Origin of the sequence: Lactiplantibacillus herbarum (genome assembly GCF_001039045.1) — a bacterium.
GTDB classification, from domain to species: domain Bacteria; phylum Bacillota; class Bacilli; order Lactobacillales; family Lactobacillaceae; genus Lactiplantibacillus; species Lactiplantibacillus herbarum.
Genome location: NZ_LFEE01000018.1, coordinates 67,342 through 182,684, shown reverse-complemented (window position 1 = coordinate 182,684; position 115,343 = coordinate 67,342). Strand labels below are relative to the sequence as shown.

Sequence of the window (115,343 nt, the reverse complement as noted above, 5' to 3'; positions counted from 1 at the left end):
ACAATTGGCATTTGAGTCCACGCTCCATTCTTTTATTGATGCTTTTAATCTTACTTTAATCTTGGTGATTTTGCAAGCCGTAGTGCCGGAATCACGGGACTTACAACCATTTTAGCGTTTATCTTCGATGACTAACGACAATAATATCAATTTATTACTAATCATCATAATTATCAGACGGCAACCACCTATTTATTTCCAAAAAATGCTAGAATTAAAACATTAATATCGATAGTTAACTAACCTAATAAGCTATTTTCAAGAAAGAAGGCACTTTATGCAAACACATCCATTCAATCCTTATTCTGCTTGTACCAGTATTCTCGTTGGTAAAAATGCCAGCGCGGATGGCTCTACCATGATTGGTCGTAACGAAGATTCACAAGCGGCCTGGGCCAAAAAATTCGTTGTTCATCCCCACGTCGAACACGCTGAACCACAAACTTTTACTTCTAAGGATGTTGAGCACCCGTTCACGATGACATTGCCTAAGATTCAAGCCAAATATACGGCTACTCCAGAATGGACGACCCAATTCGGTTTATTTGAAGAAGACGGGATCAATGAATACGGTGTTGCCATGAGTGCCACCGAAAGCGCCTACTGCAATACCCGGGTACTGGCTGCTGATCCATACGTGCAAGATGGGATTGGCGAAGAAGCAATGGTAACAGTCACCCTACCTTATATCCGTTCCGCACGTGAAGGCGTCGAACATCTTGGCCACATTATTGAAGAACATGGGACCTACGAAACTAACGGGATTCTATTCAGCGATGTTAACGAAGTTTGGTACATGGAAACTGGGGCTGGCCACTACTGGGTCGCACAACGGATTCCAGACGATGCTTACGCCGTTGTCGCTAATCAGTTAGCCATTCAAGAGATCGACTTTGCTGATCACGATAATTACCTTTACGCCAAAAACATTCGGAACTTCGTATTAGATAATCAGCTCGCCTCAATGGACAACGGCCTCAATTTCCGCGAAGTGTTTGGTACCGCTGACTTATCTGATCGTTACTACAACACCCCACGTGTCTGGTATGGACAACAATTATTTACCCCAAGTGTAGCTCAAACGCCTGAATCTTTTGACTTACCCTTTATCCAAAGAGCTGACAAGTTGATTCACTTGGATCAGGTTCAAAATTACTTAGGGTCTCACTATCAAGGAACGTCATTTGATCCCGTTGGTAGTGGCACTCAGGAGCAGAGACATCGCTACCGTCCCATCAGCTTAGCTAAAACTCAGGAATCACACGTCTTACAATTACGGCCGGATATGCCGGTTGCAACTAGTGGGATTCATTGGTTATCGATGGGAGTTACCGCCGAAAGCGTCTACGTGCCATTCTATGCCGGCGCCGACGACACCCCTGCGGCTTATCAGGTTGCAACCAAAAAGTTTGATCCAACCTCTGCTTACTGGATCTTCAAGCACGCTGGTATTCTGGTTGATGCCCACTATCATGACCTGCACAGTGACTTACAGACCGTTCAAAAAGAGCTCGCCATTCAACTTGGTCACTTATTAATTACTAGCGACCGAGCAGTAGCCGACCTCACTGGTGATGAGTTAGTAGCAGCTTTAACCGCAGCTAACGACCAGGCAGCTCAGTTGGCATTAACCACCATGCAGCAATTGATTGCCACCTTAATTACGAAGAGTACGGATATGTCACCTTTAAACTATAATACCGATCTCAATCTATAGTTTTGGCGGTAGTATGCGTATCGGTTGCTTCTTAATATTAATTATTGCAAAATGATGGTAATTCTTATATTAGGAGGCGATGTTATGAGTGATATTAACAAGCAACTTGACAGTACTAAGGATAAGGTTAGTGGTAAGGCCAAAGAGATCGAAGGTAACCTAACCGGCGACAAGACCCGTGAAACTGAAGGCAAGACGCAGTCGCTGATTGGAAAAGCCAAGGATAAACTCGCTGATACAGAAGATACTATTAAAGGCGCAATTGACGAAGCCAAGACTAAGTTAAAGAAAAATGATAATTAATTAGCGCTTGGTTTACCTATTTTGTCATTAGTGAACCATAGATAACTAGCATAAAAGCGATGATAATATTTGATTAATGAAATCAAATATTATCATCGCTTTTTCGATTTAAATTTCCAATTACTGATTGCATACACTCGCTGCATCAATGTTGTCACCCCTAAGATCAGGATAATTGCGCCAACCACAGCGGGGATTGACGCAATCTCAGCTAGCTTCGGTCCCCACGTGCCTAGTAGCCATTCACCCAACATGGCACCAACCATCCCAACAACAATATTACTGATCCACCCTAATGACTTGTCGCTGCTAATAATTGCTCCCGCGAAAGCTCCGATTGCTGCACCAATGACAAGCACCCATAACCACTGCATGGCAATTCCTCCTTTCCATAGGTCCTACCGACTAACAAATAAGATGGACTTTTAATTTAAATTATCATAACTATAAATTTATTATTATTCAAACAGAACGCATATTACTTCCAGATGATGAAAACAACCGCGTATACTGAAGCCAACTTAAAACAATGACAAGTCAACAATTCGCATAATGAGGTGATTAAAATGTCAACTTTCTACGGTATCTTCTACAACGGTCAGGCCGGCAGCGGTGAGGCAGCTACTATCGCCCACCAAGTTACCAAGGCCCTCTCTACCCGCGGAATAAAAAGTCAATTACTAACCGCGATGGGAATTCCCCGAGCAATCGCTGCAATCAAACAGGTGGCGCCACAACTGACCCATTTAATCGTTATTGGCGGTGACGGAACCCTCAACGTGGCACTAACAGCTTTGATCCAAGCTGACGCCCACCACATTACACTAGCAGTCATCCCGACTGGAACAGTTAACAATTTTGCAACCCGTTACCACTTACCGACCGATTCAGAAGCTGCCATTGATCTCATTTGCCAGAATACCACGACGCGTAAAGTTGGTATTATTATCTGTAATCAGCAGCGAGCCGTTGTGAGTTCACTGACATTTGGTAACTTAGCGACTATCGCCAATGATGTTCGCCAATCTGAAAAGAGACGTTTTGGTAAAGCGGCTTATGCCTACCAAGCACTACGACACGTTGGCCGTAATCGATCGTTACCCATTCGTTACCAGCTTGACGAGCAACCCGAACAGATTCTGAAAACATGGTTCGCCTTAATTACAACAACCAAGTCGATTGGCGGGCACGTCTACCGTGACTCGGCCACTGGGAAAATGACACTCAGCCTTCTAAATAATATTGGTTGGCGTCAAGTGATTCCTTATATCTGGTTCGCGTTCACAGGGAATTTACAGAACTCCAAGTCTATTAAACACTTTGACGTCAAAAGATTACGGTTGACAAGTCCCAATGGCCAAGTCATCACGACTCGGATCGATGGCGATCAGGCCGATAAATTACCACTAGATTTAGAATACGTCGCTGAGCGTTTCAACTTAATCGTTCCCTTAAACTCCGAGGATTAGCATAGCGCCCCGAAAGCAACAACCATTGACAATCATATTAATAGACACAGTTAACAGATAAATGTTATCGTAATCATAATAAATAAACACTAGGAGGCCCACTCATGTATAAAAACATTTTAGTCCCCCTTGACGGCTCTGATAACGCTTACCTTGCTTTGAAGCACGCGATTAAGTTAGCCCAAAAGTTTGATTCTAAACTATTTCTACTCAATGTGATCGATGTGACCCGCCTCAATGTTTATAGCCCCGCCGCTTATGGTGGTGCGCTGTACACCAATCTACTAAACGTTGCTAAATCAAGCGGTCAAGAAATTTTAATTAAAGCTCAAGGGATGGCTCATGAAGCCGACGTACCAACTAAAGCGATCCAAGTTAACGGTGCGCCCAAGGCCATTATCGCTGATGACATTCCCACCCAGTATGATATTGAACTGATTGTTATCGGCAAGACTGGAACCAACGCCATGTCACGCTTGTTATTAGGCTCAACGACGACCTACGTTGTGCGCAAAGCAACGGCTAACGTAACTGTTATTAATATGAACGATAATTAGCTAAAAAAATGAAGCCCCAAGGTTAACCACTTAACCTTGGGGCTTCATTCAAAAGACAATATTCATCAAAAAGTAACTTACAACTACTTTTCAAAATATTGGGGAATGAAATTAGGGACTTAATCTAATTTCTAATATATTATAATACATTAACATAAAATATCAAATAGATATTTTATCAAGCTTATTTCCTGAACAAAAAAGAGTATTCTCATATTGAGAACACCCATAAATTTTATCTTAATGTGCTAGATTAACCTCAACTAGCTGAAGTAACTTATCGTTCTGGCGCACTCTAGCCATCACACTCGCAATTTCAGTCGTTTCTTGATTATCTTCCGCAACTTCTCGTTGGGCCAGTGCTAAATCATAATATAACTCATCCAAAAATAGCATGCTAGCTTCTTGCTCCGCAAAATCAATTGCCCGTTTAGTTAGTGGCACTACCGCTGCCCATTTGGCTTCCTTCACGTAGAAGTTACTAATCGTTTTTAGAACAAATAACAACTGCATGCTATCCGCATTTGGAATCGAAAAGTTCGCCTGCATCGCGGCTTCAATAATGCCGTAATACTTTTCCGCATATTCATTATCAGCTTGCTGTTCCGCAACTAATCCTTTTAGTAAGTAGGCTAGTTCCGTATAGACATTATAAGTATCCAACTTAGTTAATCTGAGTAAACTATCAGCATCAAATTGCGCACTGAGTGGATTATTCGTAATATCTAAGTATCCTTTGATGAACAGATACCTCATCTCGTCTTCATTACTCAGTTTTTGCTTACTTAGATAAGTAAGTTCCGCTTGATCGCCAGTATACGTTGCTAACAAGATTTGATGTTCAACTTCTACTAGTGCGGTATGTTCTTCACTATTAACAACCTCAGTACTAAAATCGCTGAAAACATCATTGAGCGTGAGATCTAATTTCTTACAGAGCTTAATAAGTACGTTTAACGATGGTGATGCATTATGTTTTTCAAGTTTACTGATAATATACTGGCCACAAATGTCCTCAGCCAACTCACCCTGCGTTAACTTTTGTGCTTTACGTTTCTCACGAATAACATTACCCAAAAACATTTATTCACCTTCGTATTCTTTGATATATTTATTATACATAATTTTACCAGTTAAGGCTCATATCTGTCATCTTATGACGATTATATCAACAAATTTTAGTTACTATGCTACTATATGAACCAATGTCACAACTAACAAACGTAGTAATTGCTACCAAATTTTTATATCAAATAACTAGTTTTTATAAAACTAAATCTCAGTCCATTAAATAGTTAATTATTTGTGACAATATTAGTCCAACTAAGGAGGTCCTAACTTATGTTTAACATCGTTATCTGTGAAGATGATTTAAAGACGCTTAACCTTTATACGCTAATCATCAAAAATTATATTGCAGATCATCCCACAACCGACATCAAATTAGTGACCGCTTCTCAAAATCCGAATATTATTACTCAAAACTATAGAAGCTCACCAAACGAACACTTTATTTATTTTTTGGACGTTGAGTTCGCTAATTCCACCATCCGTGGGATCGACCTCGCAGCCAACATTCGCAGTACCGATATCGATGCCAAGATTATCTTTATTACGGTGCATGACGAATTCCAGCCTTCAATTATTAACGAAAAAATCGAAGCGTTTGATTTCATCTATAAAGAATCCGGATTTGATAATATCGCCTCCTCGATCATCTTAGATCTCAATCGAATTACTGCTGCATCATCGCAACCAGCCCAAGGTGACTACTTCACCTACCGTGCTGGCTTTCGCGACTACCGCATCAACCTGAATAAAATCGATTACTTTGAAGCATTAACAAACACGCACCACATTCAAGTCGTTACAGCTTCTGAAATTGCAGAATTCCGTGGCACATTGACGCAGATTGCTACCGATTACCCCAAATTTTTTCTCGCTCATAAAGGCATTCTGGTCAACTTAGATAATATCGAATCAATCAATTCACTAACTGGGACAATTACCTTTAAGGATCAGCTCTCCTGCATTGTCTCAAGACGGCGAATTCACAGTCTTAGAAAAACCTTTACCCAATCGAATTAACAACACTAGAGCCCCCTGTAAGATTAATTGCAGGGGGCTCTAATATATTAACTTTTACCTTCTAATTGCTTGGCGTGTCTTGCAAGCTCCAATCGATTGACCCCGTGTAGCTGCCGACATAATCTCCCGGTTGCACTGATAAAAAGATGCCCTTTGTGCTAGACCAATCAGATGTGGCATCCTGGTCAGCATCAGTGGTACTGGTGCCAGTCGCAACTAACACACTCTGGTTCGTCAGTGATGTCTGTTTACCGCTATCTCGATAGACTAGACCACCCATCAAGGTATGTGCGTCTGACTTCAATTCAGTTGCCGTCGCATAGACGTACCAATTAGAACCAGCAGCTCGGGTATCTTTAACACTTAATTGCCAATCATTCTTCGGTGCAATCAATTGTGCAGTGCTAGGAATCGTAACGTTTCCAAAATCCATTCCTGTCGGTACCTCAGCAAAATTTAACTGACCTGCGTCCTTTGTAACTATGACATTAACCGCTGCTGATTTTACCGTCTTTTTAACGGCATAGATAGGAACCGTCAAGCTCTCGCCATCCTTGAGTGCCGCTAATGTGGCGCCTAAATCCGTTTTGTCGGTTGCAAAAGTAATTGCATCATTACCATCGTTGGCTTTATCAGTCGCCGTAATGCCTGCTTGCGTCACTAACCAATCGGTAACAGCTTGATCGGTCCAATCCTTGGCTTTAGTGCTTTCAGCTGGGCTTAAATCAACATTCGGATTGGTGCTACCTATCTGCAAATCAATTCCGGATGCTACTGAGGCTGTAGCCGTTCCAGAATCATCATAACATTTCCCCGTCTCAGTAACCGTTACACTATCTTTGCCTTGCAAATCGCTCCCAACGTTTAAACTGTAGGTCAAATCACTGCCAACAGTGGCCGTCGCATCACTGACATTACTTTTAATGATGTCGCCTTGAAAGTTTCCCTTACCTGTAATCACCGTATCTGTATCTTTTAAATTGGTATTGGTGATTGTTGGAGTTAACAAATAATTTTGTACAGTGGTGACCTTCATAAGGCTAAAGAAATCTGCCGACGTTGGTCGAACGGTAGTAGTTATATAGACTCCTAGATACAACGGTAGTGGTCGTCCCGCTAAACTCTGCCCCCAATATAAGTCATCGTCAAACCAGCCGTAAACGAATTACTACCAGACGTCTTCATGTTAATCGTATTAGTCTTTCCCGCCACGTTACCCGTAGCAACAACCCAATCATCTGAACCTGCTGTCCCAGTGAAATTACCATTGCTGATTCCACTAGTCGCAGCTTTTTCCGTCATTGATATAAAATTCAATGTATTAATATAATAAGGCGTTGGCAAGACAATACCACTTGAACCAGTTGAAAAGCTACCGGTTAGAGTCATTTTAACGTTCGTTGTCCGATTCGTGATACTACCATCACGTGTATTATTAGCAACGACTTTTGACACCGTTGGGTAGGTGATGGTCCCGAGTGGTGCCGTAGTACTAGTTTGGCCACTTTTATAAATCCGCTCATTATTTTTACTAATCCCGGTCGTCACTTCATTCAGCGTATCATCAGCCCGCCCCACTGACACAGTCATCAGACTACCCGCGATAACTAGTACTGCTACGATCGTTTTAGTAAGTATCTTTCTACGCATATAATCCCTCCCAAACCAATTATTTCGGCCTATTTTGTTTTGTGCACTCGCAACCACCACCAACCAAGCAGTAACACAATAATTAACGTTCCGAATGCGCCAATGCCGACTAGTCCCCAACTAGTCGATTGTTTGTTGGTCTTGGTAACTAATTGATCTGTTTGCCTCGTAACTGACCGTCCCAATTTAAGATTCTGGTTCAAGCGCCATCGATGACTGCCACTAGTGGCGACCATCTGAACATGATAACGTCCCGCTGGCAACTTAGCTTTATCCATTGGCAACATGTAATTGAATGCCGAATTGGGTGCCAACTGTAGCTCATTTGACCTAACTTCTTTGACCTTTTTACCTGAATCACGATTCGTAACGATAGTATGGAGCTTAAGGTTGGGAATCATAACTGCTGATGGATTACGCAAATTTGCAAGTATCCCCCACTGATAATTGCGCGTTCCAGTTGTAACTTTGCTCATTTTAATAATTGGCGCCGGCATGCTTCCCAATGAAAACTTCAGTCCGACAACGTAAGAATACTCATTGTGAACATTCACTGTATCTTTGACATTGGCTCCAGCCTTTTGATTCACTTGCTTAAAGTACCAACCACCCATCATCACCCCATTGAATGGTGAGCTGGGCATGGTGACGTGAGCAGTCACTGTCTTTGAACTATTGGCAGGTACCACAACCGTTGACTTCCCTTTGATTTTGACAATATCACTCATCTTAACTTTTAATGATGAATCGTACGTCTTGGCTGGCACAACGTACTCAATACTGCCGTTATTGTTGGTATAAGCCGTGTGAATAGCAGTCGCAACGGTTAAATCTCGATTGGCCTGATTGTAAATCGTTACCTGCAAATCCTGTTGCTTACGCGTAGACATTTTCAAATCAAAAAATGTATTTTGCTTATTGATTTGATTATCAGGAATCGTAGCTGAAACGCTAAATCTTGCTTGAGTAGTCTGACTATTCGTACTACCCGCATGAACAATCATCGGTTCAGCTCCCAAGCCCACCATAAGTCCTAACATAAGCCACCAACTACGTCTTAAAGTATGCATACCATCTTAACTCCCCATAATTAAACTATTTTTATCCACCACCACTATCCTTTGACACACTTTTGAATCAAAACTCACCAGTGATAGGGACTATGTACTTTGGTTCAATATCATCTACTGATATTATTGTATCTTTCCGCCATTCTAAATATTGGTTATCAGCATTAATAGTTTATCACAATTAATATAAAATAAATAACAAATACTATCGATTAGATAAAAACATTACGTCTAATTCCTGTTAAAATTAGATGTAAATGATACTAATTAAGTAGTACCTTGCTTTTAAGATTTCCTGAGAAAGCCATCCACATAGCTCCAGCAACTAGTTTATGCAACCTCTCATCCTAATAACACGAGTGCTTTGAATCGTACTTTTACATAAAAATTCTGCAAAAAACATTTTATATTAAAATGAATATAAAAAAACAAATCGATAATACGATTTGTTTACTATCGCTAATTGACCGTTTATCACGATTAATGTGTTATGGTGTCATTGGAGTATGGCAATACTCCGTCCTTTACTCTTTTTATGAGTCATCGGTATTTCTTCCCAAATACCACACCACAAAAGGACCAGGCCTTGGGACCTGATCCTTTTGTCTTCCTATATTGCTAACCACACATAAAAACGGTCTAGTTTCATTCACTAGACCGTTAATTCATTAGTTATGAGCGCGTTGCCGTCGTTCAAAACACAAACTGACTAAAATCATCAGCAATGTAAATGGTAGGGCAACTTGGTACGGCTTAATGAAGGCTGCCGTCAATTCTGTCTTCGTTTTGGCCTTAATGCCCGTTATAGCAGTGATAAGTTGCTGATTCATTGTTGCCACTTGTTTAGTTACTTGTTGCGCTACTTTTTGATGCACCTGCGTCTTAACGTCAGCAGGTGCCTGTTGTAAGTGTTGTTGCTTGAGCACCTTCTCATAATTAGTCGTAATCAAACGTTTTGTTTTCGCAGGCGTAATCGGTGCCGTTGTCTTAGTGGAGCTTTGTTCTGCAGCCAACTGCCGATGAACGGTCGTTAAGGCATCCGTCTTGACCTGCTTTGAGACTGATAGCGCCGAGATCGTCTGTGTGGCATAGGTTTGTACCCGTGACTTCGCTGTCGTGAGGTTCGTCGCTAAAGCTGATACGAAGATTGCCACCGCTAACGAAGTCCCAATCTGACGAAAGACACCAATGACACTCTGCGAAGCTGTCAGCAGTTCGCCGGTAAAGCCGCCAGCCGCTAACACGGTAATCGGGCCAATAATGATCCCATACCCCGCACCAATCAAAACGGCCGCTACCGCGAACTGCCAGTAATGACTAGCATTCATTACACTAATCACAGCGTAACCGGCAACCATTGCGATACTTCCAACCAAGATAACTAACCGTGGCCCTAACTTAGCTAACAATAGTCCACTGATTGGTGACAGCATAAAAATCATGACTGACGCTGGCGTAATCATAATGGCCGCCATCAGTTCCGAATAATTTTGAACTTTAGTGAAAAAGCTAGGCATTAAAACCATCAAACCGACTAAGAAAATTCCGGATAGCACGGTTGCAAGTGCCGCGCCATTGAACTGCCGGTCTTTGAATAACGCCAGCGAAACCATTGGCTGAGCGACGTGCGCCTCCGTCCAAATAAACATACCCAACGAAATGACGCTAACGACTGCTAGTATAATAATTGACTGGCTCATCCAGCCCCAGTCGCTACCCTTGACGAGTAGTAGGGTTAAACTCAATAGTGTGAGCATAATTAGCCCACTACCCGCAATATCTAGCTTGACTGATTCCCGAACATGACTACGCCAATCTAATAACCAGATGGATAATCCTAATGCCAACAAAGTTAGTGGCACATTGATCAAAAAAATGCCGCGCCAACCCCAGAACTGAGTAACTGCGCCACCAATCGTGGGTCCTAAAGCGGCGGCCAAGCCTTGGGTGACACCCAGTAATGCAATGGCGCCCGTTCGTTTAGCCAATGAAACGCTCTGAATCCCAATCGTCATGCTGGCGGGAAAAACAATCGCCGCCCCAATACTTTGAATGCCACGACCCACAATTAATAGCGTGACCGTGGTACTTAAACCTGACGCTAAGGACCCCAGTAAGAACAGCGTTAGTCCTAATAAGTATAAACGCCCGCGTCCCCACACATCTGCCAGTCGTCCCAACGGAATCGTTAGGCTAGCGAACAAAATTGTATAGATGTTAAGTGCCCATGACAGGTGTGATAAATCAGTGTTTAATCCAGTCTGAATTGCCGGTAAAGCGATGTTCATTACGGTTGTATCCAACATACATAGAAAGATACCAATCGTCATAGTTAAGATAATTCTAGTTGCCTTCTTCAAAATAATCGCCCCTCTCAGTGATTACCCGTAGTATATCTGGTAAGATGAACAAAGATAAATACTTAGGTTACATAAAGGGAGATTTTGTAAACATTGAACCCACAAGACCGCAAACAACAAAACTTAACGGCTACCTATGAAGCTTTACTACAACTGATGTCACAAAAACCATTAACTGACATTTCGATTACCGAACTATGCCAGCACGCACACGTCTCACGAACCTACTTCTACCGCAACTTCACTAGTTTTGATCAAATCATTTTGGCCTATCAGGAACAAGCTATGCTTGAATACTTGCACAAATTGCCCCACCAATCTCAACTGAACCTTTCCACCTTTATGACCCATTACTTCACCCTGATGCAACAAATGGCCTCAACCAATCAATTACTGATTAATAACGGTAAACTTAATATCATTATTGAAAGTTTTCAAACTGTGAATACGTTACTGCTGAAACAAGAACGTATTCCTAAACATTCAAAAACAATCCAGCGTCCCTATTACTTAGCCTATTTCTCAGGTGCGGTCGTGAATGTATTGACTACTTGGCTCCAAAATGGGATGGTTGAAACACCTCAGTACTTGGGCCAACTAGTTGCCAGTTTTGCCACCCGTCAAAATCATTCAGATAAGTGATCGTCTGAATAATCTAAAAAATAAATTAATTATATCGATTCAATAACATCAAAACTAAAATAGTCAGCACGCACATTCCAGACGTTGTCATGGTTCAATGTTTAATTTAATCAACGGATAGCCCCTGCAACTCAAGCAAATGAGTTAACTACTATGCCTGGCAAACAATCTAGCTGTTTACTCATCAAACCAGCTTATTGATTATATTGTGAACACATAAATTGAGCATTAAAAATACATTTCTAATATGTACCCCCTTACAACATTGCTATATAATGAGCATAAAAGGGGGAGATTTTTTGTTTAAAAAGAGACTGTTGCAATTATTGACCTTGCTGTCAGCATTCACTTTATTCTTTGGCGTTCTCAATCTGCGAGCTACGATTCACGCTGCTTCCACGATCGATACGACTCAGAGTTCAAAGTACGTTGATAAGGCGTACGTCAGTAACGGACCTGACTTTTCACATGCTAGTACCATCAAGGTGCACTATGATCTAAGTTTTCCTGACGTGACTTTAGCTGAAGGTGACACCATTCAGATTCAACTACCTAGTGAACTGAAAACTGCTAGTGAAGGCGAAACCTTCGACGTTACCGATGACACTGGTACCGTAATTGGAACCGGGGTTGTTAACGGTGGCGTGGTTACGGTGACTGTCAACGCCGCTGGTGCTGGTAAGACGGATGCAAGCATGCATTTGGATATTGCCACTAAGTATGCTGGCTCAACGGATGGCGAACAAACGATTAAGTTCCCATCAAATGATGAATCCGGTTATGATTCCTCAACCATCAACATCGTCCCTAATCCTGATCCCATTTCTAAAAAAGGAACGATTCAGGATGACGGTACGATTAAATGGACAATTTTAGTTAACCGTAGCGAAGTTGAAATGAGCAACGTCAAGATTTCAGACACGGTTGGCGACAATCAGTCAATGATCGAAGGCGTAACCGTATCTTACGGAACTTGGACTTCAGCCAACTCATATAAACGTGGCCAACAAATGTCCAGCAGCGACTACAACGTTGCTTATCGTGACGACGGTTTCGACTTCAAGTTCAACGACAACATTGATCAGTTGATGATTATCGACTACTACACCACCATTGATGACATGGAATTAGTACCAAGCGGCTACAAATTCAAGAACGCTGCAACCATGTCATGGGGTACTGACGGTAATGGTGGCGGACCAATTACCATTACTGGTAGCACCTCTTCATCTGGTAGCTCGGGCTCAGGTTCAGGAAATGAGTCTAGCTCAAGTAGCTCGTCCGAATCCAGTTCTTCTAGTTCTAGTTCAAGTAGTTCATCCGAATCTAGCTCTTCAAGTTCTAGTTCAAGTAGCTCATCTGAATCTAGTTCCTCAAGTTCCAGTTCTAGCAATTCGTCAGAATCTAGTTCTTCAAGCTCTAGCTCAAATAGCTCAACCGAACCTAGTTCTTCTAGTTCTAGTTCAAAGGATTCTTCCAAACCAGAATCATCGAGTTTAAACTCTAACAGCTCGTCAAATACGAATACTAACACTTCATCAATTAAGCCTTCGACAACCACGAGTTCAGATAACACAGGTTTGAGTTCATCAAGTACCAGTGCCAAAAATACCAATTCAGCTAACGATAATAGCGATACTGCGACAACTCAAACTAACAAGGCATCGGAACGTAAAGTTATCAATCAGCCGACGCCAAGTCAGTACGTTAGCAAAAATGCCAAACAATTACCACAAACTGATGAGAATAAGTCAGCAGCACTACAAGTAATCGGTGCTACCCTATTCATCATCTTGATGACCATGTCCTTAATCTTTAAGAAGTTTGCTGTAACCACTAAGCATTAATATTTAGAAGCCATTACTTGTTTCATTCAAAAGTAAGCCCCGTAAATTAGGTCAAAAGACTTAATTTACGGGGCTCATTTTAATTCCTATTAACGTCAACTACTTAGTGGCGACTTCGCTGCTTAACCTGCTTCATCACGTTTTTACCACCAAACATGCGGTTCAACTTTTCCTGCTCTAATTGGCGTGAGTTAAGTCCCTGATAACTGACTTCTCGTTGCAACTTGTGATAACTTTGCAACCGCCCTGATGTCAATTCACCCGCTGCAAGTGCAGCCAGAACTGCACATCCAGGCTCACTCGTATGCGTACAATCATTGAACTTACAGCCCATTGATAATGCCGTAATTTCAGCAAAAGTCTGATCAACATTACCGATGTAAATCTGTAACTCTCGCATTCCCGGAGTATCAATCACACAAGCACCAGTTGGCAATGGTAATAATTGTCGACTGGTCGTTGTATGACGCCCCTTGCTATCATCTTCGCGAATCGTATTCGTTAAAATCACGTCAGTACCCAGCAAGTAGTTAATCAAGGTTGACTTGCCGACACCAGATGAACCGACTAGCGCAACTGTTTGGCCTGAACCAAGATAACGTAGTAAGTCAGTGAACCCCTGACCCGTGGTTGCGGAGCAAATTACCGTATCTACACCCATACTAGCATCAGCTAACAGTCGTAACTTTTCCGGTAGATCATCACACAAATCAACCTTAGTCAAAACAATGACGGGCACCGCACCACTGTCCCAGGCAATCGTCAGATAACGTTCCATCCGTCGCACGTTAAAATCGGCATTCAACGACATACAGATAAAAATCGTGTTGATATTAGTCGCAATGAGTTGGCCATCCCGACCGTTAACTACGCCACGTGCCAAGGCACTCTGTCGTGGTAGTACCTGTTCAATTACCGCTGATTCATGATCCGTGACCATCATCAAGACCCAATCACCGACTACTGGAAACGCCGTGGTGGCTGTTAGTTGATGCGCGAGCTTTCCTGTAACTTGCGCGCGGTACTCACCGGTCGCACTGATTACTCGGTACAATTCACGGTGTTGTTCGATCACCCGCCCTAATTGTAAAGGTTGTGCCTGCTTAGCAGTGAGTTGTAAAGCTTCAGTTAAACCATATTTATTTAAATTAATTGTCAATGTTATAAATCCTTTCACAAAGTGACTAACCCTTGTGAAACAAAAAAGCGACCACAATAGTATCCTACTATGGTCGCAAAAAATCCGTCATCGGAATATCTTATTCCGTCGGCTTTTCGTTCACATTAGGGTACACGAAACTAAGCGAGTCTAACTCACTTTTTTCGTTCAACAACGCCCTAATAAACGACCGACATAAGACACCCCTCCTGTATTTAATAAGCTAAATTTAACAGGCGGCACTAACTTTGTCAATCAATCTGCAACTAGTCTTCTGATTGCCACGGCAACTCAACACTGATATGGGAATTGAAGGCTTGCTGCTGTTTTAACTTAGCTAAGCGTTCACTCTGCCGCTGCGCATAGCCTTGGGACACAAATTCATATTCAGACTTATCCGCTACTAGCGCTGGTAGCGTCACCTGACGATCCGTCACAACAAATGTTGAAAAGCAGGTTAAACCTAAGAATCGTTCACCCGTCTTTAAATGTTCGCCAATAATTTTAGTAAAGACCTCAATCGAACTGTGGCCAACGCCCGTCACATAAGATTCTACGCACATGGAATCCTGTAACCGAAACGGCAATAAAAAATTGACTTGATCGACTGAGACCGTGACTGTTTCAATGCGGGCAACCCGCGACGCAGCAATCGACGAATTGTCATCGATCGTCGCTAAGATTTTGCCACCGAACACCGTATCGTGTTCATTTAGATCCGCTGAAAATACCCGGTGATTGCTGATCGATAACGTCTGTGAAATTTTAATCGGTTCCATGGGTCCACCTCATCATTAGTATTATTAAGCTTAATTATACTAGAATTTTTCAGAAATACGCTGATAATCCAGTTAATAATAACTAACCTGAGTACTCACATTAACCTGACACAGACACTACCTACTAATACGAGCCTTGCTTAGGACTTTCGCACTCCATACAACGCCAATCAGCATGATCATTGCCATCACCAGAAAACCAATATTGGCACCCCAAGTATCATTGACCACACCCAATAACGTAGAAGCACCCCCTTCGATCAACTGCGCCGTACCATTCCAGACTGCCGTTGTACGACCCATGTATTCGGAAGCCACCCGTTTCATCAAAACGGTATTGATGACCACTCGTAAGACAGAGTTACTCAACCCCAAACTAAACGTACAGATCAGCGTTAGGGGAATCAACCGTGTTAACGTTAAAACTAGTAATCCCAACGTTGCTAAACCAAATAGATAACTAATCAGGCGACGCTCCGCTACTTTAGCAATCAAGAATCCCGTGATCAATCCGGCTACCAGTCCACCGATACCATAACTCATATCGGTCAACCCGTAGACTACACTGTTGGCTTTTAAAATGGTTACCACGTAATCCGGAGCCGACACGTTAAATAGCTGAGTCACGATTAACGGTAAGATCGACAGCATGCCGAGACTAAAAACTAAGCGTTGACTGCCAATATAGCGAATCCCGGCCATAAACCCAGTTTGCTGACTGTCAGCCGTTTTTGATGGCACTACCGATTCATGTTTAGGAATCGTTGCAATCAGCCCTGCCGCGATTAGCAATAACGCACTACTAATCAGTAGCACAGTGGCAAAACCCGTATAACTTAGAATCAGCCCTGCCACGGCCCCCGCCGCAAACATGCCGACTTGCAATGAAATCTCAATAAATGCGTTGGCTGTTCCCAACAAGGCAACGGGTAAAATTGCCTGCACATAACTGCGGGAAGCTGCCATATAAGTAATCCAGCCCGCTCCCGTAATACTGGCTAAGATCGCCATTGACCAGAGACTAAACCCTGATTTACCGATGACTAACATAATTACCAGCATGGGTAACGCCCTACCTAAAAATGTCCATAAAATCACTGACTTACGTGACAGACGGTCCGTTAAGATTCCCGCTAACGGCGCCATTAAAAATCCGGCTAACACGTTTACCGTCAAATATAGACCAACTAGTCGGTTAGAATGTGTCACTTGTAACACATACCAATTAGCTCCGACCGTGGTTAACCCGACTCCGAAACCGGAAATAATATCCGCTAAAAAGAAGTGCCGAAATTCTCGTTTGCCTAATAATGCTGTCATTTGCACTGCTAAAACTTCCCTTCATCAATTATTGATGCCTTTACTCGCGCTGCCTAGTATCCAAATATTTGAACCCAGTTAAAATCACTCAGCGTATTGCAGTCTCCATTATTTAATAGGTCATTCAACTGACGAAATTCACTAACCACCTTTCGCACTAGTCCATTAGGTACCGATTAACTGGTAATCATCACTCCGACCTACTTTAATCATTAACTAACCTAATACCAATATTTTACAATCAAAATCTAATTCGGTATGATGATGTAAAGCAAATCGTCATAAGGAAGTGGCTAGATGACTCACGGTGAACTCATTAGAAAATTACGACAAGAACGTGGTCTCACTCAGGCTCAGCTGGTGGCTGGTATTTCCAGTCGCACAACGCTCTCATCCTTAGAGAATAATCGGACTGATATTACAACTAGTATCCTGTTTGCCTACCTGGAACGGATGAATGTTTCGATTCAAGAATATTTATTCTATTTCAATGACAGCACTAATACGGAAAAAGAATTGGCAACCAAGTACTTTTATGATAATGTCATTCAACAACGCGACCTAGAAATTAAACGGCGTATCTTAGACTAGCAATCCAAATACAAAGATTCGCAGGACTTCTATTACTGCTGCCTATCAATTGAATTAAAACTCTTTTTGAATCAAAAAAACGCCAAAGCAATCTTTGACGTTAATGAAGATATTCAAATTATTAAAACTTATTTGGAACACGTAACGCAGTGGGGCCATTTTGAGATGGCCATTTTTGCAAACTGCTTGTATATTTTCAGCAGTGAATACATCCGAGCCACCTTCACCATTCTACTCAAGCGGACTAAAATCTTGAGTAAGATCGATACGTATCAAAATGACGTCGCGATCTTTCTTAATAATTGCATCGTACTAGCCCTCGAACGGCAGCACTACCAAGACGCGCGTTTTTACATCCACGAACTGAACCGTCTGACGAGTCGAACACCACGCAAAGCCTACGATCGCATGATGTGCAATTACTACTTAGAGTTAATCAAACAAGTAACCGGCCAACCTGCCAATGTCCAAGCAGCCATCGAGCGTTTCAACGAACTGGGCTTCACGGAGCACGCCGACATGTTGCGTACTCTACAGGGGCGTATTACAGCCTTGTCAGCATCCTCAATTGCTTAATTTGATTCATCCGGGACTAAATGCCGTTCCTGCAAGATCTTTTTAATGACCGTTAACGCATTCAAGACTTTTGGAAAACCGACGTATGGGATACACTGAATAACCGTTTCTACAATTGTTGCTGGCTTCAAGCCAACATTTAACGCCCCGTTAACGTGCACGTCTAATTGATCGGCGGTATCGCCCTGCGTTAGCAGTGTGGTAAGGGTAATCATCTCTCGTTGCTGCAAAGACAAGCCTGGACGGGCATAAATATCACCAAACGCAAATTCTAGAATATACCGACTGACATCGGGCGCAACAACTTTCAGTGAATCCATCACATTGTCGGCTGCTTCCGCATCTACTTGTGCCAATAACTTCTGTCCATCTACAAACCGCTGATTCTTTTCCATTTCAATCACACTCCATTTCTTAAGATGGCTCAAGCATAGAACCTGGAGTGCACACCACATCAAGAACTTTCAGCAGTTTTCTTAGTCAACTAATTAATGGAGGCAATCATCATGACTTATTTTATCGGTGAATTTGCACGTGTCAGTGGCTTTTCAATTGATACTTTACGTTACTATGAAAAAGTCGGCTTTTTAAAACCTCAACGCAACGCTAGTAACCGTCGCGTCTATACGGATAATGATGTTAAATGGCTCAAATTCATCAAGCGACTCAAACAAACTGGTATGCCCATTCACGAGATCAATAAATACGCGGCCTTGCGTTATCAGGGTGACCAAACGATGTCAGAACGATTTCAACTATTGTTAATACAAGAAGAGCGGCTTAATGAGCAAGCTTTGGGCATTCAACAAGATTTAGCCTTTTTACATAAAAAAATGGCGTTTTATCAAGATAAGATGGCTAATCACAACAACAACTAAGGCACCATGTCATCTGTTCATGATTACCATATTTTCAGGGTATTGATATTAACAATTATTATTTTCACCAACAAGTGCCATGGTTATGTTGACGTTTAGTCGTCATAACCATGGCACTTTTGCTTTAGTTGTACTAATGTTCCAATATACCTGTCTGGCAACTGCAGCGAAGTCAATTGGTACACAAAACTTTTATAATTAGCTCGTTCAAACTGAGGAACTTGCACTGCAACTTTGCGCGGTGACCGCGTTAACCCGCAGCCCATTAGTTTAAGTACCGCTTCTTTAATCGTCCATAACCGCCACACACAATTTAACTGCTCATTGCCTGTCAACGTTTGTAGATAGGCCCACTCATCATCAGTAAAAGCTCGCCTGATTTTGGCCAAGACTAGCGGTCGCACAAACTCGATATCAATCCCAACTGCATGCGGTGCAACCACCGCTACGACTAATTGTTCCGTGTGACTGATACTCACCCCTAACTCCGGTTGCTCTGCAAAATAGGGCTGGCCTAGCCGGTGATACGCCAACGATCCTGGTTGTAACTGCTGGACGAGTTGCTGACCAAGCGTACGCTGCATCCTTTTAACAGTCGCTTTCGAGATATTAGTTGGTAATTGCAATAAGTGCCATTTCAACTGTATCGTCATTAACTTAAATGAACACCCTTATCAACGTAGATGACATCACCGGTCATCCCAGTCGCCAAATCACTGAGTAAAAAGGCTGCAACATTACCGATTTCACGAGTCTTAACAGCAACGCCATCGACCGTCATACTACGCGATAACTTCAATAACTGCTGATGCTCATGAACCCCAGTTACTGCCAAGGTCTTTACTGCACCGGCTGAAATCGCATTGACGCGAATCTGATCAGGTCCTAAGTCACGTGCTAAGTAACGCACATTGGCTTCCAAGGCAGCTTTGGCAACACCCATCATATTGTAATTTGGCACCGCACGTTCTGAACCAAAATAAGTTAATGTGACTAAACTAGCACCGGGTTTCATCATCGGTCGAGCAGCCCGGGCAATCGCAATCAGCGAATAGGCACTGATATTTTGCGCTAGATCATAACCAATCTTAGTCGTATCAATAAAATCGCCAGCTAGCGTCTCCTTGTCAGCGTAAGCGATGGCGTGAATCACCCCGTCAATTTGACCGTAATCGCGCTTAATCGTTGCAAATGCTCGATCAACATTGTCATCATCCACCACGTCACATTCAATCAGCGGTACAGGCTCTGGAACAAAACGCTGCAAGCTCTGCTTGAGGCGCTCACTTTGATAAGTCAGTATCACTTGTGCACCCTGAGCCAACAGTGCCTCCGTACACCCCCACGCAATACTACGCGGATTAGCCACGCCCATTACGACAACCGTTTTTCCTGTCAGTATTCCATCCATCTTCATCTTCCTCACTTCTCTAAAATTTCCGGTAACGCGCTTGCCGAGCTTTTATTAACGTAGCCACTGGTTGAGCAGCTAACATCTTTAAAGTCGCGGCCACTGCACCTTTTAACTCACCACAGTCTGCAGCCGTTGTCACCTCTGGTACAATTCTCTCAATCATGCCATCTGCAAGTAATTCTTTCGGCGTTAAACGCATTTGCTCAGCCGCTTCAGCTGCACGTTGCGAGTCCTTCCATAGAATCGTGGCGTAACCTTCCGGTGATAGGACTGAATACGTGCTGTTAGCAAACATCCAGACCTGATCACCACACGCGAGCGCTAATGCACCGCCACTGCCACCTTCGCCAACAATGATGCTTAAGAATGGAACTTTGAGTTTTTGGCCCGCTAGCAAACAATCCGCAATGGCCCTGCCTTGACCCTGATATTCTGCCTCAACACCCGGATAAGCGCCCGGTGTGTTAATCAAAGCTAAAACCGGTTGGTGCAGTTGCTCTGCTTGACGCATCACTCGTAACGCCTTGCGATAACCACTAGGCGTTGCACATCCAAAATGACGAGCTTGATTCGCCGCAATATCCTGTCCCTTTTGAATCCCAACAATCGTAATCGGTCGGGACTCAATCGTGGCTAAGCCCGCAATTACTGCTGGATCATCATCCCGTTGACGGTCACCATGCAACTCAAAGAAGTCTTCAGTCAAACCGTCGATCAGTTCTTGAATACTAATCTTGTTGGCAGATCGTGCCGCTTGAACTTGTTGGTACGCCGTTGCTTTATTCATGTGATGGCCCTCCCGATGTTAATTTCAGCAAGCGCGCTAACGTTAGTCGCAATTGTGGCCGCGTAACAATTTGGTCTAGCCAACCATTTTCCAATAGCGTTTCCGCACGTTGGAAATCAGCCGGTGGCGTTTGCTGGATGGTCTGTTCAATCACTCGGCGACCGGCAAAACCAATCAAGGCGTGGGGTTCACTCAATACCACGTCACCTTGCATCGCAAAACTTGCTGTAACCCCACCAGTTGTTGGATCAGTTAAAATTGTCACATACAATAATCCCGCATCACGGTGTTGCACTACTGCGGAAGAAATCTTTGCCATCTGCATCAAAGCAGCGGCACCTTCCTGCATACGCGCTCCACCAGATGCGGTGACCATTACGACGGGCAATCGTTTAGCCGTACAAGTTTCAAATAAGCGGGTAATTTTTTCTCCCGTAGCACTACCCAAACTGCCCATCATAAAATGAGCATCCATCACACCAAGACCAAACGACTGGCCAGTCAACGTTGCTAAGCCAGTCACGACACTCTCATTCAATCCGGTGGTAGCTTTTGCCCGCTTAATCTTCTCTCGATAAGCAGTATCCGCGAATCGCTCAGGGACAGTTACGACAGCATCAAGTTCCTCAAAAGTCGTTGTCAGTTGCCGAATTCGCTGCCAAGCTGGCAAGCGAAAACCATAATCACAGTTAGGACAGATCATTAATTCTGTTAGATCTTGGGTATAGCAATCTTGTTGACAAACTGGACAGCGTGTCAATAATTCATCGGGAATCTGATCCTTACGAGCCGCTAACTGATACTCAGTTGGCGCTTGAAATTTGCGTTGAGGCATCTGTTAACCACTCCTTCAAAAAGTCTTGCTGAATATATTCCGTCGTATAGGTTGCTTGTTTTACTACCTCGCTGGTTAATAATCCTGATAAAAATTCCCGATTCGTTTGAACACCGGTGAGGACCAGCTCATCCAAACAGCGCCGCATTTTAGCGATGGCCGTTTTGCGGTCCTTGCCATGAACAATGACCTTGGCAATCATGGAATCATAGAACGGCGCAATCGTGCTTCCCGCAACGACGCCCGCATCAATCCGTACACCTAGTGTTCCCATCGGATAGATCAACGACTTAATCTGACCAGGCTGTGGTCGAAAATCATGGTATGGATCTTCCGCATTCAAGCGACACTCAATTGCAACGCCATTAACTTGAACCTCATCTTGGCTGAACGGCAAGGGCATTTTTGCAGCCACTAATACCTGGGCCTTAATTAACTCAAGACCTGTTACCATTTCCGTGACGGTATGCTCAACTTGTAGCCGCGTATTCATTTCTAAAAAGTAAAATTGATGTTGTTGATCCATTAAGAATTCAAACGTTCCGGTATTTGTATAATGCAATTTTTTAGTTTCAGCTGCTACCAATTCACCCAATTGTTGGCGTTCAGTAGGTGTTAATAGCGCACACGGACTCTCTTCAATCACTTTTTGATGGTTGCGTTGTAGCGAACAGTCCCGTTCTGGTAAATACACCACGTGACCCTGAGTATCCGCTATTACTTGGACCTCAATGTGCTTAGCCGGTGCAATCACTTTTTCCAAGTATAAACGACCATCATCGTAGGAGGCTTTGGCTTCCTGTTTAGCTGTTTGAAAAGCCTGTGCCAATGCCTGCTCATCATTTACCACCCGAATACCCTTACCGCCACCACCAGCCGTAGCCTTAATCATAACCGGGTAACCTAACTGTTGTGCGCTCGCTAATGCATCGGTCACCGTACTCAAAATAGTGATACTACCCGGAATAACTGGGACACCTAGTTGCTTCATCGTCTGTCGTGCCGTTGCCTTATCACCCATTTGTGCAATAACGTCGGCATCAGGACCAATAAATGTTAACTGGCAAGCCTGACATAGCGTAGCGAACGTTGCGTTCTCTGACAAAAAGCCATAACCGGGGTGAATCGCTTGGCACCCGGTTAAATTAGCCGCACTGATTATTGCTTGCATATTGAGGTATGACTCGTTTACTGGACCAGCCCCGATGCAGACCGCTTCATCAGCTAGTTGAACAAATAAACTATCTTGATCCGCCACCGAGTAGATTGCGACTGCCTGAATCGACATCTCGTGTAAGGCTCGAATGATTTGAACCGCAATTTCACCCCGGTTAGCCACTAATACTTTCTTAAACACTGCACTAACCCTCCTTTAAGGCTGAATGACAAAGGTCAAATCGGCGCTGGCAATCATTTTGCCATCACATTCAATCACCCCATGACCGCGACCGATTTGATGCTTTAATTTCGTTAAGGTGACCGTTGCTGTTAACTGATCACCGGGACGCACATCCGTATAAAAGTCGGCTTGTTTAATGCCACCGAAGAAGACATTTTGATCGTGATGTTCTGGCAATGACAAGAGCGCGACAACACCCGTCTGAGCTAAAATTTCCAATAATACAGGTCGTAACAACACTTGCCCCGTCATCGTGGCACTTTTGAAAAACCACTCATTGATCGTCGTTAACTTTTCTGCGACTGCCTGAACACCTGGCTCCACCTCAATAATTCGATCCAGTAATTGTAATGGATAGCGTTGGGGAATTATCGCACTAGCTTTCATTCATCCGCCACCATTTCAATCGTCATTAAAGGTTCATCAAATTCAATCATGCTGCCATTCGTCACTGTAATCTTTTTAACAATTCCACTGACTGGGCTAGGTACTTCGTTGATCATCTTCATCGCTTCAATCACACAGAGCGTGTCACCGGCTTTCACCTGATCACCAACTTGAACATAAGGAGCCTGTTTTGGATCAGCTGCCAAGTAGGCGACACCGACTAAGGGTGCCTTCACGATTTGCTGCGTATCTGACTTCACCGAAGATTCAGTTGTTGCTAATTGCGCAGTCGGCATCTTAGTTATACCTGGTTGCACTTCGGTAGTGCTTGTCGACTGTTTATTTAAATGTAAGTCAAATGCTGCCGTTTTGACGTCTAATACTTGTGCTGTAGAGGCGTCAAAACGATCAATCAGCGCTGCCATCATTTCAGAATCCGTCATACTCATTCGTTCACCCACTTTTTAAATGCGATAACCGCATTGTGACCACCAAAACCAAAGGAATTACTCAATGCGTACGTCGCTGCCGTTTTAGCCGTTGCCTTATTTACTAAATTGACTGGGCATGCTTGATCTTGCTGTATACAACCAACATTGACTGGCAACTGATTGCGCTGTAGTGCACCGATTGTGGCAATCGCCTCAATGGCACCCGCTGCACCCAAGAGGTGTCCCGTCATTCCTTTAGTACTGCTAACTTGCGTATGGCAATCAAACAAATCATCGATTGCTTGTGCTTCCGCCGAATCATTGGCAGCCGTTGCCGTCCCATGGGCATTGATGTAATCAACATCACTCGGTGTGATACCAGCTTCGTCAATGGCTTGTTGCATCGCCCGTTTGGCACCAGCACCATCTGGTCGTGGCGCCGTCATATGATAGGCATCACTAGTCGTGCCATAGCCCACGATTTCGCCTAGAATATTAGCATCACGTGCTTGGGCATGTTCCAAGGTCTCTAAGACTAACGTACCGGCACCTTCACCCATCACAAAACCTTGGCGATCCTGATCAAATGGTAACGAAGCTTTCGTTGGATCACTTGCTTTTGATAAGGCGGTCAATGCCGCAAAACCCGCAATCCCAATCTGATTAACTGAGGCTTCAGCACCACCCGTAATGACTGCATCAGCCTTGCCTTGTTTCAGATATTCATAAGCATCACCAATCGCATTGGTTGCCGAAGCACAGGCCGTCACAATCGCTTGGCTGGTATTCTGCGCATTGAACTGCATCGCAATATTACCAACCACCATGTTGACGATTGAATTCGGTACGAACAGTGGGGATACTCGTTTAGGCCCCTTCGTGTGCATCTTGATGACTTGCGCTTCAATCGTCGTTAAACCACCGATTCCTGAACCATAAATCACGGCCAAACGTTCTGGGTCTATTGCACCTGCCGCTGTTAAACCGGCTTGTTCCATCGCTTCAGCGGCACTATACATCCCATAGACCGAAAATAAATCTAGCCGCTTAGCTAACTTCTTTGATAGCCGTAATTCGGGTTGTAAGTCTTTAACTTCACCCGCAACACTAATACCAGTCTGGCTAGCATCAAACTTAGTAATTGGTCCCAGTCCAACCCGACTATCAAAAATCCCATCTAAAAATTCATTTACAGTATTACCTAATGGGGTTACAGCTCCCATTCCAGTAATGACTACTCGCTGCTGTGTCATCATTCAAAATCCTCCTCATCCAGATCTAAATCGTCATACCACCGTCCACCGTGAGGACTTGGCCCGTTAAATAGGGCTGGTACAGTAAGAATTCAATCGCTTGGGCAACTTCTGCCGGGGTTCCGAAACGTTGTAATGGAATTGAAGCCAACGCTGCATCCGTTACGCGTTCATTTAATTGAGCCGTCATGTCCGTGGTAATCATTCCGGGTGCGATCGCATTACAACGAATCTGCCGACGCGCACCTTCCAGGGCCGTTGTCTTAGTCAAACCGATAATGCCAGCCTTACTAGCTGCATAATTGGCCTGACCAAGATTGCCATGCAACCCAACCACACTCGCAACGTTTACGATTGCACCTCGACGTTGTTTCTGCATGATTTTCAAAGCGAACTTCGTCATATTGAAAGTTCCCACGAGATTAGTTTGTAAAACTGTTGTAAAGTCCGTTGTCGACATACGCGTCAATAACTGATCTTTAGTTATTCCGGCATTATTCACTAATCCGTCCAAGCGACCAAATTGATCAATCACCGTTGCAACTAGTTCTGCCGCAATACTTTCATCACTGACGTCACCAACCAACTGAGTAACATTTGAAAATTCAGCTGTTAAGGCTGTCCATTCATCCGCTTCAATTGCGTGGTGCACATTTAAGACAACTTGTGAGACATGCGGCGCCAATTGTTTAACCGTCGCTAGACCAATCCCTTTAGCCGCTCCCGTTACTAGAATCACATCATCATCCATATAAATGTACCTCCGCAATACTTTGACCTAGTGCTTGCCAATCATCACTATGCTCAATCGACCAAACCGTCGTTCCTGGTAACGTCTGTTTAGCAAATTTAGCCAGGTTATTGCCCGGACCAATCTGAATCACCGTATCCACTTCGTATTTTTCAATACGTTTCAAACACGCTGAAAAATGAGTGGGTTCAACTAGCTGTTCGACTAGTGTCGGCTTTAACGTTGCCTTAGTAAACGGCGCCACTGTCGTATTACTGATCACAGGGACTTGGGGAACATGCACGTCAACAAATTGTAATCGTTTGGCTAACGCTTCACTAGCGCTAGTCATTAATGGTGTATGTGACGCAACGGCTACTGCTAATGGCACCACCCGTTTAATTCCGTGAGCCTTCAAATAGGCTGTAGCCGCCTGAATACCAGCCAAATCTCCACCAATCACAATTTGATCGGTTAAATTATAATTAGCCGGATAGGCCTCGCCAACACGCTTAGCAGCCTGACAAGCAGCCGCTACTAATTCAGGTGTTACTTTCAATGCCGCCACCAATTGCCCCGGTCGTTGCAGGCTAGCCCGCTGCATATAACGAGCACGATCCGCCACTAGTTTGAGACCAGCATTCAACGATAAAGCACCGGATGCAATCAGCGCCCCGTATTCGCCTAAACTCAATCCGCTTAGCACACCGGGATGCGGTAATACCGTCGTCAACAAACGATATAAGCCAACGTTCATGGCCGTAATCGCTACGGGAACACGTTCGGCATTTTCAAACCAGTCCGCCGGTTCACACAAATCCCAGTCCAATTGCAAGTTTGCTTCATCGATGGTTTGGCGATAGATTGGTTCAGTCTGATAGAAGTCCGCACCCATTTCAGCAAACTGTTGACCTTGCCCACTGAATAAAACTGCCGCTTTCATTCGCTAATCCTCAGTGGCTTTGTGACTAGCCACGTAATTGACCAGATCACCAACCGTTGCCAAGGCATCGTCCGTTTCGATCTCTAGGTCATACTCGTCTTCAATCTGGTCGATTACTTCAAAGACATCCAAGCTATCTAAGGCTAAGTCATCCGCAAAATTAGTCGTCATCGTAATCTTACTAGCTTCCACATCGAGTTGTTCCACGATCATCTTTTTAACTTGTTCAAAAATTTCAGTTGTTTGCATTTTAAATTCCTCCAGATAAAGTTAGTTATTTAGTATTCAATGACGGCACTACCCACTGAGAGACCACCACCAAAGCCAGTAAAGACTAGTTTGGCACCTCGTTGTAGTTGCTTATTCGCAACTAATTCCGAAAATAGAATCGGTTCACTAGCGGCCGCTGTATTGCCGTAGCGTGCCATATTCATCGGCAACTGCGCGGTACTTAGATCGAGTTGCTTTCCCACACTTGTGATAATCCGCGCATTAGCTTGGTGCAGAATAAAGGTACTGATTGCTGCTGGTGTTAACTGCGCTTGACCCAGTGCTTGCTCGATTGAACGCGGCACCTGTTTAGTCGCAAAGTCATAAACGCGCCGCCCGTTCATTTGAAAAAACCAGTTGGCTGACTCAGCTGTTGTCGTCCACGGATTAACGGTTGGCATCTGCCCCGCCGTCAAGTAGTGACCATCCGCCCCAAACGTCGCGTACTGGCTTCCAAGCCACTTACCGGTCGTTGCCGCAGGATCATTGGTAATCAACATACCGCCCGCGCCATCGCCAAACAGAACAGCCGTATTGCGATCATGCCAGTCGACTAACCGGCTGAGCGTTTCACTACCAATCAGCATCGCCGTCTGCCCTGGTTGTAAATAGTGATGGACTACTTGCATTCCGTAGACAAAGCCAGCACACGCCGCATTGATATCGAACGCCACTGCATTAGTCGCACCAATTGCCGCTTGCACTTGGGTCGCCGTGGCTGGGGTCAAGTAATCGGGTGACATGGTTGCGACCACGATTAGATCAATCTCGGTTGCCAACAACTCACTCTGAGCTAGTAACTGGGCTGCCACTGAAACGGCAAGGCTGGTTGTCGTCTCATCAGTGGCAACGTACCGTGTCTTAATACCAGTTCGCTGCGTGATCCACTCATCGGAGGTTGGCATCAGGGTGGTTAAGTCCTGATTAGTAACTCTAGTTTTAGGCAGTGCCTTGGCACTCGTTAAGATAGAAAAATTAGCTGTCATGGTTATCATCAACGCTGATTGCGTCCATTGAACAAAAATCAGCAGTCGACCTAGGCCACCTTTCTAAGGTTGATCTGCTTTCCCAACGATAAACGTCAGGTCAGCCGTACAGGCGGCTTGATCACCGACCATTGCTTGGCAACTGACCGTGCCCATGTTAGCGCGCTGTTTAGTCATCTGAACGTGTAGTTTCAGCACATCACCTGGACGGACCACCTTACGAAACTTGGCATCCTTAATGGCACCTAAATAGGCCGTCTTACCTTTAAATTTTTCAGATTTTAGAATTAAGATTGAAGCGGCCTGCGCGAGGGCTTCAATGATCAGTACACCTGGCATGACTGGATTACCCGGGAAGTGGCCTTGGAAGAATTCTTCGTTGATCGTGACATTTTTAGTGACAACGATGGACTCACCAGGTTCGAGTTCATCCACCCGGTCCATAAATAAAATTGGATAACGGTTGGGAATCAATTGCATAATTTCGCTTGCTTCTAACACACTCATTTTTAGTTGCTCCTTTCACCCGTTTCGGGAATGGCATTAAGTTACTCATCTGGCAAAACATTGTCAATTGACGTTAGCAGTTTAATTCATAGTGTGATGTTTCACGTAACTCACAAATACTGATAACATTGCGTTTATGGACACTATTATTTTTTGAAATAATTTCCAATTTACATGTCAATCTGCCCTCGTTTTTTACGATTGTTTTAAATCGGCTAACTGGTGGACTATAAAGTTTATAACGTCTAAATGATGCTACGGATTCATCAAAAAAACACTCATTAACGCAAAAAAGCCCGTCATGGATCAGATGATTTGTCTAATCCATGACGAGCTTCTTCAACATAAGTGATTCATTCAATTATGTAACAAAAAATCGGCTGACCACCGAAGCAGTCAACCGATTCTTTGTTGTCACAACCTTAGCTTACGCTACTGATTGTAACTTTTTTAGTTGTAATTTAGCCCCGACGACGTTCTGGGATCCGGGCAGCCTTACCGTGTAATTCACGTAAGTAGTACAACTTAGCACGACGTACACGACCTTGACGAACAACGTCAATGGCAGCAACACGTGGTGTGTGTAATGGGAAGGTACGTTCAACACCGACACCGTTACTGATCTTACGAACAGTATAAGTTTCGCTGATACCTGAACCGTGGCGTTTGATAACCACACCTTCAAATAATTGGATACGTTCGCGAGTGCCTTCAACGACACGGGCGTGGATACGAACAGTATCACCGGCACGGAAATCAGGGATATCCGTACGGAGTTGTTCGTTGGTGAGCTTTTCGATCAATTGGTTTTGACGCATAAGTATATATCTTCCTTTCGCCGACATTCGTGACAGCTTTGGTCAGCGGAATATCGTTTGTGGGCATAATAGCCAATGAATAGAATACCATATTCACCAACTAGCATGCAAGTTTTATTTAACCCTCAGTTGATTCATCCTGTAAGTCAGCTAACATCTGGCGGGCCTTACCTGATAATGGCAAATTCTCCAGCATGTCAGGACGGCGCTCATAAGTGCGTTTTAATGCTTGGGCAAGCCGCCAATCATCAACCTTACCGTGATCACCGCTTAACAGAACATCTGGGACTTTCATGCCACGAAAATCAGCAGGACGCGTATATTGCGGATACTCTAGCAAGCCACTTGAAAATGAGTCGCCAGGTGCTGACTCTGCATTACCAAGTACACCAGGTAATAGGCGGACGGTCGCATCGATCATGACCATCGCCCCTAGTTCACCACCAGTTAGAACGTAATCGCCTAAAGAGACCTCATCGGTAACTAGTGAGCGAATCCGTTCGTCATAGCCTTCGTAGTGACCACAGATGAACGTCAAGTGTTCTTCCTTAGCAAAGTCCTCAGCGACCCGCTGATTGAACTGAACCCCGGCTGGATCAAGTAAAATAACTCGACCAGGTGCTGGGTGTTTTTCCTGAACTGCAGCCAACGCATCAAAGACTGGCTGTGGTTGCAGCAGCATTCCCGCGCCACCACCGTAAGGATAGTCATCGACATGATTATGCTTGTCGGTCGTGTAATCGCGGAAATTGGTGACATCCACGTTGATCCGCTCATTTTCAATTGCATTACCGATCATCGACGCGTGTAGTGGCCCTTCAAACATATCTGGAAAGAGGCTTAAAATATCAATTTGCATTAATCGATCAGCCCTTCCATCAATTCAACAGTTACAACGCCGGCTTCTAAATCAACCGTCTTAATAACTTGCGGAATCTTTGGTAATAAGACATCAGATGCACCGTGTTCGCGTTGAACGACCCAGACATCGTTTGCACCAGGTGCTAAGATCTCCTTGATCTTTCCTAAGGTCTCACCAGCTGTTGTAACGACTTTTAGGCCAATGATCTGATGGTAGTAGTATTCGCCCTCTGGTAACGCATGAAGGGCCTCTGCAGGCACCTTAATCGTCCAGCCTTTGTATTTCTCAATATCATTAATGTTAGTAATACCTTCAAGCGTCAAAAAGTATAAGCCTTTTTGTTCCCGGGCTTTACTAATTGTCATGGTAACGCCGCCAGTTGTCGCTTCTGGCTTTTCAAAAAGGATGATTTGTTTCCCCTTCTTGAATCGTTCTTCAGGGAAATCCGTAATAACCATCACTTTGACGTCACCACGAATACCATGCGTATTAACAAGTGTTCCTATACGATAATAGTCCATTGAATTCTCCTTTATTTGCACAATATTTATTTATATTTTATCAGATTCGGGAAGTTAACGCTAAAGTGTTCGCCCAACCGACTAGTGTTTTTGTAATCTAAAAGTTAAAAATTCTAAAATAGCCCAATCGAACTCTCTACCAGCTAGATGACCGGCTAAAAATCGCCCAAATTGAAACTAATTATTGACGCCTAGTTTCTCTCCTAATCTGAACTAAGGTTAACCATCCTCACTCAATTTAGCCGGAGGTGGGCAGTACTAGCGGTATTGTGAAAGTGGCGTTAGTTCGGTGTGGTTTGTCACCGGACTTACACCACGGACGCCCTTGGTCATTGGTCATTGGTCATTGGTCATTGGTCATTGGCGAATTGTGCCGAGGACCAAGGCGAGGGTCAAGACCGTTTCTCAGGCTTGACCCGGTCCCACAGCTGAGCTAGTACTGACCACCGGAGGCGAGAGTCTATAACTAGGTTTTAGTCTTTAAACTTTAGATTTTAGATAATAAAAAACTCTTAAACAAAACATTGCTGCTTCGCTCAAGAGTTTTTTGATTGTCCGTCTTCGATCGTAAGTCGGACGCGTTTAGGTCCTGAAACTCGGACACTATACACGATCGTGCGAATTGCCGTAGCAACCCGGCCCTGCCGACCAATAATTCGTCCGATATCTTCGGGATTAACCGTTAAGTTATATTCAAGATAACGCGTCGTTTCCTTGAAGCTAACTTTGATATCATCTGGATACTGAACCAACGGAGTTACGACCGTAATGATTAAAGCTTTAATATCTGCCATGATCTATTACCGCTTTATTATTTAGTGAACTTAGCTTCGTGGTACTTCTTCATGATACCGGCTTTAGATAAAATGTTCTTAACCGTATCTGAAGGTTGCGCACCGTTGTTCAACCAACCGAGGATATCTTCCTCTTCAAGCTTAACTTGGGCTGGTTCTGTAAGTGGGTTGTATGTGCCGACTTGGGCGATAAAACGACCATCACGTGGTGAACGTGAGTCTGCGACAACAATCCGGTAAAATGGGTTTTTCTTAGAACCCATTCGCTTTAAACGAATCTTGACTGACATGTAAACACCTCCCGAAATTCTTTAACAGATAATAATATAACCAGTAAATCAATAGCTTGTAAAGGTTTTTTTCTTGACAGGCTAAAAAAACTTATAGACTAGCGCTTACGACGCCGCATTGCTTGGGCTAAACGCTTCTGTTTCTTCTTCTTAGTCTGATTGACCATCCGCTTCATAGCCATTTGTTGCATCTTGCCACCAATACCACCGCCATTGCCGCCCATCAAACCTTCCATGCCGGCAAAGTTACCCTTCGACATTTGGTTCATCATTTTCTTGGTCTGGTTGAATTGCTTGATCATGCGGTTAACTTCGTGGATTGGGCGACCAGAACCGGCTGAGATCCGTCGACGCCGTGAAGGGTTCAACAGATCAGGATCAGCCTTTTCAGCCTTAGTCATTGAGTAGACGATTGCTCGAACATGGGCGATATCTTTAGGATCCATGTTGATATTCTTCATGGCAGGGTTATTAGCCATCCCAGGAATCATCTTCATGATATCTTCCATGTTCCCCATCTTGTCCACTTGGTCGAGTTGATCGATGAAGTCATTGAAGTCAAAAGTGTTTTCCTGAATCTTCAGGTTCATCTCTTCGGCTTGTTTTTCGTCAAATTGTTGTTGGGCCTTTTCGATCAATGTCAGCATGTCACCCATGCCTAAGATTCGATCAGCCATACGATCTGGATGGAAGACATCCAAATCGGTCATCTTTTCACCTTGACCAACAAACTTGATTGGTTTACCCGTAACGGCACGAATTGATAACGCAGCCCCACCACGAGTGTCACCATCTAACTTGGTCAAGACAACCCCGGTAACGTCTAACTTTTCGTTAAACCCTTCCGCAGTGTTAACGGCATTTTGACCAGTCATGGCATCGATCACTAACAGAATTTCGTCTGGATGGACTAGATCCTTGATGTTAGCTAACTCATTCATCAATTGTTCGTCAATCTGTAAACGACCGGCCGTATCAATAAAGACGTAATCGTTATGATTCTCACGGGCGTGGGCCATCCCTTGACGAACGATCTCAACTGGATCAACATCGGTCCCTAATTGGAATACAGGTACATCGATCTGTTCACCGACCTGTTGCAATTGTTGAATTGCGGCTGGACGGTAAATATCGGCCGCAATCATTAATGGCCGTGCATCTTGTTCGTTCTTGAGTTTTAAGGCTAATTTACCAACAGTGGTCGTTTTACCGGCCCCTTGGAGCCCAGCCATCATGATAACGGTTGGAATCTTATCCGACTGGTTTAATGGAACTGCCTTTTCACCCATCGTCTTCGTTAATTCTTCGTTAACGATCTTTACAATCTGTTGGGCGGGGTTCAAGCCTTCAAGGACTTTCGCTCCCAGTGCCCGCTCACGAACCGTTTTGACAAAGTCTTTAACAACCGTGAAGTTAACGTCGGCTTCTAGTAATGCGAGCCGAATTTCACGCATGGTTGCACGTAAATCACTTTCAGAAATCTTCCCCTTACGACGAAGATTGGTCATTGCCTTTTGTAAACGTTCCGTTAGGCCTTCAAATGCCATTCGTGTCACCTAACCTTTATTATTTATTCTGAGTCAGCTTCTAAGTTGACTAGTTGTTGAATCATTTTTATTAACTGCGTATCCCCATGATAGTGTCCTTTAACATAATCTGAAATTGCATCAATTTCTTGATTACGCTCGACAAAATCATGATATAAGTGAAGTTTGGTTTCGTAGCCTTCCAGAATCTTCTCAGTACGCTTGATATTATCATAAACCGCTTGCCGCGAAACTGAGAATTCTTCCGCAATCTCACCTAAGGAGTAATCGTCAGCGTAATACAGCTGAATATATTCTTTTTGTTTATTCGTTAACAGGGGTTCATAGAACTCAAATAACGAATTAATTCGATAATTTTTTGCAATTTCCATTTTGGAACTCCTCGCGCTTATATTCGCAGACTATACACTAGATAAGATTACCGATTTTATCAGCGTTCGTCAACTCTCAGCCGCCATTTATCGATAAAAAAGAGTGGGACAAAAGGCGGGTTGCTACCGAGCATAGCCTAGGAATACGAATGATTGTGTATTTTCAATCGTTTGTATTCCGTAACCAAGAGAAAGGATCAGCCTTTTGGCGCACGTTTCGACTGTAACTATTTGAAGACAAAAAATGAGTTTGGGCGTTATGGCCCAAACTCATCATTATTAGTTTAATTTAACTCGTTTACCCGGCAATAACGTCCTTAAATAGCCCGTAAACAAAGTCATTGGCATTAAATGGTCGTAAGTCGGTAACTTTTTCACCCAAACCAACGTACTTAACCGCTAAGTGTAAGTCGTTACGAATAGCTAAGACAATCCCACCACGTGCCGTCCCGTCAAGCTTAGTTAGGACAATCCCACTGACATCCGTAGATTGCTTAAAGAGCTTGGCTTGGTTCAACGCGTTTTGACCAGTGGTTGCATCCAACACGAGTAAAACTTCGTGAGGTGCATCTGGAATCTCACGAGTAATTACCCGCTTGATTTTTTCAAGTTCGTTCATCAAGTTGACTTTATTCTGCAAACGACCAGCCGTATCGACGAATAAGATGTCGTAATCTTCCGCCTTAGCCTTTTTAACAGCGTCGTAACAGACGGAAGCTGGATCACTCTTCTCGGCCTTAGCGACCACGTCAACGCCATCACGTTCGCCCCACACTTGTAACTGTTGGATGGCTCCCGCTCTAAACGTATCACAAGCAGCTAACAAGACTTTCTTGCCCTGTTGCTTATACATGTTGGCCATCTTACCGATCGTAGTCGTTTTACCGGCACCGTTGACCCCAACAAAGAGAATCACGGTTGGGCCACTCTTAGCTAAATGAATCGAATTATCTTCGCCTTCACCAGCTTCACCGTACATGTCGACCAACTTCTCAACGATGACATTCGAAATATCTTTCTTGCTCTTAGCGTTTTGAAGTTTAACTTCATCACGCAATTCATCACTGATTCGCATTGCCGTTTCGTAACCAACGTCAGATTCGATCAACGTGTCTTCCAATTCGTCGAAGAAAGCTTCATCGACGTGCCGGAAGTTTGATAAGAAAGCGTTGATGCGATCACCAAACGTTTTACGTGACTTCTTCAAACCTTCATCATAACGCTCTGCTTCAGTTGGTTCTGCCTCAGTAGAGGCTGCTTCATCGGTTACATCAGCGGTTGCAAGTTCCGTTGGTGCTTCAGTTGCATCAACCGGTGCCGTTTCAGAAACTGCCGCTGCACTAACAGTAGCAGTTTCGCTGCTTGGTGCGGCGTTGCTAGCTACTACTTCAGCATCACTAATCGCTTCGTCCTTAACTGCGACTTGGCTAGCAGCTGAGGCGCGTAATGCAGCTAATGATTGAGCAACCGCTGCACTCGCCGTTAACGGTTCAGCTGACATTGCAGTTTCACTAATTGGTGCGGTGCTAGTTGGTGCTTCACTGGCTACCGGAACTTCAGAAACTGCTTGTGATGGCGTGGCTTCACTAGACACTGCCGCCTCTTCAGAAGGTGCAGCAGCTTGTTCAGAAACCGGCTCAGTCACCGCAGCCGACGTTACTGGTTCAGTCGTTTGTGACGTTGCTTCAGCGCTTGCTGGCACTGCTTGACTAGCAGCTACTTCACTGGCTGCACTAGTACTAGCGGCCTGAGAGTCATCCGATTCCGGCAAACTAAACGCTTTTTTCAGACGATTAAATAGTCCCATATTTTAACACTTCCTTTAATTTAATGATTAATTTTGGTCATCTTTCAGATCCGCCAGGGAAACGGAAACCATCTTCGAGACCCCTGACTCTTCCATCGTGACCCCATACAAGACATCTGCATGCATCATCGTACCCTTACGGTGAGTAATAATCACGAATTGTGTCCCCGTTTGAAAATCATTCAAGTACTGACTGAAACGATCGACATTAGCATCATCCAACGCAGCTTCAGCCTCATCCAAGATACTGAATGGCACTGGTCGAACGGCCAAAATAGCGAATAACAGGGTAATCGCCGTTAACGCCCGTTCACCACCAGAGAGCAAGCTGAGTCGTTGGAACTTCTTGCCAGGTGGCTGGGCCATAATATCAACCCCGCTGGTTAGCAAGTGCTCTGGATCCGTTAGAATCAGTTCCGCCGCACCACCGCCAAACATCTGCTCAAAAATCGTGCTGAAATGCTCAGCAACTTGATCAAAGGCTGTTTTGAAACGGGTAGCAACGGTGGTATCTAAGTCAGCCATGGTTTGTAGCAAGTGTTCCTTAGCTTCCTTAAGATCGACAGCCTGGTTGTTTAAGAAGTCGAAACGCTCCGTCACTCGTTGGAACTCTTCGATGGCACCTAAGTTGACGGTACCGATCTCGTCCAAACCACGTTTCAATAATTTCAATTGTTCCGTGATCGTTGCAAGATCCAGTTCACTGACATCTTGTTCAGCAGCCGCCACCGTCAAACGATACTTCTCAGCTAAATCCGCCGTTGCGTGATCAACTTCGCCGGTCAGTTTCGTCTGACTGAGTTCCAGCCGTCGGTAATCATCAGTAGCTGCCGCAGCCAACTGTTGCGTTCGTAATTGCTCATCCGTTACTTCTTCAACCTGATCATTCAATGTCGCCAACTGTTGGTCACAATCAGCTTGTTGAGTGACCACTTGTTGCTGCGTCTGTAGCGCTTCTTTCAAGACTGTTTCACGATCAGACACGGACATCTGTTGACTAGCCATCGCTTTTTCAATGGTGGCTAAGTCTGCTTCAGCCTGTTGCTGAGTCGCTTCAGCCGTAGCTAATGCATTCGTGTGCTGATCAACAAGTTGTTGCGTCTGCTTACAACGTTCTTGTAACGTGACTAATTGTTCACGCTGCGTTTGCAATTCAGCTGCTTGCGACTTCTGATAAGTCTCATAGTCAGTTTGTTGTTGCTGAACCGTCGCCATCTGTTCTTGGTAGCTCTGTAATTTATCAGCATTGTCAGTTTGAGCCTGCTGGTTACGTGCTACCAAGTCCTCATAGCTGTCGTCAGCCTGAGCCTGTTGCTGTTCATACGTCAACGCCTTGGCTTGACGGCTGAGCTGCATCTGTTCATTCTGGGCCGTTTGCAATTGGGCCTGGACCTGACTCAACTGATCCTTCAATTCACTCAATCGTTGCCGACTAGTTTCAACCTGAACCGTTAAATCCTGATTAACTTGCTTAGCCTTGGCTAAACCTTGTTCATAGGTAATCAGTTCGGTTTGCATCTGCTCAACATTGGCGGTGATTTTTTCTGCCGCCTGTTGCTGCTGTAGTAAGCCATTATCATCATGACGAGTTGCCCCACCAGTGATAGCACCACTAGCCGCAATCGTTTCGCCACCGACAGTCACTAATCTGCAATTAAAACGACGACGACGTGAGAGGGCTAGCGCGTGATCTAAAGTATCGACGATCACGGTCGTCCCTAACAAGTAACGTTTAATGGCTAATAAGCGCGGTTCACAGTCCACTAACTCACTGGCGATTCCAAGCACGCCCTCTTGTTGCGTTAACTCACGAGCCACATTAACCGGGAGTTGACGAGCCGTAATCCGTTCAATTGGCAGCAACGTTGCTCGACCAGCGTGATTCTGCTTCAAGAAGCTAACCACACTCTTGGCCGTTTGCTGCGTATCACAGACCACGTTCTGAAGTTGACCACCTAAGGCGACTTCAACCGCCTTTGTATACTGATTAGGAACCGTCAGTAATTCGGAAACGGCCCCAGCAACACCCGCAAATTGTTGACGGTGTTGCAAGACCATCCGAACACCCGCGTAAAAGTTCGTGTAGCGTTCTTGAACAGCCTGTAAAGCCTCTAGCCGTGACTTCTCTCGTTGCATCAGTCCAGCGGCATCTAACCACCGCTGTTGTTGATCATCAATTTTTTCGGCATTCACCTTAAATTGATCCTGTTGCGTCTGTAACTCACGTTGCTGTTGACTCACGCGGTTCTCGAGATCACGTTGATCGCGATTATGCACGTCAACGGTTGCTTCGACCCGTTTCAGATTAGCTTGCGCTTGTGCAAGTCGTTCCGCCAAAGCCGTACTCTGACTACCAGATTGTTGGTGCTGTTTATCGAGATTCTTTTCCTCGTTATTCAGCTCCGCTTGAACCTGTTTCTCGTCAATGTAGGCATTGCGCAACTGCTCCAGCTTAGCTACTAATTGTTCACGTCCAGCCGCACTCGTTGCCGTGGTTAATTCAGCTACTTTGGCTTTCAACTGTTTAACTTGAGCTTGCTGGTCAGCTAACTGCTGTTGTGCTTGCTCTTGCTGCTCAGTCAACGTGGTGATCTGGGTAGCCGTTTGTGTCAGGTCCGCTTGTAAACGTTCCTGCTCCGCCTGCTGATTTTGCCGACGTTCGGCCGCCACTCCTTTTTGACCCTGGGTATTTTCAATCGTCTTCGTCAGTTCCAAGTTTTGGGTTGCTAACTGGTCCTTAAGTTGACGTTGTGCTGTCTGCTGCTGCTTTAATTCGGCGAGCTTAGAAGCTTTAGCATCCGCCTGTTGCTGGTACTGTGTCACTAATTCTTTAGCGCCAGATAACTGCTGATTAACGTGATTCAGTTGATCCTTAGCAATCGTCAGTTTCTTAACCAACCGCGAACGGTCTAAATAATCAAACTTCTGTTTTTGTTCTTGGTAGTCCTGAGCCAGACTGGCTTGTTCTTCCAGTGGCCCTTTTTGTTGTTCAAGTTCGGCCAGGATATCGTTGACTCGATCTAAGTAATCAGTCGTCTCGGCCAATTTACTTTCAGTTGTCAGTTTATCCTTCTTGTATTTCAAGACACCGGCAACGTCTTCGATAATGCTACGGCGATCTTCTGGTTTAGCATTAAACACCGCTTCGACCCGACCTTGGGAGATGACTGAGAAGGAATCTTTCCCAAGACCCGTATCGATCATCAAGTTAGCAATATCTTTCAACCGACAGCTCTGATTATTAATGAGGTAGTCACTGTCACCGTTACGGAATAACTTCCGGGTGATACTAACTTCTGCGTAATCTAACGGCAGAAAATGATCGGTGTTATCGAAGGTGATTGTGACCTTAGCCATATTTAAAGGCTTACGGTTTGCTGAACCGGCAAAGATTACGTCGGTCATCTTGGTTCCTCGCAAGCTTTTGACGGCTTGTTCACCTAGAACCCAGCGGATCGCCTCAATGATGTTACTCTTACCACTACCATTTGGGCCGACGATTCCTGTCATTCCGGCTTGAAAATCAATTTTGGTTTTATCAGCAAAAGACTTAAAGCCGCTGATCTCTAATGATTTAAGTTGCATTCGACACAAACTTCCTGTAATTAATTAGTGGTTACTTTGTTGTAATTGTGAGTAAGCCTGCCGAGCAGCGCTCTGTTCAGCTTCTTTTTTAGAATGTCCCCAACCTTCACCGATCTTCTTACCATCAGCTAAGACGGCAATTTCGTAAGAACGTTCGTTAGCGGGACCATCTTGTTCAATCAATTGGTATTCGATAGCAACGTCACCTGACTGTTGCAAGTGTTCCTGAAGCGTCGTCTTGTAGTCAAAGACACCGTCAAAACGGCCTTCATCCAACTTAGGAAAGATCACTTGGTGGACGAATTTAAGAACGGGTTCGCGACCCTGATCTAAGTACAAAGCACCGATAAACGATTCAAAGATATCGCATAACAAGGAATCGCGTTCCCAGGCCCGGGCCTTTTGTTCACCCTTACCCAACCGGATATATTTCGGAAAGTCACATTCACGGGCAAAACTAGCAAAGCTATCTTCACACACCATGGCTGCTCGTAACCGGGTCAACTTACCTTGGGGCATGTCTTTATAACGCTTGTATAAATACTCAGACACCACTAACTCCAAGACGGCATCCCCCAAAAATTCGACTCGTTCATAAAATTTTAACTGTTGATCCTGATGTTCATTAACGTATGACGCCTGGGTAAAGGCCTCCGCTAATAGATCTGGATTATTAAAAACAATCCCAAACCGTTCTTTTAACATCGCGGCTAATTCTGTAATCATGTTAAACTCCCTTTCATTTTGCAGCAATCTATCAATTCAAAAGCCCAACCAGTGAGCCTTTGTGAATCAATGCGTATCTTAATATTATACTATGATTCACGCTTTAATAACAATTTTATTGAGTTTTTACGGTCGAATTTACGGTAATTAAAAGCAGGTACCCACGTAACGGGACCTGCTTTTAGTGACCAATATCTGGTTTATTTGATCTGACGTTCAGCGACGTAGTCAACTACTTGACCCACTGTTGTCAGTTTTTCGGCATCTTCGTCTGAGATTTCGCTACCAAAGGTGTCTTCCAATTCTAAGACAAACTCAACAAAATCAATGGAATCAGCATCTAAATCCGTTTGCAAGTTCATTTCGCTGGTAATCGTTGAACGTTCAACTTCAAACCGGTCCGCAATAATTCCTGCAATTTTATCGAAAATTTCTTCTTTTGTCATGTAAAAATCCCTCACTAACTTGAATTCACTAAAGTATTCTAATCGTTTTCAGCGGGAATGTCTACACTTGCCTGCTGATTAACTTGCTGATTGGCAAAGTATTCGGCGACACCTGGGACAATATCCGTGCTAACCATTTGGCGAATCTGACGAATCGTATTAACGATTGTCGGTGCTTTACTAGAGCCATGAGCCTTAACAACCGGTGCCTGTAAGCCTAATAATACCGCACCACCGTACTGCGAATAATCCATTTGTGAGCGAATCTCATTAAACCCACTCTTCAGTAACAAGCCACCGAGTTTACCACTAACCCCGTTGTCATAAATCGCATCCTTAACCAAGCCGAGCATTGAACGAGCCGTTCCTTCAATACTCTTCAAGACAGCGTTACCCGTAAAGCCATCGGTAACCACTACGTCAGCGACCCCGTTAAGTAAGTCTCGTGATTCAACGTTACCGACAAAGTTAACCCCGGTCGTCTGTGATAGTAATTCAAAGGCCGCTTTGTGCACTTTATTACCCTTATCGTCTTCAGTCCCGTTATTCAATAACGCAACCCGTGGATGATCCGTATGCATCATTCGTTCTGCATAGTAAGTCCCTAATACACCGTATTGTTGTAAGTTCAACGGCTTACTATCAGCATTAGCACCGATATCCATCATGACAAAATTCGATTGATTAGCGTTACGGACCACTGGCAATGCCGTCACTAATCCAGGACGGTCAATCCCCTTGATCCGGCCCACAACGAATAATCCCGCAGCTAGGACGGCACCAGAATTACCAGCTGAGAAAAACGCATCGGCCTGACCATCTTTGACTGCTTGTGCCGCCATAACGAGTGACGAGTTCTTTTTACGCCGAACCGCACGTACTGGTTCATCTTCCATCGTAATGACTTCATCCGCATTGATGATCTGAATACGATCTCGATTCTTCAACTGCGCTGTAATCACGTCCCGTTGGCCGTACAGTAAAAATACCGTATCTTCAAATAAGTCCCGTGCTTGTTCGACCCCTTCAATTACGGCGTTAGGCGCGTAATCGCCACCCATTGCGTCAATCGCAATTTTAATCATGTTGTCACCATTCCTCTCAAGTTAAGTACTACTTTATTTTTTAATTAATCCAAAGTCCCAATCGCGGCTAGTTTAACCTTCAAATAATCCGCTAGTAATTGATACTCCGGTTGTGATTGCCAATCCGGTTGTTGCGCGATCGCATGGGCATCCTGCTGAGCTACTTGTAGCACATTCAAGTCAGCAATTGGATCACCGACTTTAAACTCAGGCATCCCAGACTGTTTAATACCCAGCACATCACCAGCACCACGCAATTCCAAGTCCTTTTGGGCCAACACAAAGCCGTTAGTAGTCTCCGTCATGATCTGCATCCGTTCGATTCCCTGCTGGTTCTTAGGGTCCGCAACCAGAATACAGTACGACGCTTTAGTACCACGCCCAACACGCCCACGCAGTTGATGTAATTGCGCCAATCCAAATCGGTCAGCGTCATAGATCATCATAATGGTGGCATTTTTAACATCGACCCCAACTTCAATGACCGTCGTGGAAACCAGTAATTGGATTTCACCGGCTTTGAAGGCTGTCATCACAGCTTCTTTTTCGTCCGCCTTCATGCGACCGTGTAATAACCCGACCTTGACCGTCGACCCAAAATACTCTTGTAAGTTCGCCGAAAGCGCCTCGGCATTCTTGACATCCAAAGTTTCAGATTCTTCGATCAACGGTGTTACGACGTACGCTTGCGATCCGTTGTCGATCTGCTGGTGCACAAAACTTAACGCAGAGTTAGCCTGATTACTGTGTACCCACGTCGTTTGAATCGGTTGGCGTCCTGCAGGTAACTCGTCAATCTCTGAAACGTCCATCTCACCGTATGCCGTAATCGCTAGCGTCCGTGGAATCGGCGTCGCGGTCATCGCTAACGTGTCTGGTTGACCACCTTTTTGACGAAAGGCCGCTCGCTGATTGACCCCAAAACGGTGTTGTTCATCGGTAATGACTAATCCTAAGTTATCATAGTCCACCCCAGCTTGAATCAACGCGTGGGTCCCAATCAAGAGATCGATGTCACCCGCTGCTAAAGCAGCTAATAGGACTTTGCGGGCAGCTGGCTTGGTCGATCCTGTTAACAGCGCCACGTTGACGTCCGTATCCGCAAAGACTTGGGATAAATTATTAGCATGTTGTTCAGCTAAGATTTCCGTTGGGGCCATCAGTGCCGCTTGGTAGCCTGCCGTAATCGCCGCGTACATCACGATGGCAGCGACAATCGTTTTTCCAGAACCCACGTCACCTTGTAGCAACCGGTTCATGTGTTGGGGTGATTTCATATCCAGACAGATCTCATTCACGACCCGCTTTTGCGCGTTCGTCAATTCAAATGGCAGCGTCTGAATAAATGCTTTCAGTAACTGATTATCGTAACTGATTGCAATCCCGTTAGTCGTCGCGTCGCTCTGTTTGAGCACTTGCATCTGCATCTGAAACATTAAGAACTCTTCGTAAGTCGCTGAACGACGCGCTGCCGTAGAATCTGCCTGACTAGCCGGAAAATGCATGTCGTGAATCATCTGGCGGCGTGGCATCAGTCGATACTTCTCCCGTAACGGTGCGGGGACCACGTCTTCAATCACCGGCGCATACTGATCATACGCTTGCTTGATTAATTTCTGAATCGTCCCTTGTTTGACCGACTTGCTAGCCGGATAGATCGAGCCAAACGCTGAATCCGCATTGTTAGGATTGATAATCTTCATCCCAGCCATACTATTACGCGTCGCATCCCACTTACCATAAACTGCAAGTGATTGCCCAGTCTCGATCTGTTTCATCAGGTACGGTTGATTGAAGAAGGTCACCATGTAGACATCGTGATCGATCAACAACCGAAAGTTCAATCGGTTCTTCTTGCGACCAAAACGTGCTAACACTGGTTCGGAAGCAACCGTCCCCTTCAGTGTCACCTTTTCCTGATCAGCAATTTCATTAACATCTTTGACCTGCAGATCATCATAGCGGAAGGGATAGTAGGTCAATAAATCAGCGACCGTATTAATACCCAGTTCAGCAAGTGCTTTTTGCCGAGTCGGCCCGACACCGCTTAACGTTGCGACCGCATCACTCAGTTGTTCTACCATTACTTAACCCCTCCCTTATTAATCGTTTATCCGTTGATTATACCAAATCTAAGACAAACTGCTCACGAGATAACCCTTAACGTACAAAAACAGGCCCCAGCATTGCTGCCAAGCCCCATTTCTTCGTTGCTAACTATTCCACGGAGATCAAGAACGGATAAACCGGTTGGTCACCTTCGTGAATTTCAATTTCTAATTCATCATCTAAAGCTTGAATTTGTTCCGACAAAGCTTCAGCGTCGGCTTCTGTTGCGCCTTCACCGTAGATAATCGTAACCAATTCACTATCTTCATCAAGCATTGCTTTGACCATATCGATCGTAGCTGTCGTTCGATCAGGGTTAGTAATGACAATCTTACCGTCAACCAAGCCCATGTAATCGTCCTTCTTGATTTCTAAACCATCAATGGTCGTATCGCGAACGGCATGGGTCACTTGACCACTAACAACCGTACTCAAAGTTTCTTCCATTGTTGCTTGGTTATCGTCAAGACTCGCTTCCGTGTTGAAGGCTAACATTGCTGTCATCCCTTGTGAAACCGTCTGACTGTGAATAATCTTAACTGGAACGTCCGCAACTTCCGCTGCTTGTTCCGCTGCTAAGAAGATATTCTTGTTATTTGGTAAGACGAGCGCCTGTTTAGCACCACTCTCATTGACCGCTTTAACAATATCCGCAGTACTAGGGTTCATCGTTTGACCACCAGCAATGATGTTCGTTACACCTAAGCCTTTGAATAACTTACCGATCCCAGCACCCGAAGCAACTGAAATAATGGCATACCCGTGCATATCCACTTGTGGTTGTGCAACTAAGGTTGACTCGGCTGCTGAAGCAGCTTTGTCTTCCTGATCGTGTTCCATGATCGTCTCTTGTTGTAGACGCATGTTATCCACTTTAACTTTGATCAGCGCACCAAAACGTTGGCCCCATGTCATGACATCACCAGGATGTTCGGTATGAACATGGACCTTCACGATTTCATCGTCATTGATCACTAATAGTGAATCGCCTAATCCGGCTAAGTAGTTGTAGAAGGTATCATAGTCGAATTCATGATCAACTAACTTACCGTCACCGATTCGAACCATGATTTCAGTACAGTAGCCGTATTCAATGTCGTTAGGGTCTAATTGGCCCTGAACACTCTGATGATGAGTGGCATCGATCATTGAGTCCATTTCGGCATCATCTGGGACGTAATCTTGAGATTCATCGATTTTACCATTTAATGAGTCACTAAATGCTTCGAGAACGAAGGTCAGTCCCTGGCCACCAGAATCGACAACGCCAACTTGTTTCAAAACTGGTAACAAGTCTGGTGTTGATTTCAAAGCGGCTTCAGCTGCTGTTACGACTTCAGTCATCACTTCACAGATATCATCGGTCGACTTAACGGCCTCTTTACCGGCCCCTGCTGCTTTACGAATGACAGTTAGGATAGTTCCCTCGGTTGGCTTCATAACTGCCTTATAGGCCGTCTGAGCCCCCGCTGCCAATGCGTCAGCTAAATCAGTTGCCGTTAAGACATCCTTATCCGCAACTGACTTTGAAAAGCCGCGAAAAATCTGTGATAAGATAACACCAGAGTTACCGCGGGCTCCCATTAAAAGGCCTTTAGCTAGTGCAGCAGCCAAATCGCCAACTGCAGTACTGGTTTCTTCACGTTCGTACTTGGCACCACTGGCCATGGATAAACTCATATTAGTCCCGGTATCACCATCTGGTACTGGGAAAACATTCAAAGAATTAATAAATTCGGCACGTTGGTTCAGCTTTTGTGAAGCCGCCTGCACCATTTTGCCAAATTCAAGATTAGTAATCGTGGTGATTTTCAATTTCAAAATTCCTCCTTGGCTTCCACCAACTTCAATTTAGTCGTTCATTACCCGAACACCTTGGACAATGACGTTTACCGAATTGGCCGTAACGCCAAGCATGTTTTGTAAGTTATATTTGACCTTGGCTTGGACATTGCGTGAAACTTCAGAAATTTTTGTACCATAACTAACGATAACGTTGACATCAATTGCCACACCATTATCTTCCTGACGTACAACCACACCGCGGGCAAAGTTCTCGCGACGTAAAATTTCGTTTAGATTATCGCGAATCTGATTGCGACTTGCCATCCCGACAACCCCGTAATTATCCGTTGCGGCGCCACCGACGACCGTCGCAATAACATCATTATCAATATCAATGGTTCCAAATTGCGTTTTGATTTTGACAGCCATAAAAATAGCCTCCTTATTTTAACGCGTTCATTTACGATAGTTTATCATAGCACAACCCCGCTTGAAAGAAAAATTAAGTGGTCACGGTGTAAAGCCCGCAGTCTAGGAATTTAGCAGTAAAGTAAAATTACTTGATAGAAATGTATTGCAACCTTTATTAATCTATGATAAATTATTCTAGTGAATGATAAAGATGACCTTTTATCAATGATTACCAAAGGAGGCAGATCAACATGGCAAAAGACTTCATTACTGGCAAGCGTACGCACTTTGGTAACACGCGTTCTCACGCCTTAAACCACAGCCGCCGCAGCTGGAAAGCTAACTTGCAAAAAGTTCGCATTTTAGTTGACGGTAAACCAAAGAAGGTTTGGGTTTCAGCTCGGACTTTGAAATCAGGTAAAGTAACGCGCGTTTAGCGCAACAAATCGCCATCACATTTTTTTGTGAATGGCGTTTTTTGTTACCTAAATTTCCATTTTCAGCTCCGACTTTTTATAAAGTTTATAACGACGACGAATTATCAGCATTCTCAAAAAGACTCAGCAAGCTAGTCCACGTGACTGCTTGCTGAGTCTTTTTTGTTAAATCTTTTAAATAAACCGACTAATTAATCTACCAGCTTAGCCGCATCCCTACTCTGAATCACAGCTAAAACGCCAGTATCAAAACTGAAGTGCCCTTCATCACCAACAAACTCGTTGCTGGCCCATGAAATCGGGTACTCATTTTCAGCCTCATCTAATCGGTATTTTTCATCTGCTAGCGTCAGATGCATCGGCATCAACGGCACAAAAGCTAAGTACCGCTTATCTGCTTCCTTAGCCACCTCATGACTACCTGGTAAAAAGAACTGAACCGTATTCTGACGATCAATGATCTTAATCTGCGGTGCCCACTGACGAAATGTCGGCTCAAGCACCAACCACAGATTGGCCAACAAGTGATCGAGCCGACCACCCGTTGCACCATAAATATGCAGTTGTTCTGGCTCTAGGCGGTCAAATATCGATTTAACCGCTAACTGGGTGTCCGTATGATCCTGATCCGGTTTGACGATGACACTGCCAATTAACGCTGCTTCCACAGCTTGACGTTCAGCCTGATCTATCGAATCAAAGTCCCCGACGACCATTACCGGGGTAATCCCCCGTTGAATCAAGCGCAGAGCACCGCGATCAGCACCGACCCATGGACCAGGAACAGCCGCCAGATCAGCCGGATAATTAGCCGTGGGGCCACCAACTAACAGGTTCACGATCCCCGTCATTAGTTAGTCGCCACCTTCAAGTCCTGAATCCGTTGTGCGGGTTCCGAACTATCATAGACGTATGAACCAGCAACCGCTACCGTTGCACCGGCATCATAACAGGCTTTGACCGTTTGATCGTTAATACCACCATCAACTTCGATATCAAATTGGTAGCCGTGTTCCTTTTTAATTGCGTCTAAAGCCGCAATCTTGTTAACCATACTGTTCAAGAAATGTTGACCCCCGAAACCAGGGTTAACAGTCATAATCAAGACTTGATCAACTAATGGCAATAGTTCACTAATAGCACTCAACGGTGTTCCTGGATTGACAACCACTTCGGCCTTGGCACCCGCGTCCTTGATCAGTTGCAACGCATGGTAAATATGACGCGTGCTTTCCACGTGGACACCGATCAAATCAGCACCCGCTTTGGCGAATTGGCCGACGAATCGTTCTGGGTCCATGATCATCAGGTGACAGTCCAACGTTAAAGACGTTACGGGCCGCAAATCTGCGACCGTACTCATCCCAAAGGACAAGTTAGGGACGAACTGGCCATCCATGACGTCAATGTGTAGCGCGTCCGCACCAGCCTGTTCAGCCATCTGAACGTCACGTTGTAAATTAGCAAAATCTGCACTTAAAATTGAAGGGGCAATTTTAATCATTAGTCTCACTCACTTTTCTTATTTTTTCTTGTTATAGATTACTTTTTTATTTTTAATCGTTTCATAGAATTGTAAATAGTTGTCGTAGCGACTCTGCAATAATTGATCGTCCGCTAAGGCCGCTTTCACCGCGCAGTGCGGCTCGTTGATATGCACACAACCACGATACTTACAATCGACACTGAGCCGCACATATTCTGGAAAGAAGTGTGTCAGTTCGTTGGCAGCAATATCAAACACTTCGTATGAAGAAAAACCCGGAGTATCTGCAACTAACCCATCCGCAATCGGAATCAAGCTCACCTTACGCGTTGTATGTTTCCCACGATTCAGCGCCTGTGAGATTTCACCAGTCGCCAAACCTAGTTTGGGATCCAAATGGTTGAGCAAAGTTGATTTACCCGCACCGGTTTGACCCATGACCACGGCAACGTGTTGCGCTAGGGCCTTTTTAACGGCTGCGAGGGCTTCATCTGAAAAAGCTGTGCGCTCGCAGATCACTTGGTACCCGATCCGTTCATAGGCTTGGGCCAAGGCTTTTCGTTTTTCATAGACTTCATCACTCAGCAAGTCCGTTTTAGCAAAGTATAGTAACGGTTCAATTCCCGCAACGGCTAACGCCACCAACTGTCGATCCAACAAGTTCGTTGAAAACTCCTGCTCGGTGACGGCTGATACAACAATTCCCAAGTCAACATTAGCCACGGGTGGCCGTACCAACTCGGTCTGCCGATCTAATACTTCTAAGACGTAACCCTCTTGGGGCGTCGTACTGTCAAATTCCACGCGATCCCCAACCAATGGGGTGATCTTACGTTTACGGAAATTACCCCGCGCCCGGGTTCGATACATCTGACCATCAGCGTAAACGTCATAAAAACCGCTTAGCGATTGTCGAATTTGTCCAATTTTCAAATTAGCACCACCTTATTTATTATTTGGTACGGTCCACTTTCTCCATTGTACCAAAAAAGTCATGCACAATGCATGACTTACACTTATTTTGTTGCATTTTCACTCGTAATATTACTTTTATCCATAATCGTAATCCCATTGCGTACGACTCGGTAACGCCCCTTCGTGTTACCGGTCAACTGAAACGGCAAGCTGATCCGCGTTGATTGCGTAATGGCAATATCGCGATAAACTGTCGTTAACGTATGCGTATCATCATACAGATAAATCTTAACATCATTAGCCGGTGCCGTAGAAGTCAGCAAAGACACATACGGTACCGTAATTTTTACATAGAAATTCTGTGGTGTGGCACTTGTATTACTGTTGCTTCCACGTGACATATTAACGGTCACCGTAGAACCAGTCCGTACGTTGCCACCACCATCCGGCGTCTGCTCATAAGAGTAGCCCTTCTTTTGATCATCCGAATAGCCCTGCTTGAAATCAATATTGAGACTATTCGTTCGCGCATAATCTAGAATATCACTACGGCTTTCGCCCGTTAAGTCCTTCAATGCCACGTAGCGATTGCCACCACTGACGGTAAACGTCACCGTTGTATCGGTTGGCAACACTAGACTACCCGCCACGACATCTTGACTGACAATCTGACCAGCTGCCATTGAAGACGTTGTGTACTGCCGACGTACCGTATAACCGGCTTTCTTCAATTTTTGCTGGACGTCTTGGTAATTTTTATTCGTGTAACTGCCAAAACTCGTTTTCTTAGCCCCATTACTGACGGTTAAGTTAATCTTCGTTTGCGTTTGCACCTTAGTCTTTACATTCGGAGTCGCTTGGATAACCTGAGACTTCGCAACCTGATTACTTTTAGCATAACTGATTTTACCAACAGTCAGATGTTTTTTAGTCAGTGCTTTAGTCGCTGCACGCCTCGTCAATCCAGTTACGTTAGGCACCGTTGTCGTTTGTGGTCGGCTTAACTCCCAACCAACAGCAACTGCGACTAACAATAAGACAATGACACTACCAATAAAAAGTAGTCTGCGGCGTAACGGGTGCCGTTTAGACCAAGAACGGGTTGGTAATGGTTCTTCAGCCGTATCACCAGCCGTCACAGTCTCAGTAATTTCTTCGGTTGGTTGATGCGCCTGCTTGTCACGACTAGCCGCAATCGCTGCCTGAATATCTTCACTCGGCATGATCTTAGTTTCGTCATTACCAACGTCTTCAGGAACAAACCGTTTTTCGCCTGCGCGCTCATTGGACAGCGTCGTTAGCAAATCCGCTGCCATATCTTCAACCCTTGCATAACGTTCCCGTGGATCCTTAGCAGTTGCTTCCAAGACCACGTTTTCCAACGCTTGCGGAATGTCCGCATCGAAGTTCCTTACCGAAGGAATCGCATTTTGAAAGTGCTTTAGGGCGATTGAAACTGCTGTCTCACCCTTAAAGGGTACGGAGCCCGTCAGCATCTCGTATAAAATAATCCCTAACGAATAAATATCCGACTGTTTGGTTGCCATACTTCCCCGCGCCTGTTCGGGCGACAAGTAATGTACGGAGCCTAAAATCGTATTCGTTTGAGTCATATTGTGTTCCGACATTGCCACGGCAATCCCAAAGTCAGTGATTTTGGCATTACCCTGTTCGTCAATTAAAATATTTTGAGGTTTTAAGTCCCGATGAATAATATTATGCGCATGGGCCGTTGCCACGGCACTTAATATCTGTTCCATGATGTCGATTACTTGCTGTAATGGTAACGGGAAGTTTGCCTTAATATAATTCTTCAGGTCCATTCCCTTAATGTATTCCATTACTAAATACTGCATACCGTTTTCTTCGCCCACATCGTACAGACTAACAATATGTGGGTGCACTAATTCAGTTGTTGCCAGTGCCTCACGTTGGAACCGTTTAATCGTCTTCGGATCATCCCGTAAGTCCAACCGTAGCAGTTTAACCGCGACATCGCGATCTAATATTAAGTCATGTGCCAAGTAAACGTTGGCCATCCCACCTTCACCTAAGGACCGGACGATGCGATACCGTCCGTTAAGGGTATAGTTGGGTGTCATTCACTAGCCACCTCACCGTCAATCGCAATAATTAACGCCGTAATATTATCAGAACCGCCAGCCTTATTCGCTAACTTGATAAGTGTCTCACACTTTTGCGTTGCCGTTTGATCAGTAGCAGCTAATACGGTAGCTAACTGTTCATCCGTCACCATATTAGTTAAGCCATCTGAACAGAGTAGCAGTTGATCCGCCGCTTGCATCTGATAAAGGCCAGTATCAACATCCGCATCCTGTGAGATTCCTAGCGTTCGTGTGATGATATTTTTTTGTGGGTGTTCACGAGCTTGTTCTGCGGAAATTTCACCACGTTTAACTAATTCATTCACCAATGAATGATCTTCCGTTAACTGGTGTAACTGCCCATCCCGGAAAATATAGCCACGACTATCCCCAAGGTTAGCCATCAAAAATTTGTGATCAAACAGTAGGACCGCAACCATCGTTGTGCCCATACCATTTAGATCAGAAAACTCCCGTGCTTTTTCGATAATGTGTTGATTTTCATCTTGCACTTCACTGGCAAGCCACTTAACCGCATCGTTAGGCTCGTCAAACGTTGTATTTTCAAAACGGAAGCCCATGTGGGAAACGGCCATTTCAGAAGCAACATCCCCCCCTTGATGCCCGCCGATACCATCCGCAACAATAGCAAAGTTAATCCCCGCCTTATTTTGGAAGAACCCCACGTAATCTTCATTTTCTTCGCGTTGTTGGCCAATATCTGACCGGTATGCAAAATCCATTGTTTACCACTCCAGCGTTATTTTTTTCGTAAACAAGCAATGAAAAAGCCATCGGATAAGTAGTCATCAGGATAGATCGATAACGTCTTAGTTGTCCGGTCAGACTTTAATTCATATTTGGTTGGCGTTGTTTGCAATTCAAAATCAGGGTGACTTGCCAAGAATTGGTCAACCACGTCTTGATTTTCTTGATGCAAAATCGTACACGTACTATACGTCAGCATACCACCTTTTTTCAAGGTTGGTGCAACTGCTTCTAAAATTGCCAGCTGAATCCGTTGTAAGTTCAAACTATCTTGTAATTGCTTTTCGTAACGAATTTCAGGTTTGCGACGCATTAATCCTAAACCAGAACATGGTGCATCCACTAAAATCCGGTCAAAGCTTTCTTCGTCAAACTTACTTTCTACTTTACGAGCATCCAAGTCAGTTGCTGCAACCCGGTCAGCAACGTGCATCCGTGCCGCGTTTTCACCAATCAAGCTAACTTTCTTCTTATGGATGTCTAAGGCAACCACTTTACCACCCAAATCAGCATCGAGTAAGGCTGCAATCTGAGTTGTTTTACCACCCGGTGCCGCACACGCATCTAAAACTCGGTCTGACGGTTGTGGATCCAAGGCCTGAACTGCTAACTGCGCACTTTCATCCTGAATCGTAAACATTCCATAATCCATGGCTTCCGTATTGATGGCTTGGCCTTCCGTGACGATCAGTCCTTCTGGAGAGATATCACTATCGCGGACCGACAGTTCATCATGAATCAACACAGAGCGCACATCATCAAGCGTTGACACCGCAGCATTAACCCGCAATGATTGTTTGGCTGGCTGATTAAGTGACGCAATGATACTTTCCATCTTATCGGCACCTAATTGTTGGCGTAATTCATCGATCAGCCAGATTGGCATACTGTAAGTAATACTCAACCGTTCATCAGGATCAGCAATCGCATCAAATTCTGGCAAGCCTTCGCGGTCCATTTGGTGTAAGACCCCGGTTACAAACCGGCGAATACCAGGATGTCCCTTGACCTTAGCAATTTCAATCGTTTCGTTAAAAATAGCGCGTTGAGGAATCTTGTCCAAGAATTGCCACTGGTATAAAGCAGTGAGTAATAATTCACGAACCCAAGGATCAATCTGATTAGGGTGGCGGACAAATGGTGTCAACCAGTATTCCAACGTTAAACGGTGTTGAATAACCCCATAGACGATGTTCGTTAACAAGTTGACGTCACGTCGATCTTCCATTGGGTGATCATTGATCAATTGGTTCAGTTGAATATTAGAATAGGCACCATCTTTAATTTTAGATAAAGCTGACACTGCTAACCAACGGGGTGTATTACTTACTGTACTCATTTACTAATAACCTGCTCTCCGGTGGCGAATTTATCCGCTGCACCATTTAAAAAGTCTGTAATCGTCATCTTGGGTTTACCAGCCGGCTGTAATTGATTGATTGCCAGAGCTGTATGATCAGCCGCTGCAATTACCAAGGCATGCTTAGTTTTGCGAACGACTTGACCAGGTTCTTGGTCGACCGTTTCATCAAGCGGCGTCACGTCCCAGAACTTGGTACGTTTGCCATCCAACACAGCGTAAGCAATTGGTGCTGGCCGCATGCCACGAACTTGATTATCGATTTGAGCAGCCGTCTTCGTGAAGAAATCTAACGTTTCTTGTTCAGGCTGAATATTAGGTGAAAACGTCACGTCTTCTTCCACCTGAGGGACTGCCGTAATTTCACCAGCAATCAGTTTGGGTAAGGTTTCTAAGAGCAAGTCACGACCGACGACGCTCAACTTATCAAACATTGTCCCGGTATCATCGGTTGCTTCGATGGGAATTGCGCGTTGCGCTAGCATATCCCCAGCATCCATCTTCTTAATCATGTAAATAATGGTAATTCCAGTCTCTGATTCACCATTGATGATCGAATACTGAACCGGCGCACCACCACGATACTTAGGCAAGAGTGAGCCGTGGACGTTGATGGCCGCAATCTTAGCAGCTTTCAATAATTTGGTTGGTAAAAATTGACCAAACGCTGCCGTCACGATCAAATCTGGTTCTAAATCAATGATTGCTTGCATCTCTGGACTACCACTGATTTTTTCTGGTTGGAATACCGGAATATCGTGAGCAACCGCAACTTCTTTAACTGGTGATGCGGTTAAGACGTGTTTGCGACCAACCTTACGATCTGGCTGAGTCACAACACCTAACACTTGGTACTGTTCCTTAATTAAACTTTCTAAGATGGGTGCCGCAAATGCGGGCGTCCCCATAAAAACGATTGATGTCATTTAAAATCCTCCGTATCAATTAAATATAGTAAGTATTACGCATTGTATTGTGCTAATTAGAATTCTAGTCGATTAGATTACACATACACGCCTATAAGGCTAATTTCACCACTAAATAGGGCGCCAATTTTGACCTTTCAAAACTAAACTAGCCGTAAGGGGGCTAAGGTACATCTCCATTGCATTCTAATTGCGTTGATTTGTAAATATTCAAGAACTTACTTACATAAAGTGCAACGGCTCCACATCAATACCAATTTGCAATCCTTGGCGTTGTTGGGCCTGCGTTTCGTGCAGTAGCGTCGTTAACGTCTCCGCTAAATTGGGCTCCTGTTTATATTTAATCACAATCTGGTAGTAATAACGACGGTTAACCCGTGCAATTGGTTTCGGCGTTGGTCCCAGCATCATCGTATCTGGCGATAACCGTGGCCGTAACCACTGCAATAACTGGTACATCCGTTTAGCAGCTACACCCTCATCCTCATCACTGGCCGTAATCTGCACGGTAAAGTAGTAAGGTGGGTAGCCACCGCGATGACGCATCTTCATTTCATACTTGAAAAAGCCTTCGTAATCATGGTGCTGTGCGAAGCGAATCGCATAGTGATCAGGATTAAACGTCTGAATATAGACGTGGCCGCTCTTTTCAGCACGACCAGCGCGACCACTGACCTGTGTCAGCAATTGGAACGTCCGCTCACTTGCCCGAAAGTCCGGCAATCCTAACGCGGTATCCGCATTCAGCACCCCAACTAACGTCACATTGGGAAAATCTAGTCCCTTAGCAATCATTTGCGTCCCGATTAAAATATCCGCTTCGCCACTGCCGAACTTCGCCAGTAGCTTCTCATGAGCACCTTTTTTACGGGTCGTATCATTATCCATTCGAATAATATTCGCGTCGGGTAATAAGTCTTGTAACTCTTCCTCGACTTTTTCAGTCCCGGTACCATAATACCGAATTTCACGGCTATGGCAGTTCGGACAAGAACGTGGAATCGCTTCTTCATGCCCACAGTAATGGCATTTCATGGTGTGCGTGTCCATGTGCAACGTTAATGAAATATCACAATTAGGACACTTCAGCACGAAACCACAATCCCGACAGAGCACAAATGACGAGTAGCCCCGTCGGTTAAGCATCAGCACACTCTGTTCGTGCCGATCTAACCGATCCTGCAATGCGACTAACAGCGGTGCCGAAAAGTTACTTTCAGCGTGCTGCTGCATTTCTTTTTTCATATCAATAATTGAAACACTGGGTAGTGGTCGTTGATTAACGCGCTCTGCCAGTACTAAACGCTGGTATACACCTTTTTCAGCGCGAGCACGGGTCTCTAGTGATGGCGTGGCCGAGCCTAATACAACTGGACAGCCGTGATACTTGCTCCGCCACAAGGCCACTTGGCGTGCATGGTAACGGGGCGCATCGTCCTGTTTATAGGTGCCTTCATGCTCCTCATCCATCACGATCAGGCCTAAATTCTTCAACGGCGCAAATACTGCTGAACGGGCACCAACAACAACCTGAGCTTCACCACGTTGAATGCGGCGCCACTCGTCATATTTCTCACCGTTAGACAAACCACTGTGAAGGACTGCAACAGCTTTCCCAAAGCGGCCCTTAACCCGTTGAACCATCTGTGGTGTCAACGCGATTTCTGGGACCAACATCAGTGCGGTCTTCCCTTGTGATAAGGCCGCAGCCATCGATTGCAAGTAGACCTCAGTCTTCCCACTGCCAGTAACCCCTTCTAATAGAAAGGTCGTTTCCGCGTCACCATCCACTGCTTGGGTAATCTGATCGACCGCAACTTGTTGTTCAGCGTTCAATTTTAGCGCAGTCGTCGACTGAATATCACTAGTCGCATAAGGGTCACGATAGATTTCAATGGCCACTTTTTCTAACCAGCCCTTTTGTGCGCCCGTTCGTACCGTTGCTTCACTGACGCCAAAACGCTCACAAAACTCTTTTTGGGTCAGCGTTTCACCGTTTAATGCAGCTAACCCTTTTAACAAGGCCAACTGCTGGGTTGAACCCGCACGTACCGTTTGTTCGGCTGCTTTGAGCTCCGATGCGCTCAATACCGTTTTAACCCCAAGCTGGGTCTTACGACGAGCCTGGTTCTTAACTTGATAATAGACATCGACTTGACCAGCTGCCTGTAGTCGTAATAACTGACTAACTGCGGCTGGCGTCGTTGCAACGTCATCAAATGGCACTTGTGACTGGCCCTGAAAGAGACTCTGCTGAATCATTTCAGGCGTCGTTGCGGTTACCCGTAGCTGTTTCTCATACTTAGCCCGCATCACGGCTGGCAACATCGTCTGAGCACACGTAATCTGAAATGAGAAGGTGCTAGCGGCTAACCACTCAGTCATTGCTAGCCCTTCCGTGTCCAATACTGGTGCCAGATCAACGACCGCATCAATGGCTTTTAATTCCCCATCAAACGTCGTCACGTCGTCACAAGCTAATACGAACCCTTGAACACGCCGTTTACCACGTCCAAACGGAACCACGACACGCATGCCAGGTTGGACCTGCGACTGCCAAGCCGTTGGAATCTGATAACTATACGGTCGATTGGTCTGCATAGTGGGCACATCGACTAATACTTGGGCAATTTGTGCCACACGATCCTTCCTTTCTAAGCTTGCTTATTTGCACCATCCGCAATGGCCGTCTCTAGAACGATCCGTGCAATGGCCGTTTTGGTTGCTAACGCCGTTGTGACCGGTTCCTGATTGGGCCGTAACAACGTCACTTGGTTGGTATCACCATTAAAACCGACACCTGGTTGTGAGACGTCGTTAGCGACTAATAAATCTAATTTTTTACTGGTTAATTTACGATTAGCATTGACTAACAAATCCTGCGTCTCCGCAGCAAAGCCAATCATATACTGGTTCTGTTTACGTACCGCCAATACTTTCAAAATATCAGGCGTTTCGGTTAATTGTAAGTTAAGGTCAGCGTGATCAGCCGGCTTCTTAATCTTCTGACTGGCCGAATCAACGGGCCGATAGTCCGATACAGCCGCTGCCATGATTAAAATATCCGTTGTCGCGAAGACATCCGTAACTGCCGCTAATAACTCAGCTGCCGAGCTCACGGGAACTACCGTCACGCCCACCGGTGCAGTCAAATTAGTCGTCGCACTAATTAAAGTCACATCAGCACCCATCTCACGTGCCACCTGGGCTAACGCATAACCCATTTTTCCAGACGACCGGTTAGAGATATAACGAACCGGATCCAAAGCTTCGCGGGTTCCCCCAGCGGTCACGACAACGTGTCGGTGCGCTAATGGTAAATCAGCCGATTGTTGAATCAACTGGTCCGTTAACCAAGCCAGGATTACATCAGGCTCTGGCAATCGTCCCTGACCAACGTACCCTTCAGCTAGCATGCCAGTTGCGGGCGTTAAGACGTGCAAACCGTCCGCTGTCAGTTGCTGTAGATTACGCTGCGTTGCCGGGTTAGCGTACATGTGTGAATTCATCGCTGGTACCACGAATTTAGGTGCCGTCGTTGCTAAGATGGTCGTGGTCGCCGCATCATCCGCGATGCCATTCGCCACCTTAGCAATCAGATTAGCAGTCGCTGGAACAAGGACCATCACATCCGTCCAATCAGCTAGTTCAACATGAACCACGTGCGTTGGATCAGTCGTTGTAAATTCATCAAGCACAACTGGCTGCTGAGTTAACGTTTGAAAAGTTAACGGCGTGACAAATTCTGCCGCGTGAGCGGTCATGGCAACTCGTACCACGGCGCCCTGCTTCATTAAGCTTCGAATTAAAATTAAGGCCTTGTAACTAGCGATGCCACCACTGACAACCACTGTCACGTGGCGTTGCGTCCAAATACTCACTTCTTCACGTCCTTTAAACACGTCCCAATCACTCAGCACGTGTTTGCACTTTAATAGTCCAATTGTATCAAGAATTACGAGTTAGGTGAAGCTCAACGTCCGTTAATCTCAGCATAAAAAAAGTGCCGAGCCTAATTTGGCTCAGCACACCGATTCCATTAACTAATCTTCATCAGTTTCGTCAGGATCGATCATTAAGTCTCCGGCAGCGATTTCTTCCATCGCCCGGCCGATCGTTTTAACTGACTTGTAGTCACTCAACATTGGTGCGGCACCCGCATCCAATTCGTGAGCACGTTTACTAGCCAACATAATCAAAGAATACCGTGAATTAACTTGCTTCAATAAATCATCTACTGATGGATATAAAATCATAATTCTGCATCTCCTAACATTTCTTCATACTGAGGCATAACCCGCTTAACACTGAAACGTTCACTGCGAATAATCGCCTTAATTCGTTCAGCTGCTAACGGAACCTCGTCATTAACAACGGCGTAATCATAGTTACGCATCATCTTAATTTCATCAACTGCCTTAGCCATCCGCTTATTGATGACACTCATATCATCGGTCCCACGACCAATAATACGGTTCTTCAGTACCATAAGATCAGGTGGTGTCAGGAAGATAAAGACCCCGTCTGGCATCTTTTCACGCACTTGCATGGCGCCGTTAACTTCAATCTCTAAAAAGACATCTTTGCCAGCTGCAAGTGACTGCTTAATATATTTTAAGGGCGTTCCATAGTAATTGTCAACATACTTGGCATATTCAAGCATACCGCCGCTCTTAATTTCATCCTCGAATTCCTCTTTGGATACAAAATAGTAATCCTTGCCATCCACTTCGCCCGGACGCATTTTCCGAGTCGTCATCGAGACTGAATATTGAAAATCGTTATCATCTGAATCAAAAATTTCCTTACGGACGGTACCCTTACCGACACCGGAAGGACCTGATAGGACGATTAACATGCCTTGTTTCGCCATGATCACAAATTCCCCTTAATTAAATAATGTTTTAAAGTTTATTTTGCACTTTTTAACGTTATATTGCAAGTTTTATCAGGGTTACACAGGCTTTTTTCATTTTAACGCACTATTTTCCATAAATTTAAGGCTTGCATTTCAGAACATTTGTTCGTATAATGAAAACACAAACAAATGTTCGAGGTGGCTAATATGCAAAATCAACAAACGAATTTAAAACTAATTTCCAAAAACTTACAGGCTTCTTATCGTCAATTTATGGACGACTTCATCGCTACCCCGACCATCGTTGCGCCGTTAATGCCAACGATGCCGGCTTTTCAGCGGGATTTGTTCTTAACCCAAGCACGGGAACAACATTACCAAGTCATGCTTCAGATGCAGCCCAACTTGACCGAAACTCACCCCTATAATATTCACGGTGTTCTTAAAACACTTGCGAGTGGACAACTCGTACTGATTAACCATCAGTACCATCTAACCCATCTCGTTGATCCCAATTTCGTTCGCTACGTTGAACGGATATAAAACCCAGCCTTGCACCAAAAAGTGAAATCAGGTTCAATACAACCTTGCGTATTATCTTGGTATTTTTGGTGCAAAATAAAAAGATTGATGTTACAGTTTCCCCTAACTTCCCTGAATAAGTTGGTATGGAAACCCTGTAAATCAATCTTTTTTTGTGCACTATTTTAATCAGATAGCCTATTTATGCGTTGGGTCGGCCCGTCGTTCAATCCAAGCTAACACCGTGTCCGAAATAATTGCCATCAAGGCTGTTGGTAACGCCCCAGCAAGAATAATCGCCCCACCATTCGTGGCATTAGTTCCCCGAATGATGATATCACCTAAGCCACCAGCACCAACGAAGGTCCCGATAGCAGTGATTCCGATAGCTAACACCAGCGCATTCCGCAAGCCAGCCATAATGACTGACAGTGACAATGGGAGCTCGACCATTCGCAAAATCTGCCAGCGGGTCATCCCCATCCCCTTACCAGAATCCAAGATACTAGAATTGACGTTTAACATCCCAGTATAGGTGTTCTTGATGATTGGGAGTAAAGCATACAAGAAGACCGTCACAATCACTGTATTCACACCTAAGCCTAGCCCAATCATAATGATTGAGAGCATCGCTAAAGATGGGATCGTCTGAATGACGTTCGCAATCGCAATCACTGTTGAACTTAAGCGACTATGATGCGCGATAAAGATTCCGATTGGAATTCCAATAATCGCTGCAAACAGTACCCCGTAAATCGAGATCAGAAAGTGACGAGTAAACTGGCTCAAGACGTACACACCATTCTGTTGATAATAATAAATCAACTGTTGCATTAAATTCATTTGTGCCATTACTTATCACTTCCTTCAAAGTAGTTATGTTTTTCGAGGAACTGTTTAGCAACAACTTCAGGTTCCACTAAATTATTATCCACTTGATAATTCAAACCTTGCATCGTCTTCAAGCTGATTTTGCCGTTCAATCTATTCAAAATAGATTTCAACTCTGGATGTTGTTTCAAGACTTTATTCGAAGCGACGGCACTGGCATTATATGTTGGAAAGAAGTTTTTATCATCCTTCAAGATTTTCAGATCATAACTCCCGATCCGACCATCCGTTGAATAACCAAGAATGGCATCCATTTTACCAGATTCCAGCGCATCGTAGACTAACCCAATCTGCATTGGATAAGTTTTACCGAATTGATAACCGTACAGCTTTTGAAAGGCATCGTAACCGTCACCTTTACGTTCTAGCCACATCTGATCCAAACCAACCGTTAACTTAGAAGAGACCTTCTTCAAGTCACTGACCGTCTTCAGATGATACTTATCCGCCGTTTTCTGGGTAACCATGAACGCGTAAGTATCTGCAAATCCGTAAGATGGGAAGTAAGTCATCTTGTACTTCTTATTAAACTGATCAGCCACCTTTTTATCAGTTGCTTTAACGTTGTTACGATCCACTTTTTCACCTAGGATCGTCGTTAAGTCAGTCCCAGTGTAGCGAATTGCTGAAATATCCGCCTGATCATTTTTCAGGGCGTTAAAACTAACGGTCCCTGAACCTAAGTTATTAATAATTGTGGTATTCAGCTTAGAATAATGCTGAATCATATCTTGAATCATGTAAGCCATAATTTGTTGTTCAGTCGTATTCTGTGAGGCGATTCGAATCGTATCAGATGACGTTCCTGACAGACCCGGGAAACCACAGCCAGCTAATAAGACACCACTAGCAACGGTCGCCACCACACCTAACAGCCACTTTTTAATTTTCTTCATTTTCATCCCCCTTACGATTGCGTGGTTTTGGGAGTAACGGCTGCTTCCAGCTTACCCAATAACCAATCAACGATGAGGGCCAAAATAATCACTGGAATCGAACCACCTAAGATCAGGTCCGTCCGGTAGAGATTTAACCCGTTAAAGATGAAGTCCCCAAGACCACCCGCACCAATATATGATGCCAAGGCAGCCCATGCAATAACGTACGTTGCCGACAAGCGAATCCCGGCCATGATTACTGGTGCGGCCATGGGTACCTCTACCTTGATAATCGACTGCCAGTTAGTCAGTCCCATACCCTTAGCAGCATCGATCAAAGCCGGCTCAACGTCTTTCATTCCTAAATAGGTATTACGCAATATTGGTAATAACGAGTAAATGAAAAGTGCGACGATAGCTGGGATTGCACCGATTCCAAAGAACGGAATCATTAACGCTAGTAGTGCCATGGCAGGAATCGTCTGCAACATACTGGCAATCGCCATGACAGTGTTAGCAATCGGCTTTGCACGAGTTAGCAAAATTCCAATTGGCACTGCGACAATAACGCCTAGAAATAATGAGAACGCCGAAATATAAAGGTGCTGCCACGTTTTCAGTAGTAACTGTCCACCATAGTTCTGTAGAAAAGTTATCATTATTGCTCACCGCCTTCAGCGGGGGCGTCGTCCTCTCCATGATGAATATTATTAGAAGCTTCGTCTTCATCTTCATCACCCCAGAGGGCATCGTACACAATATCAACCAACGTTGCGCGGGTTACAATCCCTACTAAACGGTGATTCTCATCGACCACGGGAATATTTTTCAATCCCCGCTTCAAGATGCGTTCAACCGTATCACGGATTAGCGAACTGGATTGCACGTAGAAAATATCGCGCTTCATGATATCGCCAACACTGGTTGCAGAGTTGAAGTTATAATCGACATCTTCAATGCCGATCACACCCTTTAAGATACCGGCTTCATCCGTTACTAACAACGAATCGACCCGTTTATCATGCATTTGACGTAACGCTACCGTCAATGACTTACCAGGCGTCGTTGCAATTGGATTCTTCAGCATCACTTGTCCAACCGTCGTAATACTTGGACGAGCTTGGATCAACCGATCTTTCCCAATTAAGTTCTCAACGAATTCGTTGGCTGGGTGCCGTAAAATACCATCTGGCGTGTCCACTTGGATGATATCGCCACCGTCCATCACAACAATGCGCGTCGACAGCTTAAGCGCTTCGTCCATATCATGGGTCACGAAGACGAATGTTTTACCCAGACGTTCTTGTAAATCTTTTACTAAGTCCTGTAAGGCTTCACGCGTAATCGGGTCCAACGCACCGAATGGTTCATCCATTAGCACTAAGTCTTGGTTAGCTGCTAACGCACGGACAACCCCGATCCGTTGTTGCTGTCCACCAGATAATTGTGATGGGTAGCGATCTAGATAGTCTTCTGGTAATTCAACCAGTTTGATCATCTCTTTGGCCCGTTCATTCATCTTGTCTTGAGACCATTTTAAGAGTCGTGGCACTAACGTAATATTGTCACGGATCGTCATATGAGGCATTAGCCCAATATTTTGAATCACATAACCGATTTGGCGGCGTAATTTCACAGGATCAATCTGACTGATGTCCTCGCCATTCAACTTGATGGTGCCCGAAGTCTGACTCAACATCCGATTAATCATCCGCATCGTAGTTGTTTTACCCGAACCAGACGTTCCGATGAAACAGACAAATTCACCTTTTTCGATTTCTAAATTAAAATCTTCAACGGCGACCTTGCCACCCGGATACGTTTTATTCAAATGTTCCATTGTCAGAAACAACTTCATCACTCCAATCTATTTTCAGCTTATTATTTCACTAATAAACTGTATACTAATTAAGCATAACTTACTTGGAAAGGAAAATGCAAACGACTTGATACGCAAAAACCAGTTAAAATGGTTAATAGTCCTATTCTCATCCTATTTAACGCCAGCAACAAAAAAAGGACTGACTAAATAATCAGTCCTTCCTAATTAGGTTACTGTGCTTTAGCCTCATCAGCTAAGCGTAACAATTCTTCTGCATGTTCCAACGACAACTTAGTCACCTTTGTCCCAGCCAACATCCGTGCTAATTCCTGCACGCGTGATGGTTGATCTAAACGCGTAATACTCGTCTTAGTTCTATTCCCCGTAATCGTCTTAGCGATAAAGTAATGATGATCGCTCATCGCTGCTACTTGAGGTAAATGCGTAATACATAAAACTTGTGAGAAGCGAGCAATTCCGCTAATTTTTTCAGCAATAGCTTGTGCCACACGACCACTGACACCGGTATCAACTTCATCAAAGATGATACTCGTGATCCCTTGTGACTCAGAGAATATCGTCTTTAGCGCTAGCATCATCCGTGACAACTCACCGCCAGATACGATTTTCGCTAATGGTCGCATCCGTTCACCCGGGTTCGTCTGAATATAAAATTCGACACTATCCAAACCACTCCGATAGATCTGACCGTTAGTTGGCTTAAAGCGAACCTCAAAGATGGCTTTATCCATGTACAGGTCTTTAAGCTCCTGATGAATGTGACGCTGCAATACTTTGGCGGCCGCACGACGTTTATCAGACAGGGCTTCCCCAGTCTTCAAGATTGCCGCCTTCTGATCCGCAACCCGCTGCGCTAGTCCTTCACTGTTCTCTTCTGAGTCAGTCATTTTAGCCAGCTCTGCCGCAATCTTCTGGTAGTAATCCAAGATTTGTTGTTCCGAATCACCGTATTTACGCTTCAATTGATTCAAGATCTCTAAGCGTTGTTCGATCTCATCTAACCGGCCCTCATCAAATTCTTGCAGATCAAGTTCATTAGAAATCTGACCCGCCGCGTCTTGCAAGCCGTAAAAAGCATTCTTAACGTTAACTGCAATCTCATTAAAAGCTGGATCAAGATTGGCAATCGGTTCTAGCGCGTTCATTGCGGTACCAACCATATCAACTGCGCCGCTCGTTTCCTCTCCGGCAGCTAATAAGGTGTAACTCTGTTGCAAGGCTTGGCTGATAGTCTGGTAGTTATCTAAGCGATCCCGTTCAGCGATCAGGCCAGCTTCTTCGCCAACCTTAACCTGTGCCGTCGCGATCTCATCGACCTGAAAATTCAGCATATCCAAACGTTGCGCCCACTCTTTTTCGTTGGCGTTTTTTTGTCGTAATTCGCGGTTCAACAGTTGATAATCATCATACTGAACTTGATACTGAGCCTTGAGCTTGCGAATCTTAGCCGTAGCAAACTCATCCAATAACCCTAAATGTTTTTCTGGTTGCATCAATTCCTGATGTTCATTTTGACCATGAATATCAACAATCGTTTCCCCAATCTGTTTCAGTGTGGTCGTATTGACCAGCATGCCGTTAATACGGCAGGTATTACGGCCACTCTTGGCGATTTCGCGCTGTAAAATGACCGTATTATCCGCGTGCTCAATCCCGGCCTCATCGAGTAATTGGGCCGTCACACCATCAGCTGGTAAGATAAACATGCCTTGTAAAACCGCTTTGTCCGCACCCGTCCGAATAAACTCCTGGGACCCACGACCACCGGCCAAAAGTCCGACTGCATCAATAATGATTGATTTACCGGCACCCGTCTCACCAGTCAGGACAGTCATCCCGGCCTCAAACGTAATATCCAAACGTTCAATAATGGCAAAATTCGTAATTGATAATTCTTGTAACACCGCAAGCCCTCCCTAAAAGAAATTGCGCTCATATTTTTCTTAAAAAAAGCGACCTGACACACGTGTGAACAGGTCGACATCACTAACTGAGTTAATTATCACTCAGTAGGCGTTGAATTTTTTGTTGCAGTTCCAAAGTCATCGCTAATGACTTGCAGATAATGAGCACATTGGCATCATCACCCAGCGTCCCAAAAACTTCATCATAGTGCATGGACTCCAGTAATGCGGCCAAAGCCGGACCATTACCGGGTAACACTTTGATCAACACAAGCTTATCCTGCGTTGCGTAGGACACGTAAGCATCTTTTAACGTCCGCTTGAGCTTCTTTTCCGTATCCATTTGCTTTTGGACCGGCATACTGTAGTGGTAGCCACCCGTTACCGAGGGAACCTTCACCAGTTGCATGTCCTTAATGTCGCGCGAGATTGTCGCTTGTGTGACTTCGATATTTTCGGCACTCAGTAACCTGACAAAGTCTTCTTGACGTTCAATTTCATTTGAACTCAATAATCGTTTAATGTAGCGTTGGCGCTCCTGCTTTTTCACCCGATCACCCCCGGTATCTCTTCATACTTACTTTATTTAAACACATCATAAGCCAAATTGCATAAATATGAAAGTCCGGATTTAAAATTTACTACTTATTCAATTGCTCGTAAGCCGCTTGTTGCGTCTTTTCAATCGATACATTCGGACCAATTTCAGGTGTTTCATCAGTGGCTTGTAAATGAATTAAAAATTCAATATTACCTTCGCCACCCTTAATTGGTGAATAATCGAGTGCTAACACGTTATAGCCACTAGCCTGAGCAAAGTTCACAATATCCGTTAACACTGCGGTATGCACGGCATGATCACGGACAATCCCGTGCTTACCGACATTCTCACGACCAGCTTCAAATTGCGGCTTGATCAAAGCGACCACCGAGCCACCGTTAGCAATAATTGCATGCAGTGGTGGCAAGATTAAGTGCAATGAGATAAACGAAACATCAATCGAAGCAAAATTAGGTTGACCTTCTTGGAAATCAGCCAATTTACTATAACGGAAGTTCGTGTGCTCCATAACAACGACCCGTGGATCTTGTCGTAACTTCCACACGAGTTGATTACTACCAACATCCAAGGCATAACTTAATTTGGCGCCATTTTGGAGCATTACGTCCGTAAAACCACCCGTAGATGAGCCGATATCAAGTACCGTCTTATCCGTAACGTCAATTTTAAAGCTCTGTAACGCTTTTTCTAGCTTTAACCCACCGCGTGACACGTAAGGCATGGGTTTACCCTTTAAGTGTAATTCAGTCGTAACGGGAATCTTCACACCTGGTTTGTCCAGTCGTTCTTCATTAACACCCAGAATTTCACCAGCCATCACGGCCCGTTTAGCTTTTTCACGGGTGTCAAATAAACCTTGTTGTACTAATAATACGTCAATTCGTTCTTTTTCCATCTAATTTAAGTCCTTTAATCTGTAAAATACGTCAAGAAGGCCGCTAATAATTCCAAATCGCGTCCGCTTGCGTTAGCAGCTTGTTGCAATGCCGTTTGAGCCGTTTCAAGAGCAGCTTTTAAGGCCGATTGTGCACCTGCAAGTCCCAGAAGTCCCGGATAAGTATTCTTATGCTCATCCGCATCTTTATGCGTTGCCTTACCCATTTCAGCCGCCGTACTCGTCACATCTAGGATATCGTCATAGATCTGAAAAGCTAGCCCAAATGCATCGGCAAATTGCAATAAGGGTTCTTGAACAGTCGGTTCGACCTGCGCCTGAATCAGACCTGCCTGTACGGCATAGTGAATCAAGGCGCCAGTTTTCTCCCGGTGCAATTGCTTTAATTCAGGTAATTCTAAGTGCTTACCTGCACCTAAAACATCCGCAATCTGACCAGCAACCATTCCTTGTGGGCCTGACGCTTGCGCGAGGGCTAGGGTCTGTTGACTGATCACGTCAGCTGATAAGGCACTAGCAGCAATCCATTCAAACGACAAGGGTTGCAGGGCGTCTCCTGCTAGAATTGCCACGTCCTCACCAAACTTGACGTGATTAGTCGGTTCACCTCGACGCAAACGGTCATTATCCATCGCTGGTAGATCATCGTGAATTAACGAATAAGTATGCATTAATTCAACAGCAGTGCTTGCTTGCATGTTAGCTGGTGTGATTGGTTGATCAAAAGTGGTCAAGACAGCCAAGGTCAGCAACGGTCGTAACCGCTTACCTCCAGCTAACACCGAGTACCGCATTGCAGCAGTCAGTGTTGGCTGATTAGAACAGTCTAGTAACTGTTCGTCCAGATAAGCATTGATCCGTGGTCGCCATTTAGCCTCAAAATCTGTTAATACTTGCTTATTCATTGGCGTCGGCTTGTTCAAATGGCACTTCATTGCCATTCTCATCCATCATCTTCGTCAACGTCTTTTCAGCTCCCTCTAGGGTCGTCTGTAATTGCTTACTCAAAGCAACGCCTTTTTGGAATTGATCTAACGCTTGTTCTAACGGAACGTCACCCTGTTCCAATTGGTTAACGATTGTTTCTAATTGCGATAAGTTTTGTTCAAAAGTTGGTTGTTCAGCCATCTTATTTTCCTCCATCAATCTTGGTAATCTGAGCCTGTGCCTCACCGTCAGCCATATGAATCGCCACGGTTTGCTCCGGTTGTAACTGACTAACACCGTGGACAACTTGCTCGTCCGCCGTAACAAACGCGTAACCACGTCCCATAATCTTTAAGGGACTCAACAAATCGAGCGATTGAACGGTTTGTGCCAGCTGTTGTTGCTTACGTTGCATGATTAACTGCGTGCTACGATTCAAACGCTGTTGCAAGTTAGTTAGTTGTGTCTGCGCTTGTCTAACCTGATGAACCGGTGTCCGCTGCAGCAATTGTTGATTAAGCTGCTGATAGCGTTGAGTCGCCTGAGTTACATTATTATGACCAGCTTGTTTCAAGCGTTCGTTTAAGAAATCTAGCTTTTGTAAGTAACCTTCATAGAGCCGGTTTGGTTGTGTGAAGACATATGACGAGGCCAGTTTATTCAAACGCTGGCGATCATGTTGAACGAGGTTTTGAAACGCGTTCAATACCCGCGTCTGATCCTGCTTTAATTGCAACAAGACGTCATTATAGACTGGAACGGCTAATTCTGCCGCCGCGGTTGGCGTTGCCGCACGCACATCGGCGACGAGATCTGCAATCGTGGTGTCGGTTTCATGCCCGACTGACGAAATGACAGGTAGCGTACTGGCAGCAATCGCACGAGCAACCCGTTCTTCATTGAACGGCCACAGATCTTCAATCGAACCACCACCACGCCCGATGATCAGCGTGTCAAAATCACCCTGCTCATTGACTCGTTCGATCTGGCGACTGATTTCTCCGGCCGCTGCGTCACCCTGAACTTGTGCCGGAAAGAGCACAATCTGAGCGATTGGAAAACGGCGGCGCGTTGTTGTAATAATATCACGAATCACCGCTCCACTTGGACTCGTAATGACAGCAATTCTTTTAGGAAAACGCGGAAGCGGCTTTTTGGGCGCATTAAATAAGCCCTCAGCCGCTAATTTCTTTTTCAATTGTTCATAGGCTTGGTATAACGCCCCAACCCCATCTGGTTCCATTCTCTCCACGTAAATCTGATAACTACCACTTGGTTCGTACAGACTAATCCGACCAACCACCAAAACTTTCATACCTTCTTCAGGTTGAAACTTCACCTTAGCGAAAGCCGCTTTGAACATAATGGCCGAAATTTTTGAGTGGTCATCCTTAAGACTAAAGTACTGATGCGAATTTGGACGGGGCCGGTAATTGGAAACTTCACCAGTCAAGTATACCTTGCCCAAATAAGGATCAACCTCAAATTTACGTTTTAAATACTGCGTTAGTGCTGAAATCGTCAAATATTGTTGACTATCACTCACGTTTATCACTCCACTTTGCAAGTTCAACCGTTGTTTGCATCAGAGTGGCGATGGTCATTGGACCAACCCCGCCAGGAACTGGCGTAATTAAGCCAGCAACACCCTGTGCAGATTCAAAATCAACGTCACCTACTAGTTTACCATGTTCGTCACGATCCATGCCAACATCAATCACGGTCGCACCCGGTTTGATGTCATCACCCGTAATTAAGTGAGCAATTCCAGTGGCAACGACTAGAATATCCGCTGTTTTAGCAACCGCCTTTAAATCCTTAGTCCGGCTGTGAGCAATCGTCACCGTCGCATTTGCATTCGTTAATAAGGCTGCCATGGGCTTCCCAACGATGGTACTGCGACCAATCACAACGGCCGTCTTACCTGCTGGATCAACACCATATTCTTTCAGCATCGTCATAATGCCGCGGGGCGTGTTTGCCACTGGATAATGACCAGGATAGTTCGTCACTAGCTTACCCACATAAGCAGGATGGAAACCATCCACGTCTTTATGTGGGTCGATGGCCATGGTAACCAGTGGTTCATTAATTTGCTTGGGTAACGGTGACTGAACTAAAATACCATGAATACTGTCATCCGCATTATAAGCTTCAATAATCGCTAATAGTTCGGCCTGCGTTGTTGTGTCAGGCAATTGACGTACGACGGAATGCATCCCTAATTTTTCCGCTTTACGGTTCTTGTTACGCACGTAAATCTTGCTGGCCGGATCCTCGCCTACGATAATGACAACAATTCCTGGTTGAATTCCTTGAGCAACTAGCTCACTAACAGCTACTTGAGTTGCGTCATTAACCTTTTTTGCCACTGCTTTTCCATCAATTGTCTTTGTCACACACGCCACGCTCCTCTTTAATTGTCTGACATTATTTTAGCATATTCAGTGTGCTGATTCGTGGCTGCTTACTAATAAGTTATTAAAAAAAGTCTGGCAATTCGCCAGACTTTCCGTGTTGAACATAAAATTGTTCGGTTTTAGACTACTTATCTTGGTCAGCTACGACCTTACCGAGAACCCCACTAACGAATTTACGTGACGTTTCATCGCTGAACGTTTTAGTCAATTCGATGGCTTCGTTAACGGCTACCTTAGCTGGCACATCATCAACGAATTGCAATTCATAGAATGCAATTCTTAAGCTAATCAGATCAGTCTTTGCTAAGCGATCTAATGACCACTTCTGACTCAGATAAGGTTGAATTAGTGTATCTAATTCTGCCTGATGTTCCCGCACACCCGTTACTAACGTACTCAGGTATGGTGGAATTTCCACCTCTGCGGTTTCTTCAGGATCTAATAACTGTTGGAACAACTGATTTTCATCAGCGTCAGGATTCGCATTCAACGCAAATAATGCTTGAAAGGCTTTCTCCCGAACTTCATGCCGCGTTAAACTCACGATTCTTCACCATCTTCATTTTCATCGGTTGGAGTGTCCTCATCACCAAACAGGTTGTTTGGATCGATTGCACTTTCAGTCTTCTCAGTCACGATACCCGTAATGTGAACGTTAACTTCACTCAATGGTAAGTCGGTCATGAACAGAATCTGTTGTTTGACCTTGTCCTGAATCGCTAATGCGACTTTTGGTACTGACACACCATAATTTAAGTAAGCATACACATCAACACTGATCTGATCGTCGACAATCGTTAACTTGACACCCTTACCAAGATTCTTCTTGCGACCGAACAACTCATTTACACTGGAAGAAATCGTCCCTTGCATCCGGTTGACGCCATCAATCTGACTTACCGCGATACCAACGATTATTTCAAGCACTTCTGGTGCAATTTGAATTTGTCCTAAGCTGGGTTCTTTGCTTTGTAACGTAATATTGCTACTATCAGCCATTTTGACATTCCTCCAATTCCATGTTTGCCGGTATTAGTTCGTCGAATTAGGCCCGTGAAACGTAAGTAGAATCAACCGTGTTAATAATCAACTTTTCGCCGGCTTTAACGAAGAATGGGACCTGGATAATTGCGCCCGTTTCCATCGTTGCTGGTTTTGAACCACCTGAAGCTGTGTCACCCTTAATACCTGGTTCAGTTTCAGCAACTTCCAACGTTACCGTGTTTGGTAGGTCGATTCCTAAAACTTCACTCTTGTAAAGCGTCACTTGAACTTCCATGTTTTCCTTCAAAAACTTCAATTCAGATTGAATGTTTTCGCCAGGAATTTCAATTTGTTCGTAAGTGTCAGTATTCATGAAGACATAGTTGTCACCATCTGCGTATAAGTACTGCATCGTACTCTTTTCGATTGGTGCTTGTTCCATACGTGCACCGGCACGGAAAGTCTTATCTTGAACGGCACCAGTCCGTAAGTTCTTAAGCTTTGAACGGACAAACGCGCCACCCTTACCTGGCTTAACGTGCTGGAATTCCACGATGCGCCAAATTGCGTTGTCTACTTCAATAGTTAAACCATTTTTAAAATCTGCAGTTGAAATCATATTTAAAAATCCTCCTCAAAGATATCTCTATAACTATAACAAGACAGAGCCGTTGTGGCAACTGTCTTAACTATAAAACAAGTAAATTACGAGTCGCTTTGGTCAGTCGTTCATGACCAGTTGACGTGACCAACACATCATCCTCGATCCGCATGCCACCTAGTTCTGGGAAATAAACACCCGGTTCTACAGTGACGACGCTGTTCGCAACTAACTTGCTCGTCGTATTCATTGAAATTAATGGTCCTTCATGAATATCTAGGCCAATACCGTGACCCATGCCGTGATTAAACGCCTCGCCATAACCAGCGGCCGTTAATAAATCACGACCAACAGCATCCAGCTTGCCCGTACTAACACCGGCCTTAACTTGAGTCACTACGGCTTCCTGAGCAGCTTGCACCGCTTGGTAAGCCACAGTTAACTTTTCATCCGGCGTTCCTAATGCGAACGTCCGGGTCATGTCCGAGGTATAGCCATTCAAAAAATAACCAAAATCGAGCGTAACCAATTGACCGGCAGTTAAAGCTGCAGTCGAAGCTGTACCATGTGGTAAGGCCGCCCGCGCACCGCCTAACACGATTGTCGTGAAGGATGGTCCACTAGCGCCATGCGTTCGCATAAACGCGTCTAACAGGTTGCTGACATCGATTTCGCGCATTCCGGGACGTACGATGCTCGTCACGTATTCAAAGCCAGCATCTGCAAGCTGAGCGCTAGCCCGTAGCTTAGCTATTTCGTCTGGACTTTTAGTTACGCGCAGATCATCAACCACCTCAGGTAGCGGAACCAGATCACTGACTAAGTACTCATCTAAATAGCTGTAAGCGGCGTACGGAATCTCATCTTCAAATCCCATGACCCCGGTACTAGTCTTTTCAATCAGCTCACACACCGTACCTAGATAATCACGAGTAATTACTAAGTGCGCTGCATCATAGCGATCCGCAAAGGCCGTTTGATAGCGTGCATCCGTAATCAAATACGCTTCATGCGCCAAGACAAGTAGATACCCATCACCAGCCATGCCAGCTAAACCCGTCAAGTATTGCAAATTAGCATCACTTGAAACAAGCATCGCATCGATCTTTAGCCCGTCGAAAGTATTCTGTAGTCGTTCCACGCGACTGATCATATCGTCACTCCCATCATTGAATCTTACGTCTAATTATACCAAACTTTTGAAAAACTGATTGTTATGAATTAGTTGCGTTATGATCAAAAATAAAAATAGAAGTGCAGCCGCGTATTTTATACCGATTTTTTTGTGAAAGCACGACAACAACCATTGTCGTGCTTTCACAAAAAAAGAGCCTCCAAGCAGAGGCTCTTCAAAAATTATTATGCTGGGTAAACAGATACTTGGCGCTTGTCGCGACCTTTGCGTTCAAAACGAACGACACCGTCAGCCATTGCAAATAATGTATCGTCGCCACCACGGCCAACGTTAACACCAGGGTAAATGTGTGTTCCGCGTTGACGATAAAGAATGTTACCACTCTTAACAGTTTGGCCATCAGCACGCTTTGCGCCTAAACGACGACCAGCTGAGTCACGACCATTGGCAGTAGAACCGCCACCTTTATGGTGAGAGAAGAATTGTAAATCCATTTTCATAGTAAATCCACCTCCGAATGTAGTTATCTTGTTTGTTCGCGAACTTTGATGTAATCACCGTAGTTCGCTGCTACATCGTTTAAACCGAGTGCAAAACTGGCAAGTAAGGTCTGTAATTGTTGATTAGCTAAGTCAAGCTTAGTAAAATCCGCAATTAGTAACCCACCATTGGTTTCGTCACTCTGTACCACGGGTTGAAGATGCGCAACTTGTTCGATCCCATTGATCGTACTGATTGCTAACACCGAAACCGCTGCACAAACGATGTCTTGTCCATAAGCACCTGAATCAGCATGTCCCGTTAATTTAAAAGCGGTCACTTGACCGGTTGCATTACGAGAAATGGTTGCCTGAATCATGGAAATGCCTACTTTCTTAATTATGCATTAATTGTGTCGATCGTTACCTTAATGTATGGTTGGCGATGACCCTTCTTCGTATGAGTACCTTTTTTGGCCTTATACTTGTAAGTGACAACTTTACGATCGCGGCCTTGCTTTTCAACAGTACCTTCAACCGTCGCACCATCAACAGTAGGTGTTCCAACTTTAGTTGTTTCGCCGCCGACGAAGATTACTTGATCAAAAGAAATCTTGTCACCAGCTGCAGCGTCAAGTTTTTCAACATAGATAGCTTGGCCTGCTTCAACTTTGTATTGCTTACCACCAGTTACAATAATTGCGTACACGTTTGTGCACCTCCTTAAATTATGAATCACTTAGACTCGCCAAATTAAGCGTCGTTACCGAACTTAATACTCAATTCGTGCGGTTGTAGCTGTAGAAGTCCACAAATACAACAAGAAAATATTATCAGAATTTCCAACGATAGTCAAGAAATAGTTCTAATTAACAAAGAAATCCGTAAAGCTAATATTTCCAATCGTCATCAAATGATGCATCTTCTTAATACACTTAGTCAAATAATGTGGCGTATAGATCATATCTTTTTCCAGCCAGTCTGTAATCAAACCGACCGTAGCTGAGACATAATAGGCAATCTGGATACTGATTGGCACGTCTAAGTCAGCGAACTGATCCTTAAAGTCCTCGTAAAAATCCTGCATCCAGTCAGTCAACTGCTGATTGATCCGTTGGCTGACTGCCAGTTGGCGTTGATCTAGTAATAAGGTATGAAACGCCTCCGCATGTTCACTTATGTAACCTAACGCTTTTGATAAAGATAATACCTGTACACGCTGTAACGGATCAATCGGATTAGTAATGACATCACTGACCGATACCGTCATAATAGCTTCCTCAAACAACTCGCTAACCAGATCATCTAAGGCTTTTTCAACAAAGGCCGGCTTATCCTTATAATGGAGATAAAAGGTCCCCCGTGTCACTGATGCGGTACTGGTCAACTGTTGAACAGAAATATTATCAACTGTTTTTGTTTGTAAGAGTGTGATTAGTGCACGACGCAAGCGCCGCCGTGTCTTATCAACACGTGGATCAACTTCATGACTCATAAGTACTTCCCTACTTTCATCACTGCTAAATATAACATTATTTCGTTAGAGCGTCTAATAGGTAATCATTTGCAGCACAGAATTAGCTGAACCGTCTAACATATTATTTTTGACGCACAATCTGCTAAAATTTAAAACAACACAAAGTTACTTATCTGGCGTGCACCTACGCTTGTTTTGCAAGCCTCTATTCACATTAATCTTAGCTGTAAAGGATTTTATCTTGACAATCAGTCGAAATATTCGATATAATGAAAATGCAATTTTTGGGAGAAGTCTGACTTTTTCCGTTAAATTCGGTTGCAATGTACGCTATACTTGTTTAATATAGTCGTTATTGGACTTAATCAAAGGAGGGACATACTCTTATGACTGTTGTTGCAAAACCATATAATACTTGGTCATCACGTCGGCCAGTTGCCGGTAAGCAAAAGCGCATTCGTCGCGAAAAGCAAATCGCTGCTATCCAACGTTGGGCTGCTGGTAAGACTGAAACCATCGAACAAGCACCTAAAATCAAGTAATTCAATTAGAAACTGGCTAAACAACTGGTTTCTATAATTAAAAGCACGTAATTCCTGAATGGGAGTTACGTGCTTTTATTTTGCTTTAATCTACAGGATGCCATCCCCTGCTAATGGCTCTCAACTTGTATCATACCGTTCTACATTTAGCTCGCAGGAACATCAGCTAATGTCCAAACAACGGCCCCTTGATATCGTCCCGGCAAGGTTGTTCCCGGAACCATCAAGAATAAACCATTCTCGCTAGACCACGTACTAATCGCATCAAACTGATCATTGGCACTCGTTGTCGTATGTGTCGCCACTGTCACGTTATGTCCAACAATCGATTGGCGTTGACCGTCTTGCTGATAAACAAAGTCCCCTGCTAGCGTTTGACCATTATCAGTCGCTAACATTTTAGGCGCACAGACTTGTAACTGCCAGTTATGACCAGCACCCCGGGAATCTGCCACGACTACTTGCCAGTCATTATTGCGTGCCACTTTTAAGCTTTGACCAGTCAAAGTGGTCGGTACAAAACTACTATCAGCGGCTACTGTTTTAAATTGCAACTGGCCAGCACCCGCAATTTTAAACGCTGGTGCTGTAACGCTTGTCAGATAATTCGACCCAATAAAATGTTGCACTTGTGCCGCAACCGCTACAGTCTGAGTCGAATTATTTTGGGCCGCTCCTGTTAGCGTAATTGTCGCTGAACCATTGCTCTGGCTTAAATCACGTAATTTGGCCGTTAATTGCCCAGTTACTAGCATCGATGACGACAGCGTCTGGGGCTCCTGGCCATCTGCATACGTAATCTCTCCCTGTGTTAATTTAATGCGTGCCATATCCATCTTAATTTGACTTTGAATACCCATCCAGTCCTGTTTACCACTATGATAATCGACCTGATAAACATATTTCAGCTGATCACCCGCGGCAACTGTTTCGTCAGCATTGATGAGCCGATTGTGCTGAGTCACATCTGTCAACTTCACAGAAGTAGCTCCATCCACCAGTCCCGGCACAGATTCAAAAACAACGAGACCATTTTCATAATTAACCCCCGTTGCACCCGTAAATCCCCAACGTACACGGCCATCAGGAGTATTGAACTTACTTGTATCAAGACTAACCGTTGCGCTTTTTCCAGTTTGGGATGCTGCTGTCTGAGGATTGCGATCATCAAATGTATACGTCATTTGACCAACCGTACTGCTCCCTGATGGTGCGTGCCAATCCAACGTTAAGTGATGCCATTGTCCATCACTGAGCTGCAAGTTATCCAATAGCCCTTGATGATTCAACGTGTAGTAATTCTGAAAGAATCCGTAACCATGCTGCTGATAGGCACTTCGATCCCCTGGATAAGCTGCAGCAATGTGCGCTCCTTGAATCCCATTAGCCGCATCAAACGCATTGCCATTTTGATTAACCGTATTATTGACATACGTATCAAATTCCAACGCCCAGCTATTTAAAATAGCGCTGCCCGCGATAGTATCAACATTCCCGGTATTTTGATCTTGCCCCCATACGCCTAACGTTTGGCCGCCAGTTTTAGCTAATGCCCGCTCTCCGCGCGCATCGTTTTGTAGTACTAATGCTAAACCGTCGCCAGCCTGATTGCCCTGGTTACCAAAGTTCAGCCACATTGAGCTAGTCGCTGATTGTTTTAAGTCAAAAAAGTTATTAGCTGTAGACCAAACACTCCCCAATTCACCAGCACCACGAGTAACCCGAACCACATCCGTATTAGCTACTTTGGGTGCTGTTACAACCGTTGCTTGATTGCCGGCTGTCGGTGCAGTTGCAAAGACATTCGTCAGTTTAATCCCTTGGGGAGCCGACTGTAGCGCATCGCTGTAATCATCTGCTCGCCCAACCAAATAACCGCTAACTAATATACAACTCCCAACAATCATCACGAGCGACCATCGTAAGTTAGGCCACTGTGTAATCTCATGGATATGCCAACTACTAGGTAGTCTTGCTAGTCCGCTTAGTTGACGCCACAACCTGTCAGCTCCCTTAAAAAAAGTATCAACACCATTATCTCTTGGCGGCTTCAACCAGTCACTCCTACACCTCATGTAAACGCCCCATTCATTAATCAGTTACCCTCCTCACTAACTAACAATTGCAAGCACGTTATTAGAGTCTGCATTAGCAATCTGCTACAATCGTTAAACTATCTAGTTAGTAAAAATAAGGGCTGTGTGAATTAAATTATAGCGGCAATCATTGATTAATCATTAGGCTATTTGGAGGCATCCGTAGGTTATCGTACGCACCTCGCCAACCTACACAGCGAATCACGATAATTAGTGTATATTTAATTTTCGTTAGCTTTTCAGATTGACAGGGGGACCAACAATGCATGATTTAATTACTGACAAAACCATTAACGATCTATTTCCAAGCATCAAACAACTGCGATTGATCATCAAAAATCAGTTAGACTTAGATGCTGAAATTTTTCGTTTTGAGGATAATCCAAATCACTTTATTACCGGCTTTTATGGTCGCAATTTTAAAACTATTACTAGCAAGGCGCCGTTGATTCGCTGCCTATATATTACGCACGGACATGGGAACTTGTTGCTTAATGGAGAGTCCATCGCAGTCGAGCAAAACACCCTCCTATTAGTCAATCAGTATACTCAAGTTGAATTAACCAACCTTCAGCAATGTGAATTTATTTTCGTTGCGGTCAAAACCGAATATTTTGACGCGCCCGCCATCGTTAACTTACTGAATGCCGATAACTTGAAACAATTCTATTTTCCAAAAGACACCTCGACTCCTGTTCCATACTATAATTTGTATATTTTGGCTGACTACTTAACGATTGGTATATTGGTCTATCTCCTACTGCAACAAATTTTAAAAATGCCAGACGCCTATGATAAATCAACTTATATGGCCTTCGTCCTTTTGATCAACGAGCTCAACACTCGTCATCCTGATCTCAAAAGCACGGCAACCGACATTAATCTTCGAAATGAGTTGGCAGCTGATATTCTTGCCTACACTAAGCAGCATCTGATGGACTACTCATTAGAGACTGTCGCACGCCATTTCCATCTAAGTCCCAACTACTTATCACATTTGATCAGTTCAGCGACCGGCCAAACACTCTCTAATCACGTTCGCGAGTTTCGGCTAACGCTTGCTCGTCAATTGCTGCAATACAGCAAAATCAGCATTGATGAAGTGATTACCCAGCTCGGCTACAGCGATAAAACTTATTTTTATAAAATCTTTAAGGCCGAAACTCAGATGACCCCTTTGCAATATCGAAAACAGATGACATTTCCAACTAAAGCAGGATAATGTCACAGCACAAAAATGAAGGATGTGACAAAACCGTTAAGTTTTGCCGCATCCTTCATTTTTTTCATTAGCTATATTCTTTGATTGTATCGTACTAATACGTGTGCAGGTTATCAGAATTCCCGGTAACTACCGGTCACTACGGGAAGCAGTGAAATGCTTGCTAGCCGCATTTTCTTTGGTAACCAGGTTTGAATAATATTGAACGCCACCAGCGATGGCTAAGATAACGATAATTGCTAGTACTGGACCCATAAGAATTCTCCTCTCTTGTTACAGTCTTATTATCGTTATGTTACAGAAACATTTCAAGCGGTTAGACTTTATTTTAGTATGTTCGTTGTTTTCTTTACCTTTTCTTAAATAAATTAGGATCATCTACGCCATCATCAACCCTTTTTATACACTTCTTATCTGAATTAGCATAATTTGATGGTTCAAAATCAATTAATCCCAACGGTAATTAAGCGCGTTAAATAAGCATTGACACCATCCTACTTCTTATCTATAATGAAATTTGTTGTTGTCGCGGTAGCTCAACCGGATAGAGCATCCGCCTTCTAAGCGGAGGGTTGTGAGTTCGAGTCTCACTCGCGACATTTTATAGGTGAATTAGACAGTATCCCAAAAATAAGGAATCCCGTTAAATCAACATTTAGCGGGATTCCTTTTGTACTAGGGCAGCCTAGTTCGTGAAATGACTTGTCTTTTTTTGACCCAAACATCAAATTTAAAAAGCTATCTCAGATACAACAAACAAAAATCTTCATTACCATTGTATCTTTATAGTATGTATAAAAATAATCTTGAGAGGAGCTCAATTAATAATGAACGGTACATATTTGGATCGAAAAGTAATTATTATTGACGGAAATAACATTGATAACATGGCTTCTTTTTACGATGAAGTAGAACGAGTAATGACTAAAAACTTAAACTTTTCGATTGGACGAAATCTAGATGCCTTCAACGATGTGTTGCGAGGTGGATTTGGTGTTCATGACGATGAACCTATTTTAATAAAATGGAAAAATTATCAAAAAAGTATCAAAGTCCTTGGCAAAAACAAAATGGCTGTTATTGAGGAAATCATTTTAGACACTAATAATTCTGGGCATGATTGCTTACTAGAAAAATTGGGGAAATAGGTCCCTTTATATCAATTAGAATTATTTTTCTCAAATCCATAATTCTTCTCTAAATAAGACAAATCCCACACTAGCCTATTTCAGCCGGTGCGGGATTTGTCTTATTCATCTATTGTAATTTATTTGAAACAGACCAAACACTTATTTCAAGATATCTGGAAAGTAAATTTGCGCATCATTTTTCATATTACCTAAAAAGGCATCAATATTCTTGGAAGTTAATGGCCCAACTGTCTTAGTTGACACATCGCGTAACCACATATAGTACTTTCTGGCATTTTGATCTTTTTTGATTACTTGTAGAACTTCAAGTCGTGAATAGTTACTGTATTCATTATCCAGTTGCTGCCGAATTGGCCGAATATTCTTGACCGCTTTGTTAGGACCAATCTCATTAAGAAGCTTGTAAGCCTCCGCCTGATATGTCAAATAATCTTGAATTCGTTCAATCAACTCATCTTCGGTATATTCAAAATTAATAAAGTCTAAAAATGCATTCATAATTTAACGCCTCCAAACTATAACTATACAAAAACTCTCCTTAAAAAGCGAGTGTCAGTTTGAAGTTTCGCCACAACTGCTCACAAAAGCTGAGCAATCTGTTTACTGCTAGAATATCAGAGTTAACTACGCCGCCGCTTTCTCAACCACACCGCAACACTACCTAAAGCTACCAGTAAAACACTACCGACAACGGCTAGCCATTGATGAACTTGCTCGCCAGTTTGTGGTAACCAACTTGCGGAAGTATTACGCTCCGTATGGTGGTTAGTAGGTGTCGCTTTGGTCTCACTGAGCACATTTGTACTCTGACTAGATGCTAACGAACTATCATTAAGATCCGTACCGACCGTTTTACCCGTATTCTCGTCAGCTATATCACCAGTCGTAGTTGCATGACTTGTGGATCCACTAGTCGTTTTCTTATCGTTTGTCTTCCCTACCGACGAACCATTTTTATCAGGTTTAGTATCCGAACCATTGCCATTCGGTTTTACGGTCGCTACACCATTACTATCTGGTTTAGTAGTTGTCCCATTACCGTTCGGCTTGCCTATTGACGAACCATTACTACCCGGCTTCTTATCCGTACTATTGTCACCTGGTTTTACTATCGAAGATCCATTTCCATCTGGTTTGGACCCTGACCCATCACCATTAGGTTTCACGTCCCCGTTATGGTTATCCCCCGGTTTGGTCACACTCGTCCCACCTTCATCAGGTTTCGTTGCCGTTAACGGATTATCATTATCTAGATCTACTAAGACTTCCGTTCCATCACTAGTACCAGCCATGGCCTGCTCGATTGAAACTGTCTTTTCAGCACGCGCCTTAGCCGGCTTGAAGTTAACCGTTACTAACTCACTGGTTGGCTTATCAGCACTAACGATCAGCCGTAACTTGCCGTTCTCGACCGTCTGACGCAATACCTGTACGCCCACTGCTGCTTTAACCGTATCAATGTCACGACCAGCTAAATCAAGTTGCATATCCACAGCTGTCAATTGACGTTTTTTAAGATTAGTTAATTGAATCTTGGCCTGATTATCATTACGGCTCAACTTAAGTGTTTCAACATCGCGACGTTTCTTAGTCAAATCAGTCTGCTTCAAGAAAGCAGTTGAATCAAAAACATTACTATCAACCATCTCTGGTGTCTGTGGTACTTGCAACGCATTGAGCACTAACGCAGTGATATCTGAGTTGGAACCCCCATGTAACCGTCGACCACTATCAACGGTCTCGCCACCAAGTGCCATAAAGATACTACGATTACGAGCATCCCAGCCGCCATGATTAGTCCCAGACCCGCCATGGTCAGCATTGGCAATCACCAACGTATCATGACTATGGCCGGTTGATTCCAATTTATCCATAACTTTCTTAAAGAGACCATCGTATTGAGCATATTGATCCCAATAATTGTCGTTATACCAACCCTTACTGTGACCCTGTCCATCCATATAGTCACTTTGCATATAGACCATCGCCGTATTTTGGAACTCAGGTGTTCCCACATAGTCAGCGACATCATCAAATGACTTCAATTTGGCAGACTGCTTCGTTGTTACCGGTGCATCAGGTTCGATGATTGAATTGACGATAGGACCCCATTCTGAAAACGCTGCGGCACCACGATTCGGATTAGCTTTCTGCAATATCTTGAAGACTGATGGGAACAACGGCTGCGCCTTATCAAAGTCCTCAAAGTATTGCTGTCCCATCGTGCCATTAGTGCCTTGGTAGTCAGCTGGCAAAGTATCCCAAGGGCGGCCATGTAGCATTGAGATATAATTTTGCGCTGAAATCGAAGGTGACACAGCTTTAGCTGAAGTACTCATCGCAAATTTATTATTAAATAGATCCATGGTATAAGTATTACGACGCTTCTTCATAATTGCGGGATCTGTCGTCCACGCTGGTGTCGCAGTGCCCTCTGCATAATAAATACCATTTGGGTCCCACGGGTTACCACCGCCATCAGTCGTTAAAACAATGACATGTTTATACGGCTTGATTTCTGTCTTTTGTGCAATGGCTTCCTTGGCAGTCATTGGCGCCATCGCGACATCACCAACGCCGACGATTCCATCACCATTAACATCCATCGCATCTTTACCCTGGATATTAACAGCAAGCGGACCACCCAATTGAAGCGTTGTTCCCTTGGTTAACTGTTCAAACTGAACGGATGTATCACCAGCAGACTTAGCTTTCAGATTAACGTGCGCCAAGCGTGTTTGACTATACTGCTTGAATTCAGCAGATGATAAGTTAGCACTCGTCGTAATCCGTACTCGTCCCGGCTGAATCTGTTGAACGCTGGTCTTATCCCCTTGCAACAATCGATCCGCACCGACAAAATCGAACTTAGATGCATCGTATACGACATCCATGGAAAGCGAGTCCGCATCACCTGTTTTCAGTTGTCTAGCATGCACGTTAAAGCCATATGTATGACCACTAGTAACCCGCTTAGGACCAACTAACTTAGTTGCAACGGTTTGATCAACTGGCACTTCTGCTTTTTTACCTACTTGTGCCGCTTGGTTGAGTTGCCCGACCTGTGCACCAGTCAAAGTGTGATCGTATAAGCGTGCTAACTTAACTTTCCCCGTCATCATCGACTGGACGTGACCGTCACCCGGTATAGCATCACCGCCCAGCACAAAATCATTGGTACCTTGCGCTAACTTCAAATCACCGGGCATTGCCACTTGTTGTGCTAGCTGACCATCTAAGTACAGGCTGGCCGTTTTATTCTTATCAATCACGCCAACCGCATGCACCCAGTGGCCTTTGCGTAAACTTCCCTTAGGCATTTTATAGCCACTGCCATCATGAGCGTAGAAGGTGACCTGATTTCCTTGGACACCTAATCCAACACCACCACCCTGCTGACTTGAAAAAATTTCATGTTCACCACTAGCATCAGCAGCTGGATCGTATTTGAAATACGCTTCAATCGCCATCCCGTTTTTGAGCTGTGCCAACTGATCATTCGTATAGGTCGTATAGAACGCCGAACCACCATTGAAGTTCAGAACAGGTTGATCAAACTCAGCGTCAGTGGTCATACTTGGCTGACCTACCGCCGTCCACTTAGCATTGTTCTGATCAACTAACTGCTTTCCTTGAACACTTAGATCTGCCATTGCTTTAGGCAGTGTATTCGTATCAGTAGCGGGCATTGCGGTTTGGCCACTCTGTGCTCCTGCTGGCATTACGGCCGCCATCGCTGGGGTCACAGTGGTGGTTAAAATTGCTGTACAAACTAATAAGGTCGTTAAAACGCGCGGCTTCATTGCTTATGATCACTCCACATATTTATTTAGTAACTTCTAGCTACTTTCCTTAATAGTAGTTAACCTGTGTAAAATATCTGACTGAATTAAGTAAAGAAACCATATTTTTACTGTATCGTTTTCACTAACAACAAAAAAAGACCCGGTACCGTCAATGACGACACCGAGTCTAATATGATTTACGAGTTGCTATCGAAATAAATTAACTAAGTACGCAAATAACCATGTTCTTGTTCTACTGCCAATTGTCCCACTTGATTCAGGTAATCAAAAGGCTGATTGAAGTTCGGTGAGAACAACATATCGATCATTGCGAGTTCATCAATCGTGCCACCGTGTTGGATGAATACCGACATCGTGTTGGCAGATTGCGAAACTTCATGCTGGCTCATGATTTGAGCACCTAGCACTTTGCGATTGTTGCGATCATAAACTAATTCAATGGTTATAGGGTGTGCTTCCGGCATAAAACCAGGTCGGTAACTACCTTCATAGACTACGCTACCAACATCAAAAGCCGCTGAATTAGCTGCCGCCACGGTTAAGCCAGTACAAGCAACCGTGTAGCCAAAAATCAACATCCCCGTCGTTGCCTGTGTCCCGATTGAACGACCGCGTTTATCAAAAACGTTGATCCCCGCTAACGCACCTTGGCGAATCGCATGTGACGCTAAGGGTGCATAACCTGTTGAATGCGTTGGATTATAATGAATAACGGCCGCGTCTCCTGCCGCAAAGATATCAGGATTAGACGTCTGCATGTAATCATCCGTAATGATGGCACCGTTAGCCATCATTTCAACTTGCCCCGCTAAGAGATCGGTTTGTGGAATAATCCCGGCACAGATCACTGCCATATCAACTTCATAATCATCATGGTCCGTCTTAATTCTCAACTGACCATCGTCAGCATCTTCAAATGACGTAATATTAGTATCAGTAAATACCTGAACACCCTTAGAACGCAAGACTGCTTCGACGTCCGCTGACAACCTAGGTTCAACGTAATTATTCAATAAATGATCATGCCGTTGAATTAGGATAACTTCATGTCCCGAATTAACATAACCTTCCACTAATTCAACCCCAACATAGCCACCACCGATAATCGCAATTCGATTACGATCATCATTGACTGCACACAAATCATGCGCTTGATCATAAGTTTTACATAACATGACATTTGGATTTTCAATTCCAGTAATAGATGGAATCGCCGTAATTGATCCTGTCGCCATAATCAATTTATCAAACGACTGCTCAGCCATTTCTTTAGTCATCAAATCTTGCACTAAGATCGTCCGCGCCCGACCATCAATCCGAATAACGTCGTGATTGAGTTTCATATCAACGCCCTGTTCAACAAACTTTGCTGGTTCAGCATAGAAAGCATCGGATAAATTATTGACCGTTCCTTCAATATGCAAGTATGTCGCACATGAGAGGTATGAAATGTTATCGTGCCGTTCATAAACCGTAATTTCGGCTTCCGGATAGTAGTTTAACACTTGCTGAATAGCTGCAATGCCCGCATGGGTACATCCGACAATCACTACTTTCATTAATCCTTAACTTCCTTCCTCATAGCTTATCATATCAATTTGCTATTAATTATTATATTATTATAGTATACTGTTCTTATGCAGAATGTAAACCATTCATAGGAGGTTGATTCGCTTGAAACCAATTTATCGTTACTTTGTCCAGCCCCAAATCAATGCCGAAACTGATTCCATTTTCGGCTATGAATTACTCATGAAGCAATTAACTCCGGATGGTTGGCGTTTACCAGCTTCGTTTGCTGATATTGACCCTCAAATCATCTCTGACTTATTAGTCTCAACGACTAAGGTGCTCTCAGTTAAAGTGCGCTATTGTTCTGTTAACATCAATCGCGACCAATTAATGAATACAACCATTGCTAAGGCAATTATTAAAAGTCAAATGCAGCTCTACCCTACCAAGCTCGTCGTTGAGTTGACCGAAGAAGATAGTCCTCAGAAATATTCAGTGGAAGATTTAATTCCACACCTTAAAGAGTTTCTCAGTAAGGGCATGCAAATTTCGCTTGATGACGTCGGCACGGGTGATAACTACTTCAATAGCATTCAAGAACTGCTACCATTTGTTTCTGAGTTAAAATTTGCGTTACAAAATTTCAATTCAGAATTCAAAGACCCCAAAATTCAACAACAAATTCATTTCTGGCGAGCAATCAGTCTTGAATACGGACTACGGCTTGTTCTCGAAGGCGTTGAGGATCAAAATGACGATCAGTTAAGTGCTGATTTCGGCATTAACTTACGTCAGGGGTATTATTTCAGTAAACCTCAACTACTGAGATTACCTGAAGACAATTATTCTGCATAATATTTAAATACAGATGAAGAAATCCTATCCAAAAAATAAGCGTCATACCGACCTCATTAGTCAGTATGACGCTTTTATTAACCCGTTAAATCTGTAAACCACTTATCATCTGCGTAAAACAGCTTTCAAGGCCACCATTTCTTTCTCAGTTCCATAGACTAAAATAATCCGTCGCGCCCAAGTTCGATGTGTTGCTGAGCGATATACTGGCAGGAGCACCACGTAATCTCGATAAGTTGTGGTTGGTTCAATCTGCAACTCGTCTACTCGAAAATAGTACCGGTGCCCCTTGTATGTCAGCTGTTCTTCAGTTAACTGCGAAAAGCTCACCGAATGTTTAGTTGGCTTAAATTGCCAACTGTTCTTCCAAGCAAGTAAATAACAGACCCAACTCCAAGTTGCAGTCAACAGGTTAATACTCACAATCCAACTAAGGAAAATCCAAAAGAACCCAAACCAGTCACGCTGCAACTCCTGCATGACCGTTAAACCACCACTTGTAAAAACAATGCGTAAGAAACCGGTTCCCGTTAAGCCAAGGGCAACCAATAACAACCAGCCACCAAATAAGTACCACGGCCAGACTAGCCATGGAAATTTAACTTTTAACAGTGCCTTGCGCTGATACAAATCCTGATAAATTCCAGCTTGCCGTTTTTTTCTATCCACCCTGATTCTCTCCTATCATCTGCTACTGCCGCTATAAACTAATATTCAGTATAGCGATATCTTCAGCATATTGACAAGCAGTATTTAGCAAGTTTCATCATACCTCTATCGGCCGCGCAATCGAAACCAACAATCACCAGTCGCATTACCCTAAAATAGCAGGTATAATATTAGCAGAGGTGAAACGTATTGAAACTTGAAGCAATTGCGGGTAATATCGCCCACGCGATCAAAGACCGCTCATCAGACGCACCATACACGCTGGTCGTTGAGTTTACCGACAAAGAATCCAAAGGTAAATCCGCAACCGGATGCGTGCTCGTTCAGATGCCTGACCAGAAGCATTATACGATGACCAGCAATGATTTCCGTTACATGGATGCTGGTCAAGCCATCCTTGATGAAGAACTCGGAGCCTTCTTCGAATGTGACGACGACCTCGATCAACGCCAAGTCCTAATTGACCGCGTGACCGAATTAATTGAACAAGACGCTGACAACGATGCTCAGCCGACGACCTAAAAATAACTCACTCACGCAACCGAATTGCATGAGCGAGTTATTTTTTTAATAATGATCCTCTTGTCGTTGCTCATTAACTTGATTTTTAGCCGTAAAAGCTGCTTGAATCTCATCTTGCGTAAAGCCGAACTCTACTAGTCCCAGCTTCAAGAAAACCCGCCAAGCATGCTGATAACTGATCTGCCGATGATTAAAATAGGCATCATACAACAAGTGCTTAATAGCCAAATATTGTTTGTTCAAGTCAGTTACTGGTTTGGTCGTCAAGCCTTCTAAATCATCCGGCGTTAACGGAATCAAGTGAGTCCACTGCTGAATCGCAGCCACTAAGAAAAAGAAGTCCATTGCGTCAACGTATTCGTTCAATAACGTTTCACGCTGTGTTTTCCCCGCCTCAGCTTTACCCTTGTGTAATTTCCAAACCTTGAACCATTCAGAGGTATTTGCCATTTCCGCTAATTCGACATCCAAAGATACCATGGCATTTTGGAGCCGTTTAGCTGGCCGCCAATGAATTTTTTGCCGTACCGTAATATCGCGGTCCAAGCGAATCGATTGTTGTAATAAAGTTGTTAGGTCTAACATGCTAAGCCCCCGTTTAAGCAAACACTAATGGATCCGCTTTAATTTCCAAAGAGTCGATATTATCTAAATACCAATCCCGCATAAAGTTAAAGTGTAACAATACATCGAACCATGATACCGCCTGTTCAGGATCATGGACCGTGATGACCCATTTATGACTACCACTCTTTTCAGCCGCATCATAAACATCAACAGTTAAGCCTTGACGTAATTCGATCTGAGCACCCTGGCCTTGCTTCGAATTCTGCAACATGTGATCATTAGCTGCCGCAGTCACGAAGAGCTTATCCACGATGGCTCGATCAAGATTAGCAGAACGCAATTCATATTTAGCTGCATTAACAACGTCCAAAATATTAAAATCAACGTTGAAACCAAAATCATCACGTAAGCAGTGACCAAATTTGATCAATGTCGCAATCACGGTATTGATGTCGGCAGCATCAGTCCCTTTTAACAACAACTGGTTAATAAATAAGTTGGTAAACGCCTCACTGTTAAACCGTAATAAACGACGTTCAAGATGAATATAGAACAAATTCTCACCGGTCGTCTGTTCACGATAATAAGCACCACCATTGCCGTTATCCACGACTTGGTACAAGAAGGTGTAATCAACGGACAGCGCTTCATAAACGTGATACAACGACTCGCTGTGCCGTTGTGAGTTCAAAGCAGCTTGTTCATCATTGTGCATCCCCAATAACCGACTCATAAAGATCAAATAGTAGTCTGCGTTGTTATATTGATGTGGAAAAGTGACATACGCGGTATCCAACTTAAAATCAGCTAACCGTTGTGCCGCTGCTAATAACACTTCACCATCGGTCGTGTCGATCAATTGGTCCATCAGCGCTGTAAACTTTTCACCATTAGCGAGGCCGTTTTTTAGCCCAGTGTTAAACATGGCTAGCTTACCATGTGTACTCAGTGTTGCAGCATCGAGTTCCTGTTCATTATTCGCCATCAGCCGCTACCTGCGCCTTTCCAATCAACGTGGTTAAGTAGTCAACGTAAAGACTACGGTTACGCTCATTAAAGTTTTCAAAACTCTTAAAGGCGTTTTCAATGGCCTGCTTTTCGTATGCTAAAATCGTATCTTCCTTAGAAAGCGTTAAAATCTTAGCTTCGTTATCCTTCATCGTAGCATGGGCATTATTAGCCTGTTCATCTTCATCAGCTAACTTAGATAACTGATCAATAATCTGCTGACGTTCCTCTTTGATCCGGCCTGAATCAAAGAGTGAATTACGCTGACCATTTTCTTTTAATTGCTTGCGTAGTTCTTCTTTTTGTTCATCACGATCACTCTGAGCATCAATTAGCTTTTGCAACTGATCACTACCCGCTGAGATTTTTTGAATCTGAGCCGTGTTGAACCGTTCATGATTAGCAGCCAATTCAAAGGTCTGCTGTAATTTGTTATATTCTTCTGAACTAAATTCAAACGCCACTTTTAAAACGTTCAATTTACCAAAGAGACGTCGATCCCACCAATTACCGAAGTAAATCTGGAATTCGCCGATCTGAGTTTCTTCGTAATAGAAAAATGGGTATTCATGTGCCAAATAATCAATTAACTTCGTGCTCAAATAATGACTGATTGCCGGATAAACATCCGTAATTAAGGCCACTTGGGCATTACGGGTTGAATCCGGTTCCTCATTAAGTAAGGCCTGGTGATAGTGGTCACCATCGATCAATTCGTAGATCAACCGGTCGTCACCAGCCGTAATTGCTTGGCGCACCGTCGTTACATAGTCTAACTTTTGTTGAAGTTGCTCCGTAAGTGCGTGCGTAGTTTGATCCTGTTTTTCAAGATCAGGCTGATTTTCTTTTTCCATAATAATCTCCTTGCAATCAATAATAATTGAAATCACGCTGAATTGCATTGCTACTGTTAATGTTACCGAAGATTGGCCGATTAATAAAGGTTAACAGCACCAATTTTTCAAATTTATAACAAAACGGCTAGTCCACCTATATAAGGTGAGCTAACCGTAGATACTAAATCAAACTATTATTAAATTAATATTTTAGTACAATTCCATGTACTGATCGCGTTCCCAGTCACTAACTTGCTGACGATAGGAAGCCCATTCTAAACGTTTAGCTTCTAAGAAGCTCTGATAGATATGAGGACCCATGGCTTTTTTCATGGTTGGATCAGTTTGGAATTCTTTCAAAGCATTGTGAAGTGTTGAAGGTAAATCAACGATTCCAGCTGCTTCCCGTTCGTCTTCATCCATGACGTAGATATTACGGTCAACACTCTTTGGTGGTTCAATACCGTTCTTAATTCCGTCAAGTCCAGCTTCCAAGACCGCCGCAAAGGCTAAGTATGGGTTGGCTGAAGCATCGACACTCCGTAATTCCAAACGAGTAGACAAACCACGTGCACTTGGAATTCGGATCATTGGTGAACGGTTAGATGCTGACCAAGCCACATAAACTGGTGCTTCGTAGCCAGGTACAAGCCGCTTGTATGAGTTAACCGTTGGATTAGTTACCGCCGTGTAAGAACGAGCGTGTTTCATCAATCCACCCAAGAAATGGTAAGCATCTTCAGATAATTCTAAACCAGACTTATCGTTAGCATCGTAGAACGCATTCCCTTGATCGTGGAATAAGGACATGTTCACGTGCATCCCAGAGCCATTGACACCGTTGAGTGGTTTTGGCATGAAGGTTGCCCATAAGTTGTACTTACGTGCGATCGTCTTAACCACTAACTTAAAGGTTTGGATATGATCAGCAGCGGATAACGCATCCGCATATTTAAAGTCAATTTCATGTTGACCAGGTGCAACTTCGTGGTGACTAGCTTCAACATTAAAACCAAGTCGTTCTAATTCCAAAGCAATATCACGACGACAGTTTTCACCCAAGTCCATTGGTGATAAGTCGAAGTAACTTCCCTTATCATTCAATTCAGTCGTTGGTTCGCCCTTGTCGTTCATCTTAAAGAGGAAGAATTCTGGTTCAGTCCCACAGTTAAATGACGTGTAACCCGCTTCGCGCATATCGTTCAAAACTCGAATCAAGTTGTTACGAGGATCGCCTTCGAATGGCTTGCGATCAGACGTGTAAACTTCACAGATAATCCGAGCAATCTTACCGTGTTCAGTATTCCAAGGCATGATCAACCAAGTTGATAGGTCAGGATATAGGTACATATCACTTTCTTCAATACGAACAAAGCCATCGATTGAAGAACCATCGAACATCAACTTGTTATCTAATAACTTGTCTAATTGTGAAACTGGTACTTCGACATTCTTAATCGTGCCGAATAGATCAGTGAACATTAACCGCAAGAAATTAACATTTTCTTCTTTGACGATGCGGCGGATATCGTCATTTGTGTAGGACTGTTTTGCCATGAAAATCGCTCCTTAAATTGATTGACTAACGGATGCAAACACCTTAGTGTGTCGGATAATTAGGACCCTTGTCGGACTGAAACCGTCCTAGATTCAGGAATTCATCATGAAGAATTCGGCGAACGTCTTTATCCGTTAACGGTTTATCCAAATCAGCCTGCTTCTGTTGTGCTCGTTGCTTCTGAAGCGCATAGATTTCTTTGATACCAGCCATATTGATGCCATCCGCTAAATAATCTTTGATCTCCAATAACCGATCAACATCATTTAGAGAGAACATGCGGCGATTGCCTTCATTACGATCCGGTGTAATTAAATCCTGTTCTTCATAGTAACGAATCTGACGAGCAGATAGATCAGTCAACTTCATAACCGTACCAATCGGTAGAACAGCTAACGAACGACGTAGTTCCTTTTCCTTCATAACGACCCTCCTCTTTATTACAGACTTAATATTAGCAATCTCAACACCGAATGTCAATCACACATGTCAGAAAACGTCACACGAATTATAATAACTAGACCAATTATAATTTAGTTTAACCAACTAGCGATGAAACGGTCGATTGAGTCTCTTTCTTCAGGGTGTTCCAATAGACTAATCCAGTTCACATCCATCTTATTACGGAACCAGGTTAACTGACGTTTTGCATAGCGCCGTGAATCTTGCTTGATCGCTTCAATAACTGCCTGCTGATCACTAGCTCCCTCAAAATACGGAAACCATTCATGATACCCGATTCCCTTACCAGCAGGTAACTCGATACCACCCTGATCAAATAGCCAACGTGCTTCGTCTTCCAAGCCAGCTGCCAGCATCTGATCAACACGCTGATTGATGCGATCATATAGCAATGGGCGTTCCGCCGTTAAACATAACGTGTAAGCATCAAGTTTCGTCGTCATTTGATCTGCTTGCGCTGAGAACAACTGACCACTCGTGTGTTGATATTCCAATGCCCGAACAACTCGCACCACGTTGGCTGGTTCAACGGCTTGTGCTGCTTGCGGATCACGTTCATTTAAGACATCCCACACAGATTGTGGTCCTTGAGACGCTGCACGATCAAACCATTTCTGACGATAATCTAAGTCTGGTTCCAGGTCGGATGAGCCGAACTGATAGCCAGCTATCAATGATTGTAAGTAAAAGCCAGTCCCACCCGCAATAATCGGTAATTTTCCACGCTTAGTGATGTCATCGATCAAAGCAGTCGTGCGACTGACAAACTCGGCGACCGTAAAACGCTGATCAACCTCTTTAATATCGATCAGATGATGAGGAATCTCCTGCCGTTCGTCTGGCATGACTTTAGCTGTCCCAATATCTAAATGACGATAGACTTGCATCGAATCCCCTGAGATAATCTCGCCATTAAACTGCTGTGCTAATGCTATCGACAACGCCGTTTTCCCTACAGCAGTTGGACCAGCAATTAATAAAACTTTTTTAGGTTGCAAAAAACTAACCTCCTTGCATCTGAATTCGTAACTGATAAGCCACTCCCGGATAATCCGTGATCAATCCCGCAAATTGATGGCGATAACAGAATCGCATATCCCGTTCCGTATTAACGGTCCACGGTCGTAACTGAACTTTCGGCAATATAAACCAGTGCCGCCGAACCCAGCGAATATCTGGATGGTAACCCAGGATAATATGCTCAGCGTGCAGTCGCTTCGCCGTCTGAATCTTAGCTTTGAAGAGGCTGTCAAACTCAGCATCCGGTTGTAACACATGTAGACGTTCAATCGATTTACCATAAAAACTTGAATAGACGAGGTGGAATGGGACGTCGTGGTGATTGAAGTAATCCGCAACTAAATCTTCAATACCCTCATAGTGAATCTTATTCGTTTTAAGTTCTAAATTAAAGATTCCCGTGAAATGTTCTTGAATCAAAAGCTGAACAACCTCATCCAACGTTGGAATGTGGGTACCCACATAGATCGGATCAAACTTACCCCCAGCATCTAAGCGTTTTAGTTCTGCCAAGGTATGATCAACAACCCGACCAGTACCATTCGTTGTCCGATCGACCCGTTCATCATGAATAATCACTAACTGACCGTCTTTAGATAAGTGCACGTCAGTTTCAATCCCATCCGCACCATCAGCCAGCGCCGTAGCGAATGCTGGTAACGTATTTTCAGGCCGTGTCCCCTTGCTACCACGGTGCGCAATAATCTTTGTTAACATTTTTCCACCCCACTTTTGGAAAATATAGTTTTAATTGATTGATATCTACACGTAAAACAAGCATAATGAAACTAATAATTACTAGGAGGTTTGTCTACTATGAAATCATTTACACGTGGCTTCTTGTTTGGGGTCGTTGCAACGGCCGGTGCCGTAATCGGTTCTGTTTTATCATTTAAGAAACAGGTCGTTGATCCCATTGAAGATCAAGAAAACAAATTTGAAGAAAATCGTAAAAAAGCAATGCGTAAGAGTCGCGCTGCCCACAACGGTTAATTAATTAAAAAATGGTGGCCGAACAAGTTTTTGTTCTGGCCGCCATTTTTTAATACTTCGCTTTTTTCGTCTTACCTTCCCAACGTGCAAAACCGGGTTTTAAAATATATAACTGTGAATAACCCTTCTTCGCCAACATTGCGACGGCCCGCGTACTTAACGTGTGGGTCTGATCGTAAACGTAGATTGGCATATCCGGACGCAATTCGTTCATTCGAACTTTCAAACTGTTAAAGGGAATATTACGGGCACCTAAAATATGACCCGCATCAAAATCCTTTTTCTCACGTAAATCAACCACTTGGGCCTTACGCATACCAGCCTGAAAATCTTCTTCTTCTAACATCGTTGATACTTGCCGCCGCCGAATATAACTGTAAAGCTCGTAAATAAAGTAAGCTGCGATAATGATAACTAACACAATATTAATGTAAGTCCAACCGCTCAATGCACCTAAAACCACGATATCCCTCCTAATTTCTACCTAATCTATTTTACACAAAACCGCTTACTTTGACTAGGGGTAAGCGCGAAAAGCCTTGATTTATCCGTGATTAACGCTCAATAGCTCTTCTTGCGTGACGATTTCACGGTATTTATTGATCGTCATCTTTAATACATACGGTGTAAAGTTCTTAATTCTCATAAAATCAGCATACCTAAAATCCGAATTAAACGTATTGATAATCATTGCCAGGGCCGCGCCGTGCGTTGAAACTAAAACCGTTCCGTCGGGCTCACGTTTTAAAACATCGTCAATTGCAGCAGATACCCGTTGTTGCAGATGCCCCAAAGATTCGCCACCTGGTTCAGCAAAGTTAAAATCCTGCCAACGTTGTTTCAATAACCCATCTTCATGATCACCAATGACACCACGCTCACGCTCTCGTAAGCGCCGATCCAACCGCACCGTTAAATTTTGAGCGGCTGCCAACGGCTCGATAGTTTGCAGTGTCCTTTTGTATGGACTAGACACACAGTCGTCAAAAACAACCGTTTGTAGCAACTGGCTAACTTTAACTGCATCCTCACGTCCAATCGCCGTTAAATTCATAGTAGCATCATGTGGATTTGAATAATCTGGCAGTGCATGGCGCACAAAATAGATTGTTGTCATGCACTCACCGTCCTCTATCAATCAATCGCTGCTGGCTGTCACAAATTAAGAGCCCTTGGGCATTCGTCAGTCGAGTGACAGTTTCACCCGTCTGCTGCTCCCAAGCTTCAACTAACGCTGGTAACTGAGGATTAAGCTCACATTGTAAATCATAGTGAGGATAGATGCGTACGGGCGTCGCGTTAATCGCCGTGCTCGTCGTCAAATGTTCCTCATTATCCTCTGGAAATAGCTGTGCAAACAACTCTAAATCAGGACCTAGTAAAATTGCCCCCGCACTGATTCCATAGATAGGCGTTCCCGTCCGAGCTAATTTTCGCAGCTCGCCTAGGACATTCGCGATTCGTAGATTCTTCAGCAGCAAAAATTCATAGCCGCCGTTCAAGATGATTGCTTTCGCCGTTGTTAGTTCCATGAGGTCATCCGTTAAAACATCGAACAAGTCGACTTGATCAAATCCCAATGACCGCACCGTCTCTTGCAATTCAATCATTTTAGGGTGTTGCTTACCTTCACTTACCGAGTTAACAATGATCAAAATTCGTTCGGTTTGTCCATGACTGGATTGAACCATTTCCATAAACGCATCCGTAATCTTCTGATTGCAAAATGCCCGTGATGATAATAATAATTGTTGCATCTTCAACACCCCTCTCAACTACAACTTATAATTGTCCAACTGATTTTAAGTATTGAATCGATTTTAAACAAAAAGAAGCCCTGAGACAAGGCTTCTTTTTCATCTTCAAATATTTAATTTAAAGTTTTAGACAAAACGTTGAGCTAATGAAGCGGCACCAATGACACCAGCATCATTACCTAAGACAGCTAACTTCAAGGCCGTTGTATCGCGAACCGTTGGGAACGTGAATTGTTTGAAGTAACTGACAACTTGGTCTAATAAGAAGTCACCAGCTGCTGAAACGCCACCACCAATAATAATTGAAGATGGGTTTAACGTATTACCAACGTTAGCTAAAGCTAAACCTAAGTAGTAAGATACCCGGTCAACGACCGACTTAGCCAAGACGTCGCCTTCTTTAGCTAAATCAAAGGTAATTTTAGAACTGATTTCTTCACCGTTATCTAAGAGTTGTTTTAATTTAGAAACGCCAGAGAATTCTTCAGCCATGTCACGAGCAACGTGAACGACACCGGTTGCGGAAGCGTATTGTTCCAAACAACCCTTCTTGCCACAAGTACACATGTAGCCGTTTGGTTCAACCGTCACGTGACCGATTTCACCAGCGCCACCAGCAACCCCATGTAGTAAGCGGCCATCAGCGACGATCCCGCCACCAACACCAGTACCTAAGGTTACAAAGACAACGTCAGAACCGTTTTCACCGGCACCCTTCCAGCGTTCGCCAAGGGCAGCAGAGTTTGCGTCATTATCTAACGTAAACTTAATGCCAGTACCCTTTTCGATCTGAGCTTTAACTGGTTGAAGTGTCTTCCAGTTTAAGTTGTAGGCGCCAATAACCGTTCCGTTGGCTAAATCAACCGTCCCAGGAGTTCCCATTCCGATACCAATGAACTGTGAACGATCCATCTTGTATAAGTCGATGTGGTGATTGATTGAATCAATGATGTTAGGCACAATGTGAGCCCCTTCATCTAAAATCGTCGTATCAATACTCCACTTTTGTTGAATTTCGCCGTCTTCCGTTAAGATAGCGAATTTAGTTGTCGTCCCACCAAGGTCGACTCCGATTAACTTACGATCCATCTTGCTGATTCCTCCATTTAATGATGCACATCTGTTTCGTGCGCGTCTTCTTCTTCAAGCCGGTGCTCATGTCTCAATACGAGTTTTACGCGGGCATACATCTTAGCATCGATCACCCCAGCTTGATAGAGATGATCGACTTCAAGGGCCATCAGTTCGATGTCCCAAATCCGTTTACCCACGTAGACGTATACGCCAAATTTTTTTAATAATTGTTGGACGTCGTAAAGTGTTTTCATGTGCATATCCTCGATTTATTATACAGTTAAATTAACATTTGTAAAACCCATTTTTAGTAACGCTAACAAGCCTACAATTAATACAATTGTCGCCACAATCCGCTTGATTGGTGCAATCTTACCGATCCGTGGCACACCTAGCATGTACCCAATTAAAAAACCACCTGCAAGGCCACCAATATGACCCCAAATATCAATCCCATTGGAGAACATGTCAAAGACTAGGTTTAATACCGTCAACAATAAGAATTGATTCGTCAATTGCCGGATAACAGGGTTCTCCCAGAAGGATTCACCAATCGTCAGGAAGGCCCCAAACAAAGCAAAGCAAGCTGTACTTGCCCCGACTGATTGATTGGAAGATAACGCAAAGCTCATGATGTTCCCACTGATACCGCCCAACAGGTAAACTACTAGGAAACGCCAGTGACCATACATTGCTTCAATCTGCATTCCCATGAAGTAAATCACAACACTGTTCAATGCGATGTGAGTCAGTCCCATGTGCAAAAAGATTGGCGTGATAAATCGCCACCATTGGCCCGCCGCAATCGCTTGATTATTTTTAGCCCCAATTGCATTGAATAACAAGGTCCCTTGATCACCTAGCAACCATTCTACAAGAAAGATTGCTACCGTAAGACTCAATATAACCTGAGTCATTGCGGGTTCTGTCTGCCACCACCGTTTAATTCTCGTCATCTTGTCCATCCTCTACTACTAATAGTTCGTCTAATAAGATATCGTATTCGTCGACTGGCCACTGAGCATGCTCGAAAGCCATCTCACGGAAGGCTAACGTCAATTTAGTCCCACGATAATCAGCTAAGTAACGATCGTAATAACCACCACCGAACCCGATTCGTGCAAGCTGGCTTTGGCTGTACCCGAGTCCAGGTACCAGTATCAGATCAATTTGAGCCTTAGAAACAGGCTGACCAGTGACAGGTTCTAAAATACCGAATTTAGTCCGCTCAAGGTGGCTAGTTGCGTCATACGGGTAAAAGGCCATCTGCCGATGTGGCAAGGTCTTAGGAATAACAACCTGCTTACCAGTCGCCCACGCTTGTTCGATTACCGGACGCGTATCCACTTCAATAGCGCTACTGATGGTTATTGCAATAACTTGAGCATCACACCAGGTCCCACTAGCAAATAGCTGGTCCTGTAGCAGCCGCTGTTGAAGTTCGCGGTCTGCAGTCGCCATCTGGCTAAGTCGCTGAATCTGTTGTATACGAAAAGTTGCCTTGTCCACGCTGAGCACCTCCCAGGGTTTAATCGTCAAAAAGCTGGTATAAAAAAATCCCATTTATCAACACGTCAAATTGAAAAATCAATTTGGCAGTTGCCAACAAATGAGATACCCATTGTCTGATGACAATGTGACAGAAAAAACAACAGGTAACCCCGTTGTTATTTTGTTTCGCGATGTAAAGTAACTTTGTGTTCCCGTGGACAGTACTTCTTATATTCAACCCGGTCCGGATTGTTCCGGCGGTTCTTTGAAGATAAGTAGTTACGTTCATGGCAATCTGTACATTCAAGTGTAATGTGTACCCGCATGTTGTTGACCCTCCAAACTCATTCGCATATTACAGGGCCGGAACCCTTAACTTGAATTACTATACCATTAATCATTAAAAAATGCCAGTATCAATTACGATACTGGCACCATAAATCATCATGAATTTATTTGTTGTAATACTTCCAAAAGGCACTGTAAATTTCTTGGGCTGTAACCATATTAATTTTACTTTCAGTACTGTTATTCATCCCAGGGAAGACAATCGCAATTGCCACCTTTGGATTCTTATACGGTGCGTAGGTTGCAAGACTCAACGTTTCAGTAGCAGTAGTACCATGGAACGTTTCAGCGGTCCCAGACTTGGCGGCAACGGCTGGTGTGATGCTAGCCAACGTAGACCCTGTCTTATAGGTACTCGTCCCATGAACCACGTCCCAATACCCCTGATGAACGACATCAAAGTATGAAGATGGCACGTCGATCGTGTTCAAGACCCGTGATTTCACGTTAGTCTTAACCGCACCCTGAGTTCCGTCCGAGTTGGTTCCCGTAATAGCAGAAACAACGTGAGGTGCAATCCGACTTCCGCCATTAGCCATCGTCGCAATGTACTGTGCAACTTGAACCGTCGTGTAAGCATCGTAGTTACCGTAGGACAAGTCAAGTGCTTTACCAATTTCATTGGTCCCTTGGTACCCAGTAGCTTCACCTGGCAAATCAATCCCAGTCTTAACACCTAACCCGAATTCGTTAAAGTAACCACGAAGTTTTGAGAAGACCGACGTCGACATCGTCAACGCTTTACCAGAAGCGTAGGTAAAATTACCTTCCTTCATGGCCAACTGCATCATATACGAGTTAGAAGAAACTTCCATCGCAGTTGACGCATTCAAACTTAAACTGGTTGCACCAGTCTTATTGAACCACGACGTCTTAGCAGCTGTTCCGGCTAACTTGATTGGTGTATCCGTCAAAGTACTGTTAGTTGGTGTAATTACACCATCTTGTAAAGCACCCATGACCGTAGCACCCTTAACAACCGACCCCATAACAAATGATTGGTTGATTGTTCCCAGCGCATTTTCTGTAACTTTCCCAGTTGAGAGATTACGGCTAGCACCAGCTAAAGCATAAACGGCTCCAGTGCTAGGATTCAGGACAACCGCATAAGCACCTGGTGAGTATGGGTTGCCACTACCAGCCGTCTTAGCTGCAGACATGATAATATTTTGAACCTTTTCTTGGAACTTCGAGTTAATCGTCAATTGAACGTTATCACCCTTTTGACCACCATACTTCTTGATTTCCTTTTGGATGACCCCATCCTGCGTCTTAACTTCAGTCTGTGACTTCGTACCACGCAAAACATTTTCATACTGCTTTTCCAATTGACTCTGACCAACTGAATCATCACGAGAATACCCTTCAGCAAGTAACGTTTTAATGTTATCACTAGGTAACCCTTGCTTTTCAGTCGTTACGGTACCAAGCACACTACTGAGGTCAGTCCCATTGGGATAACTCCGTGTCCAACTTGTTCCGACCTTAATTCCGGGCATTTGGGACTGATGCTCACCAATTTCGGCTAGCTCAGTACTAGTAACCCCTGTCGACTTAATATTGACTGTTGACAGTGAATAAGCTGAACTCATCTTATAGTAAATGGCAGCCGCATTCTTTTGAGTGGACGTCATATTACTGGTAAGGTTCTTTTCAACATAAGCAACTTCGCGAGCATAAAGAACCGTTTCATCCGTCGACGTGGTCACTTTTTTCGCCACAGCTTTTAGATTAGATGCTCCTGCTAAGTAGTAATCAGCAAGGTTACGATCGGTTAACGTATCAGTAGAAATCGTCAAGTATTCGCCTAACTTATTCGCTACTTCGTACATCTTGGTTGATGCTACCGAAAGCCCCTTAGTATATTGAATCGCTTGGTGGGACTTATTACCCACTAAGACCCGACCGGTTGAATCATAGACTGATCCCCGTTGGACGTTCCCCGTTGCGGTCGTGTTGTTGGCTGAATTCACTTCACTACGAAATTTCTGCCCGTAATCCACTTGTAAGTACGCTAACTGTGCAATCAACGCGGCAAACAATAGGAAAACAATAAAAAACAGAAAGTTCAGTCGGAATGGAATATGCGACTTGTTGGGATCACGATTTATCTTAATATTCTTAAACAATTTCAATTCTCAGGCGCTCCCGTTCTTAATTTGGTAAACATTTCTCAAAAATTCACCAGATAATACTAGCAATCCTCGATAAATACCATACTTATGTTATTCTAAACGATAGACATAAAAATTTCAGCCCATATTCAGGATTTTAATGTTTTTTTGATTATTTCCTGAATCGGCTGTGCATTATTAGAGATTGAGGTGGCATTTTTTGAAACTCCGTCGTATTTTTGATAAGCAAACTTGGCCGCTCTGGGTCAGTTTTTGGTTACCATTGTTACTCATGACCGGTTATTTCATTAGCCGGCACATGGCACCATTTGGATCAAGCAGTCTGCTAACAGTCGACCTGGGTCAGCAATACGTTGACCTGTTTGCCTACTTCCGGCACACCCTGCTACATGATCCTAGTGCGTTCTTCTATTCCTTCTCCAAGACAATTGGTGGTGAAATGGTTGGGGTCTGGGCTTACTATTTAATGAGTCCCTTTAATTTAATCTATTTATTGTTCCCCGGTCAATCGATCACCACTGGTATTTTCATTGTCACAGTTCTTAAGTATGGTTTTGCGGGCCTATCATTCGGCTGGCTACTCACCAAGACCCATACACAAAAAGGTTGGATGGTCCCAACGTTCAGTACCGCCTATGCAATGATGGGCTGGATGATTGCCAACCAACTGAACATGATTTGGTTGGACACTGTTGCTATTTTACCACTAGTTATCCTAGGTTTGGAACGGCTCTTCAAGACAGGTAAGGTTCGCTACTTTGCCGGTTGGTTAGCCGTCATGCTAATTGATAACTATTACATGGGCTACATGGTCATCTTATTCAGTTGCCTCTACTGGTTGTATGGCGCAACTAAGTACTGGAAAGACATGAAGACTTTAGTCACTCACGCCTTAAAATTTGCTTGGGGTGGCCTTCTAGGCGTCATGTTCTCAGCATGGATATTACTACCAACCCTCTGGGCACTAATTCAGAGTAAGGCTCAGTATAATGTCACTAAGGTTCATTGGAAATTCGAATACGCACCTTGGAAGATGCTTGGTAAGTTTATAACCGGGACGTTTAATTTTAATCAGATGCCTTCTGGTCAACCTAATTTCTACGTTGCGTGGTTGGCAGTATTGGCCTTTGTGCTCTTCTTCCTACGTCACCATATTCGCTGGACCGTTAAACTAAGTGCTGTGCTCGTCACGGCCGTCATCATCTTGTCCTTCTGTTATGAACCACTAGATTTATTATGGCATGCGGGCCAATTCCCAGTATGGTATCCTTACCGCTTCTCATTTGTCTTCTGTTTCTGGATTGTTTGGTTAGGCGCACAGGCTTTAACGAACAAGTTAACCATCAAGCTCTGGCAAGCCTTAACGATGCTTGCACTAATGGTCGCACTGTTCACGACGGTTTACTTGAACCTTAAAAAAGTAACCTTCGTCACGCAAGCCAATCTGCTGATTACAATCGGTTTAGCCGCAGTCACTTTGATTTTCTTAGTCCTGCCAAAGCAAAACCGAATGATCTATCAAATCGTTGCCCTGATCCTAGTGGCAACTGACATGTCGATTAATGCGTATGATTCACTGAACAATATCTCATACGTTTCCCAAAGTGAGTTCGGCAAATACACGACCGTTCTCGATAACGCAGTTAACAAGATCAAAGCTAGCAATAGTAGTTTCTACCGTGTCGGTAAAACTTTCACCCGTACTAAGGATGATCCAATGCAGGCAGCGTACAACGGTGCCGACCACTTTAGTTCGACATTTGAAAGTATCATTCCAAACTTCTTTGGGTCGATTGGTCAGCCCGATGGCGATGGCGTTGTTGCCTACACTAACGGGACGATGATCACCGATTCACTGTTGGACATGCAGTATTTTATGGATAAAAAGACCCCTTCTGCTCAGACAGATAATGCTAATTATCGGAGTTATATCCCGGTTACCAGCACGAAAAAGGATCTCACCAACTATCAAAAGTCGACTAAGTTAAGCACTAGCAAGGTCACGACTTACAAGAATCCATACGCGCTTGGACTTGGCTTTGCCGCTTCTGATAAGATTACTAGTCTAAAAGTTTCCAAAACGACCGGTGATCCAGTCGCACGACAAGAACTAATCTACCAGACGTTGGCTGATCGTTCAACAACTGGGCTCATCAGTGCTCAGAACTTCGATGAAGTGATCTTCCAAAACGTTAAACGGGTCACCACTTTGACCGGTGCGGTTGTCAATAAGCAGAACCTTGCTAAAACTGGTTCGATTTACTTTAAGTTCACACCGCAAACGAATGATTCATACTACATTACTTTGGGTCAAAACTTGACGACTTCCAATGCCAGCTACTACATTAACGGTAAGGAACTCAAACAATATCCAACGTATCGTCATACGATTGCCGTCAACGTTGCTTCTAATAGTAAGGGCAAGACTGTGACCTTTGGGATTCAGATGAAGAAAACATCCCTCTGGCTACAGAACTTCACCCTCTACAAGCTGAGCAACTCGCAATTCAAGCAATCAGCTAAGAAATTACAACAATCACCATGGAACATTACTAAGCACTCTAGCCGTAAGATTACGGGAACCATTGCTATCAAGCACAACCATCAAGTGATGATGACAACAATTCCGTACTCCAAAGGTTGGCATGCGACCGTGGATGGTAAGTCCGTCTCAACTAATAAAGTGATCAATACCTTTATCGCCATCCCACTTAGCAAAGGGAAGCACACGGTAACCTTGACGTACCGACCACCATTCCTGGTAACTGGTAGTATCATTTCTGGTATCGCCATTATTGGTACTGCTGCTTGGTTCGGCATCAAGCGCCGTCGCAACTCACACAAGTAAAATAAGAGTGTGACATAAGGCGGTTAGTTTGCGAGCATTAACGTGAAACCGGCAATTATTCCTGGACTTTGGAATAGTTGCCGGTTTTAGCGTTAGGCGGAACAAACTGCCTTATGTCACACGTTTCGGCTATTGACATTTGAAACAGAAAAGAGCTGATCGCAGATGAATTGCGTTCAGCTCTTTTTTTACGATATGCTTTAAATTATCCGATTACACCGGCATTACTCGTGATTCGGCACGTAATCATACATTGGTCCATCATTATTGACGTCATAATCTACTTTTAAGTCGTAACCCTTAAAGAACCACTCATCTCGATCGTTGACGTAGTAATTAACATCATTCTTTTGTACCAACGCAATTGGCTGGTGCGGTTCGTCGTCGCGCATCAAACCAATCGAGAAGCCACTGTGAACAGCCGTCTTACCGTAAGTTTTACCATAGAAGCGGACACCGTTACCAGCCGTCACGCCCATCTCATCTTGGAACCACTTGCTTGCTGCATCCGTAATCGTTATTTTCATCGCTACCACCCCATCACTGTGATTATCTACGTGTATTGTCGCCTTTTTGGCAGCGAAACGCAACATTGCAGGTCAATGAGCAAGCTACTGCATATGACCACTTAGGTTGCTAAACGAACCACTAACGCAGAATCAATTTACAAGCATTCAGAATTATGATGTACTTAAGATACTTTAGGAGGTGAGTTCCCGTGAAAGTTGTCGTTGAAACAACTACTGACATCGATCAACCAATGTTAACCTTACGACTACCACCAGATTACCCACAGCGTGAGGATTTAATACAAGCACTTGAAAAAGTGACTTTAGCGCCGGCCACGTTAACGGTTTCACAACGTGGGCAAACGACTCAGTTACCATTAAATGAGCTTATGTTCATCGAGGCCACTGGACATCAGGTCGCCGCTCACACCTCGACAGCCGTTTATCGGGTTCCCAGTTCACTAACGGCATTAGGTTCAGCGCTACCTAGCAATTTTATTCGGGTCTCAAAATCAGCCCTCGTCAATACCGACATGGTTCACGCCCTAACTAAAACCTTGACCGGTAACTTGATTGAGTTTGATCATTCCCCGAAACAACTCTACGCTTCCCGTCGTTATTATCAGCCACTAAAAGTGGTCTTAGAAGAGAAAGGATTATTATTATGAAAAGAAATTGGTTCTGGCCCGTTTTTCTAATCGCTAGTGCAGTTGTCTTGATCACTAGTCAACTCGGCCTATTTAGCTACCACCTGGGGATCTGGTCATTGCTCCTGACGATCGTCCTAGTCGCTGCCCTGATCAGCAGCTTACGGTACCTTAGCATGCCTGGCGTCGTCTTCGCCGTTGCCTTTTTGGCTATTATTTATGCCAAACCGCTGGGTATTACGGCACTTGTTCCATGGACCATTCTAGGAGCCGCAGTATTACTCAGTATTGGTTTGAGTATGTTGATTCACCCACGCTATCATTATCAGTATCACAATCGACACCATCATCACCATGATGACTATGCCGAAACCACTGGCACCATCAGCGATAATCAGGTCAACCTTGATTTAACTTTTGGTAGCGGCATTCGCTATGTTCACAGTGACGCTTTTGAAGCAGGCAACCTCAACGTTTCAATGGGGAGTGCAAAAATCTACTTTGACGATGTTAGCTTACAAACTAATACCGCCACCATTAATCTGAACGTCTCACTAGGTAGCCTTGAGCTATACTTGCCAAAAACCTGGCAACTACAAAACAACCTTGATGCTAACTTAGGCAGTGTCAATGTTAACGGTGTTCCAACCACGGCAGGCCCTGTAGTTATCCTTAATGGGCGGGTCTCACTCGGTGAATTAACCATTAATTACTTGTAATCTAGCTATTACCGCCTGACCAACAACACTAGTCAGGCGGTAATTTTTCATTCTCAATCGTGCTTGCACCACTCTATTAAATTATATTGGGTATACCAAATAACCTAGTATAAAACAATTGTCACGGACAATTTTATGCTAGTAAGCACCCGTTAAGTTCAAGCTACAAAAAAGGTACCCCATCATCCGACCTTAGTTGGTCAAATGATGGAGTACCTTTTTAACATCAACTGTCAATTTCAGTTAGGCGTTTTCAACCTTTACGATCTTAACAGTCATAGTCCCTACTGGAATCTTAATTTGAACTTCGTCATCAACATGATGTCCAATCAAGCTCTTCGCAATTGGTGAGTCGTTAGAAATCTTACCAATTATAGGATCAGCTTCCGCTGCACCAACAATTGTGTAACTTTCAGGTTCTTCATCAGGTAACTCTTTGAATGTCACAATCTTACCAACTGAAACTTCGTTGACATCGATTTTTTCGCTGTCAATAATTTCAGCGTATTGGAGCATGTGTTCAACCGTCTTAATCCGGTTTTCTAACATACTTTGTTCGTTCTTTGCTGACTCGTATTCGGAATTTTCTGATAAATCTCCGTAACTACGAGCAATTTTAATACGATTAATAATTTCAGGTCGTTGGTTAAGTCGTAAATCTTCAAGTTCATTTTCGAGTTTAACCTTACCTTCTTCGGTCATTGGATATGCTTTATCTTCAGCCAATGTGTGTCACTCCTCAAATACTAGATATTGTTATTAAAAACCAGACTACCATTTCGGATTTTAAATGTAAACTCTAAAACCAAAATCGCGCTGATTAGTTTTATAGAATTGAACGAACCTTGGTAGTTAACAAGTCAATGGCAACCTCGTTTTCGCCACCTTCAGGCACAATCAAATCAGCATAACGCTTAGTTGGTTCAACGAACTGGTGATACATCGGTTTGACCGTAGCTAAGTACTGACCAATGACAGAATCAAGGGTGCGGCCACGTTCCTTCATATCGCGTTGAATCCGGCGAATGATGCGAATATCGTCATCCGTATCGACAAAGACTTTAATATCCATCAGATCACGTAATCGCTGATCATCTAAGATCAAGACACCTTCCACGATAATAACGTCGCGCGGTTCCTGATGAATCGTCTCAGTACTACGAGTATACTGTTCATAATCATAGACTGGCTTTTCAATTGGTTGATAGTCCAATAATTGTTGAATCTGTTCGATCATTAAATCCGTATCAAAAGCTAACGGATGATCATAATTTACGGCATGGCGTTCATCCATCGTCATATCGCTCTGATCATTGTAGTAAGAATCTTGTTGTAGAATCAACAAGGATTTCCCAGACAACTGATTGAAGATCGCATTACTAACCGTGGTCTTACCACTACCAGAACCACCAGTGACACCAATGACAACTGGTCGTGAATGTTTGTTTTCAGTCATTTAATTAAGCCTCATTCTTAGTTTTCAGCAGCTTCATTGTGCTTCGAAACTTTTTTAATATTAGCCGCGTGACCCGCAGCGTCCTTCGCGTAGTAGACCTTACCAGTCTTCAAATCAGCGACGAAGTACATATAGTCCTTACTACGTTCAGATGGGTTCAACACCGCTTGAATTGAGATCAAGCTAGGACTATTGAACGGACCAGGCCCGTAACCCAAGTGTAAGCGTAAGTTATATGGTGACGTGTTTTGAAGATCCTTTGCCGTCAACGTCGACTTATTCGAGTTGATTGCGTAGAACACTGAGATATCGGAATCTATCCGCCATTTGGCATCTAAACGGTTCAAGAAAACACCCGCGATCAACTTACGATCCTTAGTTGTACTACCTTCACGTTCAACTAAAGAAGCAAGCGTCATCACCTCTTGAACAGACATCTTTGACTTAGTGATTTGACTGTAATATGGTTCCATCTCATCGTTAGTCTTCGATACCATCTGCGTGACCAATTGTTTTAAGGTCGTCTTCTTGCCGACAACGTAGGTTGCTGGGAATAAGTAGCCTTCCAAACGGTAACGTACATGTTTAGCATTCATTGAAGATGTCAATAACTTAGGATATTTCTCAGCAAGCGACTTAATGAAAGTCTGATCCTTCATCAAGGCCAAAAATTCGGCAGACGTAAAGTCCGTTTGTTTTTGAACCGTTTGCGCAATCGTCTTAATCTGTGAACCTTCAACGATTAAAACCTTACCGCTTGAACTTTGAACGGGTTCAGAAGAACCACCCTTATTCAATACCTTGGCAATCTGAGCAACTGACATTGAAGGCTTCAATTGATAGTAACCCGCATGGAAGTTCGACAAGTTATGTGCTTTAGTCCAGTATTCGAACACAAAGCCACTCTTGATAACCTTTTCCTGTTGTAAGATATCGGCGATTTTCTTACCATTGGCACCATAAGGGATATCAACTTGTACCACTCGATGATCACTACTGTCATAAGGCTGGGTTGCGTTATCAAAGTATCGATAACCCATCACACCAATAATGACCAAAAGCGCAATTAAAATCCCAACCACGCCACCAATGACGCGCTTTGAAAATAATTTCCGCTGCTTTTGTACTAATTGTTCTGGTTCAGTTACCCCACGATCTTTTTGATCCTGGTTATCCTGGTTGTTATTCAAGGTTCGCCCCTCCATTTATTGATTAATCTTACCAATTATACAAAACTGTTGCCGAGTTTGCACTACTTCGCGGTTACTTTTACATATTTTTACAATCTAATCCCTAAATATAAGAGAGTGGGACAAAAGGCGGGTTGCTACCGAGTATAGCCTAGGAATACGAATGATTGTGCATTTTCAATCGTTTGTATTCCGTAGCTAAGCGGAGGGTGCAGCCTTTTGTCGCACGTTTCAACTATAAATATATGAAGATAAAAAAAGAATTTGGGTTTTGTCCCAAACTCTTTCCAGAATATATACAGATTAATTAACGAATTTCAGCACCCAATTCATCAGTCAAAGCCGTCAGCACCTTATCAAAGGCCTGCGTCACTTCTTCATCGACTAAGGTTGCATCTTGGTTTTGATACGTTAACGTGTAAGCTAACGATTTCTTACCGTCTGGAACGTGACTACCATTGTAAACATCGAAGAGTTGCACGTCTTGTAAGTGTGCGCCACCCTTTTGATTGATTAAAGCCACAATGGTTGCGTTTGTCACGTTGTCGTCGATCAACATCGCAACGTCACGCGTCATACTTGGGAACTTCGAAATTGGTTGGTATTGCTGACGTGCCTTTGGTAAGGCGATCAATGCCGTTAAGTCCAATTCAAAGACGTAAGTTTCCCGTACTTTATAAGCCTTAGCCGTGGTTGGATGAACTTCACCAACAAACCCAACTAATTGATCACCAACATAGATGTTAGCAGTCCGACCAGGATGCATTTCAGCATGGTCACTGTTTGCAACGTAGCGGACTTCTTCAGCCAAAGCTAGGCTCTTAAGGTAACTAGCTACAATCCCTTTGATTTGGTAGAAATCAACTGGTTGTTCAGCAACACCCCAGCTCTTTTTAACCATTGAACCAGTAATGGCACCAGCAATGTGTTCTACTTCAACGGGACGAACTTCTTCTGGTTGACTGTAGAACACGCGACCTTCTTCATAAAGCGCCACGTTATGCTCTTTACGGGCGTTATTGTAAGCTAGATCGTCCAATAATCCTGAAACGAGACTTAAGCGTAACGCGGTCCGTTCTGAACTCATTGGGAAATCTAGGTTAGTCAATTCACTGGCATGTAAGGCAAAGGCGTGGGCCTTTTCTGCCGTCGTCAATGAATAACTGATTGCCTGCGTCAAACCGGCGCTTTCCATCAATTTACGAGAATTACGAATCACTTGTTGGGTTTCGTTAAGCTTCCCAATCGTTGGTTGACCAGTTGGTAAGGTTGCTGGCAAGTTATCGTAACCGTATAAACGCGCAACTTCTTCAATCAAGTCAGCTGGAAGATGAATATCCCAACGACGTGATGGTACGGTAACAGTAAAGGTATCATCAGCAACGACCGTTGGGAAATCAAGGCGTTTGAAGATATCCGCAACGGTCTCATTAGTGAGTTCCGTGCCTAGGACATGATTGATACGTGAAAGCGTAATTGCAACCGTAACTGGTTGAACATCTTCATCACGACCAACTGCCATGCCTTTAGCAACAGTTCCATCACCTAATTCAGCAATCATTGCTGCCGCAGCATCCAAAGCCGTACCGGTCATGCCGTGATCAATTCCACGTTCATAGCGCATTGAAGCTTCGCTATGCAAGTCATGATTGTGAGCTGCCTTCCGAATCCGTACAGCATCAAAGACGGCACCTTCAAGCGCAATCGTCGTTGTCTTGTCGGTTACTTCGGTGTCAAGGCCACCCATTGCACCAGCAAGACAGATTGGTTGATCATCACTACAGATCAAGAGATCCGTTGGTAATAATTCGCGATCTTCGCCATCAAGCGTGGTTAAATGTTCGCCTTCTTTAGCTAAACGAACGTTGATCTTCCCCGCCGTTAATTGATCGTAATCAAAGGCGTGTAAAGGTTGACCGTATTGCATCAAGACGTAGTTGGTTGCATCAACGACATTGTTAATTGGCCGCATACCAGCGTTCCAGATACGTACTTGTAGCCATAATGGACTTGGCTTAACTGTAACGTTTTTGATAAGGCGCATTTTATAAGTTGGCACGTCAGTTTCATCCGCATCAACTTGAACAGTCAAGTCATCTTCAGCAACATCCGTCGCACTCTCCTGAAGATCAACCGTTGGCATCGTTGGTTTTTGATCATAGATAGCGGCTAATTCATGCGCCGTACCATTCATGCTCAACATGTCACCGCGGTTAGGCGTAATGGAAAGGTCAATAATTTCATCATCCATCCCAATGTAACTGAAGACAGGTTCGCCAGGAACTGCGTCAGCTGGCAAAATAAAGATGCCATCCGCAACTTCTTTTGGCACTAGTTTTTCATCAAAGCCCAATTCATCCAAGGCACATAGCATCCCGAAAGAAACGATACCACGCATCTTGCCCTTTTTAATCTTAGTATGGTCACCGATCCAAGAGTTTGGTAAAGCTACGATGACATTTTCGCCAGCGGCAACGTTAGGCGCACCACAAACGATCTGTAAAGGTTCTTCTTCGCCAACATCGACTTGGCAAACGTGCAAGTGATCTGAATCTGGATGTGGTTCACATTCTAGAACGTGACCGACAACAACTTTTTTCAATCCTTCACTCGGACGAATCACACCGTCGACTTCGACAGCGGTCCGTTCAATTTTTTCTGCTAATTCATCGGCTGGAATGTCCAGCTTTAAATAATCGCGTAACCAGGTTGTTGAAATTCTCATTTGGACACCTAACCTTTCTTATAGAACTGCGACAAGAACCGGACATCGTTTAAGTAGAAGTTCCGGATATCGTCAACACCATACTTCAGCATTGCAAAACGATCTGGTCCCAAGCCAAAGGCAAAACCACCGTAAACTTCAGGGTCAATGCCAGACATCTCTAAGACGTGTGGATGAACCATTCCGGCACCTAAGACTTCGATCCAACCAGTTTGCTTACAGATTGCACAGCCCTTACCGTTACACTTGAAACACGTCACGTCAGCTTCAACGGATGGTTCCGTGAATGGGAAGAAACTTGGCCGTAAACGAACATCGAATTGGTCGCCAAACAAGGTTTGCGCAACTAACGTCAACGTTCCCTTTAAGTCAGCCATCGTGATGTGCTTATCGACAACTAAGCCTTCAATCTGGTGGAATTGGTGTGAATGAGTCGCATCATCCGTATCACGACGATAAACACGACCGGGTGACAACACTTTAAGTGGGCCCTTTGAAAAGTCATGATTTTCAAGTGAACGAGGTTGATCAGCAGACGTTTGGGTTCTCAATAAAACATCCTTAGTGATATAGAACGTATCTTGCATATCCCGTGCTGGATGATCCTTAGGCAAGTTCAAACGTTCAAAGTTGTAGTAGTCCTCTTCAACTTCATCGCCATCGACAATCTGGTAACCCATCCCCATGAAGAGATCTTCTAATTCAGTAATAATTTGGGTAATCACGTGAGGCTGCCCCTGCGCAACGTCGCGGCCTGGCAACGTCACATCTAAGGTTTCGGCAGCTAATTGTTTGTTAATGACGGCTTGTTCCAATTCTGCATGCCGTTGATCAATAGCAGCTTGTAACTTATCACGGACCTCATTAGCATAAGCCCCTACCTTAGGACGTTCTTCAGGACTAAGATCCCGCATCCCACGTAGTACTTCGGTAATTGGTCCTTTTTTTCCAAGTAGGTCAACTTTTACTTGGTTAACTTTTCTCAAAACGTCAGCCGACTTGATATCAGCTAAGCCTTGGTCACGCAGTTCAGTTAATCGATCTTGTAAACTCATGTGTTACCTCCAGTTTTTATTAACGTTACGGACAAAAAAAGACCCCATCCCTAAAAAGGGACGAGGTCATCGCGGTACCACCCTTGTTTGAACAGCCGTAGCTATCCACACTCAATACCCGTGTTAACGGTCGGGGGCACCGGAAAATGTTTTGTTTATCATAAACGCCCAATTTCAGCTCAGAGAGTGAATTCGCTAGCGTGACCATTGGGATGCTTTCAATCAACGGCACCCGTCCCTGTAATGGCACAGACTAATTACTATTTCTCATCAACGCTTTTATCTACATTGTCAGTTTATGGCAAAGTCAGTGTTACGTCAACCCATGGTTAGGATTGCGCCGGACTAAACCACGTATCTGACCAGCTGTGGACTGTTGCCATCACTTGGCGTAAGTCTTGGCCCTTAGCCGTTAACCGGTATTCGATCAATGCTGAATCACAGTGGGTGACCCGGCTCACGATACCATTGGCTTCTAATTCTTTTAATCTGACGACCAAGACCCGGTCACTACACTTCGGAATCCGGCGAGCCAGATTCTTAAAGCGTTGTGGACCATCTTCAAGTAGAACGTCGATAATTAGACCATTCCACTTCTTACCGAGAATCGAGAACGTCTTTTCAAATTTGGGACACAGTTCAAAATCAACGTTCGATTCCACAACCGTGTCAGCTAGCATTTCTGACATGTAATGACCCCCAATTAATTCCGATTAACCGGCTGAGACTTTATCTCGGAACCGGTCTAGTTGTTTGGCCACTTTAAGACGTAAAGGACCGAAAAATTCATGTTCTGCTTCATAATCATCAACTAAAGAGACGAGCAAACTTTCCCGATATTTGGGCAACGCTAACGTTGCACCAAACATATGCTTCAAAATGATATCTTTTTCCATCGGCGTTAATTTCGTTAACTTTTCAGCGTTACGTAATGCAACCCGTGGATGGATAAACGCGTGTGACCCTAAATCAAACTTAGTTTCACGCCAGTCATAATAGAACAAATCATGCAATAATCCACCACGTGCCACTGCCGTCGTATTAAGATGCCATTTCTTCGCTAAAACATAACTATCATATGAAACTGCAATTGAATGATCCAAGCGATTTGAATGGTGATGTTGCGTAAAATCAGCTAGCCGTTGAACAGCTGGTTGGTCCAATAGATCAGCAATAATCGCCACGTACTCAGAATCTTGTTTCCACGCATTAGTCGTTTTCATTAAAAGCTCCCTTTGCTAATATCTACGGCTATTCTACTAAAAAGTAAGTGAATTTGAAAGTGTTTTGTCCGCTTTTTAGCATTTTCTTACTATTTGTAAGTTAATGGTATAAGCCAAACATTAGAATTCCGGCCGCAATCGCCACGTTTAGCGATTCAGCCCGACCTTTAATCGGAATATAAATATTTTTATCGGTCCGAGCCAACAGTTCTCGGCTCATCCCATTACCCTCATTACCCATGATTAAGCCAAAACTTGCGGGCGCATCAATATCTAAATATTGTGCTGCCTGCGGGTTAAGTTCAGATCCATAGACTGGCGCGTTAGCCGCTTGCAATTGATCAATCATGACATTTAAGTCAGTATTGATCAACTGCAAATGGAATTGACTTCCCTGCATTGAACGCTCTACCTTAGGCTGATGAATATCAACGGTCCCGGTCCCAAAGGCGACTCCAGCAAAACCGGCAGCATCCGCAGTCCGAACCATTGTTCCGATATTACCAGGATCTTGGACATTATCCAATAACAACCAAGGCCGGCTAAGATCTAGTTGTGTCAAATCATCCTCGCGTTCTGATAACACGATCACGGCAAAGACCCCTTGTGGCGTAACAGTCGCACTAATATGGCTAGCCACTTCCTCAGAAATTTCGATGACGGCTGGGAACTTCGTTAAATCTGGTTTCGTCTCTAACTGTTTGGCCGTAATTAATAGCGTCTTAATCGCTACTTTAGCTTTAACAGCTTCATTAACTAAGTGCCAGCCATCCAGTAAGTACTGTTCCTGCTGTTTGCGGCCTTTCTTAGTTTGGAGCTTTTTCCACGCCTTGACGTGGGCATTCTGTAATGAATTGATCTTTTCCATAATGTATTTCCTCTTTAATTTGAATTTATATTTTTTTATAGATGCAACTGCTACCTGTACAATTCTCTTGGCACTAACTCTGGTTAACCATAATTATCACAGTCTCAACCAGTCTAATTGGAGGTGGGCAGTACTAGTGGTACTGTGAAGGTGGCGTTGGTTCGGTGATTTTTACCAGACTTACACCGGTCCCCACAACTGAGCTAGTGCTGAACACCACAGGCGAAAATAATGGTTAGTTTTAACTCTCAACCTTTAGCTATTCAGTCTAGCAACTCTGCCTACCTTGATTAATACAAACTAGACGCAGAAACAACCCATTGCTTAAACACTGAATACTCATTAAATAAGTATAGCATATCGCCGATTAATCACTTCCATGCTATGATGTAAGTGAGGTTAAGGATTTATGATACTACGTCAATTTAACGTTTAGTTTAAAGGAGTGACAACATGCGTGCGGTAACATTACAGGCTAAAGGTCGTGTTCAAGGTGTCGGTTTTCGCTGGGCAACCAAGGTCGCTGCGGATAAGTGCGGCGTCAACGGAATTGTTCGTAACTTAATGGATGGTTCAGTCTTCATTGAAGCTGAAGGCGAAGATCAGCGGATTCAAGTCTTCATTGACGTCATTCGCCAGTCACCGACTGACTTTGGTCACGTCGACCATCTTGACGTCCATGACGTTGAACCACAAAACTATCACGATTTTCGTATAACCAATTGAATTCCCTTAACATCTTTAGTATCATCATCTTTATATGACTTTTACAAAGGGGATTATTAACTAGTGAAATCAAAAAAAGGTTTGACACTCACCATTACCTTAGGGACATTAGCCCTATTCTTAAGCGGTTGTGTGCAAACTACCAAATCTGGTAAACCATACGGCTTTGTCTACGAGTATTTAGCAAAACCTGGTCAAAATGTGATGCAATGGCTCTCACACTTGTTCGGTAACAATTATGGTTGGGCAATCATTGGCTTGACTGTCATCGTACGGTTAGTCTTACTTCCAATGATGATCAATCAACAACGGAAGTCGACTTACCAACAAGAAAAGATGGCTGCCGTTAAGCCACAAATGAACAAGATTCAGGAACGGCAAAAAGCCGCAACCACTCAGGAAGAAAAAGCTGCTATCAGTAATGAAATGATGCAACTTTACCGTGATAACGGCATTAGTATGACTGGTGGAATTGGTTGTTTACCACTACTGATTCAATTGCCAATTTTCTCCGCGTTGTACTACGCAATCCGGTACTCACCTGAACTTTCCAGTGCTACTTTTATGGGAATTTCATTAGGTAAATCTAGTTTACTTCTAGCAATTCTGGCCTTCTTGTCTTACTTGGCACAGGGTTACCTTTCAATGATCGGGTTACCTGAAGAACAAAAGAAGACGATGCGCGTCATGTTAATCATGAGCCCCGTTATGATCCTGTTCGTCTCAATGTCTGCTCCTGCTGGTTTAGGTCTCTACTTCTTCGTTGGTGGACTCTTCGCCTGCATCCAAACATTGATTATCAACTTCTTCCGTCCACGCATTCGTCGTGAAGTTGAAGCTGAATTAAAGAAACATCCAATCAAGACGCCAACACCAGCCGCACCAAAGCCGGTTCAAGCAACTGAAAAAGATGATCAAAAGAATGCTACCCCACGCAACCAACCATCTGGTAACGGTCGCAATGCCGGTAAGCAACAACGTCACCATTAATTAAATTGACGTACCACTCATTTATTGGGTGGTACGTTTTTTTGTTAGTGCCATTTACCATTGGCAAGTACGTTTAAAATTTCGCCTACCCGCTGAATAATATTACGATTTGACATATACGTTCCTGATTTTAGGCTACCTAATTGTAATTATTAAGCTACGTTAGGACTAATTTCTCAGTTACTGAACGGCAGGTTATTTGGCTTATTCTTGACATAACGATCAATCAGATTAAAGCTAGGTCAATGTTTCTCAGATTTCAAATTCTACCTAGCCGTGAGGGGC

General features: G+C 44.0%; 122 protein-coding genes, 1 tRNA gene, 1 pseudogene and 2 other annotated features (1 of these 126 running past the window's edge). Of the genes and pseudogenes, 24 read left to right on the top strand and 100 right to left on the bottom strand.

Annotated features, from left to right (window positions below):
• Positions 1-11 carry the 5' end (the start) of a 2-hydroxymuconate tautomerase gene (locus ACG95_RS05985; protein ID WP_047999644.1) on the bottom strand. 184 nt of this gene lie to the left of the window's left edge, so the window shows 11 of its 195 coding nt (coding positions 1-11); its start codon is at positions 9-11; its stop codon lies beyond the left edge, outside the window.
• 266 nt (positions 12-277) lie between these two features.
• Here ACG95_RS05985 and ACG95_RS05980 point away from each other — a divergent pair, with 266 nt between their 5' ends.
• Together ACG95_RS05980 and ACG95_RS05975 are read left to right on the top strand one after the other, a co-directional pair.
• Positions 278-1,717: a C69 family dipeptidase gene (locus ACG95_RS05980; RefSeq protein ID WP_047999643.1), complete on the top strand. Its 1,440-nt coding sequence runs from the start codon at positions 278-280 to the stop codon at positions 1,715-1,717.
• 84 nt (positions 1,718-1,801) lie between these two features.
• Positions 1,802-2,020, top strand: coding sequence for a CsbD family protein (locus ACG95_RS05975; protein WP_047999642.1), 219 nt, complete (start codon positions 1,802-1,804; stop codon positions 2,018-2,020).
• Positions 2,021-2,112: 92 nt separating this feature from the next.
• Here the strand turns inward: ACG95_RS05975 and ACG95_RS05970 are convergent, their stop codons facing one another.
• A complete protein-coding gene (locus ACG95_RS05970; protein WP_047999641.1) occupies positions 2,113-2,394 on the bottom strand; it encodes a GlsB/YeaQ/YmgE family stress response membrane protein in 282 nt (93 codons plus the stop codon).
• A gap of 192 nt (positions 2,395-2,586) precedes the next feature.
• Here ACG95_RS05970 and ACG95_RS05965 point away from each other — a divergent pair, with 192 nt between their 5' ends.
• Together ACG95_RS05965 and ACG95_RS05960 are read left to right on the top strand one after the other, a co-directional pair.
• The gene (locus ACG95_RS05965; RefSeq protein ID WP_047999640.1) at positions 2,587-3,489 is read left to right on the top strand and encodes a diacylglycerol/lipid kinase family protein; all 903 of its coding nucleotides are present in this window, start codon (positions 2,587-2,589) and stop codon (positions 3,487-3,489) included.
• Positions 3,490-3,593: 104 nt separating this feature from the next.
• Positions 3,594-4,046 carry a universal stress protein gene (locus ACG95_RS05960; RefSeq protein ID WP_047999639.1) on the top strand — a complete coding sequence of 151 codons (453 nt, stop codon included), beginning with the start codon at positions 3,594-3,596 and terminating at the stop codon, positions 4,044-4,046.
• Positions 4,047-4,286: 240 nt separating this feature from the next.
• On the opposite strand, the gene ACG95_RS05955 is transcribed toward ACG95_RS05960, so the two are convergent.
• A complete protein-coding gene (locus tag ACG95_RS05955; RefSeq protein WP_047999638.1) occupies positions 4,287-5,129 on the bottom strand; it encodes a helix-turn-helix domain-containing protein in 843 nt (280 codons plus the stop codon).
• Between the two features lie 258 nt (positions 5,130-5,387).
• Here ACG95_RS05955 and ACG95_RS05950 point away from each other — a divergent pair, with 258 nt between their 5' ends.
• Complete coding sequence (locus ACG95_RS05950; protein WP_047999637.1) at positions 5,388-6,134, top strand: LytR/AlgR family response regulator transcription factor; 747 nt, start codon at positions 5,388-5,390, stop codon at positions 6,132-6,134.
• A gap of 61 nt (positions 6,135-6,195) precedes the next feature.
• Here the strand turns inward: ACG95_RS05950 and ACG95_RS05945 are convergent, their stop codons facing one another.
• From ACG95_RS05945 to ACG95_RS05930, 4 genes are all read right to left on the bottom strand, one after another.
• A complete protein-coding gene (locus tag ACG95_RS05945; protein WP_053072703.1) occupies positions 6,196-7,233 on the bottom strand; it encodes a hypothetical protein in 1,038 nt (345 codons plus the stop codon).
• Positions 7,234-7,250: 17 nt separating this feature from the next.
• Positions 7,251-7,784, bottom strand: coding sequence for a hypothetical protein (locus tag ACG95_RS05940; protein WP_047999636.1), 534 nt, complete (start codon positions 7,782-7,784; stop codon positions 7,251-7,253).
• 29 nt (positions 7,785-7,813) lie between these two features.
• Positions 7,814-8,854: a WxLIP family cell surface protein gene (locus ACG95_RS05935; protein WP_047999635.1), complete on the bottom strand. Its 1,041-nt coding sequence runs from the start codon at positions 8,852-8,854 to the stop codon at positions 7,814-7,816.
• Between the two features lie 668 nt (positions 8,855-9,522).
• Positions 9,523-11,217: an MFS transporter gene (locus ACG95_RS05930; protein ID WP_082137317.1), complete on the bottom strand. Its 1,695-nt coding sequence runs from the start codon at positions 11,215-11,217 to the stop codon at positions 9,523-9,525.
• Between the two features lie 90 nt (positions 11,218-11,307).
• Here ACG95_RS05930 and ACG95_RS05925 point away from each other — a divergent pair, with 90 nt between their 5' ends.
• Both ACG95_RS05925 and ACG95_RS05920 read left to right on the top strand, forming a co-directional pair.
• Positions 11,308-11,856, top strand: coding sequence for a TetR/AcrR family transcriptional regulator (locus tag ACG95_RS05925; RefSeq protein WP_047999633.1), 549 nt, complete (start codon positions 11,308-11,310; stop codon positions 11,854-11,856).
• Positions 11,857-12,155: 299 nt separating this feature from the next.
• Complete coding sequence (locus tag ACG95_RS05920) at positions 12,156-13,703, top strand: LPXTG cell wall anchor domain-containing protein (protein ID WP_053072698.1); 1,548 nt, start codon at positions 12,156-12,158, stop codon at positions 13,701-13,703.
• Positions 13,704-13,806: 103 nt separating this feature from the next.
• Here ACG95_RS05920 and rsgA (ACG95_RS05915) read toward each other — a convergent pair whose 3' ends face one another.
• From rsgA (ACG95_RS05915) to ACG95_RS14190, 3 genes are all read right to left on the bottom strand, one after another.
• Entirely contained in the window at positions 13,807-14,862 is a 1,056-nt protein-coding gene (gene rsgA / locus ACG95_RS05915) for a ribosome small subunit-dependent GTPase A (RefSeq protein ID WP_047999632.1), read from the bottom strand.
• A gap of 266 nt (positions 14,863-15,128) precedes the next feature.
• Positions 15,129-15,641 (bottom strand): acyl-CoA thioesterase, encoded by a 513-nt coding sequence (locus ACG95_RS05910; RefSeq protein ID WP_047999631.1) that lies wholly within the window; start codon positions 15,639-15,641, stop codon positions 15,129-15,131.
• A gap of 117 nt (positions 15,642-15,758) precedes the next feature.
• The gene (locus ACG95_RS14190; RefSeq protein ID WP_082137320.1) at positions 15,759-16,961 is read right to left on the bottom strand and encodes an MFS transporter; all 1,203 of its coding nucleotides are present in this window, start codon (positions 16,959-16,961) and stop codon (positions 15,759-15,761) included.
• Between the two features lie 297 nt (positions 16,962-17,258).
• Between ACG95_RS14190 and ACG95_RS14595 the strand changes: the two genes are divergently transcribed.
• Together ACG95_RS14595 and ACG95_RS14590 are read left to right on the top strand one after the other, a co-directional pair.
• A complete protein-coding gene (locus ACG95_RS14595; protein WP_047999630.1) occupies positions 17,259-17,552 on the top strand; it encodes a helix-turn-helix domain-containing protein in 294 nt (97 codons plus the stop codon).
• A gap of 18 nt (positions 17,553-17,570) precedes the next feature.
• Positions 17,571-18,128: pseudogene (locus ACG95_RS14590) on the top strand (Rgg family transcriptional regulator); the annotation flags it as partial.
• Here ACG95_RS14590 and ACG95_RS05890 read toward each other — a convergent pair.
• Entirely contained in the window at positions 18,125-18,523 is a 399-nt protein-coding gene (locus ACG95_RS05890; RefSeq protein ID WP_047999628.1) for a carboxymuconolactone decarboxylase family protein, read from the bottom strand. The pseudogene ACG95_RS14590 and the gene ACG95_RS05890 sit on opposite strands and share 4 nt — an antisense overlap.
• A 111-nt stretch (positions 18,524-18,634) precedes the next feature.
• Here ACG95_RS05890 and ACG95_RS05885 point away from each other — a divergent pair, with 111 nt between their 5' ends.
• Entirely contained in the window at positions 18,635-19,006 is a 372-nt protein-coding gene (locus tag ACG95_RS05885) for a MerR family transcriptional regulator (RefSeq protein ID WP_047999627.1), read from the top strand.
• A 95-nt stretch (positions 19,007-19,101) separates the two neighbouring features.
• Here ACG95_RS05885 and ACG95_RS05880 read toward each other — a convergent pair whose 3' ends face one another.
• From ACG95_RS05880 to ACG95_RS05745, 28 genes are all read right to left on the bottom strand, one after another.
• Positions 19,102-19,659: a 4'-phosphopantetheinyl transferase family protein gene (locus ACG95_RS05880; protein ID WP_047999626.1), complete on the bottom strand. Its 558-nt coding sequence runs from the start codon at positions 19,657-19,659 to the stop codon at positions 19,102-19,104.
• Entirely contained in the window at positions 19,659-20,417 is a 759-nt protein-coding gene (gene fabI / locus ACG95_RS05875) for an enoyl-ACP reductase FabI (RefSeq protein ID WP_047999625.1), read from the bottom strand. The genes ACG95_RS05880 and fabI overlap by 1 nt, the downstream gene beginning before the upstream one ends.
• A 19-nt stretch (positions 20,418-20,436) precedes the next feature.
• Positions 20,437-21,207 (bottom strand): acetyl-CoA carboxylase carboxyltransferase subunit alpha, encoded by a 771-nt coding sequence (gene accA / locus ACG95_RS05870; protein WP_047999624.1) that lies wholly within the window; start codon positions 21,205-21,207, stop codon positions 20,437-20,439.
• Positions 21,200-22,042, bottom strand: coding sequence for an acetyl-CoA carboxylase carboxyltransferase subunit beta (locus tag ACG95_RS05865; RefSeq protein ID WP_047999623.1), 843 nt, complete (start codon positions 22,040-22,042; stop codon positions 21,200-21,202). Before ACG95_RS05865 ends, accA begins: the two co-directional genes overlap by 8 nt.
• Positions 22,011-23,399 (bottom strand): acetyl-CoA carboxylase biotin carboxylase subunit, encoded by a 1,389-nt coding sequence (locus ACG95_RS05860; protein WP_047999622.1) that lies wholly within the window; start codon positions 23,397-23,399, stop codon positions 22,011-22,013. Before ACG95_RS05860 ends, ACG95_RS05865 begins: the two co-directional genes overlap by 32 nt.
• 15 nt (positions 23,400-23,414) lie before the next feature.
• Positions 23,415-23,828 carry a 3-hydroxyacyl-ACP dehydratase FabZ family protein gene (locus tag ACG95_RS05855; protein WP_047999621.1) on the bottom strand — a complete coding sequence of 138 codons (414 nt, stop codon included), beginning with the start codon at positions 23,826-23,828 and terminating at the stop codon, positions 23,415-23,417.
• Positions 23,825-24,277 carry an acetyl-CoA carboxylase biotin carboxyl carrier protein gene (locus ACG95_RS05850; RefSeq protein WP_047999620.1) on the bottom strand — a complete coding sequence of 151 codons (453 nt, stop codon included), beginning with the start codon at positions 24,275-24,277 and terminating at the stop codon, positions 23,825-23,827. Before ACG95_RS05850 ends, ACG95_RS05855 begins: the two co-directional genes overlap by 4 nt.
• Positions 24,274-25,512: a beta-ketoacyl-ACP synthase II gene (fabF, locus tag ACG95_RS05845; RefSeq protein ID WP_047999720.1), complete on the bottom strand. Its 1,239-nt coding sequence runs from the start codon at positions 25,510-25,512 to the stop codon at positions 24,274-24,276. The genes ACG95_RS05850 and fabF overlap by 4 nt, the downstream gene beginning before the upstream one ends.
• A 25-nt stretch (positions 25,513-25,537) precedes the next feature.
• Positions 25,538-26,263: an SDR family oxidoreductase gene (locus ACG95_RS05840; protein WP_047999619.1), complete on the bottom strand. Its 726-nt coding sequence runs from the start codon at positions 26,261-26,263 to the stop codon at positions 25,538-25,540.
• Positions 26,256-27,185: an ACP S-malonyltransferase gene (locus ACG95_RS05835; protein ID WP_047999618.1), complete on the bottom strand. Its 930-nt coding sequence runs from the start codon at positions 27,183-27,185 to the stop codon at positions 26,256-26,258. Before ACG95_RS05835 ends, ACG95_RS05840 begins: the two co-directional genes overlap by 8 nt.
• Positions 27,186-27,188: 3 nt before the next feature.
• On the bottom strand, positions 27,189-27,434 hold the full coding sequence (acpP, locus tag ACG95_RS05830) for an acyl carrier protein (RefSeq protein WP_047999617.1): 246 nt from the start codon (positions 27,432-27,434) through the stop codon (positions 27,189-27,191).
• A gap of 29 nt (positions 27,435-27,463) precedes the next feature.
• Positions 27,464-28,441: a beta-ketoacyl-ACP synthase III gene (locus tag ACG95_RS05825; protein WP_047999616.1), complete on the bottom strand. Its 978-nt coding sequence runs from the start codon at positions 28,439-28,441 to the stop codon at positions 27,464-27,466.
• Positions 28,442-28,504: 63 nt separating this feature from the next.
• Entirely contained in the window at positions 28,505-28,948 is a 444-nt protein-coding gene (gene fabZ, locus ACG95_RS05820) for a 3-hydroxyacyl-ACP dehydratase FabZ (RefSeq protein WP_047999615.1), read from the bottom strand.
• Positions 28,949-29,409: 461 nt separating this feature from the next.
• Positions 29,410-29,766 (bottom strand): 50S ribosomal protein L19, encoded by a 357-nt coding sequence (gene rplS, locus ACG95_RS05815; RefSeq protein WP_047999614.1) that lies wholly within the window; start codon positions 29,764-29,766, stop codon positions 29,410-29,412.
• 118 nt (positions 29,767-29,884) lie between these two features.
• Positions 29,885-30,625 carry a tRNA (guanosine(37)-N1)-methyltransferase TrmD gene (gene trmD / locus ACG95_RS05810; protein WP_047999613.1) on the bottom strand — a complete coding sequence of 247 codons (741 nt, stop codon included), beginning with the start codon at positions 30,623-30,625 and terminating at the stop codon, positions 29,885-29,887.
• Complete coding sequence (gene rimM / locus ACG95_RS05805) at positions 30,625-31,149, bottom strand: ribosome maturation factor RimM (RefSeq protein ID WP_047999612.1); 525 nt, start codon at positions 31,147-31,149, stop codon at positions 30,625-30,627. The genes trmD and rimM overlap by 1 nt, the downstream gene beginning before the upstream one ends.
• A 536-nt stretch (positions 31,150-31,685) precedes the next feature.
• Positions 31,686-31,943 carry an RNA-binding protein KhpA gene (gene khpA / locus ACG95_RS05800; protein WP_047999611.1) on the bottom strand — a complete coding sequence of 86 codons (258 nt, stop codon included), beginning with the start codon at positions 31,941-31,943 and terminating at the stop codon, positions 31,686-31,688.
• Positions 31,944-31,960: 17 nt separating this feature from the next.
• Entirely contained in the window at positions 31,961-32,233 is a 273-nt protein-coding gene (gene rpsP, locus ACG95_RS05795) for a 30S ribosomal protein S16 (protein WP_003638633.1), read from the bottom strand.
• A 98-nt stretch (positions 32,234-32,331) separates the two neighbouring features.
• Positions 32,332-33,780 carry a signal recognition particle protein gene (gene ffh, locus ACG95_RS05790; RefSeq protein ID WP_047999610.1) on the bottom strand — a complete coding sequence of 483 codons (1,449 nt, stop codon included), beginning with the start codon at positions 33,778-33,780 and terminating at the stop codon, positions 32,332-32,334.
• A gap of 23 nt (positions 33,781-33,803) precedes the next feature.
• On the bottom strand, positions 33,804-34,151 hold the full coding sequence (locus ACG95_RS05785) for a putative DNA-binding protein (protein WP_047999609.1): 348 nt from the start codon (positions 34,149-34,151) through the stop codon (positions 33,804-33,806).
• Positions 34,152-34,449: 298 nt separating this feature from the next.
• Positions 34,450-35,958: a signal recognition particle-docking protein FtsY gene (gene ftsY / locus ACG95_RS05780; protein WP_047999608.1), complete on the bottom strand. Its 1,509-nt coding sequence runs from the start codon at positions 35,956-35,958 to the stop codon at positions 34,450-34,452.
• Positions 35,959-35,985: 27 nt separating this feature from the next.
• A complete protein-coding gene (gene smc / locus ACG95_RS05775) occupies positions 35,986-39,543 on the bottom strand; it encodes a chromosome segregation protein SMC (protein WP_047999607.1) in 3,558 nt (1,185 codons plus the stop codon).
• Positions 39,544-39,567: 24 nt separating this feature from the next.
• Entirely contained in the window at positions 39,568-40,269 is a 702-nt protein-coding gene (rnc, locus tag ACG95_RS05770) for a ribonuclease III (protein ID WP_047999606.1), read from the bottom strand.
• A gap of 200 nt (positions 40,270-40,469) precedes the next feature.
• Positions 40,470-40,715, bottom strand: coding sequence for an acyl carrier protein (gene acpP / locus ACG95_RS05765; protein WP_047999605.1), 246 nt, complete (start codon positions 40,713-40,715; stop codon positions 40,470-40,472).
• A 38-nt stretch (positions 40,716-40,753) separates the two neighbouring features.
• A complete protein-coding gene (gene plsX, locus ACG95_RS05760) occupies positions 40,754-41,800 on the bottom strand; it encodes a phosphate acyltransferase PlsX (RefSeq protein WP_082137314.1) in 1,047 nt (348 codons plus the stop codon).
• A gap of 44 nt (positions 41,801-41,844) precedes the next feature.
• A complete protein-coding gene (recG, locus tag ACG95_RS05755) occupies positions 41,845-43,884 on the bottom strand; it encodes an ATP-dependent DNA helicase RecG (RefSeq protein WP_047999604.1) in 2,040 nt (679 codons plus the stop codon).
• Positions 43,885-44,017: 133 nt separating this feature from the next.
• Positions 44,018-45,724, bottom strand: a complete 1,707-nt coding sequence (locus ACG95_RS05750) for a DAK2 domain-containing protein (protein WP_047999603.1) — start codon at positions 45,722-45,724, stop codon at positions 44,018-44,020.
• 36 nt (positions 45,725-45,760) lie between these two features.
• On the bottom strand, positions 45,761-46,123 hold the full coding sequence (locus ACG95_RS05745) for an Asp23/Gls24 family envelope stress response protein (protein WP_047999602.1): 363 nt from the start codon (positions 46,121-46,123) through the stop codon (positions 45,761-45,763).
• 233 nt (positions 46,124-46,356) lie between these two features.
• Between ACG95_RS05745 and rpmB the strand changes: the two genes are divergently transcribed.
• Complete coding sequence (gene rpmB / locus ACG95_RS05740; protein ID WP_047999601.1) at positions 46,357-46,542, top strand: 50S ribosomal protein L28; 186 nt, start codon at positions 46,357-46,359, stop codon at positions 46,540-46,542.
• Positions 46,543-46,733: 191 nt separating this feature from the next.
• Here the strand turns inward: rpmB and ACG95_RS05735 are convergent, their stop codons facing one another.
• The 11 genes from ACG95_RS05735 to gmk all read right to left on the bottom strand — a co-directional run bounded on the left by ACG95_RS05735 (position 46,734) and on the right by gmk (position 58,975).
• Positions 46,734-47,393, bottom strand: coding sequence for a thiamine diphosphokinase (locus tag ACG95_RS05735; RefSeq protein ID WP_047999600.1), 660 nt, complete (start codon positions 47,391-47,393; stop codon positions 46,734-46,736).
• Positions 47,393-48,046, bottom strand: coding sequence for a ribulose-phosphate 3-epimerase (gene rpe / locus ACG95_RS05730; RefSeq protein WP_047999599.1), 654 nt, complete (start codon positions 48,044-48,046; stop codon positions 47,393-47,395). The genes ACG95_RS05735 and rpe overlap by 1 nt, the downstream gene beginning before the upstream one ends.
• An 18-nt stretch (positions 48,047-48,064) precedes the next feature.
• The gene (rsgA, locus tag ACG95_RS05725; RefSeq protein ID WP_047999598.1) at positions 48,065-48,961 is read right to left on the bottom strand and encodes a ribosome small subunit-dependent GTPase A; all 897 of its coding nucleotides are present in this window, start codon (positions 48,959-48,961) and stop codon (positions 48,065-48,067) included.
• Between the two features lie 83 nt (positions 48,962-49,044).
• Positions 49,045-51,045, bottom strand: a complete 2,001-nt coding sequence (pknB, locus tag ACG95_RS05720; RefSeq protein WP_047999597.1) for a Stk1 family PASTA domain-containing Ser/Thr kinase — start codon at positions 51,043-51,045, stop codon at positions 49,045-49,047.
• A complete protein-coding gene (locus tag ACG95_RS05715) occupies positions 51,042-51,791 on the bottom strand; it encodes a Stp1/IreP family PP2C-type Ser/Thr phosphatase (RefSeq protein WP_047999596.1) in 750 nt (249 codons plus the stop codon). Before ACG95_RS05715 ends, pknB begins: the two co-directional genes overlap by 4 nt.
• Before the next feature lie 17 nt (positions 51,792-51,808).
• Entirely contained in the window at positions 51,809-53,155 is a 1,347-nt protein-coding gene (gene rsmB, locus ACG95_RS05710; protein ID WP_047999595.1) for a 16S rRNA (cytosine(967)-C(5))-methyltransferase RsmB, read from the bottom strand.
• Positions 53,152-54,102: a methionyl-tRNA formyltransferase gene (gene fmt / locus ACG95_RS05705; protein WP_047999594.1), complete on the bottom strand. Its 951-nt coding sequence runs from the start codon at positions 54,100-54,102 to the stop codon at positions 53,152-53,154. Before fmt ends, rsmB begins: the two co-directional genes overlap by 4 nt.
• A 222-nt stretch (positions 54,103-54,324) precedes the next feature.
• Positions 54,325-56,742: a primosomal protein N' gene (gene priA, locus ACG95_RS05700; protein ID WP_047999593.1), complete on the bottom strand. Its 2,418-nt coding sequence runs from the start codon at positions 56,740-56,742 to the stop codon at positions 54,325-54,327.
• A 14-nt stretch (positions 56,743-56,756) separates the two neighbouring features.
• Entirely contained in the window at positions 56,757-57,983 is a 1,227-nt protein-coding gene (gene coaBC / locus ACG95_RS05695) for a bifunctional phosphopantothenoylcysteine decarboxylase/phosphopantothenate--cysteine ligase CoaBC (protein ID WP_047999592.1), read from the bottom strand.
• 162 nt (positions 57,984-58,145) lie between these two features.
• Entirely contained in the window at positions 58,146-58,358 is a 213-nt protein-coding gene (rpoZ, locus tag ACG95_RS05690) for a DNA-directed RNA polymerase subunit omega (RefSeq protein WP_047999591.1), read from the bottom strand.
• Entirely contained in the window at positions 58,355-58,975 is a 621-nt protein-coding gene (gene gmk / locus ACG95_RS05685; protein WP_047999590.1) for a guanylate kinase, read from the bottom strand. Before gmk ends, rpoZ begins: the two co-directional genes overlap by 4 nt.
• A 192-nt stretch (positions 58,976-59,167) precedes the next feature.
• On the opposite strand from gmk, the gene ACG95_RS05680 reads away from it, so the two are divergent.
• Complete coding sequence (locus ACG95_RS05680) at positions 59,168-59,503, top strand: hypothetical protein (RefSeq protein ID WP_152668292.1); 336 nt, start codon at positions 59,168-59,170, stop codon at positions 59,501-59,503.
• A 177-nt stretch (positions 59,504-59,680) separates the two neighbouring features.
• Here ACG95_RS05680 and ACG95_RS05675 read toward each other — a convergent pair whose 3' ends face one another.
• The 19 genes from ACG95_RS05675 to ACG95_RS05585 form a co-directional block, all read right to left on the bottom strand.
• Positions 59,681-60,334 (bottom strand): ABC transporter permease, encoded by a 654-nt coding sequence (locus ACG95_RS05675; protein WP_047999588.1) that lies wholly within the window; start codon positions 60,332-60,334, stop codon positions 59,681-59,683.
• Positions 60,334-61,269 carry an osmoprotectant ABC transporter substrate-binding protein gene (locus ACG95_RS05670; protein ID WP_047999587.1) on the bottom strand — a complete coding sequence of 312 codons (936 nt, stop codon included), beginning with the start codon at positions 61,267-61,269 and terminating at the stop codon, positions 60,334-60,336. The genes ACG95_RS05675 and ACG95_RS05670 overlap by 1 nt, the downstream gene beginning before the upstream one ends.
• 11 nt (positions 61,270-61,280) lie before the next feature.
• Positions 61,281-61,910 carry an ABC transporter permease gene (locus ACG95_RS05665; RefSeq protein ID WP_047999586.1) on the bottom strand — a complete coding sequence of 210 codons (630 nt, stop codon included), beginning with the start codon at positions 61,908-61,910 and terminating at the stop codon, positions 61,281-61,283.
• Entirely contained in the window at positions 61,910-63,091 is a 1,182-nt protein-coding gene (locus tag ACG95_RS05660; protein ID WP_173425507.1) for a betaine/proline/choline family ABC transporter ATP-binding protein, read from the bottom strand. Before ACG95_RS05660 ends, ACG95_RS05665 begins: the two co-directional genes overlap by 1 nt.
• Positions 63,092-63,303: 212 nt before the next feature.
• On the bottom strand, positions 63,304-64,998 hold the full coding sequence (gene recN, locus ACG95_RS05655) for a DNA repair protein RecN (RefSeq protein WP_047999584.1): 1,695 nt from the start codon (positions 64,996-64,998) through the stop codon (positions 63,304-63,306).
• 91 nt (positions 64,999-65,089) lie between these two features.
• Entirely contained in the window at positions 65,090-65,548 is a 459-nt protein-coding gene (locus ACG95_RS05650) for an arginine repressor (protein ID WP_047999583.1), read from the bottom strand.
• 91 nt (positions 65,549-65,639) lie between these two features.
• Positions 65,640-66,455 carry a TlyA family RNA methyltransferase gene (locus ACG95_RS05645; RefSeq protein ID WP_047999582.1) on the bottom strand — a complete coding sequence of 272 codons (816 nt, stop codon included), beginning with the start codon at positions 66,453-66,455 and terminating at the stop codon, positions 65,640-65,642.
• 14 nt (positions 66,456-66,469) lie between these two features.
• A complete protein-coding gene (locus ACG95_RS05640; RefSeq protein ID WP_047999581.1) occupies positions 66,470-67,360 on the bottom strand; it encodes a polyprenyl synthetase family protein in 891 nt (296 codons plus the stop codon).
• Entirely contained in the window at positions 67,353-67,583 is a 231-nt protein-coding gene (locus ACG95_RS05635; protein WP_047999580.1) for an exodeoxyribonuclease VII small subunit, read from the bottom strand. The genes ACG95_RS05640 and ACG95_RS05635 overlap by 8 nt, the downstream gene beginning before the upstream one ends.
• A gap of 1 nt (position 67,584) precedes the next feature.
• A complete protein-coding gene (gene xseA, locus ACG95_RS05630) occupies positions 67,585-68,928 on the bottom strand; it encodes an exodeoxyribonuclease VII large subunit (RefSeq protein WP_047999579.1) in 1,344 nt (447 codons plus the stop codon).
• The gene (locus ACG95_RS05625) at positions 68,921-69,781 is read right to left on the bottom strand and encodes a bifunctional 5,10-methylenetetrahydrofolate dehydrogenase/5,10-methenyltetrahydrofolate cyclohydrolase (protein ID WP_047999578.1); all 861 of its coding nucleotides are present in this window, start codon (positions 69,779-69,781) and stop codon (positions 68,921-68,923) included. Before ACG95_RS05625 ends, xseA begins: the two co-directional genes overlap by 8 nt.
• A 145-nt stretch (positions 69,782-69,926) precedes the next feature.
• The gene (nusB, locus tag ACG95_RS05620) at positions 69,927-70,346 is read right to left on the bottom strand and encodes a transcription antitermination factor NusB (RefSeq protein ID WP_047999577.1); all 420 of its coding nucleotides are present in this window, start codon (positions 70,344-70,346) and stop codon (positions 69,927-69,929) included.
• Positions 70,343-70,801, bottom strand: a complete 459-nt coding sequence (locus tag ACG95_RS05615; RefSeq protein WP_047999576.1) for an Asp23/Gls24 family envelope stress response protein — start codon at positions 70,799-70,801, stop codon at positions 70,343-70,345. Before ACG95_RS05615 ends, nusB begins: the two co-directional genes overlap by 4 nt.
• 46 nt (positions 70,802-70,847) lie before the next feature.
• Positions 70,848-71,405 (bottom strand): elongation factor P, encoded by a 558-nt coding sequence (gene efp / locus ACG95_RS05610; protein WP_047999575.1) that lies wholly within the window; start codon positions 71,403-71,405, stop codon positions 70,848-70,850.
• Between the two features lie 70 nt (positions 71,406-71,475).
• On the bottom strand, positions 71,476-72,537 hold the full coding sequence (locus tag ACG95_RS05605; protein ID WP_047999718.1) for a M24 family metallopeptidase: 1,062 nt from the start codon (positions 72,535-72,537) through the stop codon (positions 71,476-71,478).
• A 209-nt stretch (positions 72,538-72,746) separates the two neighbouring features.
• Positions 72,747-73,022 carry a 50S ribosomal protein L27 gene (rpmA, locus tag ACG95_RS05600; RefSeq protein ID WP_047999574.1) on the bottom strand — a complete coding sequence of 92 codons (276 nt, stop codon included), beginning with the start codon at positions 73,020-73,022 and terminating at the stop codon, positions 72,747-72,749.
• Between the two features lie 23 nt (positions 73,023-73,045).
• Complete coding sequence (locus ACG95_RS05595) at positions 73,046-73,381, bottom strand: ribosomal-processing cysteine protease Prp (RefSeq protein ID WP_047999573.1); 336 nt, start codon at positions 73,379-73,381, stop codon at positions 73,046-73,048.
• A 20-nt stretch (positions 73,382-73,401) separates the two neighbouring features.
• Positions 73,402-73,710 carry a 50S ribosomal protein L21 gene (gene rplU / locus ACG95_RS05590; protein WP_047999572.1) on the bottom strand — a complete coding sequence of 103 codons (309 nt, stop codon included), beginning with the start codon at positions 73,708-73,710 and terminating at the stop codon, positions 73,402-73,404.
• A gap of 22 nt (positions 73,711-73,732) precedes the next feature.
• Positions 73,733-73,805 (bottom strand) — a sequence feature (ribosomal protein L21 leader region).
• A 61-nt stretch (positions 73,806-73,866) separates the two neighbouring features.
• Entirely contained in the window at positions 73,867-74,496 is a 630-nt protein-coding gene (locus ACG95_RS05585; protein ID WP_047999571.1) for a TetR/AcrR family transcriptional regulator, read from the bottom strand.
• 368 nt (positions 74,497-74,864) lie between these two features.
• On the opposite strand from ACG95_RS05585, the gene ACG95_RS14365 reads away from it, so the two are divergent.
• Entirely contained in the window at positions 74,865-75,020 is a 156-nt protein-coding gene (locus tag ACG95_RS14365) for a hypothetical protein (RefSeq protein ID WP_152668291.1), read from the top strand.
• 146 nt (positions 75,021-75,166) lie between these two features.
• On the opposite strand, the gene ACG95_RS05580 is transcribed toward ACG95_RS14365, so the two are convergent.
• Complete coding sequence (locus tag ACG95_RS05580; protein WP_152668290.1) at positions 75,167-77,074, bottom strand: L-type lectin family protein; 1,908 nt, start codon at positions 77,072-77,074, stop codon at positions 75,167-75,169.
• Between the two features lie 304 nt (positions 77,075-77,378).
• Between ACG95_RS05580 and ACG95_RS05575 the strand changes: the two genes are divergently transcribed.
• A complete protein-coding gene (locus ACG95_RS05575) occupies positions 77,379-78,338 on the top strand; it encodes a helix-turn-helix domain-containing protein (RefSeq protein ID WP_047999569.1) in 960 nt (319 codons plus the stop codon).
• A 129-nt stretch (positions 78,339-78,467) separates the two neighbouring features.
• On the opposite strand, the gene ACG95_RS14890 is transcribed toward ACG95_RS05575, so the two are convergent.
• The gene (locus ACG95_RS14890) at positions 78,468-78,593 is read right to left on the bottom strand and encodes a hypothetical protein (protein ID WP_272946171.1); all 126 of its coding nucleotides are present in this window, start codon (positions 78,591-78,593) and stop codon (positions 78,468-78,470) included.
• A gap of 270 nt (positions 78,594-78,863) precedes the next feature.
• Between ACG95_RS14890 and ACG95_RS05570 the strand changes: the two genes are divergently transcribed.
• Positions 78,864-78,937 (top strand) — tRNA-Arg (locus ACG95_RS05570).
• A gap of 228 nt (positions 78,938-79,165) precedes the next feature.
• A complete protein-coding gene (locus tag ACG95_RS05565; protein WP_202812190.1) occupies positions 79,166-79,486 on the top strand; it encodes a barstar family protein in 321 nt (106 codons plus the stop codon).
• Positions 79,487-79,627: 141 nt separating this feature from the next.
• Here the strand turns inward: ACG95_RS05565 and ACG95_RS05560 are convergent, their stop codons facing one another.
• From ACG95_RS05560 to ACG95_RS05550, 3 genes are all read right to left on the bottom strand, one after another.
• Positions 79,628-79,987, bottom strand: coding sequence for a hypothetical protein (locus ACG95_RS05560; protein ID WP_047999568.1), 360 nt, complete (start codon positions 79,985-79,987; stop codon positions 79,628-79,630).
• Between the two features lie 122 nt (positions 79,988-80,109).
• A complete protein-coding gene (locus ACG95_RS05555) occupies positions 80,110-83,292 on the bottom strand; it encodes an alkaline phosphatase family protein (RefSeq protein WP_047999567.1) in 3,183 nt (1,060 codons plus the stop codon).
• A 206-nt stretch (positions 83,293-83,498) separates the two neighbouring features.
• Positions 83,499-84,854 (bottom strand): FAD-dependent oxidoreductase, encoded by a 1,356-nt coding sequence (locus tag ACG95_RS05550; protein ID WP_047999566.1) that lies wholly within the window; start codon positions 84,852-84,854, stop codon positions 83,499-83,501.
• Positions 84,855-84,969: 115 nt separating this feature from the next.
• Between ACG95_RS05550 and ACG95_RS05545 the strand changes: the two genes are divergently transcribed.
• Positions 84,970-85,662 carry an EAL domain-containing protein gene (locus ACG95_RS05545; RefSeq protein ID WP_082137312.1) on the top strand — a complete coding sequence of 231 codons (693 nt, stop codon included), beginning with the start codon at positions 84,970-84,972 and terminating at the stop codon, positions 85,660-85,662.
• A gap of 105 nt (positions 85,663-85,767) precedes the next feature.
• Here the strand turns inward: ACG95_RS05545 and ACG95_RS05540 are convergent, their stop codons facing one another.
• Complete coding sequence (locus ACG95_RS05540; protein ID WP_047999565.1) at positions 85,768-86,331, bottom strand: hypothetical protein; 564 nt, start codon at positions 86,329-86,331, stop codon at positions 85,768-85,770.
• Positions 86,332-86,520: 189 nt separating this feature from the next.
• On the opposite strand from ACG95_RS05540, the gene ACG95_RS05535 reads away from it, so the two are divergent.
• Positions 86,521-86,853, top strand: a complete 333-nt coding sequence (locus ACG95_RS05535) for a hypothetical protein (RefSeq protein ID WP_047999564.1) — start codon at positions 86,521-86,523, stop codon at positions 86,851-86,853.
• Positions 86,854-86,898: 45 nt separating this feature from the next.
• On the opposite strand, the gene ACG95_RS05530 is transcribed toward ACG95_RS05535, so the two are convergent.
• From ACG95_RS05530 to ACG95_RS05500, 7 genes are all read right to left on the bottom strand, one after another.
• Entirely contained in the window at positions 86,899-87,438 is a 540-nt protein-coding gene (locus tag ACG95_RS05530) for a dUTP diphosphatase (RefSeq protein WP_047999563.1), read from the bottom strand.
• Positions 87,439-87,451: 13 nt separating this feature from the next.
• Positions 87,452-88,405, bottom strand: a complete 954-nt coding sequence (locus ACG95_RS05525) for a hypothetical protein (protein ID WP_047999562.1) — start codon at positions 88,403-88,405, stop codon at positions 87,452-87,454.
• Entirely contained in the window at positions 88,395-89,330 is a 936-nt protein-coding gene (locus ACG95_RS05520; RefSeq protein WP_053072697.1) for a hypothetical protein, read from the bottom strand. Before ACG95_RS05520 ends, ACG95_RS05525 begins: the two co-directional genes overlap by 11 nt.
• A 144-nt stretch (positions 89,331-89,474) precedes the next feature.
• Positions 89,475-90,821, bottom strand: coding sequence for a type I glutamate--ammonia ligase (gene glnA, locus ACG95_RS05515; protein WP_047999560.1), 1,347 nt, complete (start codon positions 90,819-90,821; stop codon positions 89,475-89,477).
• 43 nt (positions 90,822-90,864) lie between these two features.
• A complete protein-coding gene (locus ACG95_RS05510) occupies positions 90,865-91,245 on the bottom strand; it encodes a MerR family transcriptional regulator (RefSeq protein ID WP_047999559.1) in 381 nt (126 codons plus the stop codon).
• A gap of 110 nt (positions 91,246-91,355) precedes the next feature.
• Positions 91,356-92,282, bottom strand: a complete 927-nt coding sequence (gene miaA / locus ACG95_RS05505) for a tRNA (adenosine(37)-N6)-dimethylallyltransferase MiaA (protein ID WP_047999558.1) — start codon at positions 92,280-92,282, stop codon at positions 91,356-91,358.
• Positions 92,283-92,286: 4 nt separating this feature from the next.
• A complete protein-coding gene (locus tag ACG95_RS05500; protein WP_047999557.1) occupies positions 92,287-93,021 on the bottom strand; it encodes a glycerophosphodiester phosphodiesterase in 735 nt (244 codons plus the stop codon).
• A 99-nt stretch (positions 93,022-93,120) separates the two neighbouring features.
• Between ACG95_RS05500 and ACG95_RS14185 the strand changes: the two genes are divergently transcribed.
• Complete coding sequence (locus ACG95_RS14185; RefSeq protein WP_047999556.1) at positions 93,121-93,297, top strand: DUF3042 family protein; 177 nt, start codon at positions 93,121-93,123, stop codon at positions 93,295-93,297.
• Positions 93,298-93,346: 49 nt separating this feature from the next.
• Here ACG95_RS14185 and ACG95_RS05490 read toward each other — a convergent pair whose 3' ends face one another.
• The 9 genes from ACG95_RS05490 to ACG95_RS05455 all read right to left on the bottom strand — a co-directional run bounded on the left by ACG95_RS05490 (position 93,347) and on the right by ACG95_RS05455 (position 100,102).
• Positions 93,347-93,760 carry a rhodanese-like domain-containing protein gene (locus ACG95_RS05490; protein ID WP_047999555.1) on the bottom strand — a complete coding sequence of 138 codons (414 nt, stop codon included), beginning with the start codon at positions 93,758-93,760 and terminating at the stop codon, positions 93,347-93,349.
• Between the two features lie 81 nt (positions 93,761-93,841).
• Positions 93,842-94,414 (bottom strand): histidine phosphatase family protein, encoded by a 573-nt coding sequence (locus tag ACG95_RS05485; protein ID WP_047999554.1) that lies wholly within the window; start codon positions 94,412-94,414, stop codon positions 93,842-93,844.
• Positions 94,415-94,418: 4 nt separating this feature from the next.
• A complete protein-coding gene (locus tag ACG95_RS05480; RefSeq protein WP_047999553.1) occupies positions 94,419-95,054 on the bottom strand; it encodes a Type 1 glutamine amidotransferase-like domain-containing protein in 636 nt (211 codons plus the stop codon).
• Positions 95,055-95,180: 126 nt separating this feature from the next.
• Positions 95,181-96,143 (bottom strand): ROK family glucokinase, encoded by a 963-nt coding sequence (locus tag ACG95_RS05475; protein ID WP_047999552.1) that lies wholly within the window; start codon positions 96,141-96,143, stop codon positions 95,181-95,183.
• Positions 96,144-96,160: 17 nt separating this feature from the next.
• Positions 96,161-96,382 carry a YqgQ family protein gene (locus ACG95_RS05470; RefSeq protein WP_047999551.1) on the bottom strand — a complete coding sequence of 74 codons (222 nt, stop codon included), beginning with the start codon at positions 96,380-96,382 and terminating at the stop codon, positions 96,161-96,163.
• A gap of 18 nt (positions 96,383-96,400) precedes the next feature.
• Positions 96,401-97,084, bottom strand: a complete 684-nt coding sequence (locus tag ACG95_RS05465; RefSeq protein ID WP_047999550.1) for a rhomboid family intramembrane serine protease — start codon at positions 97,082-97,084, stop codon at positions 96,401-96,403.
• On the bottom strand, positions 97,071-97,637 hold the full coding sequence (locus ACG95_RS05460) for a 5-formyltetrahydrofolate cyclo-ligase (protein ID WP_047999549.1): 567 nt from the start codon (positions 97,635-97,637) through the stop codon (positions 97,071-97,073). Before ACG95_RS05460 ends, ACG95_RS05465 begins: the two co-directional genes overlap by 14 nt.
• Before the next feature lie 158 nt (positions 97,638-97,795).
• On the bottom strand, positions 97,796-97,945 hold the full coding sequence (gene rpmG / locus ACG95_RS14180; RefSeq protein ID WP_082137310.1) for a 50S ribosomal protein L33: 150 nt from the start codon (positions 97,943-97,945) through the stop codon (positions 97,796-97,798).
• A 126-nt stretch (positions 97,946-98,071) separates the two neighbouring features.
• Positions 98,072-100,102 carry a peptidoglycan D,D-transpeptidase FtsI family protein gene (locus tag ACG95_RS05455; RefSeq protein ID WP_047999548.1) on the bottom strand — a complete coding sequence of 677 codons (2,031 nt, stop codon included), beginning with the start codon at positions 100,100-100,102 and terminating at the stop codon, positions 98,072-98,074.
• A 199-nt stretch (positions 100,103-100,301) separates the two neighbouring features.
• Between ACG95_RS05455 and ACG95_RS05450 the strand changes: the two genes are divergently transcribed.
• A complete protein-coding gene (locus ACG95_RS05450; RefSeq protein WP_047999547.1) occupies positions 100,302-102,950 on the top strand; it encodes a YfhO family protein in 2,649 nt (882 codons plus the stop codon).
• Between the two features lie 224 nt (positions 102,951-103,174).
• Here ACG95_RS05450 and ACG95_RS05445 read toward each other — a convergent pair whose 3' ends face one another.
• Complete coding sequence (locus ACG95_RS05445) at positions 103,175-103,477, bottom strand: HesB/YadR/YfhF family protein (protein ID WP_047999546.1); 303 nt, start codon at positions 103,475-103,477, stop codon at positions 103,175-103,177.
• 191 nt (positions 103,478-103,668) lie between these two features.
• Here ACG95_RS05445 and ACG95_RS05440 point away from each other — a divergent pair, with 191 nt between their 5' ends.
• Positions 103,669-104,127, top strand: a complete 459-nt coding sequence (locus tag ACG95_RS05440) for a LytTR family DNA-binding domain-containing protein (RefSeq protein WP_047999545.1) — start codon at positions 103,669-103,671, stop codon at positions 104,125-104,127.
• The gene (locus tag ACG95_RS05435) at positions 104,124-104,825 is read left to right on the top strand and encodes a LiaF transmembrane domain-containing protein (protein ID WP_047999544.1); all 702 of its coding nucleotides are present in this window, start codon (positions 104,124-104,126) and stop codon (positions 104,823-104,825) included. The genes ACG95_RS05440 and ACG95_RS05435 overlap by 4 nt, the downstream gene beginning before the upstream one ends.
• A gap of 243 nt (positions 104,826-105,068) precedes the next feature.
• Here ACG95_RS05435 and greA read toward each other — a convergent pair whose 3' ends face one another.
• From greA to ACG95_RS05395, 8 genes are all read right to left on the bottom strand, one after another.
• Complete coding sequence (gene greA / locus ACG95_RS05430) at positions 105,069-105,551, bottom strand: transcription elongation factor GreA (protein WP_047999543.1); 483 nt, start codon at positions 105,549-105,551, stop codon at positions 105,069-105,071.
• Between the two features lie 100 nt (positions 105,552-105,651).
• A complete protein-coding gene (udk, locus tag ACG95_RS05425) occupies positions 105,652-106,281 on the bottom strand; it encodes a uridine kinase (protein WP_047999542.1) in 630 nt (209 codons plus the stop codon).
• 17 nt (positions 106,282-106,298) lie between these two features.
• The gene (gene mltG / locus ACG95_RS05420) at positions 106,299-107,486 is read right to left on the bottom strand and encodes an endolytic transglycosylase MltG (RefSeq protein WP_082137309.1); all 1,188 of its coding nucleotides are present in this window, start codon (positions 107,484-107,486) and stop codon (positions 106,299-106,301) included.
• Between the two features lie 292 nt (positions 107,487-107,778).
• Entirely contained in the window at positions 107,779-110,196 is a 2,418-nt protein-coding gene (gene pheT / locus ACG95_RS05415; RefSeq protein ID WP_047999541.1) for a phenylalanine--tRNA ligase subunit beta, read from the bottom strand.
• Between the two features lie 8 nt (positions 110,197-110,204).
• Positions 110,205-111,251: a phenylalanine--tRNA ligase subunit alpha gene (locus tag ACG95_RS05410; RefSeq protein WP_047999540.1), complete on the bottom strand. Its 1,047-nt coding sequence runs from the start codon at positions 111,249-111,251 to the stop codon at positions 110,205-110,207.
• Positions 111,252-111,304: 53 nt separating this feature from the next.
• Positions 111,305-111,534 (bottom strand) — a binding site (T-box leader).
• 46 nt (positions 111,535-111,580) lie between these two features.
• A complete protein-coding gene (locus tag ACG95_RS05405; RefSeq protein ID WP_047999539.1) occupies positions 111,581-111,940 on the bottom strand; it encodes a winged helix-turn-helix transcriptional regulator in 360 nt (119 codons plus the stop codon).
• Positions 111,941-111,964: 24 nt separating this feature from the next.
• Positions 111,965-112,474 (bottom strand): HD domain-containing protein, encoded by a 510-nt coding sequence (locus ACG95_RS05400; RefSeq protein WP_047999538.1) that lies wholly within the window; start codon positions 112,472-112,474, stop codon positions 111,965-111,967.
• 100 nt (positions 112,475-112,574) lie between these two features.
• Positions 112,575-113,342: a TrmH family RNA methyltransferase gene (locus ACG95_RS05395; RefSeq protein ID WP_047999537.1), complete on the bottom strand. Its 768-nt coding sequence runs from the start codon at positions 113,340-113,342 to the stop codon at positions 112,575-112,577.
• Positions 113,343-113,795: 453 nt separating this feature from the next.
• Here ACG95_RS05395 and ACG95_RS05390 point away from each other — a divergent pair, with 453 nt between their 5' ends.
• Together ACG95_RS05390 and yidC are read left to right on the top strand one after the other, a co-directional pair.
• The gene (locus ACG95_RS05390) at positions 113,796-114,068 is read left to right on the top strand and encodes an acylphosphatase (RefSeq protein WP_047999536.1); all 273 of its coding nucleotides are present in this window, start codon (positions 113,796-113,798) and stop codon (positions 114,066-114,068) included.
• A 63-nt stretch (positions 114,069-114,131) separates the two neighbouring features.
• Positions 114,132-115,058, top strand: coding sequence for a membrane protein insertase YidC (gene yidC, locus ACG95_RS05385; protein WP_047999535.1), 927 nt, complete (start codon positions 114,132-114,134; stop codon positions 115,056-115,058).
• The last annotated feature ends 285 nt before the right edge of the window (positions 115,059-115,343 follow it).

Excerpts from the sequence above, each read along its gene's own strand:
- ACG95_RS05980 (WP_047999643.1), top strand. The coding sequence starts at position 278 with ATGCAAACACATCCATTCAATCCTTATTCTGCTTGTACCAGTATTCTC.
- ACG95_RS05975 (WP_047999642.1), top strand. The coding sequence starts at position 1,802 with ATGAGTGATATTAACAAGCAACTTGACAGTACTAAGGATAAGGTTAGT.
- ACG95_RS05970 (WP_047999641.1), bottom strand. The coding sequence starts at position 2,394 with ATGCAGTGGTTATGGGTGCTTGTCATTGGTGCAGCAATCGGAGCTTTC.
- ACG95_RS05965 (WP_047999640.1), top strand. The coding sequence starts at position 2,587 with ATGTCAACTTTCTACGGTATCTTCTACAACGGTCAGGCCGGCAGCGGT.
- ACG95_RS05960 (WP_047999639.1), top strand. The coding sequence starts at position 3,594 with ATGTATAAAAACATTTTAGTCCCCCTTGACGGCTCTGATAACGCTTAC.
- ACG95_RS05955 (WP_047999638.1), bottom strand. The coding sequence starts at position 5,129 with ATGTTTTTGGGTAATGTTATTCGTGAGAAACGTAAAGCACAAAAGTTA.
- ACG95_RS05950 (WP_047999637.1), top strand. The coding sequence starts at position 5,388 with ATGTTTAACATCGTTATCTGTGAAGATGATTTAAAGACGCTTAACCTT.
- ACG95_RS05940 (WP_047999636.1), bottom strand. The coding sequence starts at position 7,784 with ATGCGTAGAAAGATACTTACTAAAACGATCGTAGCAGTACTAGTTATC.
- ACG95_RS05935 (WP_047999635.1), bottom strand. The coding sequence starts at position 8,854 with ATGCATACTTTAAGACGTAGTTGGTGGCTTATGTTAGGACTTATGGTG.
- ACG95_RS05910 (WP_047999631.1), bottom strand. The coding sequence starts at position 15,641 with ATGGAACCGATTAAAATTTCACAGACGTTATCGATCAGCAATCACCGG.
- ACG95_RS14190 (WP_082137320.1), bottom strand. The coding sequence starts at position 16,961 with ATGACAGCATTATTAGGCAAACGAGAATTTCGGCACTTCTTTTTAGCG.
- ACG95_RS14595 (WP_047999630.1), top strand. The coding sequence starts at position 17,259 with ATGACTCACGGTGAACTCATTAGAAAATTACGACAAGAACGTGGTCTC.
- ACG95_RS05890 (WP_047999628.1), bottom strand. The coding sequence starts at position 18,523 with ATGGAAAAGAATCAGCGGTTTGTAGATGGACAGAAGTTATTGGCACAA.
- ACG95_RS05885 (WP_047999627.1), top strand. The coding sequence starts at position 18,635 with ATGACTTATTTTATCGGTGAATTTGCACGTGTCAGTGGCTTTTCAATT.
- ACG95_RS05880 (WP_047999626.1), bottom strand. The coding sequence starts at position 19,659 with ATGACGATACAGTTGAAATGGCACTTATTGCAATTACCAACTAATATC.
- fabI (WP_047999625.1), bottom strand. The coding sequence starts at position 20,417 with ATGGATGGAATACTGACAGGAAAAACGGTTGTCGTAATGGGCGTGGCT.
- accA (WP_047999624.1), bottom strand. The coding sequence starts at position 21,207 with ATGAATAAAGCAACGGCGTACCAACAAGTTCAAGCGGCACGATCTGCC.
- ACG95_RS05865 (WP_047999623.1), bottom strand. The coding sequence starts at position 22,042 with ATGCCTCAACGCAAATTTCAAGCGCCAACTGAGTATCAGTTAGCGGCT.
- ACG95_RS05855 (WP_047999621.1), bottom strand. The coding sequence starts at position 23,828 with ATGAAAGCTAGTGCGATAATTCCCCAACGCTATCCATTACAATTACTG.
- ACG95_RS05850 (WP_047999620.1), bottom strand. The coding sequence starts at position 24,277 with ATGAGTATGACGGATTCTGAAATGATGGCAGCGCTGATTGATCGTTTT.
- fabF (WP_047999720.1), bottom strand. The coding sequence starts at position 25,512 with ATGACACAGCAGCGAGTAGTCATTACTGGAATGGGAGCTGTAACCCCA.
- ACG95_RS05840 (WP_047999619.1), bottom strand. The coding sequence starts at position 26,263 with ATGGATGATGATGTGATTCTAGTAACGGGAGCGGCTAAAGGGATTGGT.
- ACG95_RS05835 (WP_047999618.1), bottom strand. The coding sequence starts at position 27,185 with ATGAAAGCGGCAGTTTTATTCAGTGGGCAAGGTCAACAGTTTGCTGAA.
- acpP (WP_047999617.1), bottom strand. The coding sequence starts at position 27,434 with ATGCAAACAACTGAAATTTTTGAACAAGTTAAAAAGATGATCGTGGAA.
- ACG95_RS05825 (WP_047999616.1), bottom strand. The coding sequence starts at position 28,441 with ATGACAGCTAATTTTTCTATCTTAACGAGTGCCAAGGCACTGCCTAAA.
- fabZ (WP_047999615.1), bottom strand. The coding sequence starts at position 28,948 with ATGAGTGTGTTAGAAGCAAGCGAAATTATGCAATTGATTCCCAACCGT.
- rplS (WP_047999614.1), bottom strand. The coding sequence starts at position 29,766 with ATGCGTCAAAACCAATTGATCGAAAAGCTCACCAACGAACAACTCCGT.
- trmD (WP_047999613.1), bottom strand. The coding sequence starts at position 30,625 with ATGCAAATTGATATTTTAAGCCTCTTTCCAGATATGTTTGAAGGGCCA.
- rimM (WP_047999612.1), bottom strand. The coding sequence starts at position 31,149 with ATGGACTATTATCGTATAGGAACACTTGTTAATACGCATGGTATTCGT.
- khpA (WP_047999611.1), bottom strand. The coding sequence starts at position 31,943 with ATGGCAGATATTAAAGCTTTAATCATTACGGTCGTAACTCCGTTGGTT.
- rpsP (WP_003638633.1), bottom strand. The coding sequence starts at position 32,233 with ATGTCAGTCAAGATTCGTTTAAAGCGAATGGGTTCTAAGAAAAACCCA.
- ffh (WP_047999610.1), bottom strand. The coding sequence starts at position 33,780 with ATGGCATTTGAAGGCCTAACGGAACGTTTACAAAAGGCAATGACCAAT.
- ACG95_RS05785 (WP_047999609.1), bottom strand. The coding sequence starts at position 34,151 with ATGGAAATTGCAAAAAATTATCGAATTAATTCGTTATTTGAGTTCTAT.
- ftsY (WP_047999608.1), bottom strand. The coding sequence starts at position 35,958 with ATGGGACTATTTAATCGTCTGAAAAAAGCGTTTAGTTTGCCGGAATCG.
- smc (WP_047999607.1), bottom strand. The coding sequence starts at position 39,543 with ATGCAACTTAAATCATTAGAGATCAGCGGCTTTAAGTCTTTTGCTGAT.
- rnc (WP_047999606.1), bottom strand. The coding sequence starts at position 40,269 with ATGATTACAGAATTAGCCGCGATGTTAAAAGAACGGTTTGGGATTGTT.
- acpP (WP_047999605.1), bottom strand. The coding sequence starts at position 40,715 with ATGACAAAAGAAGAAATTTTCGATAAAATTGCAGGAATTATTGCGGAC.
- plsX (WP_082137314.1), bottom strand. The coding sequence starts at position 41,800 with ATGATTAAAATTGCGATTGACGCAATGGGTGGCGATTACGCGCCTAAC.
- recG (WP_047999604.1), bottom strand. The coding sequence starts at position 43,884 with ATGGTAGAACAACTGAGTGATGCGGTCGCAACGTTAAGCGGTGTCGGG.
- ACG95_RS05745 (WP_047999602.1), bottom strand. The coding sequence starts at position 46,123 with ATGGCTGTCAAAATCAAAACGCAATTTGGAACCATTGATATTGATAAT.
- rpmB (WP_047999601.1), top strand. The coding sequence starts at position 46,357 with ATGGCAAAAGACTTCATTACTGGCAAGCGTACGCACTTTGGTAACACG.
- ACG95_RS05735 (WP_047999600.1), bottom strand. The coding sequence starts at position 47,393 with ATGACGGGGATCGTGAACCTGTTAGTTGGTGGCCCCACGGCTAATTAT.
- rpe (WP_047999599.1), bottom strand. The coding sequence starts at position 48,046 with ATGATTAAAATTGCCCCTTCAATTTTAAGTGCAGATTTTGCTAATTTA.
- pknB (WP_047999597.1), bottom strand. The coding sequence starts at position 51,045 with ATGACACCCAACTATACCCTTAACGGACGGTATCGCATCGTCCGGTCC.
- ACG95_RS05715 (WP_047999596.1), bottom strand. The coding sequence starts at position 51,791 with ATGGATTTTGCATACCGGTCAGATATTGGCCAACAACGCGAAGAAAAT.
- rsmB (WP_047999595.1), bottom strand. The coding sequence starts at position 53,155 with ATGAGTACAGTAAGTAATACACCCCGTTGGTTAGCAGTGTCAGCTTTA.
- fmt (WP_047999594.1), bottom strand. The coding sequence starts at position 54,102 with ATGACATCAATCGTTTTTATGGGGACGCCCGCATTTGCGGCACCCATC.
- rpoZ (WP_047999591.1), bottom strand. The coding sequence starts at position 58,358 with ATGATTTTATATCCATCAGTAGATGATTTATTGAAGCAAGTTAATTCA.
- gmk (WP_047999590.1), bottom strand. The coding sequence starts at position 58,975 with ATGGCGAAACAAGGCATGTTAATCGTCCTATCAGGTCCTTCCGGTGTC.
- ACG95_RS05680 (WP_152668292.1), top strand. The coding sequence starts at position 59,168 with ATGCAAAATCAACAAACGAATTTAAAACTAATTTCCAAAAACTTACAG.
- ACG95_RS05675 (WP_047999588.1), bottom strand. The coding sequence starts at position 60,334 with ATGGCACAAATGAATTTAATGCAACAGTTGATTTATTATTATCAACAG.
- ACG95_RS05670 (WP_047999587.1), bottom strand. The coding sequence starts at position 61,269 with ATGAAGAAAATTAAAAAGTGGCTGTTAGGTGTGGTGGCGACCGTTGCT.
- ACG95_RS05665 (WP_047999586.1), bottom strand. The coding sequence starts at position 61,910 with ATGATAACTTTTCTACAGAACTATGGTGGACAGTTACTACTGAAAACG.
- ACG95_RS05660 (WP_173425507.1), bottom strand. The coding sequence starts at position 63,091 with ATGGAACATTTGAATAAAACGTATCCGGGTGGCAAGGTCGCCGTTGAA.
- ACG95_RS05645 (WP_047999582.1), bottom strand. The coding sequence starts at position 66,455 with ATGGAAAAAGAACGAATTGACGTATTATTAGTACAACAAGGTTTATTT.
- ACG95_RS05640 (WP_047999581.1), bottom strand. The coding sequence starts at position 67,360 with ATGAATAAGCAAGTATTAACAGATTTTGAGGCTAAATGGCGACCACGG.
- ACG95_RS05635 (WP_047999580.1), bottom strand. The coding sequence starts at position 67,583 with ATGGCTGAACAACCAACTTTTGAACAAAACTTATCGCAATTAGAAACA.
- ACG95_RS05615 (WP_047999576.1), bottom strand. The coding sequence starts at position 70,801 with ATGGCTGATAGTAGCAATATTACGTTACAAAGCAAAGAACCCAGCTTA.
- efp (WP_047999575.1), bottom strand. The coding sequence starts at position 71,405 with ATGATTTCAACTGCAGATTTTAAAAATGGTTTAACTATTGAAGTAGAC.
- rpmA (WP_047999574.1), bottom strand. The coding sequence starts at position 73,022 with ATGAAAATGGATTTACAATTCTTCTCTCACCATAAAGGTGGCGGTTCT.
- ACG95_RS05595 (WP_047999573.1), bottom strand. The coding sequence starts at position 73,381 with ATGATTCAGGCAACCATTTCTCGTAATGCAACCGGTCAAGTGACCGCT.
- ACG95_RS05585 (WP_047999571.1), bottom strand. The coding sequence starts at position 74,496 with ATGAGTCATGAAGTTGATCCACGTGTTGATAAGACACGGCGGCGCTTG.
- ACG95_RS14365 (WP_152668291.1), top strand. The coding sequence starts at position 74,865 with ATGACTGTTGTTGCAAAACCATATAATACTTGGTCATCACGTCGGCCA.
- ACG95_RS05575 (WP_047999569.1), top strand. The coding sequence starts at position 77,379 with ATGCATGATTTAATTACTGACAAAACCATTAACGATCTATTTCCAAGC.
- ACG95_RS14890 (WP_272946171.1), bottom strand. The coding sequence starts at position 78,593 with ATGGGTCCAGTACTAGCAATTATCGTTATCTTAGCCATCGCTGGTGGC.
- ACG95_RS05565 (WP_202812190.1), top strand. The coding sequence starts at position 79,166 with ATGAACGGTACATATTTGGATCGAAAAGTAATTATTATTGACGGAAAT.
- ACG95_RS05560 (WP_047999568.1), bottom strand. The coding sequence starts at position 79,987 with ATGAATGCATTTTTAGACTTTATTAATTTTGAATATACCGAAGATGAG.
- ACG95_RS05555 (WP_047999567.1), bottom strand. The coding sequence starts at position 83,292 with ATGAAGCCGCGCGTTTTAACGACCTTATTAGTTTGTACAGCAATTTTA.
- ACG95_RS05550 (WP_047999566.1), bottom strand. The coding sequence starts at position 84,854 with ATGAAAGTAGTGATTGTCGGATGTACCCATGCGGGCATTGCAGCTATT.
- ACG95_RS05530 (WP_047999563.1), bottom strand. The coding sequence starts at position 87,438 with ATGTTAGACCTAACAACTTTATTACAACAATCGATTCGCTTGGACCGC.
- ACG95_RS05525 (WP_047999562.1), bottom strand. The coding sequence starts at position 88,405 with ATGGCGAATAATGAACAGGAACTCGATGCTGCAACACTGAGTACACAT.
- ACG95_RS05520 (WP_053072697.1), bottom strand. The coding sequence starts at position 89,330 with ATGCAATTCAGCGTGATTTCAATTATTATTGATTGCAAGGAGATTATT.
- glnA (WP_047999560.1), bottom strand. The coding sequence starts at position 90,821 with ATGGCAAAACAGTCCTACACAAATGACGATATCCGCCGCATCGTCAAA.
- ACG95_RS05510 (WP_047999559.1), bottom strand. The coding sequence starts at position 91,245 with ATGAAGGAAAAGGAACTACGTCGTTCGTTAGCTGTTCTACCGATTGGT.
- ACG95_RS05500 (WP_047999557.1), bottom strand. The coding sequence starts at position 93,021 with ATGTTAACAAAGATTATTGCGCACCGTGGTAGCAAGGGGACACGGCCT.
- ACG95_RS14185 (WP_047999556.1), top strand. The coding sequence starts at position 93,121 with ATGAAATCATTTACACGTGGCTTCTTGTTTGGGGTCGTTGCAACGGCC.
- ACG95_RS05485 (WP_047999554.1), bottom strand. The coding sequence starts at position 94,414 with ATGACAACAATCTATTTTGTGCGCCATGCACTGCCAGATTATTCAAAT.
- ACG95_RS05480 (WP_047999553.1), bottom strand. The coding sequence starts at position 95,054 with ATGCAACAATTATTATTATCATCACGGGCATTTTGCAATCAGAAGATT.
- ACG95_RS05475 (WP_047999552.1), bottom strand. The coding sequence starts at position 96,143 with ATGGATCGTAAGTTAATCGGAGTCGACCTTGGTGGGACGACAACTAAA.
- ACG95_RS05470 (WP_047999551.1), bottom strand. The coding sequence starts at position 96,382 with ATGAAAACACTTTACGACGTCCAACAATTATTAAAAAAATTTGGCGTA.
- ACG95_RS05465 (WP_047999550.1), bottom strand. The coding sequence starts at position 97,084 with ATGACGAGAATTAAACGGTGGTGGCAGACAGAACCCGCAATGACTCAG.
- rpmG (WP_082137310.1), bottom strand. The coding sequence starts at position 97,945 with ATGCGGGTACACATTACACTTGAATGTACAGATTGCCATGAACGTAAC.
- ACG95_RS05445 (WP_047999546.1), bottom strand. The coding sequence starts at position 103,477 with ATGAAAATAACGATTACGGATGCAGCAAGCAAGTGGTTCCAAGATGAG.
- ACG95_RS05435 (WP_047999544.1), top strand. The coding sequence starts at position 104,124 with ATGAAAAGAAATTGGTTCTGGCCCGTTTTTCTAATCGCTAGTGCAGTT.
- udk (WP_047999542.1), bottom strand. The coding sequence starts at position 106,281 with ATGACTGAAAACAAACATTCACGACCAGTTGTCATTGGTGTCACTGGT.
- mltG (WP_082137309.1), bottom strand. The coding sequence starts at position 107,486 with ATGGAGGGGCGAACCTTGAATAACAACCAGGATAACCAGGATCAAAAA.
- pheT (WP_047999541.1), bottom strand. The coding sequence starts at position 110,196 with ATGAGAATTTCAACAACCTGGTTACGCGATTATTTAAAGCTGGACATT.
- ACG95_RS05410 (WP_047999540.1), bottom strand. The coding sequence starts at position 111,251 with ATGAGTTTACAAGATCGATTAACTGAACTGCGTGACCAAGGCTTAGCT.
- ACG95_RS05405 (WP_047999539.1), bottom strand. The coding sequence starts at position 111,940 with ATGTCAGAAATGCTAGCTGACACGGTTGTGGAATCGAACGTTGATTTT.
- ACG95_RS05400 (WP_047999538.1), bottom strand. The coding sequence starts at position 112,474 with ATGAAAACGACTAATGCGTGGAAACAAGATTCTGAGTACGTGGCGATT.
- ACG95_RS05395 (WP_047999537.1), bottom strand. The coding sequence starts at position 113,342 with ATGGAAAAGATCAATTCATTACAGAATGCCCACGTCAAGGCGTGGAAA.
- ACG95_RS05390 (WP_047999536.1), top strand. The coding sequence starts at position 113,796 with ATGCGTGCGGTAACATTACAGGCTAAAGGTCGTGTTCAAGGTGTCGGT.